Origin of the sequence: Haemophilus paracuniculus, assembly GCF_002015115.1 — a bacterium.
Classification (GTDB): Bacteria; Pseudomonadota; Gammaproteobacteria; order Enterobacterales; family Pasteurellaceae; genus Haemophilus_E; species Haemophilus_E paracuniculus.
In genome coordinates this window covers 12,650-126,256 of the sequence record NZ_MUYA01000008.1, presented here as the reverse complement: position 1 = coordinate 126,256, position 113,607 = coordinate 12,650, and the positions used below count along the sequence as shown (strand labels likewise).

Annotated in this window: 123 protein-coding genes (1 of these 123 running past the window's edge); 84 read left to right on the top strand and 39 right to left on the bottom strand. The window is 46.4% G+C overall.

What is annotated here, in order from left to right; genetic code table 11:
* The 8 genes from trkA to B0187_RS06915 form a co-directional block, all read right to left on the bottom strand.
* A protein-coding gene (trkA, locus tag B0187_RS06950) for a Trk system potassium transporter TrkA (RefSeq protein WP_078237138.1) crosses the window boundary here: on the bottom strand, positions 1-84 show its beginning. Its footprint begins 1,293 nt before the window's first position; only the first 84 of its 1,377 coding nucleotides appear in the window; it begins with the start codon at positions 82-84; the stop codon falls past the left edge of the window.
* On the bottom strand, positions 81-1,379 hold the full coding sequence (gene rsmB, locus B0187_RS06945; RefSeq protein ID WP_078237137.1) for a 16S rRNA (cytosine(967)-C(5))-methyltransferase RsmB: 1,299 nt from the start codon (positions 1,377-1,379) through the stop codon (positions 81-83). Before rsmB ends, trkA begins: the two co-directional genes overlap by 4 nt.
* On the bottom strand, positions 1,379-1,693 hold the full coding sequence (locus B0187_RS06940; protein ID WP_078237136.1) for a type II toxin-antitoxin system YafQ family toxin: 315 nt from the start codon (positions 1,691-1,693) through the stop codon (positions 1,379-1,381). The genes rsmB and B0187_RS06940 overlap by 1 nt, the downstream gene beginning before the upstream one ends.
* Positions 1,674-1,946, bottom strand: a complete 273-nt coding sequence (locus B0187_RS06935; RefSeq protein WP_078237135.1) for a type II toxin-antitoxin system RelB/DinJ family antitoxin — start codon at positions 1,944-1,946, stop codon at positions 1,674-1,676. The genes B0187_RS06940 and B0187_RS06935 overlap by 20 nt, the downstream gene beginning before the upstream one ends.
* An 86-nt stretch (positions 1,947-2,032) precedes the next feature.
* On the bottom strand, positions 2,033-3,073 hold the full coding sequence (locus B0187_RS06930) for a hypothetical protein (RefSeq protein ID WP_078237134.1): 1,041 nt from the start codon (positions 3,071-3,073) through the stop codon (positions 2,033-2,035).
* 10 nt (positions 3,074-3,083) lie between these two features.
* Positions 3,084-4,040, bottom strand: a complete 957-nt coding sequence (gene fmt / locus B0187_RS06925) for a methionyl-tRNA formyltransferase (RefSeq protein ID WP_078237133.1) — start codon at positions 4,038-4,040, stop codon at positions 3,084-3,086.
* 111 nt (positions 4,041-4,151) lie between these two features.
* Positions 4,152-4,769, bottom strand: coding sequence for a glutathione S-transferase (locus tag B0187_RS06920; RefSeq protein ID WP_078237132.1), 618 nt, complete (start codon positions 4,767-4,769; stop codon positions 4,152-4,154).
* 14 nt (positions 4,770-4,783) lie between these two features.
* Complete coding sequence (locus B0187_RS06915; protein ID WP_078237131.1) at positions 4,784-5,182, bottom strand: ACT domain-containing protein; 399 nt, start codon at positions 5,180-5,182, stop codon at positions 4,784-4,786.
* A gap of 100 nt (positions 5,183-5,282) precedes the next feature.
* On the opposite strand from B0187_RS06915, the gene B0187_RS06910 reads away from it, so the two are divergent.
* The 3 genes from B0187_RS06910 (at position 5,283) to gntR (ending at position 7,370) form a co-directional block, all read left to right on the top strand.
* Positions 5,283-5,894, top strand: a complete 612-nt coding sequence (locus tag B0187_RS06910) for a YigZ family protein (RefSeq protein ID WP_078237130.1) — start codon at positions 5,283-5,285, stop codon at positions 5,892-5,894.
* A complete protein-coding gene (locus tag B0187_RS06905; protein WP_078237129.1) occupies positions 5,894-6,250 on the top strand; it encodes a DUF1304 domain-containing protein in 357 nt (118 codons plus the stop codon). Before B0187_RS06910 ends, B0187_RS06905 begins: the two co-directional genes overlap by 1 nt.
* A gap of 124 nt (positions 6,251-6,374) precedes the next feature.
* A complete protein-coding gene (gntR, locus tag B0187_RS06900; protein WP_078237128.1) occupies positions 6,375-7,370 on the top strand; it encodes a gluconate operon transcriptional repressor GntR in 996 nt (331 codons plus the stop codon).
* Here the strand turns inward: gntR and B0187_RS06895 are convergent, their stop codons facing one another.
* Entirely contained in the window at positions 7,371-7,871 is a 501-nt protein-coding gene (locus B0187_RS06895; protein ID WP_245797017.1) for a gluconokinase, read from the bottom strand.
* Between the two features lie 172 nt (positions 7,872-8,043).
* Between B0187_RS06895 and B0187_RS06890 the strand changes: the two genes are divergently transcribed.
* The 3 genes from B0187_RS06890 to uhpC all read left to right on the top strand — a co-directional run bounded on the left by B0187_RS06890 (position 8,044) and on the right by uhpC (position 11,678).
* The gene (locus B0187_RS06890) at positions 8,044-9,393 is read left to right on the top strand and encodes a GntP family permease (RefSeq protein ID WP_078237127.1); all 1,350 of its coding nucleotides are present in this window, start codon (positions 8,044-8,046) and stop codon (positions 9,391-9,393) included.
* Between the two features lie 118 nt (positions 9,394-9,511).
* The gene (locus B0187_RS06885; RefSeq protein WP_078237126.1) at positions 9,512-10,201 is read left to right on the top strand and encodes a tellurite resistance TerB family protein; all 690 of its coding nucleotides are present in this window, start codon (positions 9,512-9,514) and stop codon (positions 10,199-10,201) included.
* Between the two features lie 157 nt (positions 10,202-10,358).
* Complete coding sequence (uhpC, locus tag B0187_RS06880) at positions 10,359-11,678, top strand: MFS transporter family glucose-6-phosphate receptor UhpC (RefSeq protein ID WP_078237125.1); 1,320 nt, start codon at positions 10,359-10,361, stop codon at positions 11,676-11,678.
* 46 nt (positions 11,679-11,724) lie between these two features.
* Here uhpC and dprA read toward each other — a convergent pair whose 3' ends face one another.
* The gene (gene dprA / locus B0187_RS06875) at positions 11,725-12,924 is read right to left on the bottom strand and encodes a DNA-processing protein DprA (RefSeq protein ID WP_078237124.1); all 1,200 of its coding nucleotides are present in this window, start codon (positions 12,922-12,924) and stop codon (positions 11,725-11,727) included.
* Positions 12,925-13,012: 88 nt separating this feature from the next.
* On the opposite strand from dprA, the gene def reads away from it, so the two are divergent.
* Positions 13,013-13,525: a peptide deformylase gene (gene def / locus B0187_RS06870; protein ID WP_078237123.1), complete on the top strand. Its 513-nt coding sequence runs from the start codon at positions 13,013-13,015 to the stop codon at positions 13,523-13,525.
* 55 nt (positions 13,526-13,580) lie between these two features.
* Here the strand turns inward: def and relB are convergent, their stop codons facing one another.
* Positions 13,581-14,000 carry a type II toxin-antitoxin system RelB family anti-toxin gene (gene relB, locus B0187_RS06865; protein ID WP_078237122.1) on the bottom strand — a complete coding sequence of 140 codons (420 nt, stop codon included), beginning with the start codon at positions 13,998-14,000 and terminating at the stop codon, positions 13,581-13,583.
* Positions 14,001-14,128: 128 nt separating this feature from the next.
* Between relB and B0187_RS06860 the strand changes: the two genes are divergently transcribed.
* Together B0187_RS06860 and B0187_RS06855 are read left to right on the top strand one after the other, a co-directional pair.
* A complete protein-coding gene (locus B0187_RS06860) occupies positions 14,129-15,028 on the top strand; it encodes a YaaW family protein (protein ID WP_078237121.1) in 900 nt (299 codons plus the stop codon).
* A 114-nt stretch (positions 15,029-15,142) separates the two neighbouring features.
* Entirely contained in the window at positions 15,143-16,207 is a 1,065-nt protein-coding gene (locus B0187_RS06855; protein WP_078237213.1) for an MFS transporter, read from the top strand.
* 66 nt (positions 16,208-16,273) lie between these two features.
* On the opposite strand, the gene B0187_RS06850 is transcribed toward B0187_RS06855, so the two are convergent.
* The 3 genes from B0187_RS06850 to B0187_RS06840 all read right to left on the bottom strand — a co-directional run bounded on the left by B0187_RS06850 (position 16,274) and on the right by B0187_RS06840 (position 19,567).
* Positions 16,274-16,948, bottom strand: a complete 675-nt coding sequence (locus B0187_RS06850; protein WP_078237120.1) for a 3-keto-L-gulonate-6-phosphate decarboxylase UlaD — start codon at positions 16,946-16,948, stop codon at positions 16,274-16,276.
* Positions 16,949-17,251: 303 nt separating this feature from the next.
* On the bottom strand, positions 17,252-17,719 hold the full coding sequence (locus tag B0187_RS06845) for a PTS sugar transporter subunit IIA (RefSeq protein WP_078237119.1): 468 nt from the start codon (positions 17,717-17,719) through the stop codon (positions 17,252-17,254).
* 48 nt (positions 17,720-17,767) lie between these two features.
* Complete coding sequence (locus B0187_RS06840) at positions 17,768-19,567, bottom strand: PTS ascorbate-specific subunit IIBC (protein WP_078237118.1); 1,800 nt, start codon at positions 19,565-19,567, stop codon at positions 17,768-17,770.
* Between the two features lie 511 nt (positions 19,568-20,078).
* Here B0187_RS06840 and ulaG point away from each other — a divergent pair.
* The 8 genes from ulaG to B0187_RS06800 all read left to right on the top strand — a co-directional run bounded on the left by ulaG (position 20,079) and on the right by B0187_RS06800 (position 25,632).
* On the top strand, positions 20,079-21,170 hold the full coding sequence (gene ulaG, locus B0187_RS06835; protein WP_078237117.1) for an L-ascorbate 6-phosphate lactonase: 1,092 nt from the start codon (positions 20,079-20,081) through the stop codon (positions 21,168-21,170).
* A 94-nt stretch (positions 21,171-21,264) separates the two neighbouring features.
* Positions 21,265-22,014, top strand: a complete 750-nt coding sequence (gene ulaR, locus B0187_RS06830; RefSeq protein WP_078237116.1) for an HTH-type transcriptional regulator UlaR — start codon at positions 21,265-21,267, stop codon at positions 22,012-22,014.
* Between the two features lie 89 nt (positions 22,015-22,103).
* Positions 22,104-22,964 (top strand): L-ribulose-5-phosphate 3-epimerase, encoded by an 861-nt coding sequence (locus tag B0187_RS06825; protein ID WP_078237212.1) that lies wholly within the window; start codon positions 22,104-22,106, stop codon positions 22,962-22,964.
* A complete protein-coding gene (gene araD, locus B0187_RS06820; protein ID WP_078237115.1) occupies positions 22,958-23,650 on the top strand; it encodes an L-ribulose-5-phosphate 4-epimerase in 693 nt (230 codons plus the stop codon). The genes B0187_RS06825 and araD overlap by 7 nt, the downstream gene beginning before the upstream one ends.
* A gap of 139 nt (positions 23,651-23,789) precedes the next feature.
* Positions 23,790-23,999 carry a substrate-binding domain-containing protein gene (locus B0187_RS06815; RefSeq protein WP_158078229.1) on the top strand — a complete coding sequence of 70 codons (210 nt, stop codon included), beginning with the start codon at positions 23,790-23,792 and terminating at the stop codon, positions 23,997-23,999.
* A gap of 121 nt (positions 24,000-24,120) precedes the next feature.
* A complete protein-coding gene (gene secE, locus B0187_RS06810) occupies positions 24,121-24,534 on the top strand; it encodes a preprotein translocase subunit SecE (protein WP_078237113.1) in 414 nt (137 codons plus the stop codon).
* Between the two features lies 1 nt (position 24,535).
* Positions 24,536-25,102, top strand: a complete 567-nt coding sequence (nusG, locus tag B0187_RS06805) for a transcription termination/antitermination protein NusG (protein WP_078237112.1) — start codon at positions 24,536-24,538, stop codon at positions 25,100-25,102.
* A 65-nt stretch (positions 25,103-25,167) separates the two neighbouring features.
* Positions 25,168-25,632: a GNAT family N-acetyltransferase gene (locus B0187_RS06800; RefSeq protein ID WP_078237111.1), complete on the top strand. Its 465-nt coding sequence runs from the start codon at positions 25,168-25,170 to the stop codon at positions 25,630-25,632.
* A 10-nt stretch (positions 25,633-25,642) separates the two neighbouring features.
* Here the strand turns inward: B0187_RS06800 and B0187_RS06795 are convergent, their stop codons facing one another.
* Positions 25,643-26,035, bottom strand: coding sequence for a DUF4431 domain-containing protein (locus tag B0187_RS06795; RefSeq protein ID WP_078237110.1), 393 nt, complete (start codon positions 26,033-26,035; stop codon positions 25,643-25,645).
* A gap of 232 nt (positions 26,036-26,267) precedes the next feature.
* Between B0187_RS06795 and rplK the strand changes: the two genes are divergently transcribed.
* From rplK to cscK, 15 genes are all read left to right on the top strand, one after another.
* On the top strand, positions 26,268-26,696 hold the full coding sequence (rplK, locus tag B0187_RS06790) for a 50S ribosomal protein L11 (protein WP_078237109.1): 429 nt from the start codon (positions 26,268-26,270) through the stop codon (positions 26,694-26,696).
* Between the two features lie 4 nt (positions 26,697-26,700).
* Positions 26,701-27,390 carry a 50S ribosomal protein L1 gene (rplA, locus tag B0187_RS06785; RefSeq protein WP_078237108.1) on the top strand — a complete coding sequence of 230 codons (690 nt, stop codon included), beginning with the start codon at positions 26,701-26,703 and terminating at the stop codon, positions 27,388-27,390.
* Between the two features lie 219 nt (positions 27,391-27,609).
* Positions 27,610-28,233: a class I SAM-dependent methyltransferase gene (locus tag B0187_RS06780; RefSeq protein ID WP_078237107.1), complete on the top strand. Its 624-nt coding sequence runs from the start codon at positions 27,610-27,612 to the stop codon at positions 28,231-28,233.
* Positions 28,234-28,514: 281 nt separating this feature from the next.
* Positions 28,515-29,006 carry a 50S ribosomal protein L10 gene (gene rplJ, locus B0187_RS06775; RefSeq protein WP_078237106.1) on the top strand — a complete coding sequence of 164 codons (492 nt, stop codon included), beginning with the start codon at positions 28,515-28,517 and terminating at the stop codon, positions 29,004-29,006.
* A gap of 57 nt (positions 29,007-29,063) precedes the next feature.
* Entirely contained in the window at positions 29,064-29,432 is a 369-nt protein-coding gene (gene rplL, locus B0187_RS06770; RefSeq protein ID WP_078237105.1) for a 50S ribosomal protein L7/L12, read from the top strand.
* A gap of 160 nt (positions 29,433-29,592) precedes the next feature.
* Complete coding sequence (gene vapB / locus B0187_RS06765; protein ID WP_078237104.1) at positions 29,593-29,829, top strand: type II toxin-antitoxin system VapB family antitoxin; 237 nt, start codon at positions 29,593-29,595, stop codon at positions 29,827-29,829.
* Between the two features lie 8 nt (positions 29,830-29,837).
* Entirely contained in the window at positions 29,838-30,239 is a 402-nt protein-coding gene (vapC, locus tag B0187_RS06760; protein ID WP_078237103.1) for a type II toxin-antitoxin system tRNA(fMet)-specific endonuclease VapC, read from the top strand.
* Positions 30,240-30,352: 113 nt separating this feature from the next.
* Positions 30,353-30,625, top strand: coding sequence for a helix-turn-helix domain-containing protein (locus B0187_RS06755; protein WP_078237102.1), 273 nt, complete (start codon positions 30,353-30,355; stop codon positions 30,623-30,625).
* Positions 30,626-30,634: 9 nt separating this feature from the next.
* Positions 30,635-30,850: a hypothetical protein gene (locus tag B0187_RS06750; protein ID WP_078237101.1), complete on the top strand. Its 216-nt coding sequence runs from the start codon at positions 30,635-30,637 to the stop codon at positions 30,848-30,850.
* Between the two features lie 199 nt (positions 30,851-31,049).
* Positions 31,050-31,850: a hypothetical protein gene (locus tag B0187_RS06745; RefSeq protein WP_078237100.1), complete on the top strand. Its 801-nt coding sequence runs from the start codon at positions 31,050-31,052 to the stop codon at positions 31,848-31,850.
* 2 nt (positions 31,851-31,852) lie between these two features.
* On the top strand, positions 31,853-32,149 hold the full coding sequence (locus B0187_RS06740) for a hypothetical protein (protein ID WP_078237099.1): 297 nt from the start codon (positions 31,853-31,855) through the stop codon (positions 32,147-32,149).
* Positions 32,150-32,446: 297 nt separating this feature from the next.
* Positions 32,447-36,475: a DNA-directed RNA polymerase subunit beta gene (rpoB, locus tag B0187_RS06730; RefSeq protein ID WP_078237097.1), complete on the top strand. Its 4,029-nt coding sequence runs from the start codon at positions 32,447-32,449 to the stop codon at positions 36,473-36,475.
* 157 nt (positions 36,476-36,632) lie between these two features.
* Complete coding sequence (locus B0187_RS06725; protein WP_078237096.1) at positions 36,633-37,025, top strand: nuclear transport factor 2 family protein; 393 nt, start codon at positions 36,633-36,635, stop codon at positions 37,023-37,025.
* Between the two features lie 171 nt (positions 37,026-37,196).
* Complete coding sequence (rpoC, locus tag B0187_RS06720) at positions 37,197-41,468, top strand: DNA-directed RNA polymerase subunit beta' (protein WP_078237095.1); 4,272 nt, start codon at positions 37,197-37,199, stop codon at positions 41,466-41,468.
* 194 nt (positions 41,469-41,662) lie between these two features.
* Positions 41,663-42,586, top strand: a complete 924-nt coding sequence (gene cscK / locus B0187_RS06715) for a fructokinase (protein WP_078237094.1) — start codon at positions 41,663-41,665, stop codon at positions 42,584-42,586.
* Between the two features lie 76 nt (positions 42,587-42,662).
* Here the strand turns inward: cscK and B0187_RS06710 are convergent, their stop codons facing one another.
* Positions 42,663-42,896, bottom strand: a complete 234-nt coding sequence (locus tag B0187_RS06710; protein WP_078237093.1) for a YgjV family protein — start codon at positions 42,894-42,896, stop codon at positions 42,663-42,665.
* 29 nt (positions 42,897-42,925) lie between these two features.
* Between B0187_RS06710 and B0187_RS10255 the strand changes: the two genes are divergently transcribed.
* The 3 genes from B0187_RS10255 to B0187_RS06695 all read left to right on the top strand — a co-directional run bounded on the left by B0187_RS10255 (position 42,926) and on the right by B0187_RS06695 (position 44,644).
* Entirely contained in the window at positions 42,926-43,114 is a 189-nt protein-coding gene (locus B0187_RS10255) for a hypothetical protein (protein ID WP_078237092.1), read from the top strand.
* Between the two features lie 60 nt (positions 43,115-43,174).
* Entirely contained in the window at positions 43,175-43,774 is a 600-nt protein-coding gene (locus tag B0187_RS06700; protein WP_078237091.1) for a YagU family protein, read from the top strand.
* Between the two features lie 372 nt (positions 43,775-44,146).
* Positions 44,147-44,644: a DUF5067 domain-containing protein gene (locus tag B0187_RS06695; RefSeq protein ID WP_078237090.1), complete on the top strand. Its 498-nt coding sequence runs from the start codon at positions 44,147-44,149 to the stop codon at positions 44,642-44,644.
* A 107-nt stretch (positions 44,645-44,751) separates the two neighbouring features.
* Here B0187_RS06695 and map read toward each other — a convergent pair whose 3' ends face one another.
* Positions 44,752-45,555, bottom strand: a complete 804-nt coding sequence (gene map / locus B0187_RS06690) for a type I methionyl aminopeptidase (RefSeq protein WP_078237089.1) — start codon at positions 45,553-45,555, stop codon at positions 44,752-44,754.
* Between the two features lie 124 nt (positions 45,556-45,679).
* Here map and B0187_RS06685 point away from each other — a divergent pair, with 124 nt between their 5' ends.
* The 4 genes from B0187_RS06685 (at position 45,680) to B0187_RS06665 (ending at position 50,298) form a co-directional block, all read left to right on the top strand.
* Entirely contained in the window at positions 45,680-46,465 is a 786-nt protein-coding gene (locus B0187_RS06685) for a glycosyltransferase family 32 protein (protein WP_078237088.1), read from the top strand.
* Positions 46,466-46,784: 319 nt separating this feature from the next.
* Entirely contained in the window at positions 46,785-48,098 is a 1,314-nt protein-coding gene (locus B0187_RS06675; protein WP_078237086.1) for an anaerobic C4-dicarboxylate transporter, read from the top strand.
* A gap of 122 nt (positions 48,099-48,220) precedes the next feature.
* Positions 48,221-49,459 (top strand): glutamate-5-semialdehyde dehydrogenase, encoded by a 1,239-nt coding sequence (gene proA, locus B0187_RS06670; protein ID WP_078237085.1) that lies wholly within the window; start codon positions 48,221-48,223, stop codon positions 49,457-49,459.
* 2 nt (positions 49,460-49,461) lie between these two features.
* Positions 49,462-50,298 (top strand): virulence factor BrkB family protein, encoded by an 837-nt coding sequence (locus B0187_RS06665; RefSeq protein WP_078237084.1) that lies wholly within the window; start codon positions 49,462-49,464, stop codon positions 50,296-50,298.
* A 2-nt stretch (positions 50,299-50,300) separates the two neighbouring features.
* On the opposite strand, the gene B0187_RS06660 is transcribed toward B0187_RS06665, so the two are convergent.
* Positions 50,301-50,594, bottom strand: a complete 294-nt coding sequence (locus B0187_RS06660; protein WP_078237083.1) for a YfcZ/YiiS family protein — start codon at positions 50,592-50,594, stop codon at positions 50,301-50,303.
* Positions 50,595-50,665: 71 nt separating this feature from the next.
* Between B0187_RS06660 and B0187_RS10250 the strand changes: the two genes are divergently transcribed.
* Positions 50,666-51,019, top strand: coding sequence for a hypothetical protein (locus B0187_RS10250; protein ID WP_158078228.1), 354 nt, complete (start codon positions 50,666-50,668; stop codon positions 51,017-51,019).
* A gap of 63 nt (positions 51,020-51,082) precedes the next feature.
* Here the strand turns inward: B0187_RS10250 and tpx are convergent, their stop codons facing one another.
* Complete coding sequence (tpx, locus tag B0187_RS06650; RefSeq protein WP_078237081.1) at positions 51,083-51,583, bottom strand: thiol peroxidase; 501 nt, start codon at positions 51,581-51,583, stop codon at positions 51,083-51,085.
* 107 nt (positions 51,584-51,690) lie between these two features.
* Between tpx and B0187_RS06645 the strand changes: the two genes are divergently transcribed.
* The 6 genes from B0187_RS06645 (at position 51,691) to B0187_RS06620 (ending at position 57,294) form a co-directional block, all read left to right on the top strand.
* Positions 51,691-52,422: a 1-acylglycerol-3-phosphate O-acyltransferase gene (locus B0187_RS06645; RefSeq protein ID WP_078237080.1), complete on the top strand. Its 732-nt coding sequence runs from the start codon at positions 51,691-51,693 to the stop codon at positions 52,420-52,422.
* A gap of 8 nt (positions 52,423-52,430) precedes the next feature.
* Entirely contained in the window at positions 52,431-53,840 is a 1,410-nt protein-coding gene (locus B0187_RS06640; protein WP_211272715.1) for a multicopper oxidase domain-containing protein, read from the top strand.
* Positions 53,841-54,019: 179 nt separating this feature from the next.
* Complete coding sequence (accA, locus tag B0187_RS06635; RefSeq protein WP_078237079.1) at positions 54,020-54,973, top strand: acetyl-CoA carboxylase carboxyl transferase subunit alpha; 954 nt, start codon at positions 54,020-54,022, stop codon at positions 54,971-54,973.
* A 59-nt stretch (positions 54,974-55,032) separates the two neighbouring features.
* Positions 55,033-55,659 carry an HI_0552 family protein gene (locus B0187_RS06630; protein ID WP_078237078.1) on the top strand — a complete coding sequence of 209 codons (627 nt, stop codon included), beginning with the start codon at positions 55,033-55,035 and terminating at the stop codon, positions 55,657-55,659.
* A 342-nt stretch (positions 55,660-56,001) separates the two neighbouring features.
* On the top strand, positions 56,002-57,051 hold the full coding sequence (locus B0187_RS06625) for a YeeE/YedE family protein (RefSeq protein ID WP_078237077.1): 1,050 nt from the start codon (positions 56,002-56,004) through the stop codon (positions 57,049-57,051).
* Between the two features lie 18 nt (positions 57,052-57,069).
* Complete coding sequence (locus tag B0187_RS06620) at positions 57,070-57,294, top strand: sulfurtransferase TusA family protein (RefSeq protein WP_078237076.1); 225 nt, start codon at positions 57,070-57,072, stop codon at positions 57,292-57,294.
* Between the two features lie 55 nt (positions 57,295-57,349).
* On the opposite strand, the gene B0187_RS06615 is transcribed toward B0187_RS06620, so the two are convergent.
* Positions 57,350-57,919 (bottom strand): acetate uptake transporter, encoded by a 570-nt coding sequence (locus tag B0187_RS06615; RefSeq protein ID WP_078237075.1) that lies wholly within the window; start codon positions 57,917-57,919, stop codon positions 57,350-57,352.
* A 65-nt stretch (positions 57,920-57,984) separates the two neighbouring features.
* Positions 57,985-59,034 (bottom strand): extracellular solute-binding protein, encoded by a 1,050-nt coding sequence (locus B0187_RS06610; RefSeq protein WP_078237074.1) that lies wholly within the window; start codon positions 59,032-59,034, stop codon positions 57,985-57,987.
* Between the two features lie 225 nt (positions 59,035-59,259).
* On the opposite strand from B0187_RS06610, the gene dapD reads away from it, so the two are divergent.
* From dapD to accC, 5 genes are all read left to right on the top strand, one after another.
* Entirely contained in the window at positions 59,260-60,084 is an 825-nt protein-coding gene (dapD, locus tag B0187_RS06605) for a 2,3,4,5-tetrahydropyridine-2,6-dicarboxylate N-succinyltransferase (RefSeq protein WP_078237073.1), read from the top strand.
* A 71-nt stretch (positions 60,085-60,155) separates the two neighbouring features.
* The gene (locus tag B0187_RS06600; protein WP_078237072.1) at positions 60,156-60,950 is read left to right on the top strand and encodes a glycosyltransferase family protein; all 795 of its coding nucleotides are present in this window, start codon (positions 60,156-60,158) and stop codon (positions 60,948-60,950) included.
* A 10-nt stretch (positions 60,951-60,960) separates the two neighbouring features.
* Positions 60,961-61,404: a type II 3-dehydroquinate dehydratase gene (gene aroQ / locus B0187_RS06595; protein WP_078237071.1), complete on the top strand. Its 444-nt coding sequence runs from the start codon at positions 60,961-60,963 to the stop codon at positions 61,402-61,404.
* 163 nt (positions 61,405-61,567) lie between these two features.
* Entirely contained in the window at positions 61,568-62,038 is a 471-nt protein-coding gene (gene accB, locus B0187_RS06590) for an acetyl-CoA carboxylase biotin carboxyl carrier protein (protein ID WP_078237070.1), read from the top strand.
* 79 nt (positions 62,039-62,117) lie between these two features.
* A complete protein-coding gene (gene accC / locus B0187_RS06585; RefSeq protein WP_078237069.1) occupies positions 62,118-63,461 on the top strand; it encodes an acetyl-CoA carboxylase biotin carboxylase subunit in 1,344 nt (447 codons plus the stop codon).
* 155 nt (positions 63,462-63,616) lie between these two features.
* On the opposite strand, the gene argS is transcribed toward accC, so the two are convergent.
* Positions 63,617-65,344, bottom strand: a complete 1,728-nt coding sequence (gene argS / locus B0187_RS06580) for an arginine--tRNA ligase (RefSeq protein ID WP_078237068.1) — start codon at positions 65,342-65,344, stop codon at positions 63,617-63,619.
* A gap of 37 nt (positions 65,345-65,381) precedes the next feature.
* Between argS and B0187_RS06575 the strand changes: the two genes are divergently transcribed.
* The 3 genes from B0187_RS06575 to B0187_RS06565 are packed head-to-tail and all read left to right on the top strand — an operon-like array spanning position 65,382 to position 66,768.
* Positions 65,382-65,978 (top strand): VOC family protein, encoded by a 597-nt coding sequence (locus B0187_RS06575; protein WP_078237210.1) that lies wholly within the window; start codon positions 65,382-65,384, stop codon positions 65,976-65,978.
* A 22-nt stretch (positions 65,979-66,000) separates the two neighbouring features.
* Entirely contained in the window at positions 66,001-66,465 is a 465-nt protein-coding gene (locus B0187_RS06570) for an outer membrane lipoprotein (RefSeq protein ID WP_078237067.1), read from the top strand.
* Between the two features lie 27 nt (positions 66,466-66,492).
* Positions 66,493-66,768 carry a deoxyribose-phosphate aldolase gene (locus tag B0187_RS06565; protein ID WP_078237066.1) on the top strand — a complete coding sequence of 92 codons (276 nt, stop codon included), beginning with the start codon at positions 66,493-66,495 and terminating at the stop codon, positions 66,766-66,768.
* Between the two features lie 53 nt (positions 66,769-66,821).
* On the opposite strand, the gene B0187_RS06560 is transcribed toward B0187_RS06565, so the two are convergent.
* Complete coding sequence (locus B0187_RS06560; RefSeq protein WP_078237065.1) at positions 66,822-67,130, bottom strand: DUF4298 domain-containing protein; 309 nt, start codon at positions 67,128-67,130, stop codon at positions 66,822-66,824.
* A gap of 140 nt (positions 67,131-67,270) precedes the next feature.
* Between B0187_RS06560 and B0187_RS06555 the strand changes: the two genes are divergently transcribed.
* Positions 67,271-68,476: a ribosomal protein uL16 3-hydroxylase gene (locus tag B0187_RS06555; protein ID WP_078237064.1), complete on the top strand. Its 1,206-nt coding sequence runs from the start codon at positions 67,271-67,273 to the stop codon at positions 68,474-68,476.
* A gap of 65 nt (positions 68,477-68,541) precedes the next feature.
* Here B0187_RS06555 and tpiA read toward each other — a convergent pair whose 3' ends face one another.
* Entirely contained in the window at positions 68,542-69,402 is an 861-nt protein-coding gene (gene tpiA / locus B0187_RS06550) for a triose-phosphate isomerase (protein WP_078237063.1), read from the bottom strand.
* A 200-nt stretch (positions 69,403-69,602) separates the two neighbouring features.
* Here tpiA and B0187_RS06545 point away from each other — a divergent pair, with 200 nt between their 5' ends.
* From B0187_RS06545 to B0187_RS06510, 8 genes are all read left to right on the top strand, one after another.
* Positions 69,603-71,489 (top strand): MotA/TolQ/ExbB proton channel family protein, encoded by a 1,887-nt coding sequence (locus B0187_RS06545; protein WP_078237062.1) that lies wholly within the window; start codon positions 69,603-69,605, stop codon positions 71,487-71,489.
* Complete coding sequence (locus B0187_RS06540; RefSeq protein ID WP_211272714.1) at positions 71,489-72,184, top strand: OmpA/MotB family protein; 696 nt, start codon at positions 71,489-71,491, stop codon at positions 72,182-72,184. The genes B0187_RS06545 and B0187_RS06540 overlap by 1 nt, the downstream gene beginning before the upstream one ends.
* Positions 72,181-73,020 carry an HNH endonuclease gene (locus B0187_RS06535; protein ID WP_078237061.1) on the top strand — a complete coding sequence of 280 codons (840 nt, stop codon included), beginning with the start codon at positions 72,181-72,183 and terminating at the stop codon, positions 73,018-73,020. Before B0187_RS06540 ends, B0187_RS06535 begins: the two co-directional genes overlap by 4 nt.
* 88 nt (positions 73,021-73,108) lie before the next feature.
* A complete protein-coding gene (gene truD, locus B0187_RS06530; RefSeq protein ID WP_078237060.1) occupies positions 73,109-74,119 on the top strand; it encodes a tRNA pseudouridine(13) synthase TruD in 1,011 nt (336 codons plus the stop codon).
* Between the two features lie 42 nt (positions 74,120-74,161).
* On the top strand, positions 74,162-74,776 hold the full coding sequence (gene rppH / locus B0187_RS06525) for an RNA pyrophosphohydrolase (protein WP_078237059.1): 615 nt from the start codon (positions 74,162-74,164) through the stop codon (positions 74,774-74,776).
* Positions 74,773-75,567: a sulfite exporter TauE/SafE family protein gene (locus B0187_RS06520; RefSeq protein WP_078237058.1), complete on the top strand. Its 795-nt coding sequence runs from the start codon at positions 74,773-74,775 to the stop codon at positions 75,565-75,567. The genes rppH and B0187_RS06520 overlap by 4 nt, the downstream gene beginning before the upstream one ends.
* A gap of 21 nt (positions 75,568-75,588) precedes the next feature.
* Entirely contained in the window at positions 75,589-76,383 is a 795-nt protein-coding gene (lgt, locus tag B0187_RS06515; protein ID WP_078237057.1) for a prolipoprotein diacylglyceryl transferase, read from the top strand.
* A gap of 47 nt (positions 76,384-76,430) precedes the next feature.
* Positions 76,431-77,087 carry a phosphoglycolate phosphatase gene (locus tag B0187_RS06510; RefSeq protein ID WP_078237056.1) on the top strand — a complete coding sequence of 219 codons (657 nt, stop codon included), beginning with the start codon at positions 76,431-76,433 and terminating at the stop codon, positions 77,085-77,087.
* 46 nt (positions 77,088-77,133) lie between these two features.
* On the opposite strand, the gene mfd is transcribed toward B0187_RS06510, so the two are convergent.
* Positions 77,134-80,634, bottom strand: coding sequence for a transcription-repair coupling factor (gene mfd, locus B0187_RS06505; RefSeq protein WP_078237055.1), 3,501 nt, complete (start codon positions 80,632-80,634; stop codon positions 77,134-77,136).
* A 233-nt stretch (positions 80,635-80,867) separates the two neighbouring features.
* Entirely contained in the window at positions 80,868-81,011 is a 144-nt protein-coding gene (locus tag B0187_RS10245; RefSeq protein ID WP_158078227.1) for a hypothetical protein, read from the bottom strand.
* A gap of 64 nt (positions 81,012-81,075) precedes the next feature.
* On the opposite strand from B0187_RS10245, the gene B0187_RS06500 reads away from it, so the two are divergent.
* On the top strand, positions 81,076-82,578 hold the full coding sequence (locus tag B0187_RS06500; RefSeq protein ID WP_143413767.1) for a sodium-dependent transporter: 1,503 nt from the start codon (positions 81,076-81,078) through the stop codon (positions 82,576-82,578).
* Between the two features lie 10 nt (positions 82,579-82,588).
* Positions 82,589-82,681 (top strand): methionine/alanine import family NSS transporter small subunit, encoded by a 93-nt coding sequence (locus tag B0187_RS06495; RefSeq protein ID WP_078237053.1) that lies wholly within the window; start codon positions 82,589-82,591, stop codon positions 82,679-82,681.
* 157 nt (positions 82,682-82,838) lie between these two features.
* Here the strand turns inward: B0187_RS06495 and panF are convergent, their stop codons facing one another.
* The 3 genes from panF to metJ form a co-directional block, all read right to left on the bottom strand.
* Positions 82,839-84,263, bottom strand: a complete 1,425-nt coding sequence (panF, locus tag B0187_RS06490; RefSeq protein WP_078237052.1) for a sodium/pantothenate symporter — start codon at positions 84,261-84,263, stop codon at positions 82,839-82,841.
* A complete protein-coding gene (locus B0187_RS06485) occupies positions 84,256-84,489 on the bottom strand; it encodes a YhdT family protein (protein ID WP_078237051.1) in 234 nt (77 codons plus the stop codon). Before B0187_RS06485 ends, panF begins: the two co-directional genes overlap by 8 nt.
* Positions 84,490-84,570: 81 nt before the next feature.
* Entirely contained in the window at positions 84,571-84,888 is a 318-nt protein-coding gene (metJ, locus tag B0187_RS06480; protein WP_078237050.1) for a met regulon transcriptional regulator MetJ, read from the bottom strand.
* A gap of 147 nt (positions 84,889-85,035) precedes the next feature.
* Between metJ and B0187_RS06475 the strand changes: the two genes are divergently transcribed.
* From B0187_RS06475 to secB, 4 genes are all read left to right on the top strand, one after another.
* A complete protein-coding gene (locus tag B0187_RS06475) occupies positions 85,036-85,785 on the top strand; it encodes an MlaA family lipoprotein (RefSeq protein ID WP_078237049.1) in 750 nt (249 codons plus the stop codon).
* A gap of 166 nt (positions 85,786-85,951) precedes the next feature.
* Entirely contained in the window at positions 85,952-87,250 is a 1,299-nt protein-coding gene (tig, locus tag B0187_RS06470) for a trigger factor (RefSeq protein WP_078237048.1), read from the top strand.
* Between the two features lie 130 nt (positions 87,251-87,380).
* Entirely contained in the window at positions 87,381-87,830 is a 450-nt protein-coding gene (locus B0187_RS06465) for a rhodanese-like domain-containing protein (RefSeq protein ID WP_078237047.1), read from the top strand.
* Between the two features lie 14 nt (positions 87,831-87,844).
* Positions 87,845-88,339, top strand: a complete 495-nt coding sequence (gene secB / locus B0187_RS06460) for a protein-export chaperone SecB (RefSeq protein WP_169835301.1) — start codon at positions 87,845-87,847, stop codon at positions 88,337-88,339.
* A 29-nt stretch (positions 88,340-88,368) separates the two neighbouring features.
* Here secB and B0187_RS06455 read toward each other — a convergent pair whose 3' ends face one another.
* From B0187_RS06455 to B0187_RS06430, 7 genes are all read right to left on the bottom strand, one after another.
* On the bottom strand, positions 88,369-88,860 hold the full coding sequence (locus tag B0187_RS06455; protein ID WP_245797016.1) for a chorismate--pyruvate lyase family protein: 492 nt from the start codon (positions 88,858-88,860) through the stop codon (positions 88,369-88,371).
* A 51-nt stretch (positions 88,861-88,911) separates the two neighbouring features.
* On the bottom strand, positions 88,912-91,794 hold the full coding sequence (locus tag B0187_RS06450) for a valine--tRNA ligase (RefSeq protein ID WP_078237045.1): 2,883 nt from the start codon (positions 91,792-91,794) through the stop codon (positions 88,912-88,914).
* A gap of 20 nt (positions 91,795-91,814) precedes the next feature.
* Positions 91,815-92,552, bottom strand: a complete 738-nt coding sequence (locus B0187_RS06445; protein WP_158078226.1) for a hypothetical protein — start codon at positions 92,550-92,552, stop codon at positions 91,815-91,817.
* Between the two features lie 119 nt (positions 92,553-92,671).
* A complete protein-coding gene (locus B0187_RS10305; RefSeq protein WP_169835300.1) occupies positions 92,672-92,842 on the bottom strand; it encodes a hypothetical protein in 171 nt (56 codons plus the stop codon).
* Positions 92,839-93,270, bottom strand: coding sequence for a GNAT family N-acetyltransferase (locus B0187_RS06440; RefSeq protein WP_078237043.1), 432 nt, complete (start codon positions 93,268-93,270; stop codon positions 92,839-92,841). The genes B0187_RS10305 and B0187_RS06440 overlap by 4 nt, the downstream gene beginning before the upstream one ends.
* The gene (locus B0187_RS06435; protein ID WP_078237042.1) at positions 93,270-93,710 is read right to left on the bottom strand and encodes a DNA polymerase III subunit chi; all 441 of its coding nucleotides are present in this window, start codon (positions 93,708-93,710) and stop codon (positions 93,270-93,272) included. The genes B0187_RS06440 and B0187_RS06435 overlap by 1 nt, the downstream gene beginning before the upstream one ends.
* Before the next feature lie 307 nt (positions 93,711-94,017).
* Positions 94,018-94,470 carry a DIP1984 family protein gene (locus B0187_RS06430; protein WP_078237041.1) on the bottom strand — a complete coding sequence of 151 codons (453 nt, stop codon included), beginning with the start codon at positions 94,468-94,470 and terminating at the stop codon, positions 94,018-94,020.
* A gap of 104 nt (positions 94,471-94,574) precedes the next feature.
* Here B0187_RS06430 and lysM point away from each other — a divergent pair, with 104 nt between their 5' ends.
* Positions 94,575-95,018 (top strand): peptidoglycan-binding protein LysM, encoded by a 444-nt coding sequence (gene lysM, locus B0187_RS06425; protein ID WP_078237040.1) that lies wholly within the window; start codon positions 94,575-94,577, stop codon positions 95,016-95,018.
* A gap of 59 nt (positions 95,019-95,077) precedes the next feature.
* Here lysM and lldD read toward each other — a convergent pair whose 3' ends face one another.
* Positions 95,078-96,223, bottom strand: a complete 1,146-nt coding sequence (lldD, locus tag B0187_RS06420) for an FMN-dependent L-lactate dehydrogenase LldD (protein ID WP_078237039.1) — start codon at positions 96,221-96,223, stop codon at positions 95,078-95,080.
* A gap of 307 nt (positions 96,224-96,530) precedes the next feature.
* Here lldD and dnaK point away from each other — a divergent pair, with 307 nt between their 5' ends.
* From dnaK to B0187_RS06390, 6 genes are all read left to right on the top strand, one after another.
* Positions 96,531-98,432, top strand: a complete 1,902-nt coding sequence (dnaK, locus tag B0187_RS06415) for a molecular chaperone DnaK (protein WP_078237038.1) — start codon at positions 96,531-96,533, stop codon at positions 98,430-98,432.
* A 74-nt stretch (positions 98,433-98,506) separates the two neighbouring features.
* Complete coding sequence (locus tag B0187_RS06410; RefSeq protein ID WP_078237037.1) at positions 98,507-98,920, top strand: hypothetical protein; 414 nt, start codon at positions 98,507-98,509, stop codon at positions 98,918-98,920.
* Positions 98,921-98,970: 50 nt separating this feature from the next.
* Complete coding sequence (locus tag B0187_RS06405) at positions 98,971-99,393, top strand: VapD (protein WP_078237036.1); 423 nt, start codon at positions 98,971-98,973, stop codon at positions 99,391-99,393.
* A gap of 269 nt (positions 99,394-99,662) precedes the next feature.
* The gene (gene dnaJ / locus B0187_RS06400) at positions 99,663-100,799 is read left to right on the top strand and encodes a molecular chaperone DnaJ (protein ID WP_078237035.1); all 1,137 of its coding nucleotides are present in this window, start codon (positions 99,663-99,665) and stop codon (positions 100,797-100,799) included.
* A 54-nt stretch (positions 100,800-100,853) separates the two neighbouring features.
* Positions 100,854-102,284, top strand: a complete 1,431-nt coding sequence (locus B0187_RS06395; protein WP_078237034.1) for a glycoside hydrolase family 32 protein — start codon at positions 100,854-100,856, stop codon at positions 102,282-102,284.
* 49 nt (positions 102,285-102,333) lie between these two features.
* Positions 102,334-103,350, top strand: a complete 1,017-nt coding sequence (locus tag B0187_RS06390) for a LacI family DNA-binding transcriptional regulator (protein WP_078237033.1) — start codon at positions 102,334-102,336, stop codon at positions 103,348-103,350.
* Here the strand turns inward: B0187_RS06390 and B0187_RS06385 are convergent.
* The gene (locus B0187_RS06385; protein ID WP_078237032.1) at positions 103,294-104,199 is read right to left on the bottom strand and encodes an AraC family transcriptional regulator; all 906 of its coding nucleotides are present in this window, start codon (positions 104,197-104,199) and stop codon (positions 103,294-103,296) included. The two genes, B0187_RS06390 and B0187_RS06385, sit on opposite strands and share 57 nt — an antisense overlap.
* A gap of 100 nt (positions 104,200-104,299) precedes the next feature.
* Here B0187_RS06385 and B0187_RS06380 point away from each other — a divergent pair, with 100 nt between their 5' ends.
* The 8 genes from B0187_RS06380 (at position 104,300) to mutS (ending at position 112,171) form a co-directional block, all read left to right on the top strand.
* A complete protein-coding gene (locus tag B0187_RS06380; protein ID WP_078237031.1) occupies positions 104,300-104,731 on the top strand; it encodes an organic hydroperoxide resistance protein in 432 nt (143 codons plus the stop codon).
* A 13-nt stretch (positions 104,732-104,744) separates the two neighbouring features.
* Positions 104,745-105,203 carry a ferritin-like domain-containing protein gene (locus B0187_RS06375; protein WP_078237030.1) on the top strand — a complete coding sequence of 153 codons (459 nt, stop codon included), beginning with the start codon at positions 104,745-104,747 and terminating at the stop codon, positions 105,201-105,203.
* Between the two features lie 10 nt (positions 105,204-105,213).
* A complete protein-coding gene (locus B0187_RS06370) occupies positions 105,214-106,011 on the top strand; it encodes an HpcH/HpaI aldolase family protein (protein WP_078237029.1) in 798 nt (265 codons plus the stop codon).
* Between the two features lie 165 nt (positions 106,012-106,176).
* Positions 106,177-106,836, top strand: coding sequence for an amino acid ABC transporter permease (locus tag B0187_RS06365; RefSeq protein ID WP_078237028.1), 660 nt, complete (start codon positions 106,177-106,179; stop codon positions 106,834-106,836).
* On the top strand, positions 106,826-107,494 hold the full coding sequence (locus B0187_RS06360; RefSeq protein ID WP_078237027.1) for an amino acid ABC transporter permease: 669 nt from the start codon (positions 106,826-106,828) through the stop codon (positions 107,492-107,494). The genes B0187_RS06365 and B0187_RS06360 overlap by 11 nt, the downstream gene beginning before the upstream one ends.
* Position 107,495: 1 nt before the next feature.
* On the top strand, positions 107,496-108,227 hold the full coding sequence (locus B0187_RS06355) for an amino acid ABC transporter ATP-binding protein (RefSeq protein WP_078237026.1): 732 nt from the start codon (positions 107,496-107,498) through the stop codon (positions 108,225-108,227).
* 367 nt (positions 108,228-108,594) lie between these two features.
* Entirely contained in the window at positions 108,595-109,431 is an 837-nt protein-coding gene (locus B0187_RS06345; protein ID WP_078237024.1) for a cysteine ABC transporter substrate-binding protein, read from the top strand.
* A gap of 139 nt (positions 109,432-109,570) precedes the next feature.
* Positions 109,571-112,171, top strand: a complete 2,601-nt coding sequence (gene mutS / locus B0187_RS06340) for a DNA mismatch repair protein MutS (RefSeq protein WP_078237023.1) — start codon at positions 109,571-109,573, stop codon at positions 112,169-112,171.
* Positions 112,172-112,448: 277 nt separating this feature from the next.
* On the opposite strand, the gene B0187_RS06335 is transcribed toward mutS, so the two are convergent.
* Entirely contained in the window at positions 112,449-113,456 is a 1,008-nt protein-coding gene (locus B0187_RS06335) for a phage integrase (protein ID WP_078237022.1), read from the bottom strand.
* Between the last annotated feature and the right edge of the window lie 151 nt (positions 113,457-113,607).

Below are 113,607 nucleotides of genomic sequence, written 5' to 3'. Positions count from 1 at the left end.
CAGCGTGATGTCGTTATCGCCGTTCGCCAGATTTTCGGCGAGGGTTGAGCCAACTTGCCCAGCCCCTAAAATAATGATTTTCACTCGCTACCTCGTTTGACTAGTTTGGCGTAGAAAAAGCCGTCGCCGCCGTTTTCGCTCGGGAAAAATTGTTTCATTATGCAGCTTTCGCCGTGGAAATCCATTGGCACGAGTTCTGCATCGGAATGGCTGGCGAGGAAGTTTTCGATCTGCTCACGATTTTCCGCTGGCAGAACGGAACAGGTCGCATAGAGTAGCGTGCCGTTTGGTTTCAGCCGTTGCCAGAGGGCGTTGAGGATTTTGCTTTGCAGGGCGACCAGTTCCGCAATGTCCGTCTCTTTGCGTAGCCATTTGATGTCGGGGTGGCGGCGGATCACGCCCGTTGCCGAACAAGGGGCATCGAGTAAAATTTTATCGAACATTTCACCGCTTGCCAGCCACTGTTCGGGCTGGCTGGCATCGCCACACACCACTTTCGCCGTTTGCCCGAGCCGTTGCAAATTCTCTCGCACCCGTTTTAAACGGCTTTCCTCAATATCGAGGGCGGTTACTTTCGCATTCGGGGCGAGTTCAAGCAGGTGGGTAGTTTTCCCCCCTGGGGCGGCACAGGCATCTAAAATGGTTTCGTTATTTTGTGGATCGAGCAAACTCGCCGACCACTGGGCGTGGCAATCTTGCACCGTCGCCCAGCCCTCGTCAAAATGGGGCAGTTGAGCCACCGACACCGCTTTTTCAAGGCGTAACGCCTCTTTACAAGCGGTCGGATAATCGCAAATTTTTACCAAATCGCCGAGCAATTTGGCATAATCCTCAGCAGTGGAATGTTGCGAGTTTACCCGAATCCACATCGGCGGTTTTTGGTTATTCGCTTCCATAATCTCACGCCAATTTGGGTAGGCTTTTTTGAGCTGATTAACCAGCCATTCGGGGTGCAAGGTTTGCCAATGCTGATCGACCTTCGCCAAAATGCTTTCCTGCTCACGCAAAAAGTGGCGAAGCACCCCGTTCGTCAAGGCTCGAAAACTGTCGAGTTTGAGCGGTTTGATCGCATTCACGGTCTCGCCCACCGCTGCGTGAGCTGGCACTCGCAGATAGAGCAACTGATAAAGCCCGACCAACAGCAGGCAATGTACCAAGCGAGTTTTGCCCTTTAACGGCTTCTCAACCAGCAGGGAAATAATCCGCTCTAAACGAGGCAGCACCCGACACACACCAAACGCAATTTCCTGCACCAACGGCAAATCCCTCGCCTCCACCTGCGATTGAGCCTCGGGAATGAGCGTAGAAAGGGATTTCCCCTGATCGAACACCTGTAACAAAATTTGTGCGGAAACCGCACGGGGGGATAGTTTTTTCATTATTTAAATAGTTCTGAGTGAGTGCCTGTGCGAGCAAATTCAACCACATTGCGTTTATGATCGAGATAATAAACCAAAAGGAAATCGCCGCCGATATGACATTCTCGAAAGCCTTTAAATTCGCCTTTCAATTCGTGATCGACATATTCTGCTGGCAATGGGGCATCATTCGCAATGAGTAATAAAATGACTTGTTTTAAGGCGTTCATATCATAACGCCCTGATTTATTTAATTTTTCCCAATCTTTGAGGAAAGATTTATGATAAATCACGCCTCTTGGCATTGTGGCTCGTTTATTGTTGTTGGAGGACATTTAACGCCTCCTCAGGAGAAAGAACACCTTCTAATTCGCCCTCTTTTTCGTGGCGAGCGACAATATCAGCCATCACTGCACGAGTCAGATCATTCGGCACTTTCATTTCAAACGGCACTCCTTTTTCCAACACCACTCGGGTGAGAGCAATCCGAATAAAATCCGACATACTTAACCCAAGCGTTTCCAACAACGCCGTTGCATTATCTTTGAGCTGGGTATCCACTCTTGCTCTTACATAGGTTTCAGCCATTTTTACCTCCGACAGAATAGAAATAGGACTACATTGTAGTCCTATCTTTTGGAAGATCAACTAAAAAGCTCTTTCTTAACACTTATTTATTGTAAACCAAGCCTTGCCATCGCCTGCCTTACTGCAATATCTCGTCCCGTATTAGGATATTTTTGCATCCAAGTATAGAACAGATTTAAAGCAGCTTGTTTATTTTTAGAATAAGTATAGTAATTAACAAAAGCTTGCGTTGCCCAACTAATTTGCCCTGTATCTGCGAGTAAATCAGCGAGATTACCCCAAGTAGCTCCTCTTCTTGGGGTTAATTTTAATGAGGCTGTAAAATTGATTTGAGCATTTCTCAAATCTCCCATTTGTTGATAAGCAAAACCTAAGTTACCAAGCACTTCTGAATTTGAAGGGTCATATTGTTTAGCTTGTTCTAATTTGGATATGGCTAGTGAAAGATTATTATTCCAAATTAAAGGAATAGCTTCTTTATTAAGCTGTTTTGCTATTTGTTTAGAATTATTTGTAATCGTACTCTTTGATTCTGGTATGCCACCAGATCTTAAAACAGATGTTGCTTCTTGATAATTGAGTTGATAACTTGTAATTTCTTTTATTTCCTTTGGATTTAGCCAATACATTTTTTCAGGCGGTGTTTCTAACATTGCTAATCGAATATTGTTAGGCACATTCATTGATTTATAGTAAGTACTCATATCTATTGAATATGAACGTGCCGTTGCCGTATCAAATGTATTTTGAGAGATGCGGTGAACCCCAATCCTACTCTTTAAATCTGCAACTCTTGGCTTTCCTGCAATGAAAATATTAAAACAAGAACTTGCACAAGTATCGCCATTCATCACGATGGTTTGAATACCATATCTCGTAATATAATTAGAAATTTGATATCCAGAATTTATACTTCCGCCCCCACTATTTAAAAATACTGTTTGTATTGGGTTACCTGATTTTCGCCAAGCTTCTGCTATATTGATGAACTGTTGTCCATCATTAGTATTAATTTTTCCATCAATTAACATAATAACTGTCCCATCTTCCGTTGCTTGAACAGGCATTTGAGCAGCAAATGAAAACATTGAGCAGAAAGATAAAATTAAACTTAAAAATTTTTTCATATAAAACCTCTTAGTTTTGTAGTTGCATCCCTACCACAAACCATTCCCCTCGCCCGTTGAGGAAATCCTGCACGCTCATTGGCTTTTTGCCTTGCGGTTGCAGTTGCGTGATGTTTAGCACGCCCTGCGAGGTGGCGATTTGAATGCCTTTTTTGTCCACCGCTAAAATCGTGCCAGCAGGTTGGTCGGCGTGGGGTAGCACGTCCGCTTGGTAGATTTTGAGCCGTTCTTCCACACCATTGACGGTCAAGGTCAAAAACGCCATTGGGGCAGGGTTGAACGCTCGGATATTGCGTTCGAGCTGACAAGCGGTGAGATTGAAGTCTAATTTTGCTTCTTCTTTGCTTAATTTTTCCGCATAGTTGGCGAGATCGTCCTGCTGTTTTTCGGGCGGAAAATGACCGCTTTCCAAGCCGTTCAACACGTCAAGCAAGGCTGGTGGGGCGAGTTCGGCGAGTTTTTGATAGAGGGTTGCCGAGGTTTCGTTCGGTGCAATCGGGGTCGCCACCTTGTGCAACATATCGCCCGTGTCTAGCCCCACGTCCATTTGCATAATGGTGATGCCCGTTTCCTTATCGCCCGCCCAAATCGAACGCTGAATCGGTGCTGCCCCACGCCAACGCGGTAACAGCGAGCCGTGTACATTCAAACAGCCCAAACGAGGGGCGTTCAACACCGCTTCGGGCAAAATCAAGCCGTAAGCGACCACCACCATCACATCGGCATTGAGAGCTTTCAGCTCGGCTTGTGCCTCTTCCTTGCGTAACGATTTCGGCTGATAGACAGGGATATTATTCGCTTCCGCCAACTGCTTAACAGGGCTTGCCTGCAACTTCTTACCCCGCCCCGCAGGTTTATCGGGCTGGGTGTAAACCGCAATCACATTGTGTTCAGAATTGAGTAACGCTTGTAAGTGAGTCGCCGCAAAATCCGGCGTGCCTGCAAAAATAATATTCAGTTTTGACATAATTTCGATCGAAAAGGGAAGAATGGCGGTATTGTAGCAAAACAAGGGGGGATTATCAGAAATTGTGAATTTATCCCCAAATCACAACTGCAATACTTGTCTTATAGCTCATTAACTAAAAGGTTTCGTTTCCGCCAACACAGGATATTTGGCATTCATCTGTTCCGCCCAAGCGGTGAGATTTGGGTGATTTTTTGCCAGATCGTAGCCCAATTTTTCGGTGCGGAATTGCCACCAGTCGATCAGGCAGACGGCGGTGAGCGTGCCGATATTCAGTTCCGTGCCGAATTCGTCAAGGGTTTGTTCTAACTGGGCGAAACTTTTGGCGTTGCGATCCATCAGTTGTTGATGACGAGCTGTCCACCATTCCGCTTCGGGGCGTAGCATTTTTTCGGCAATCATCGGCATTGTGTTTTCCATAATGCCGTCCACAAGGTTGTGCAACGCCAAAGTATTCCAACGAATCTTACCGCTTGTCGGCACAAGAGCGACGTTCGAGCCTTTTTGATCGAGATATTCCGCAATCAGCAGACTGCCGAACAGCCAGCGTCCGCAGTTGCGTTGCAGGGCTGGAATCCGCCCAAGGGGGTTATCTTGATTGTGGGGTGAGTTTGGGTCGAAAGATGAGGTAACACGGTGCATTTCGACCGTTTGTTCGAGTTGATGATGTTTAACCACCGCCACAACCTTACGAGTGTAGGGGCTGGTGGTAGAATACCAAAGTTTCATTTTTTGTCCTCTTTTTAGCTTTGTTGAAGATTGAGCAAGGTTTCCATTGCCTTATCCGCCAAATGATATGGCACGAAAATATGGTCGTGATGATTGCCTGCGATCACGTTGCAACTGATGTTGGCTTTGCCGAGGGCGGTGGCGAAAGCGGCGGTTAGCCCCACGGCGGCGAGGTCGGAATGGACGTTAAGGGTGATCCACGCCGATTTAAATTGTCCGTCCAACTGATACTGTTGGGCGGTCTGCTCGCTTACCACAATCGACACCCCCTCTTTTTCTTGAATCAGCGAGATGATTTGGTCGAACGGCACATTTTGCCCCTCGGCAAGGGTGGCGAAATAGTAAATGCCCTCGTTCAGCACGGGTTGCATTGAGCGGATTAGAGTTTGTAAATCAGAAATCGGGGTGGTCATTGGTTTTCCTTTTAGGTAAAAATGGCGAAATCATAAAGGGAAATCAGTTGGCGATCAAACCCTTTCGGGGTATCATTCCGCCCTTTGCAAGGGGGCGGTTATGCAATTTTTTATTCCAAAAGACGAAGTGATTTTTGAGGAAGAGATCAAAAAGAGCCGATTTATCACTTATCTTCGCCACACCGAGGGGCTGGCGGCGGCGAAAGCCTTTTGGGCGGAAATCAAGGCGTTGCACCCGCAGGCTCGCCATTGGTGCTGGGCGTGCGTGGCGGGGCTACCGTCTGATTCGCAACAATACGGCTTTTCCGATGATGGCGAACCCTCTGGCACGGCGGGCAAGCCGATGTTGAATTATCTGCTTGGCAGCGGTTTGGGCGAAGTGAGTGCGGTGGTAGTGCGTTATTATGGCGGTATCCAGCTCGGCACGGGCGGTTTGGTGCGAGCTTACGGCAACGGCGTTCAGCAAGCATTGGCGAAGTTGGAAACCGTCCGCAAAGTGTTGCGAAAATCCTACCGCTTGCAGTGCGATTACGACCAATTTGAACGGGTGCAATATCTGCTCAACGGCTTTGATGTGGTGCTAGAAGATCAGCAGTTTAGCGACAAAATCACGCTTTTTCTCGGCATAAACCCGACTGAATTGGCACTTTTCGTTGCAAAATTACAAGAGAGTTTTGCGGGTAAATTAACTTTAATTTCAGAGGAACAATAATGGCAATTTTAGCGTTAATTTTAACTTTATTGGTGGCGGTCGAACATTTCTACATTTTATATTTGGAAATGTTTGCGATTGAGAGTACCAAAGCGAAGAAAATTTTCAATTTAAGCGATGATTTTATCGCCCAGCCCAAAGTCAAAGTGATGTTCGCCAACCAAGGGCTTTACAACGGCTTTTTGGCGGCAGGGTTGCTGTTCGGCTTAATCAGCCAACAGTTTTCGGTGGTGATATTTTTCTTAATTTGCGTAATGTTCGCAGGCATTTACGGTGCTATCACCGCAAATCGCAGCATTTTCTTGAAACAAGCGTTACCCGCGATTTTAGCGATTTTGGCTCAGTTGTTGGCTTAGTTTTTTATCTGTTTGCAAGGGGTAGGATTCTGCGAAATTTCCGCCAATCCCACCCCTTGCATTGCGATTGATTTCCCTTTCAAAAACCTTAAAATAGGTTCTTTTCTCATCTCATCGCCAGCCTATGACCAAACCCAAACGCCCTACGTTGCAAGATATTGCCGATCATTTAGGGATCACCAAAATGACGGTGAGCCGTTATCTGCGTCAGCCGCAGTCGGTGGCGGTGGAAACGCAGCAGAAAATTGCGGTGGCGTTGGAACAGTTTGGCTACATTCCGAACAAAGCCCCGAGCATTTTATCCAACGCCAAGAGCCGTGCGATTGGAGTGTTAGTGCCGTCTTTGACCAATCAGGTGTTCGCCGAAGTAATTAAGGGGATTGAGCTAATCACGGACGAGGCGGGCTATCAGACGATGTTGGCTCACTACGGCTATTCAATGGAAAAGGAAGAACAACGGATTGAGTCGCTGCTTTCTTACAATGTCGAAGGGCTGATTTTGTCGGAAAATCAGCATAGCCCTCGCACCTTGAAAATGCTAGAAGTAGCGAACATTCCCGTGATTGAGATAATGGACACCAGCCACGCCATTCAACAAGCGGTCGGTTTTAACAATGTTTCTGCGGCGTGTTCAATGGTGGAAACGATGATTTTGCGAGGGCGGCGGAAGATTGTCTATTTTTCCGCTCGAATGGATAAGCGAACTCGCCTCAAAATGCAAGGCTACGAGCGGGCAATGCAACGCTACGGTTTGCAGGTTCGCCACATTACCACCGAAATGCCGTCTTCATTCAGTTTGGGGGCGGAACAGTTGCAACAGGCGTTACAGCAATATCCCGATCTGGACGGCATTTTTTGCACCAATGATGATTTGGCGATTGGGGCGTTGTTTGAGTGCCAACGGCAGGGGATTGATGTGCCTGAGCAGATTGCGATTGCAGGCTTTCACGGGCACGATGTGGGGCAGTCGCTCACGCCTCAACTCGCCACTGTGATTACCCCTCGCCTTGAAATCGGGCGAGTGGCGGCTCAAACCTTGCTGGCTCGCCTCGCTCAACAGCCGATTGAGCGGAACATTATCGATCTCGGCTACACCATTCATTGTGGCGAGAGCATTTAGCTAGGCTAAAATCGCTTGCTCGCAGGCGTTCACCACCTCCTCAAAAGGGCGGTCGATAGCAATTTCGATCACATCAGGCTCATTGTTCGGCAGTTCCAGCGTATTAAATTGGCTCTGCAACATTTCTGCTTTCATAAAATGCCCTGCTCGTTGCTGCATTCGAGCCAAAATCAGCTCAAAACTGCCGTGTAAAAACAGAAATTTTAACTCGGGATTGCCTTGCCGAATTTGATCGCGATACGCCTTTTTCAACGCTGAACAGACAATAATCCCCTGCTCATTTTTGTGATTAAGGCTAAACACCGCATCGGAAATCCGTGCGAGCCACGGTTGGCGATCCGCATCATTCAACGGTTGCCCTTGTGCCATTTTGAGAATGTTGGCTCGGGGGTGAAGATCATCGCCGTCAATAAATTTAAAATTTAAGCGAGAAGCCACCGCTTGCCCCACCGTGCTTTTGCCCGTGCCAGAAACGCCCATTACAATAAAAACCTTGCTCATTTTGACCTCGCTACGCTTTCTCATCAAAAAAGTGCCGAAAATGTTACCCATAACATTAAATTTTGTGAACTAGATCGCAAATTTAACATTTGCCTAAAAAATATGCTTTACAGCGTTTAGATTTCTGTTAATGTTACCCGTAACAATTCAATCATAACATATCGAGGTGGCTATGTTAATTTTTATTATGATTGCAGCGATAGCCTTGTTGCTGTTGCTGATCATCAAATTCAAAGTACACGCTTTTGTGGCGTTGATTATCGTCAGTTTATTGACCGCTCTCGCCGCGGGCATTCCCGTTAATAAAATCCTGCCAACCCTTTTAACGGGCTTCGGTAACACCCTCGCTTCGGTGGCGTTATTAGTCGGCTTGGGGGCAATGATCGGGCGATTATTGGAAGTAACAGGTGGAGCGAAAGTGCTTGCCGACACACTGATCAACCGTTTTGGCGAGCAAAAAGCACCGCTTGCATTGGGTGTTGCTTCCTTATTATTCGGCTTCCCGATCTTTTTTGACGCAGGCTTAGTCGTGATGTTGCCGATTGTGTTCAGCGTGGCGAAACAGTTTGGCGGATCGGTGCTTCGTTACGCCTTTCCTGTCGCGGGCGGATTTGCGGTAATGCACGCATTCCTACCACCGCACCCCGGCCCTGTCGCCTCGGGCGATTTGCTCGGCGTAAATATGGGATTATTAGTGATTGTTGGCTTGGTTTGTGCGATTCCTACTTGGTACATCGGCACTTATCTGTTCAGCAAATGGATCAGCCAAAAAGTGAATGTCGCCCTGCCGAAATCCTTTCTCAGCAGTGCCGCAATCAACGAAACCGCCGTGCAAAATCCACCAAGTTTTGGACGAGTGATTATCGTCTTGTTGTTACCGATTTTCTTGATTTTATTCGATACAGGCTTGAACACATTAAGCGTTGCCAAAGTGATTGACGGCTCGCAGCTTTGGGTGGAAAGCCTCCGCTTGCTCGGCAAAACCCCGATTGCGTTGTTGATTACCTTGCTGGTGGCGATTGCCCTCTTGCGAGATCAGCGTAGCTACGAACAGATCGAAAGCATTTGTAACAACGCCCTTGGCCCGATTTGTGCGATTGTGTTGGTAACAGGGGCGGGCGGAATGTTCGGCGGCGTGTTGCGAGCAAGTGGCATTGGCGAACAGCTCTCGGCGATGTTGTCGGACACAGGAATGCCGATTATTGTCGCGGCATTCTTAATCGCAGTAGCATTACGCGTCGCACAAGGCTCGGCAACCGTTGCCCTCACGACCACCGCCGCCTTAATCGCCCCAGCGGTGGCTGCCGACCCAAGCCTCACCGCCTTTGACCTCTGCTTTATCGTGATCGCGATTGCCTCTGGCTCGACCGTGCTTTCCCACGTCAATGACTCAGGGTTCTGGCTAATGAGCCGCTTCCTCGAAATGGATACCAAAACCACCTTAAAAACGTGGACACTGCTTGAAACCTCAATCGGGGTGGTGGGTTTCCTTATTGCTTTGGTCGGAAGCATTCTTCTCTAACCTTGCAAGGGGTAGGATTTTCAGAAATTTCGCAAAATCCTACCCCTTGTCGCAACCTTCCCCCACAATCGCTGTCTATACATCGCAATGTTTGATTATCCATTCAAGAGGAAACAAAATGAATTTTAACGAAATTTTAAATGGCGTGTTGCGTTCGGTTAGTTCAACCGCGAACGAGAGCAAGGGCGATTTGAGCAAGGTGTTCGACAGCGTGCTGAACTCGGCGAAGCAGTCGGCACAAGAGATCAAAGAGGGCAACACCGACACCATTACCAAAGTCGGCGGCGGTGCGGCGTTGGTAGGGATTTTGTCGATGGTACTCGGCAAAAACGGCGGTTCAAGCCTCGCTAAATTAGGCTCGTTGGCGGCTCTTGGCGGATTGGCGTACAAGGCGTATCAAAATTATCAGCAAAATCAGAGTACGGGCGAAATTGCCGTGCCAGCCAGCGAATTTGAGCAAGCAAACAGCGAATCGCAAAACGAGCTAATTTTACGCACAATGATTGCCGCCGCCCTCGCAGACGGCGTGCTAGACGAAGCGGAAGAAGCCTTGATTCGCAAAGAGGGTGGCGATGATGCCGAGTTCCAACAATGGCTCATCCAACAAACGGCGAACCCGATCACGATTGACGAAATCGCTCGTGCGGTCGGCAACAACACCGCCCTCGCCAGCCAAGTTTACCTCGCGGCACGCATTACCTGCCAAGAGCTTTCCCGCAAGGAAATCGTCTTCCTCGCCCAACTCGCCACCGCCCTCAACCTTGATGAAGCCTTGGTGGAACAGTTGGAAAAACAGGCAGGGTTCTAACATCAAACGTACTACTTCGGTAGTGCGTTTTTGTTAAAATTTTCCGCAATCACACCGCTTGCCACCCCGTCTTCCTCAAAAATGTGAGCGACTTCACAGAATTTGCCGTGGATTATTCCTATAATTCTGAAAAATTTTCAAAATTAAGGAGTAAACAATGGCTATTTTTCGTGAAGCCCCTGATTTGCCGATAACCAAAAGCAAAGAAGAAATCGACCAAACCTACAGTTATTGGCGGTTACATTTAATGATCGTGAGCTACATCGGCTACGCGGTTTTCTATTTCACCCGTAAAGGGTTCAACTTCGTAATGCCCGAAATGCTCGCCGATTTAGGTTTGCAAAAAGCCGATATCGGGATTATGGGGACGGCGTTTTACCTCACTTACGGCGTGTCAAAATTCCTCTCAGGCGTAATCGGCGACCGCTCAAACCCTCGCTATTTTATGGGGATCGGGCTAATCGCCACGGGCGTGGTAAACATCTTCTTTGGAATGAGTTCGTCCATTTTTATGTTCGTTACCCTTTGGATGATCAACGCCTTTTTCCAAGGCTGGGGCTGGCCGCCTTGCTCGAAAATCCTCAACACTTGGTATTCCCGTAACGAACGGGGCTTGTGGTGGGCGATTTGGAACACTTCGCACAACCTTGGTGGGGCGGTGATTCCGCTCATCGCAGGGGCAGTAACGCTGGCGTGGGGCTGGCGATATGGAATGATTATCCCTGGGTTGATCGCTGTGGTGGTGGGGCTTGGGCTTTGCATTTTCTTGCGAGATCGCCCAAGCTCAATGGGCTTGCCGACCGTGGGCGAATGGCGAAACGACATCGCCGAGAAAAACCACGAAAGCGAAGGGGTGGGTTTATCCACTTGGGAAATCCTCAAAACCTATGTGTTCAAAAACACGATCATTTGGGCGTTGGCAATCTCTTACTGCCTCGTCTATATCGTGCGGACGGGCATCAACGACTGGGGCAACCTCTATCTGACCGAAACCCACGGCTACAACTTGCTACAAGCCAATGCCAGCGTGTCGTTCTTTGAAATCGGTGGCTTCTTAGGGGCGTTGTTCGCAGGCTGGGGTTCAGACAAATTCTTCAAAGGCAACCGTACCCAAATGAACATCATCTATGTGGTCGGGATTATTTCCGTGTCCCTCGCCCTCTGGCTCGTGCCAAGCGACAACAGCTTCTTGATGTCGAGCTTGTTCTTCCTGATCGGCTTCTTTATTTTCGGGCCGCAATTCCTGATCGCAATGGCAGCCGCTGAAAACTCGCACAAATACGCCTCAGGTGCCGCAACGGGCTTCGTCAGCTTGTTCGCCTACATCGGTGCCGCCGTGGCAGGCTTACCGCTCTCACTCGTGATCGAAAACTTCAAGTGGAACGGCTTTTTCAGCACCCTCTTTATGATTTCCCTCGCCTGTGCGTTATTGCTAGTGTTGGTATTTATCCTACAACAACGCCGTAATCGAGCTTAATCTACTTTGCAAGGGGTAGGATTTTACGGAATCCCACCCCTTGCTTTTAGCATTTCACATACCCCCCACTTACTTGTTTTACCACCCCACTTAACTCTAAATTCAACATTTCGATCAATACGGTTTCAACAGCGAAGTCGCAGGCTTTGGCGATGTCATCTACGCTGATTGGGTCAAGGCTGATGTGGGTGTAGATTTGCTGTTGGCAAGCGGTGAGATTGGGCGGAATTTTTGCCTCTGGGGTTGGGATGGAAATTGGTTGAGCGGAAAGAGCTGGCGAAGTGGCGGTCGGTTTTGCAGAAATTGGCTCGGATCGCGCCGCTTGTAATGGCGTTTCGGTTTGGTGGAACAGGGCAAATTGCGAGGGGCGTGGCGTTTGGATTTGTGGGGCGATGGCGTCCAACATATCCGCCACATTTTCCACCAACAACGCCCCCTCTTTGATCAATTTGTGGCAGCCTTGGCTGTATGGATTTTGTACGCTGTTCGGCAGGGCGAACACCTCTCGCCCCTGTTCGAGGGCGTAGCGAGCGGTGATCAACGATCCGCTGTTAATCGTGGCTTCCACCACCAGCGTGCCAAGCGACAAGCCACTGATAATCCGATTACGGCGAGGGAAATTTTCGGCAAGGGGCAGTTGGGTCGGGAAAAATTCCGAGACTAACGCCCCACCGTTTTCGCTGATTTGTTCGGCGAGTTTTTTGTGGCGTAGCGGATAGACTTGATCCAAGCCCGATCCCAGCACCGCAACGGTTATTCCGCCCAAACTGACCGCTTGTTGATGGCAAAATCCGTCAATCCCAATCGCCAATCCGCTCGTTACCGCCAAGCCGTTTTTGACCAAATCGCCGGCGAACTGCTTCGCCCAAAATTCGCCGTAGGGCGAGTAATCTCGGCTGCCGACCATTGCGATTTGAGGCAAACCCAACGCCTCGACCGCCCCTCGCACAAACAACACGGGCGGTGCGGTGCTGATTTGGCGAAGCAAGAACGGGTAGTCTTCATCAAATAAGGTTAGCAAGCGTTGGTTCGGCTGTTCCGCCCACGCCAGAGTTTGCTCAATGCTCGCCAAATCAGGCTTTAACCAGCGTTGGATTTGCCGTTCGTTCCAGCCCATTGCTCGCAATTCCGCCTTGCCGTAATCGCAAAAAGTCGCCCAATCCACTTCTGCCAACAATCGGGCGATTTTCGCTGCCCCAAATTGTGGCACTTGCAATAATCGTAATAATTCTCGCTGATACGCCATTTTTCCCCCTGCAAAAATTCCCTAATAATAGGAAAAGGGTTAGAATAGCCAACCTCTTTTTTTTAATTTTTCGATCGAGATCACAAAAATGGCTGTTTTAGACGTAGTGCTTTACCCCGATGAACGATTGGCAACGGTGTGCGAACCTGTCGCCACGGTGGACGAAAAGCTCAACCAATTTATTGATGATATGTTTGACACAATGTACGACCACGAGGGCATCGGGCTTGCCGCACCGCAGGTGGGCGTGTTGCAACGGGTGATTACCATTGATATTGAGGGCGACAAGGCGAACCAAGTGGTGCTGATTAACCCTGAAATTTTGGAAAGCTCGGGCGAGACGGGGATTGAGGAAGGCTGTTTGTCGATCCCTGGTTGTCGTGCCTTAGTGCCTCGCAAAGAGAAGCTGAAAGTCAAAGCCCTCAACCGCAAAGGTGAGGAAATCATCTTCGAGGCGGACGGCTTGTTTGCGATTTGCATTCAACACGAAATCGACCACCTCAACGGCGTGCTGTTTGTCGATCACATTTCCACCCTCAAACGCCAGCGTTTCAAAGAAAAAATGCTCAAACTTAAAAAGCAGTTGGCGAGGGCGAAGTAGTTTTTTTAAAGTGCAAGCGGTAAGATTTTTGGGAAATCTTACCGCTTGTTTTTGGCTATTTTTCTAATTCAGCCACCAGTTTTTGCAAGGTTTCCACTTGCTGTTTGAGGGAATCAATCTCTCGCTCTCGGCTGGTTAATAATTCGTTTTTCATCTCAATCATCTGACGAAGCAGGTTAATTTCAGCGTTCAGGGCTGGGTCGCCAACGGCAACATTAAATGTGCTTGAATTATCTGCATTATTATTGAACACATATACGCTATCTTCCCCAAATGGAATCAAATCTGCCACGCTAATCCCTAACACACAAGCGATCTGCTCTAACCGATCGATTTTCACTTGCGAAGAACCACGCTCAATTTTTGCGTAACCTTCCACCGATAAATTTAATTTTTCCGCCATTTGAGCCTGCGTCAGCCCCCGATCTTCTCGAAAATCCCGAATGTTTTGTCTTAATTTATCGCTTGATTTCATAAATACTCTTTTTTGTTAGGGAAAACCATACAAGCTCGGCAGGTCGCCCAACTTGTTCGTGCGTGTTCAAAGTATAGCCGAAAAATTAGAATATTTGCAGTTTTTAGCAACATTATTGGAGAAAAATTATGGCTTATCGTCCAGATCCTGATTTAGCATTTCTTGAAAATTGTTCTTCGGAAGAATTGGATAATCTTGTTTATATTTTAACTTATGATCCAAAAGACAATAAGCAACGCTATACAGAACATCTTTCTGACAGCCCTTTGTATCAAAGGTATTATCCTGATCACCAAAAGTATTGGCAAGATATTGCAGGGGAGTTGCAATGCTTTGGTGGGAATACTTTTTCAAATTTAGCTAGAAGTATTACTTCCTCGTATAATGAAAATGGTAGTGGTTCTGCTATTTTACATACAATGTCCCCATTTGCACGAGTATTAGTACGCACGGCAGCGAAAATTTCAAATGTTACCAATCCTTCAACCTACGTTGGTGTGCCATATAAAGAAATTCTTTGTGAGGTGTGTAAACAATTAAAGGTAAATTTCAATGAAAACTCAGATGTGAAATTGATAGAACAAAATTTATTGATGAAAATTCTGGAAGATTCACTTGGACAACTGAATGAAGAAGATCGTAAAGAACTTGCAGAAGAATTAGGGTTAGATAATACAAATAACATCAAGACACAGGCTTTACTGGGTGTGTTTCAAGCTATATTTAAAAAAGGTGGTTTTAAGTCCTATATTTTGATTAATAGATTGGTCAATTTAATTCTTAAAAAATTAATTGGTAGAGGCTTGCCAGCAGCAGGCAATCGCTTGTTGATGAAATTTCTTAAAGTGTTATCAGGTCCGATTGGTTGGACGCTTAATGTTGCGTGGACTGCATATGATATTTCTGGTCCAGCCTACCGCGTTACCATTCCTGCGGTAATTCAAGTAGCTTACTTACGTTCGCTTAACGAAAACCGCGAGGCGATTAAACAAGCAGAACAAGTGAATGTAGAGAATATCAATCTCTAATGGTTACAAGGGGTGGGATCAGCGAAATTTTTTGAAATCCCACCCCTTGTTTTCGTTTTTCAACATCTTAAAAAATCAGTAAAATTGCCACTTTTTTGTGGCAATTTTTACTTTATGAATCTTCAACAACTGCTTTTAACACGGCGGTTTATTTCCACCCTTGCCTATTTTGCGATGCAGAGCGTGTTTGCGATTTACCTGCAACAAAAAGGGTTGAGCAATGTGGAAATCGCTTTTTCCCTTTCGTTACTGTTTTTTTGTAGCCAAGCCCTTGCGATTTTTGCGGGGATTTTAGGCGACCGTTTCGGGCTGGCTCGGATTATGTTGGTCGGTTGTGCCTTAGATGTGTTGGCGTATGTGTTCTTTTTATCCGCCGATCATTATGCGGTGTTGCTGTTAGCCACCACCTGTTTCGGGATTGGCAGTTGCCTGTTTAGCACCAACGCCCGAGCCTGTTTGCTGGCGTTGGCGGGCGATGAATATAGCCAAAAAACCCGCTTGCAGGGCAAATTTCTGCGAGTAACCAGTTTTTCCTCAATGACCGCCCCGTTGCTCGCCATTCCGTTCATCAAATTTGAGCAAATTCAATGGCTGATTTGGTGCTGCTTTTTAATGGAATTGGTGCTTTTTTGCTTTATGGTCAAGCCGTTTTATCAGGTGGAAAGCGTTAATACCAAAGTCAAATTCCGTTTCGCTCAAATCCGTGAAATCATCACCAAAGAGTTTCTGTTTGTGCATTTAATGCTGTTTTTGCCCCTCAGCATTGCCACTTCATTTTTTGTGATTTTCCCCTATCTGTTCAACACCAAACTCGGCTTGCCCGAACAAGTGCCAATCGCCTTGTTTGTGAACGGCTTGATGACAGTGGTGCTACAAGCCCCGTTTTCTAAACACATCAACCTCACTCGCCAGCAAATCGTGTGGGTCGCCCCGCTGCTTGCCGTCGGCATTATCGCCCCGTGGTTCTTGGCGTTGCAATATCTCTCGCTCTTTTCCGCCTATGTGTATTTGGTGATTTTTACCCTGATTGAAGTTTACGCCCTCACCGCAATGGCGAATTTGCTGGTGAAATTCGACAACGGCACCAATCGTGGTTTCATTTTCGGTTCATCACGCTTGCTACTTTCGGTGATGACGATGATCGTGATGAACCTGATTCCCCATTGGTTCTTAATCTAGCCAAAAAACAAGCGGTGCGAACCGTGAAAATTTTCACTTATCGCACCGCTTGATCATTCACGCAAATTACCAATATTTCTCAATTTCCGCACGGATCGCGTCAGCGGTTTGTTTGCCTTTTTCGCCGACTAAGGCTCGCCCTGCGATAAAGACTTTGGCTTTTTTGATGTCCTTAAAGAGGTGGATTTCTTCTGGCACGATGCCGCCCGTAATGGAAAGCTCTAAGCCGATTTGTTCGAGGCGTTTCATTTTTTCGATGTCCTCGTCCGTCCAGCCCTTGCCTGCTAATTCTGCATCACGTGAGCGGTGATAGATCGCTTGTTTCACGCCTAAATCTACCCACTCTTGGGCATCTTCAAAGGTCCAGTTGCCGTAGATTTCGATTTGGATCTCTTTTTTCACTTTGGCGTTCGGATTCGCTTCGTTAAATTCGTCCGCCACTTTTTTACAAGCGGCTTTGGTCGCTGGGTGAGCGGCGGCGGAAACGGTGAGCCAATCTGCACCAGCTTCAAACGCCATTTTGGCGAGAATTGCACCGCCGTCCGTGGTTTTGAGGTCGCAAACTAAAATGTGATCAGGGTGCAAAGCACGCAGGGTTTTGACCGCTTTCATTCCTTCTGCACAAGCGAGGATTGTGCCAACTTCGATGATTTCAACCGATTTTTCCGCTTGTTTGGCATCAGCAACGGCTTTTTCGAGGCTTAACGAATCGAGGGCGATTTGTAAGAGGGGTTTGGACATAGTATTTTCCTTATTTTTGAAATGTGAAATGGGGGGATTTTGGGAAAATCCACAAACTGCTTATTCGTTACTTTTTCTTTGCGTTTCCAAAGAAAAAGTAACCAAAAAGAAAGGCAACCCGAACATTTTGCTTTGTTTCGCTTGTTTCTAATTTCTACGGTCGATTTGTAAACTCGCTTGCTTCGCAAGCTCAAACAGTACAAATTGCCCTTGAAATTCACGAAACCGCTCAACGCAAAATGACGGGAACAAGCGGTCGGTTTTTAGAAAATTTCTACTATCCAACCCCTTGTAAGTCTTAAATTAGGCTAACGCCTGATCAATCACGGCAAGCACTTCTTCTGCCGTAGTGCAACGGCGGATTTTGTCGAGATCGACACCTGTTTCGCTGTCGGGGTCGTCTAGCACTTGGGTGATTTCCATTAAGCCTTGCATATGTTTGTCTGAGTCGCTGCCTGCGAGGGTAATCAGCACCGAAACGGGTTCATCTTCGCCGTCAAACACAACAGGTTCGGTGAGGGTTACAAGAGCGAATGAGGTTTTGATTACCCCTTCTTCTGGGCGAGCGTGGGGCATTGCTAAACCTGGGGCAAGAATGATGTAAGGCCCCATTTCTTCGATTTTGTCCACGATGTTGGTGTAGTAACGTGGCTCAATCGCCCCTGATTTTTCGAGCAAATCCGTGCCGATTTTGATTGCCGCTTTCCAGTCGCTCGCTTTTTGGTTGAGGAGGATTGAGTTATTTTCGATTAAAGATTGTTTTAAGTTCATTACAGATTCCTTCTAAATTGCCCCTCGCGTTGAGGGGCGTTCGTTAGATTAGCCTTTGTTGGCGTTATGTTTGTTGATTAACTCGACAAGTTCATCGCCGAATGAATTTGGGTTGAGCATATTTTGTACGCCGAGAACGTATTTGCCTTCGCCCACTTCGATTTCGCCGGCTAAGTGTTTACTTGAAACGATGATGTCCACTTCGCTTAACTTACCTTTGTAATCGGTTACCGCACAAGAGTCCATAATGTTTGGAATGCCACGTTTGTCGAGGTAGCCTTTGATCTTCATTTTCATCATCATTGATGAACCTTGACCTGAACCACACACCGCAAGGATTCTCACCGGTTTCTCACCGCTTGCAGCCGCTGTTTCTGCTTGGGCAGGGGCGGTTTCCGCAGGTTCGCTTGCCACTTCGTCTAAGCCGTAGCCGTCCATTTGTTCAAGGGTTTTGCCTGCGGCTTTGGCAGCAGCTTCGTCTGCACGAAGTTGTTTAGAGGCGAGCGCCATATAAACCACTGCGAGGGCTAAAAGAATGAAGAAGAAGAATGGAATGCTGACGATACCTTGTAAAATCGGTGGGAAGAATAACGCCCAGTCCGCCATACCCATCCAGCCGTTGAAGGTGGTGCCTTGGCTAGCGAGCAGTTGGATGACCCACGCAGAGCCTAACACTTCGATGATACCCATTACGAAACAGATTTTCATCACGGCTTTCCAGCCACCGAATTGGTTGGCAAACACGCCGATGGTTGCGTTAGAGAAGAACATCGGGATAAAGCCTGGAATGATAAGCACTGGTGCACCCATTGCGAGGAGGATACCTACTGCCACGAATTGGCCAATTGCCCCCCACATAAAGCCGAATACCATTGCGTTTGGTGAGAAAGCGTAAATCGCCGCACAGTCAATCGCTAATACAGAGTTTGGAATCACACGCTCTGAAATCCCTTTGAACGCTTCGGACAATTCCGCCACGAACATACGCACACCGGTTACGATCACTTGAATGGCTACCGCAAATTTCAAGCCCATTTCCAAGATGTACATTGACCAGTGGGTTTTACCCGCCATTTGTTGTAGGTTATCTAAGCCGAATGAGAGCAAGATAATGCCGAAGAACACGGTCATCACGATTGCCGTGGCTGAAATGCTGTCGTGGAAGATGTGTAGCCATTTCGGCAGTTTCATATGATCCACGCTATCTTCTTTGTTACCGAGTTTCGGCGCTAATTTCACCGCTACCCAAGATGCGATCTGTTGTTGGTGTCCGATTGAGAAACCTGCACCGCCCGTTACCGCTTGGGTTGGTTTATACATAATGTTAGATGAGATACCCCAATAGAGTGCCATAATCACGGCGGTGTAAAGCACGGTTTCCCACATTGACGCACCGATAATCATATAGAACACCGCCACCAAACCTGCTTGTTGGAACATAATATGCCCTGTGAGCATAATGGTGCGAATCCCCGTGAAGCGTCTAAACACCACCAACAAAATGTTGAGGAACAACGCCAAAATCACCGCATAACCGACCCACGCATAGTTATCGCCCATTGTTTGAATGGTCGCTTGCATACTGGTGTAAGGGTCGATCACCGCCCCCGTGAGGTTATGGAATTTGGAAAGATTTTCGATAATCGGTTTAAAGCCGCTTACGAGCGTCCCCGAACCGACCTGCACCATCATAAAGCCGACAATGGTTTTGATCGTCCCTTTAATAATGGTCGTGGTGTCTTTTTTGAGAAGAATGTAGCCGATACAGGCGACAATCCCTAGTAGGAATGGTGCTTTGGAAAGCACCTGAGCATTAAAGCCCAAGAAAAGATTATAGAGCGTTTCCATAGGAAGTACCTCTGTTATGATGTTGGATTGTAGAAATCTTAAAGAAAAGAAGGGCAAAAACCCTACCGCCGTGAATGATAACAGCTCGCAAAGATTAAAAAAGATTATTTTTGATTATTTGTGAACAAGATCACATTTTATTTTGTAAATTTTTCGATTTGCGAAAATTTGAGCGGATCTGACCGCTTGTTTGCCCTCTTTTTTCCACCCTCTCTCTATTTGAAATGCTGAACGCATTTCAAACTGTCTCTCTCCCATAAATGGGCGAGAATTTTTTCTTGTTGAGTTCATAAACTCTCTCCCGTTCAACGGGAGAGAGACAGCGAAAAAATTGCGTCAGGCAATTTTTCGCAGAGAGAGGGAGTGAAAAAGCACAACAAGCGGTCAGATTTTCAAAAATTTCGCAAAAAAATTAGAGCTAGATCACATTTTTGGAAAAAAGTGTTTTACAAATTTTTGTGATTATTTATGATTATTTGTGATTACATTTTCCAAATCTAAGGAGTCTGCGATGAGCAAAATCAGTGAAATTACCCGTGAAAGTTGGATTCTCTCTACTTTTCCAGAATGGGGAACGTGGTTAAACGAAGAAATTGAGCAAGAAGTCGTGCCAGAGGGCAACTTTGCGATGTGGTGGCTCGGTTGCGTAGGGGTGTGGATCAAAACCCCAGCAGGGGCGAACATCTGTATGGATTTATGGTGCGGTCGTGGAAAAAGCACCAAAAAAGTGAAAGATATGGTGCGAGGACACCAAATGGCGAATATGGCTGGCGTGCGTAAATTGCAACCAAACTTGCGTGCTCAACCAATGCCACTCGACCCATTTGCGATCAACGAAGTGGACTTCATTCTCGCTTCCCACTACCACAGCGACCACATTGACGTGAACGTAGCGGCGGCGATTGTAAATAATCCAAACCTCAACCACGTTAAATTTGTCGGTCCGTGGCATTGTGCGGAACTTTGGAAAAAATGGGGCGTGCCAGAAGAGCGTATCATCGTGGTAAAACCGGGTGATGTGGTGAAAATTAAAGATGTGGAAATCCACGCCCTCGACTCATTCGACCGCACCTGTTTAGTAACTTTACCTGTTGAGGGGGCGGAAGAACAAGGCGGCGAGTTAGCCGGTCTCTGCCCGTCTGATGAAGAAATGGGTCGCAAAGCGGTGAACTATGTGTTCAAAACCCCAGGTGGCACAATCTATCACGGTGCGGATTCCCACTACTCAATCCAATTCGCCAAACACGGCAAACAGTTTGATATTGATGTCGCACTCAACAACTACGGCGAAAACCCAGTGGGTATTGCGGACAAAATGACCTCAATCGACCTGTTGCGTATGGCGGAATGCTTGCGTTGTAAAGTGGTGATCCCAGTCCACCACGACATCTGGACGAACTTTATGGCAAGCACCCAAGAGATCATCGATCTATGGCGTATGCGTAAAGATCGCTTACAATACAAATTCCACCCATTCATCTGGGAAGTGGGCGGCAAATATGTTTATCCGCGTGATAAAGATTTAATCGAATATCATCACCCACGTGGTTTTGATGATTGCTTCGAGCAAGAACCAAATATTCAATTTAAATCAATGCTTTAATTAACGATAAAGCCACCTTTGATTTAAAGGTGGCTTATTTTGAGTTCATTATATCATTGATTTTTGAGCGGTTTTAAAAGAGTAGGAAAATATAATGAACGAAAATTATCGTCATAAACAATTATTAAATCTGCTTGATGAAAGAAAAATGCTTTCAACAACAGATATTATTGAATTATTACAAATTTCGCCCGCCACCGCACGGCGAGATATCAATAAATTAAGTGAACAAGGCAGATTACGCAAAGTGCGTAATGGGGCGGAATCGTTAAAAAGGGATAATATCCTTAAATTTAATCAAATTACGATTAACAACGCCGATGAAAAAAGACGGATTGCGGAAGCCGCAGCGAATTTATGCCAAGACGGCGACAGCCTGATTTTAACCTGCGGTTCAACAATGCTGATGTTGAGTAACAGCTTGTGCGGCAAGGATTTGCAAATTATTACCAATTTCCTACCGCTTGCAAACCACTTGATCGAACACGACCACGGCAACGTGGTAATAATGGGCGGACAATATAATAAAAACCAAGCGATTACCCTCTCATTAAATCAAAATGATCAAGTGCCTTATTCCGCCAATATAATGTTTACCAGCGGTAAAGGATTTACCGTGGACGGATTATATAAATCCGATATGTTAATTGCCAATTCAGAACAGAAAATGATCCCGAACGTGGATAAATTAGTGGTTCTGCTCGATAGCAAAAAATTAGGTAAACGGGCGGGAATGTTATTTAGTGAATTAAAACAGATTGATATTTTAATTACGGGTAAAGAAGCCGATCCAGAAATAATTGAACAGCTTAAACAAAAAGGGCTGGAAATTATTTTAGTTTAATGTTTTTTGCTTATTTTTAAGGCAAAAACAGCCAAACAAGCGGTGTGATTTACTCAAATTTTTACTTAGCCCAAAATGAGGATAGCACCGTGCGAAAACATAAACTCGGCATTTACGAAAAAGCCCTCCCGAAAAATATCAGCTGGCAAGATCGCCTCTCGATCGCCAAAGCCTGCGGTTTCGATTTTGTCGAAATCTCGATTGACGAAACCGATGAACGCCTCGCCCGCCTTGATTGGACGAAAGAAGAACGCATTGAACTGGTCAAGGCAATCATCAACACGGGCGTAACCATTCCGTCAATGTGCCTTTCTGGACACCGCCGTTTTCCGTTCGGCAGCCACGATCCTGAAATTCGCCAACAAGCCTACCAAATTATGGAAAAAGCGATCCAATTAGCGGTCGATCTCGGCATTCGCACCATTCAGCTCGCAGGCTACGATGTCTATTATGAAGAACAAGACGAAAGCACCCTCAAACACTTCCAACAAGGCTTGGAATGGGCGGTGGAACTGGCGGCGAGCAATCAAGTAACCATTGCGGTGGAAATTATGGACACCCAATTTATGAGCTCGATCAGCCGTTGGAAAAAATGGGACGAAATCATCAAATCGCCGTGGTTCACCGTTTACCCAGACATCGGCAACCTCTCGGCGTGGAACAACAACGTCAATGAAGAATTACGCTTAGGGATCGACAAAATTTCTGCGATTCACCTCAAAGACACCTACAAAGTTACCGAAACCTGCAAAGGGCAATTCCGTGATGTGCCGTTCGGCGAGGGTTGCGTAGATTTCGCAGGTTTCTTCAAAACGCTGGCGGAACTCAACTACCGTGGGGCGTTTTTAATCGAAATGTGGACGGAAAAAGCGGACGAGCCAATCGCAGAAATCATCAAAGCTCGCCGTTGGATTGAACAAAAAATGCAAGAAGGGGGTTTCCAATGTTAAAAGAATTAAGAGAACGCGTACTCAAAGCCAATCTCGAACTGCCAAAATACAAACTCGTTACCTTCACTTGGGGCAACGTGAGCGAGCTGGATCGTGAAACGGGCTTGGTCGCAATCAAGCCGTCTGGGGTGGAATATGATGTGATGACCGCCGATGATATTGTGATTGTCGATTTGCAGGGCAACCGTGTGTGGGGCGACAAAAAGCCCTCGTCCGACACCCCAACCCACCTTGAACTTTACCGCCAATTCCCTGAAATCGGCGGTGTGGTGCATACCCACTCACGCCACGCCACCGCGTGGGCGCAGGCAGGCGAAGATATTCTTGCCCTCGGCACGACCCAAGGCGACTACTTCTACGGTTCTGTGCCTTGCACCCGCCGAATGACCCCCGAAGAAATCGCAGGCGAATATGAACTCGAAACGGGCAAAGTGATCGTGGAAACCTTCCGCAAACGTGGCATTGAAGCCAAAGCCGTGCCAGGCGTACTCGTCCATTCGCACGGTCCATTCACTTGGGGCAAAGACGCTTTTGACGCAGTGCATAATTCTGTGGTGCTAGAAGAAGTCGCCTATATGAACTTCATCAGCCACCAAATCCGCCCAAATATCGGCTCAATGCAACAAGAACTGCTCGACAAACACTACCTCAGAAAACACGGGGCGAATGCTTATTACGGGCAGTAAATTACATAGAAAAAAGGTCGGTTCTAAAACCGACTTTTTTGTTGGCTTAAATCGGCTAGAATTCAACTATTTGAATCGCTAACGGAGGCTTTGGTTCTCCACTACTAGTTTAGTTCTTTATATTCTCCGTAATATTTCCGTGCCGAACGATGTGGCGGTGGTGAGCCTCGGGGGGCTAGATGTGGGATCGGTTTCTTATCCTCGCCTCACGGCAATTTCGCTTCCTTACGAGCAAATGGGCAAGGTGGCAGGACAGAAATTGCAAAAAATTCTGCGAAACGAACCGCTTGCAGAGGACGAACGGCAGCTTTATTTGCCGATAAAATTAGTCGAGCGAGACAGTGCTTGATCGAAAATGGAAAGAATTTTCACGAAATTGCACAAAAGATCGTGGCAAGCAAAGTAGAAAATGCTAGAATTGCACGCTTTCAAAATTGAGTGTTCTTTTTTCGATACAATTTGGGTGAGATATGTCAAAAGAAATTAAAAATAAAGCCCCTGAGCAAACCGAAGAAAAAGGGGTAAAAAGTAAGGGTTTAAATACCTTGTTATGGGTTGTGGCTATTGTGCTTTTGGCGGTGGCGGCAATCGGTAATGTTTATTTCGCTGCAAAATTCTCTTTTGTGGTGAGAGTGTTGGCAATGGTTGGTTTGATTGTGGGTGCGGTGGTGTTGGCTGCATTGACCAATCAAGGTCAGAAAGCGATTCGCTTTGCCAAAGAATCTCGTGGCGAGTTGCGTAAAATCATCTGGCCAACCCGTCAAGAAACTACGCAAACCACCCTTATTGTGGTGGCAATGTGTGTAGTGGTGTCGTTGGTGCTTTGGGGCATTGACTCAATCATTGTGGCGTTAATTACATTCTTAACAAATTTGAGGTTCTAAAATGAGTGAAGAAATCGAAGTAAAAGAAGCAACGAGAATGCGTTGGTATGTATTGCAAGCGTTTTCTGGCTTTGAGAACCGTGTTGCAATGACGTTGCGTGAATATATCAAATTACACAAAATGGAAGATCAGTTCGGCGAAGTGCTTGTGCCGACCGAAGAAGTGATCGAAAACGTGCAGGGTAAACGCCGTAAAACCGAGCGTAAATTTTTCCCAGGTTACGTTTTAGTCCAAATGGAAATGAACGATGACACTTGGCACTTAGTGAAAAGCGTGCCGCGTGTGATGGGCTTTATCGGCGGTACGGCGGATAAACCTGCCCCGATTACGAAGCGTGAAGCGGATCGTATCCTCAATCGCGTACAAGAAACCGCCGAGAAACCTCGCCATAGAACCGAGTTCCAACCTGGTGAAGAAGTGCGTGTAACCGAAGGCCCGTTTGCGGACTTTACGGGAACGGTGGAAGAAGTGGATTACGAGAAAGGCCGCTTGAAAGTGTCCGTTTCAATCTTTGGACGTGGCACGCCTGTTGAGCTTGAATTTGCTCAGGTGGAAAAACAGAGCTAATCAAAATTTCAAAAAATCAGACCGCTTGCAAGCGGTCTTTTTTTCACATTTTTTACGAGGTTAAAATGGCAATCCAAATCCGTAAAATGGTCGAGCAAGATGCCGATCAAGTGTTTGAGTTGATGAAAGCACTCGCCGTGTTTGAAAAATATATCGACAGTTTTGCGATCACGCCCGAGGTGGTGCGAAGTAGCGGTTTCGGCAAAAATCCGCCTGATTTCTACTGTCTGGTGGCAGACGACCAAACAAGCGGTCAGATTGTGGGGATTTTAGTCTATTATTTCCTGCCTTACACCGCCCAAAATCGCCCTGCGATCTATATGAAAGAGCTTTATGTCGCCGAGGGTTATCGCAGTCAAAAAATCGGCGAGAAGTTGATGAACGCCCTCAAAATCGAAGCCAAAGCCCATAACTGCACCACAATAAAATGGACAGTCGCCCCGTGGAATGAGCAAGGATTGAAGTTCTACCAACGACTTGGGGCGAAAGAGAATAATGAATGGTTGAATTATGAGATAAATTTAAACTAAGTAGTTTATTTTAATTAAATTTTATATCTGCAACGTTGCATAGTACTTTTGTTGTATGATGAGCTGTATGAGCTGGAAATAATGAATAACAATACACAGTAGCTTTTTTACCTTCACTGCGTAAGACTTTATTTCTTAAATTTACATCATCAATAGACAATTGTATTAGCTTTGTTCTTACAGTATTAGACATAAACTCTAAATCGTCAAACGATGGACTAACACTCAATGTGTTGAATGGTCTGATTGCAGGCAATGGTTTTCCATAAAAAGCAGGAGCAGGGTGTAAACTTTTTATGATGGATAATTTACCATTGAGCAAAACAGGTTGCCCAGTAGTGATTGGTTGTGTTTGGGCGAGAGTTGGGCATAATGCTAAAAAAGCCATTAGTATCTTTTTCATAGCGTTTTTTTCCTTAAAGATTAACGTATATTGATTTGCTGAAAGTATATCAGAAAAATCCTGTATAAATATAAAATAGCTTATTAAAAACTGCTTGAAAAGCTATCAGATTTGCCCTATAATCCGCTACCTTACGAGAGAGCTTGGCTCTCTCGTATTTTTGTGTAAAGTTGCGAGAGCAACATCAACGGGGAGCTGAAAAGCGTTATTACCCATAATAGAGGAAACTAAAATGGCAAAAAAAGTACAAGCCTACGTTAAGTTGCAAGTTGCAGCGGGTATGGCTAACCCATCACCACCAGTTGGTCCTGCATTAGGTCAACAAGGTGTGAACATTATGGAATTCTGTAAAGCATTCAACGCTCGTACTGAGAGCTTAGAAAAAGGCTTACCAATTCCAGTGGTTATCACGGTTTACGCAGACCGTTCATTCACTTTCGTAACTAAAACCCCACCAGCAGCGGTTCTCTTGAAGAAAGCGGCAGGTATCAAGTCTGGTTCTTCTAAACCAAACAAAGACAAAGTGGGTAAAGTAACCCTTGAACAAGTTCGTCAAATCGCTGAAACCAAAGCAGCAGATATGACGGGTGCAACTATCGAAACTAAGATGAAGTCTATCGCGGGTACTGCTCGTTCAATGGGCTTAGTGGTGGAGGAATAATACGATGGCTAAATTGACTAAAAAAATGAAAGCAATCAAAGCTGGCGTAGATTCTACCAAAGCATACGAAATCAACGAAGCAATCGCTGTATTAAAACAATTCGCGACTGCTAAATTCGTTGAAAGCGTAGATGTTGCTGTAAACTTAGGGATCGACCCTCGTAAATCAGACCAAAACGTGCGTGGTGCAACTGTGCTTCCACACGGTACTGGTCGTACCGCACGCGTTGCGGTATTTACCCAAGGTGCTAACGCAGAAGCAGCGAAAGCAGCTGGTGCAGATTTAGTGGGTATGGAAGATCTTGCTGAACAAATCAAAAAAGGCGAGATGAACTTTGACGTTGTGATCGCATCACCAGACGCAATGCGTGTGGTAGGTCAATTAGGTCAAGTGTTAGGTCCACGCGGCTTAATGCCAAACCCGAAAGTAGGTACAGTAACACCAAACGTTGCAGAAGCCGTTAAAAATGCGAAATCAGGTCAGATCCGTTACCGCAACGATAAAAACGGTATTATCCATACCACTATCGGTAAAGCGGACTTCGCCCCTGAGCAATTAAAAGAAAACCTCCAAGCGTTGTTAGCGGCATTAGTGAAAGCGAAGCCAACCACAGCGAAAGGTGTATTTATCAAGAAAGTAAGCATCTCAACCACAATGGGTGCAGGTGTTGCAGTTGATCAATCAACACTATAATCTGATAAATTATTTCTAAATTGGAAAGCACTAATTGATGAAATTAGTGCTTTTTTATTGCATTTTAACAAGGGAAAAATATGATATGCCCAAACAAACAAACAAACAAACAAACAAACAAACAAACAAACAAACAAACAGGATAATTCCGTGTAAAATTTGTGGCTCGGACGCCCATTTATATGGGGTCGTTGATTTTAATCGCAGTTGTGAAACCCATTGGAATATCCATTATCCTCTTTCTGGCACACCCTTTATTACCATTGTTGTTCGGAATGTCAGCTGATTTTTACCACCGCCTTTGATGATTGGACAAGCGGTGAGTTCCTGCAAAATATCTATAATGATGATTATATTCTTGTTGATCCCGAATATACGGGGGCAAGATCAGATCGCAATCTGCAAATTATTTTAGATGTTTTTAATTTATCGGCACACCATTCTATTTTAGATTTCGGTGGCGGCTCGGGTTATTTAGCCAAATTATTGCGAGAAAAAGGCTTAGATGCGGAAAGTTGGGATCCATTCTCTGAAAATAATATCTTAGATGATCAGAAAAAATATGATTTAGTCGTCTCTTTTGAAGTGTTTGAGCATACCCCCACGCCCTATAAAACCGTGGAATTAGCCTTATCAAAATTAAAGGAACAAGGCATTTTCTTTTTCTCAACCACCTTGCTTCCGCCAGAAACGATTGCAAAACGAGAGATGGACGGCTACATCGCCCCGAGAAATGGACACGTTACCATTTACACCGAAAAAGCCCTCGCAAAGTTATTTGCACCCTATGGCTATCAAGTGGAACACTTTAATCGTTGCTTTCATTTGGCAAGAAAAATCTAATTAAAATCGCAGAGCGATCTTTACAAGGCTCAAAAAACGCACTATAATCCCGACCTCTTTGCGTTATCGCAAAATGATGGTGCTTGCCTATCAAGCCCCGTCCGAGACCGCAGGTGAAATGATGATAATCATCTCTTAATTTGAGCCTGCGTAGATGGTGAACAGACAGAATTTTCTGCTTCTGTACACCTTAGCCTCATTAAAGTTGCCGCACAAGCGGTAGTTTTTTTGAGATTTTTTGTAAATTCCACTTTGGTGGAGTGTATCAGGAGCTAATACCAATGGCATTAAATCTTCAAGACAAACAAGCAATTGTTGCTGAAGTAAACGAAGCTGCCAAAGGTGCCCTTTCAGCTGTGGTTGCGGATTCTCGTGGCGTAACAGTTGAGAAAATGACTGAATTACGTAAATCTGCTCGCGAAGCGGGCGTTTCAATGCGTGTTGTGCGTAACACCTTATTACGCCGTGCGGTTGAAGGCACTGAATTTGAGTGCTTAAAAGATACGTTTACTGGTCCTACTCTTATTGCTTTCTCAAATGAACACCCAGGTGCAGCAGCACGCTTGTTCACTGAATTTGCAAAAGCAAACAAAGAGTTTGAACTTAAAGGTGCAGCCTTTGAAGGTAAAATCCAAGATGTTCAATTCTTGGCAACATTACCAACTTACGAAGAAGCAATTGCACGTTTAATGGGCACAATGAAAGAAGCTGCGGCAGGCAAACTTGTTCGCACTCTTGCGGCATTACGCGACAAATTACAAGAAGCTGCATAGTTCTTTGCAGAAAACTTCTTACCTCGTTTAACTTTATTAACTTAGGAATTGATTGTTATGTCATTAACTAACGAACAAATCATTGAAGCGATTGCTTCTAAATCAGTATCTGAAATCGTTGAACTTATCGCTGCGATGGAAGAAAAATTCGGCGTTTCAGCAGCGGCAGCAGTAGCAGCAGCACCAGCAGCAGGCGCAGCGGCAGCAGAAGAGAAAACTGAATTTGACGTAGTTCTTGCGGATGCAGGTGCGAACAAAGTTGCTGTAATCAAAGCAGTACGTGGTGCAACTGGTTTAGGCTTAAAAGAAGCGAAAGACTTAGTTGAATCTGCACCAGCTAACTTAAAAGAAGGCATCTCAAAAGCAGAAGCAGAAGCACTCAAAAAAGAATTAGAAGAAGCTGGTGCGAAAGTAGAAATCAAATAATTTTTGATTTAACTTTTCCCGAACTTCAAGTTCAAAAAGACCCCAACAGCAATGTTGGGGTTTTTGTTTTTCAAGCGGTAAGATTTCGCAAAATTTTACCGTTGGCGACTAGATACTTTAAGTATATACTTTCCACATTGTGAATGTATCGGAGAGAAAAATGAAAGAAGCCTCAATTTTTGTAACCAACCGCACCCAAGCGGTCAGATTGCCGAGCGAAGTTCGTTTCGATGAAGATGTGAAAAAAGTGCTTGTGAGAGTGGTCGGCAAAGAACGGATTTTAACCCCAGCTAAAAATGTGTGGGATAGCTTTTTTCTTGCTACTGATAATCAAGTGTCAGCGGATTTTATGTCTGAAAGAGAACAAGCAATTCAGCCTGAACGCGAGGCATTTTAGGGGGAATCGTGCTGAAATATATGCTAGATACCAACATTGTGATTTATGTGATAAAGCGTAAACCTTTGGAAGTATTGGAAAAATTTAACGCTAACGCCTATCGCCTTTGTGTCAGCAGTATCACAGTGGCAGAGCTTTATTATGGGGCGGAAAAGAGTGAATTTCCAGAACGGAATTTACGCATTATCGAGGATTTTCTTTCACGCCTTGAAATTTTGCCCTACACCCAAAAAGCCGCCCAGCATTTTGGTTTAATCAAAGCGAAATTGGCAAAGCAGGGCAAAATCATTGGCGAAAATGATCTCCATATCGCCGCTCACGCTCGCAGCGAAGGGCTGATTGTCGTTACCAATAATCTACGAGAATTTGAGCGTATTGACGGGCTTTGCTTAGAGAATTGGGTCGAGTGAGTTTTGTAAGCGGTAAGATTTCGCAAAAAATCCCCTAAATCTAACCGCTTGTAAATAGCATTATTTGATATAATATTATCAAATTTACTAAATTTAAGTGAGAAATTGATAATATGTTATCACTTTATGATGATATTGAAACCCAGCGGATGTTGGCGGATTATCTGCAACGTAAGCGGAAGCAGGCAAAGTTATCTCGACAAAAATTGGCGGAGAAAGCCCAAGTGCCAGCCAGTACCATTCGTCATTTTGAGCAGACAGCTCAAATTTCGTTACGCCAATTTCTTGCGTTATGGCTGGTGTTAGACAAAATGGATCGCCTTGTTGCCTTAACCAAAGAGGAGCAACCGCTCCCGAAAACGATAGAGGAGGTGTTGCGTGGTTAGTCTCATTCAATGGCGTTTCCACCATTAAAGGTTATCCAATCATTAGCGGAAACCGAAGGGTTTGATAGCTGGCACACAGCGAAAATGGCAATAGAAGAAGTGGTGCAAGCGGTCGGAAATTTCATAAATTTTGCCAAAGATTTTCCCATTTCCCCTAAAACAATCCAACAAATTCAACAACATTTAAATCAAGTTTGGGCGGATAATAGGACATTATTAACGTAATTATCAATCCTAAATAAGCTGATTTTTTAATCAAAAAGACAATTTCCATAATAAAAAACCACCCCAAATACGAAAGTGTTTGGGGTGGTTTTTTGTATTAAAAGTAAACGATTTTCGCAAGGGAGTATACTCCCTTTGTTTCCTATTGACATAGGAAACAAAACAATACTGCAAATCACATTTTAAATTGGAGTTTATTATGAATTTATTGGAAAAATATCCAGATCTAAAAGAACATATCAGTTTTGTTGGAGACGTTGGTTCTATGCAACATGGCGGAACTATCTATTATTTTTTAGATCCATTTGGCGTTTCTTTGAATTATGAAGAAATCTTTGAAAAAAAAGCAAACAATGCAAAGCAATCTTTTGGGAAAGATATTAGCTCAGACGAAAAATTGCTTATTTTAATAGATACAACGGCATTTGGTAGTGCCAAAGATGGCATTATTTTTTCAGATCGTAAAATCTATTATAAGGAACTTTTTGAAAAGCCGAATGTTATTCGTTACGAAGATATTGATCGTATTGTGGTTTCACGGAAAGATAAAAAACTTATTTTCTTTATCGGAGAGGAAAAAAAGAGTATAAGTTATTCTAGTTTCGATAGTTTTTTGCTAATACAGAATCTTATTCAATTTATTATTGGAACTTCTTATTTAATAAGAGCAGAGAATGAAGGGGTAGAAATAGAGAATGTAAGTGATTTTATTTGGGATTCTTATTGGAGTAATGTTGAATATGAGGGAGAAGAAGAAACCTCTAAATTTGAAGAGTTCTTAGATAAACACGAAGATAAACTAAGAGAACTTATCGAAAAAGCGGGTATCAATGATTTACTTTACAATGCATTTAATAATGATGAAAAATGGGATGTTGGTCTAGATAAATTATATGAATTATTGCCGACACCAATCAGATTAGTTATTTCGAGAGATAAATTTAAAGGGTTTATTTTAGAAAATAGAGATCTGTTTGCTCATAAATTTGGAGCGAAATAAGTATGAAACGATACCGTTTTACAGTTGCTGCGAAGTTAAGCAAGACAGGCACTCGACAGCTGTTGAGTAATATCATCGCTACGGGCATTGTGGATGCTAAAAATCAAGTAAAGGAAATGTTTCCTGAGGCGACAATCTATTCTTGCACGAGAAATGAAGAATATATTGACCCTAAACAGAGAGCAATGCAATCTCAAACTAAATCAAGTAATGATGAGCAAAATTCATCTTCGCTTGGTGGTATGTTATTGGGAGCTGCGATCACCGCAGGGATTGGGTTATTTCTCAAAAAGAAATAATCTGTAACTTGACAAAAACCACCCAATTTCATAGAATTTACAACCATTTTTCACAAAACCTTCGGCTGACGGGAAATTCGTCAGCCTTTTGTGCTTGAAAGATTTGGCGTGTTTTGTCATTTTGTGTGCCAAATTTGTAAAATTCCTGCCCAATCGTACCGCTTGCAGTAGCGATTTCTGACTGCGAGAGAGGGGATTGGAAAATGACATCTCGTATCATTTTATAATGCCACTTCTGCCGAGTTATCTCGTGCGGTTGTGAAATCTCAACCAACAAAATCAGAGGCTATCTAAAAAATGGCATATTCCTATTCCGAGAAAAAGCGTATCCGTAAGAGCTTTGGTAAACGTCCACAAGTTCTCAACGTGCCTTATCTTTTGACTATTCAGCTCGATTCTTTCGATAAATTTATTCAAAGAGATCCTGATGGACAACAAGGTTTAGAAGCGGCATTCTGTTCTGTTTTCCCGATTGTGAGCAACAATGGGGCGACTGAATTACAATACGTTTCTTATGAACTTGGCGAGCCAGTGTTTGATGTGCGTGAGTGTCAAATCCGTGGCACGACTTATGCCGCACCGTTGCGTGTGAAACTTCGCCTTGTTACTTTCGACCGTGAAGCCGCGGCTGGCACGGTGAAAGATATTAAAGAGCAAAACGTGTATATGGGCGAAATTCCGTTGATGACCGATAACGGTACATTCGTGATCAACGGCACTGAGCGTGTAATTGTGTCGCAATTGCACCGTAGCCCAGGCGTATTCTTCGATTCTGACAAGGGTAAAACCCATTCATCAGGCAAAGTGCTTTATAACGCACGCATTATTCCTTACCGTGGTTCGTGGTTAGATTTTGAATTTGACCCGAAAGATAACCTTTTCGCCCGTATCGACCGCCGCCGTAAATTGCCGGCAACCATTATTTTGCGTGCGTTGGGTTACACCACTGAGCAAATCCTTGATTTATTCTTCGACAAGATCACTTTTGAAATCCAAGATAATAAATTATTGATGAATCTTGTTGCGGAACGTTTACGTGGCGAAACCGCTGGCTTTGATATTGAAGCGAACGGTAAAGTTTATGTGGAACGTGGTCGCCGTATTACTGCTCGCCATATTCGTGAGTTAGAGAAAAATAACGTTACTCAAATTGAAGTGCCGACCGAATATATCGTGGGCAAAGTGGCAGCGAAAGATTATGTCGATCTCTCAACGGGCGAGATTGTTTGCCCTGCGAATATGGAAATTACCCTCGACACTTTGGCGAAATTATCCCAAGCAGGCTACAAACAAATCGAGGTGTTATTCACCAACGATTTAGATCACGGCCCTTACATTTCGGAAACCTTGCGTGTTGATCCAACCTACGACCGTTTAAGTGCGTTGGTGGAAATCTACCGTATGATGCGTCCGGGCGAGCCACCAACGAAAGAGGCGGCAGAAGGCTTATTCGACAATATGTTCTTCTCAACTGACCGCTATGATCTCTCAGCGGTAGGTCGTATGAAATTTAACCGCTCACTCGACATTCCAGAGGGTGTGGGTGCAGGCGTGTTAAGCAATGACGACATCATCAGCGTGATGAAGAAATTGATCGAAATCCGTAACGGTCGTGGCGAAGTGGACGATATCGACCACTTGGGCAACCGCCGTATTCGCTCTGTGGGCGAAATGGCAGAAAACCAATTCCGCATTGGCTTGGTGCGTGTGGAACGTGCGGTGCGTGAGCGTCTTTCATTAGGCGATTTAGACGGCGTAACCCCACAAGATTTAATCAATGCGAAACCAATTTCCGCAGCGGTGAAAGAGTTCTTTGGTTCATCACAACTTTCGCAATTTATGGACCAAAACAACCCGCTTTCAGAGGTAACTCACAAACGCCGTATTTCTGCGTTAGGGCCGGGTGGTTTAACCCGTGAGCGTGCTGGTTTTGAGGTGCGAGATGTTCACCCAACTCACTACGGTCGTCTCTGTCCAATCGAGACCCCAGAGGGTCCGAACATCGGTTTGATCAACTCACTTTCGGTGTATGCGAGAACCAATAACTACGGCTTCCTCGAAACCCCATTCCGTAAAGTGGTGGACGGTCAAGTTACCGAAGAAATTGAGTATTTGTCAGCGATTGAAGAAGGTAACTACGTTATCGCTCAGGCGAACTCAAACTTAGATGAAAACTTCCGCTTTACCGATACTTACGTCACCTGTCGTGGTGAGCACGGTGAGTCTGGTTTATACAAACCAGAAGAAATCCACTATATGGATATTTCGACTCAACAAGTGGTTTCTGTGGCGGCGGCGTTGATTCCGTTCCTTGAACACGACGATGCGAACCGTGCCTTGATGGGGGCGAACATGCAACGTCAAGCCGTGCCAACCTTGCGTGCGGACAAACCGCTTGTGGGGACAGGTATGGAAAAACCAATCGCCCTCGACTCTGGGGTTGCGGTGGTTGCGAAACGTGGTGGTACGATCCAATACGTTGATGCCTCTCGTATCGTGGTAAAAGTAAAAGAAGATGAAACCGTGGCAGGCGAAGCGGGTATCGATATTTATAACTTAATTAAATACACCCGTTCAAACCAAAACACCTGTATCAACCAAGTGCCTTGCGTGAAATTGGGCGAACCCGTGGAACGTGGCGAAATCTTGGCAGACGGCCCATCAACTGACCTCGGCGAATTAGCCCTCGGTCAAAATATCCGTGTGGCATTTATGCCTTGGAACGGCTATAACTTTGAAGACTCAATGTTGGTGTCTGAGCGTGTGGTACAAGAAGATCGCTTTACCACAATCCACATTCAAGAGCTTTCTTGTGTGGCACGTGATACCAAACTCGGTGCAGAAGAAATCACCGCCGATATTCCAAACGTGGGCGAGGCAGCCCTCGGCAAACTTGATGAATCGGGGATCGTTTACATCGGTGCGGAAGTGAAAGGCGGCGATATTCTCGTGGGTAAAGTGACACCAAAAGGCGAAACCCAACTCACCCCAGAAGAAAAATTATTGCGTGCGATCTTCGGTGAAAAAGCCTCTGATGTGAAAGACAGCTCATTGCGTGTGCCAAACGGCACATCGGGTACGGTGATTGACGTACAAGTCTTTACCCGTGATGGCGTAGAGAAAGATAAACGTGCCAAAGAGATCGAAGAAATGCAGTTGCGTGAGGCGAAAAAAGACCTCACCGAAGAATTTGAGATCTTAGAGTCAGGCTTGTTTACCCGCGTTCGCAACCTATTGATCGAAGGTGGCGTGAAAGAGGCAGAGCTAGACAAAGTCGCCCGTGAAAAATGGTTAGAACAAACCCTTGATGACGAAGCGAAACAAAATCAGCTCGAACAGCTTGCCGAACAGCACGAAGCGTTACGCAAAGAGTTTGAACGCAAACTTGAAATTAAACGCAACAAGATCATTCAAGGCGATGATCTTGCACCGGGCGTATTGAAAGTGGTGAAAGTTTACCTCGCGGTGAAACGCCAAATTCAACCAGGCGATAAAATGGCGGGTCGTCACGGTAACAAAGGGGTTATCTCGAAAATCAACCCTGTGGAAGATATGCCGTACGATGAAAACGGTCAGCCAGTGGAAATCGTATTGAACCCGCTGGGCGTTCCGTCTCGTATGAACATCGGTCAGATCCTCGAAACCCACTTAGGCTTAGCGGCGCGTGGTATCGGTGATCAAATCGACAAGATGATCAAACAGCAACAAAAAGTGGCGAAATTGCGTGAATATATCCAAAAAGCCTACGATCTCGGACACGGCTCACAAGTGGTAGATTTAAGCCAATTCTCTGATGAAGAAGTAATGCGTTTGGCACAAAACTTACGCAAAGGCTTACCGCTTGCAACCCCAGTGTTTGACGGTGCACACGAAGCAGAAATCAAGGGCTTGTTGGAATTAGGTGGCTTGCCGACGTCGGGTCAAATTACCTTATTTGACGGTCGCACTGGTGAGAAATTTGAGCGTCCTGTAACCGTAGGTTATATGTATATGCTCAAATTGAACCACTTAGTTGATGATAAAATGCACGCTCGTTCAACAGGTTCATATAGTCTTGTTACCCAACAACCACTGGGCGGTAAAGCACAATTCGGTGGTCAGCGTTTCGGTGAGATGGAGGTTTGGGCATTAGAAGCATACGGTGCGGCTTACACCTTACAAGAAATGCTCACGGTGAAATCGGACGATGTGAACGGTCGTACGAAGATGTACAAAAACATCGTGGACGGCACACACTATATGGAACCAGGAATCCCAGAATCGTTTAATGTAATCACCAAAGAAATCCGTGCATTAGCGATTGATATGAGCTTGGACGAGGCGTAAGAATAATCAACTCCCTCCCCCGCAAGCGGGGGCGGGGATTATTCGATACAAGGGGTAGGATTTTCAAAAATTTCTTAAAATCTTACCGCTTGTATTGCGAAATTCTTGTTCGTAAGTATGTCTTCTACGAACCAAACTATTTAATGAAGGATTGACTATGACTGTACTAGATACCGTTGTTAACTATTTAGCGGCCTTGGGTAAAGGTGATGTACCAGCAGCATTTGCTCTTTTTGCCGATGATGTGAAATGGCATCAACCAGGGAATAACAAATTCTCAGGGATAAAGAATGGCTCGGCAAACATTGGTGAAATGATTGGGGCAATGATGGCTGATACCCAAGGTTCATTTGCTTTGGCTCCGAATGGAAATATTATGGTAAATGGTAGCTTAGTGGCTTGCCCTGTGCGTTTTTCTGGTAAGAAAGCGGACGGTTCAACCATTGATATGACAGGTATCGATCTGTTTGAAGTCGTGAATGGAAAAATCCAAAATGTTTGGTTATTTTCAGATGATCAAGCTGTTGAAGATCAGTTCTGGGGTAAGTAACCCGTAGGAACATACTGCATTAGCAGTGAGCGGATATGAAATCCGCCTCTGCAATGGTCAAAACAAGGGGGCGGATTTGCAAAAATTTCTTAAAATCCTACCGCTTGTCAATGAATTTATCTTGCAAGGGGCAACCGTTGCAAACTTAAAACCTACACTAGGGGCAACACTGTGAAAGACTTAGTCAAGTTTTTAAAAGCACAAACAAAATCAAACGATGATTTTGATGTGATCAAAATCGGTTTAGCATCGCCAGATAAGATCCGTTCGTGGTCTTTCGGTGAAGTGAAAAAACCTGAAACCATCAACTACCGCACTTTCAAACCAGAGCGTGATGGTCTTTTCTGTGCCAGAATTTTCGGGCCTGTGAAAGATTACGAATGTTTGTGTGGTAAGTATAAACGCCTCAAACACCGTGGTGTGATTTGTGAAAAATGTGGCGTAGAAGTAACGCAAACCAAAGTTCGCCGTGATCGTATGGGTCATATCGAACTTGCCTGCCCTGTGGCACACATCTGGTTCTTAAAATCACTTCCGTCCCGTATCGGTTTGATTTTAGATATGCCATTGCGTGATATTGAACGCGTGCTTTATTTTGAAAGCTATGTGGTAATCGAACCAGGTATGACCGATTTAGAGAAAAATCAGTTACTTACCGAAGAACAATACTGGGAAGCGGAAGAGCGTTGGGGCGATGAATTTGACGCCAAAATGGGTGCGGAAGGTATCCAAGCCCTATTGCGTGATTTAGATTTGGAGCACCAATGCGAAACCTTGCGTGAGGAATTACAAGAAACGAACTCAGAAACCAAACGCAAAAAAATCACTAAACGCTTGAAATTGCTTGAAGCCTTCATTCAATCTGGCAACAAACCAGAGTGGATGGTGATGACTGTGTTACCTGTGCTTCCGCCAGATCTTCGTCCATTAGTACCGCTTGACGGTGGTCGTTTTGCGACCTCAGATCTGAACGATTTATATCGTCGTGTGATCAACCGTAACAACCGTTTAAAACGCTTATTAGATCTCGTTGCCCCAGATATTATCGTGCGTAACGAAAAACGTATGTTACAAGAATCGGTCGATGCGTTATTAGATAACGGTCGCCGTGGTCGTGCGATTACAGGTTCAAACAAACGTCCATTAAAATCGCTTGCAGATATGATCAAGGGTAAACAAGGTCGTTTCCGTCAAAACTTACTCGGTAAACGTGTGGACTACTCAGGTCGTTCGGTAATCACCGTAGGTCCATACTTACGCCTACACCAATGTGGTTTGCCGAAAAAAATGGCGTTGGAATTGTTCCGTCCGTTTATCTACTCAAAATTAGAGAGCCGTGGACACGCCACTACCATTAAAGCGGCGAAGAAAATGGTCGAGCGTGAAGAGCCGATCGTATGGGATATCCTCGCCGAAGTAATCCGCGAACACCCAATTTTGCTTAACCGTGCACCAACTCTTCACCGTTTGGGTATCCAAGCGTTTGAACCGTTGTTGATCGAAGGTAAAGCGATTCAGTTACACCCACTCGTGTGTGCGGCGTTCAACGCGGACTTTGACGGCGACCAAATGGCGGTTCACGTTCCATTGACCCTTGAAGCGCAATTAGAAGCACGTGCGTTGATGATGTCCACCAACAACGTTCTCTCGCCTGCGAACGGTGATCCAATCATCGTACCATCGCAAGACGTTGTACTCGGGCTTTACTATATGACCCGTGAAAAAGTGAACGGCAAGGGCGAAGGAATGTATTTCCTCGATCCGCGTGAGGCAGAAAAAGCCTACCGCACGGGTCAGGCGGAACTTCACTCGCGTGTGAAAGTGCGTATCACGGAATACGAGCCAAATGAAGCGGGTGGATTTGACGAAAAAATTTCCTTAGTGGATACCACCGTAGGGCGTGCAATCCTTTGGATGATCTCGCCAAAAGGTATGCCGTTTAAATTGTTCAACCAAACCCTCGGCAAAAAAGCGATTTCAAAATTATTGAACGAATGTTACCGCCGTTTGGGTACGAAAGAATCTGTGGTGTTCGCTGACCAAGTAATGTACACGGGCTTTGCTTATGCGGCACGTTCAGGTGCGTCAGTGGGTATCAACGATATGGTGATCCCAGAGCAAAAAGAAGCGATCATCTCAGCTGCCGAAGCGGAAGTGGCGGAAATCCAAGAGCAGTTTAACTCGGGTCTTGTAACCGCAGGCGAACGTTATAACAAAGTGATCGATATTTGGGCAGCAGCGAACGAACGTGTAGCCAAAGCGATGATGGAAAACCTCTCAACGGAAGAAGTGATCAACCGTGAGGGTAACCCAGAGAAACAAGCTTCATTTAACAGTATCTTTATGATGGCGGATTCAGGGGCGCGTGGTTCTGCGGCACAGATTCGTCAGCTTGCTGGTATGCGTGGTTTGATGGCGCGTCCAGACGGCTCGATCATCGAAACCCCAATCACGGCAAACTTCCGTGAGGGCTTGAACGTTCTTCAATACTTTATTTCAACCCACGGTGCACGTAAAGGTCTTGCGGATACCGCATTGAAAACCGCGAACTCGGGTTACTTAACCCGCCGCTTGGTGGATGTGGCACAAGACCTTGTGATTATCGAAGAAGATTGTGGCACCCACGAAGGTATCGTAATGACCCCGTTAATCGAGGGTGGCGATGTGAAAGAAGCCCTGCGTGATCGTGTACTCGGTCGTGTGGTGGCGGAAGATGTGCTGAAACCAGGTTCGGAAGAAGTGTTGATCCCACGCAATACCTTAATTGATGAGAAATTGTGTGATGTGATCGATGCCAACTCAGTGGACGTAATCAAAGTACGTTCCGTCGTAACCTGTAACACCGATTTCGGCGTGTGTGCGAAATGTTACGGTCGTGATTTGGCGCGTGGTCATCTTATCAACCAAGGCGAAGCGGTCGGCGTTATTGCGGCACAATCAATCGGTGAACCAGGGACACAGCTCACGATGCGTACGTTCCACATCGGTGGTGCGGCGTCTGCGGCAGCCAAAGAATCCAGCATTCAAGTGAAGAATGCAGGTACGATTAAACTCGCGAATGCGAAATCAGTCGTGAACAAAGACGGCAAACTCGTGATTACCTCGCGTAATACCGAATTAACTGTGATTGACGCTTTCGGTCGTACCAAAGAGAACTATAAAGTGCCTTACGGTGCGGTGCTTTCTAAGAAAGACGGCGATGAAGTCGCGGTGGGCGAAATCGTAGCGAACTGGGATCCACATACAATGCCAGTTATCGCCGAGGTAAGCGGTTTCATCAAATTCAGCGACATCGTGGATGGCTTAACCGTGGCTCGCCAAACGGACGAACTCACGGGTCTTTCATCTATCGTGGTGCAAGATGTGGGTGAACGTGCAACGGCAGGTAAAGATTTACGTCCGGCCTTGAAATTAGTGGATGCACAAGGTAACGACATCTTAATTTCAGGCACAGACGTACCAGCTCAATACTTTTTACCAGGTAAAGCGATTGTTACCCTCGATGACGGTGCAGAAATCGCGGTGGGTGAAGCGTTAGCGCGTATCCCGCAAGAATCGGTGGGAACGAAAGATATTACCGGTGGTCTTCCACGCGTTGCGGACTTGTTCGAGGCTCGCAAACCGAAAGAGCCAGCGATCTTGGCGGAAATTTCAGGTATCGTTTCATTTGGTAAAGAAACCAAAGGAAAACGCCGCTTGTTAATCACCCCAGCCGAGGGCGAAGTGTACGAAGAAATGATTCCAAAATGGCGTCAGCTCAACGTATTCGAGGGCGAAATGGTACAACGTGGCGACATCATCTCAGACGGTGCGGAAACCCCACACGACATCTTACGCCTGCGTGGTGTACACGCCGTAACTGAATATATTGTGAACGAAGTGCAAGAAGTTTACCGCTTACAAGGGGTAAAAATTAACGATAAGCATATCGAAGTGATTGTTCGCCAAATGTTGCGTAAAGCCGTGATCACCAACGCCTACGACAGCGAATTCCTCGAAGGGGAACAAGTGGAAGTGGCACGCGTGAAAATCGCCAACCGCAAACGTGAAGCCGAAGGCAAACCGTTGGTGGAATTTGAACGTGAATTGCTTGGTATTACCAAAGCCTCATTGGCGACCGAATCCTTCATCTCGGCAGCCTCGTTCCAAGAAACCACTCGCGTACTCACCGAAGCCGCGGTAGCAGGTAAATGCGATGAATTGCGTGGCTTGAAAGAGAACGTGATCGTAGGTCGCTTAATCCCTGCGGGTACAGGTTTTGCCTATCATCAAAACCGTGCGAAGAAACGCAACCAAGAACAAGCGGTCGCTTTCGACACCCCAGCTGCAAACGCCAATAACGCCTTTGCAACGGACGACGACATCGCCGCCGAATTCGGCATCGTTGCCGACGAAGCCGCTCAAAACTTAGCTGCGTTATTGAACGCAGGGGAAGAAGAGTAAGATAGAAGAGTAATCTTCCTAACTAAATAGTAAAACCCCCAACCGTGAAAATGGTTGGGGGTTTTGTTTTTTATGTACGAAATTTTCTAAAATCTGACCCCTTGCAATTCCAAAATTTACACTTGCCAAATTGCAAAACTAAACCGTTTTAGCTAAGATCTTGGCGATTTTTACTAACAGAATGGATGTCGAAAATGAGCAAAATTTGGGTATTGGGTGATGCGGTGGTGGATTTAATTCCAGACGGCGAGCATCACTATTTAAAATGTGCGGGCGGTGCGCCAGCCAATGTGGCGGTGGGTGTGTCTCGTTTGGGCGTGGACGCAGGCTTTATCGGGCGTGTCGGCAATGATCCGCTCGGCAAATTTATGCAGCAAACCTTGCAGGCGGAAAAGGTTTCGATCGAGCATATGATTCTCGATCCGAAACAACGCACGTCCACCGTGATTGTGGGGCTGGACGAGGGTGAGCGTAGCTTTACCTTTATGGTGAACCCAAGTGCCGACCAATTCCTCGAAGTGGCGGATTTGCCGAATTTCCACCAAGGCGATTATCTGCATTGCTGCTCGATAGCCTTGATTAACGAGTCGTCCCGTTCTAGCACCATTGAGGCGATCCGCCGTGTCAAACAAGCGGGTGGATTTTTCTCTTTTGACCCAAACCTGCGTGAAAGCCTGTGGGCGAGCCTTGACGAGATGAAAACGGTGGTAAACAGCGTGGTGGCAATGGCGGATATTCTCAAATTCTCGGAAGAAGAATTGACCCTGCTTACTAACACAACTTCCCTCGAAGATGCGACCAAAGCGATTGTGGCGAAACACCCTGAAAAATTGATTATCATCACCCTCGGCAAAGACGGGGCGATTTACCACCTCAACGGTCAAAGCAAAGTGGTGGCGGGCAAAGCGTTAAAACCTGTTGATACCACGGGGGCTGGCGATGCGTTCGTGAGCGGCTTGCTAGCAGGCTTATCCCAAGTGAGCAACTGGAAAGAGGAAAGCGTTCTGGTGGACGTGATCCGCAAAGCCAACGCCTCAGGTGCGTTAGCCACCACCGCCAAAGGGGCAATGTCCGCCTTGCCAAACAAAGCCCAATTAGAGGCGTTTTTGGCTGAATAATCAATAAAAGCCCTCGTGTGAGGGCTTTTATTATTGCTAAATTAAAAACCACCTTCTATGAAGGTGGTTTTTTACTCTAGATTAGACCGATTTTTTTCTCGGCATAATGCTTGTAAATGTAATACCCATTCACAAGGGTAACGAAAACATTGAGGGCAATCACGGGCAATGATGAAATCAAAATACCGTAAATTACAAAGCAGATCGCCCCTGAGGCGTTGATGATGCGAAGTTTGATGACATCTTTCATTAAAAATGAGCCTGATACTAGCAACATTGCTACCCAGCCCAAAATTTCGATAGCGTTCATTTTTTATCCTTTTTTATCGTGAAAAATCAATGGTGCGAATTGTACCCTTTCTTTTTGAATTTGTGTCAAACCCCTTGAAAAGCAAAGGTTTGCGTAAGAAAAATTTACAAAAGTCAGATGATGAAAATTATGAATTTGATCTGAATCAAACAAACCGAACAGGCAGGCATTTTTCCATTTTCATTTTATGGGTAACTGCTAAAATGGCATTGGTTTAATTTTTTTATGGAATAAATTAAATCGTTTCCATTCATTCACTTTAATATCGGAATTTAACTATGAACTTATTTCAACAAACAGAACCAAGCCGCCGCCGTTTTGGTGTGGCAATTTTTGTCGGCATTATCGCGGGCATCATTTCAGCATTCGTAAAATGGGGGGCGGAACACCCATTCCCACCACGCAGCCCAATCGATTTATTCGTTTCTGCCTGTAAAGATCCATCGCAAGCGTTGGAAGTTTGTTCGCGTGCGTTCTTAAACCCACCGCACGTTTTCTTGCGTGATTATATCGGCATCGACCCAACGGAAGCGGTGTTTACCTTTGCGGATCACGCTTTCAACTGGATCGGCGTTACCCATATGATTTTCTCGCTCGTGTTTGCGATTGGTTACTGCATCGTGGCGGAAATCTTCCCGAAAATTAAATTCTGGCAAGGTATCGGTGCGGGGATTTTAGCGAACATCGCCGTGCATTACATCACTTTCCCTGCGTTGGGCTTAACCCCGCCAGTGGCTGAATGGCCAGCCTACGAACACATTTCTGAGCTTGTTGGACACATCTGCTGGTTCTGGACGATTGAGGTGATCCGCCGTGATTTGCGTAACCGCATCACCAAACAGCCAGATCCTGAAATTCCACTTTCAGAAACTCGCTAAACCAGAAAAAGAGAGGGTAACCTCTCTTTTTATTGTTAACGAACAACCACCGTGGTTATTGCTTTAAAAACCCTTGCCTGAATAAAAAACTCATAGAGAATATTCCTAGTTTAGAGGATATACAGCTGAGATTATCCGATATGTAAAAATTCAGGTTCTAAGAATTCGAATTTTAATAGCCCCCTTCTAGTGGACTAAGCAAAGCCACCTTCTATGAAGGTGGCTTTTTACTAAGTATAACAAGCGGTCAGATTTTGAAAATTTTCGGAAACCCACCCCTTGCCACCGAAAATTTACGGTGGAAAAATCGGGGGTATTCAAGTAAAATGCCCTCGTTTTGTTTTCCCTGTTTTTTATTTAAAAGGAAATGCTATGAAATTTTTGAAGACTGTTGCGATGATTTCGCTTGCCTCGGTAATGGCGATGAATACGGCGGTGGCGAATACCAAAACGGCTCAGCCAGCTCAATCGGCACAAAAAGTGGATAAAAATTTACAACAATTCACCAGCAATGTGCAGATTAAATTAACGGCTCGCGGTTTGGCGAAAGATGAGAAAGATCAGCCTGTGTTGCAATTTCATTATGAAATTATCAACAAATCGAGCAAGCGTGATATTAAAGCGGTAAATTGGGTGTCGGCTTTAACTTACAACGGGCAAGTGGTGTGGTTGCGTGATATCCCTATGACGTTCCAAACCCCGTTAAAACGTAAAACCACCAGCAAAATCACGATGAATGTGCCTGCGGCGGCGTTCCAGCCAGAGGTTCAGCAGTTGATGATGAATCCAAAAGTGCAAATCGGTAGCATCGTGGGGGCGAAAAGCCTTGAATTTACCAACGGAACGAAAATTATCGTTTCCACCAAATAACGCAAAAGCCACGAATTTTCGTGGCTTTTTTGTGGTTGGATTTTGCTTTGCAAGCGGTAAGATTCTGCAAAATTTCGCTGAATCCTACCGCTTGTTTCGCTTTCGGGCTAGTCGTTTTTCATAAAACGGCTAATTCGCCCTGCTTGGATTTCTTCTTCACGAATGGTCATCACTTCGCAGCCCTCTTTGGTAACGACGATTTGATGTTCGTATTGTGCTGAGTGGCTACGGTCTTTGGTTTTCACCGTCCAGCCGTCCCCCATTAGGCGGATCTCTTTTTTGCCAGCGTTGATCATCGGTTCAATGGTGAACACCATTCCCTCTTGCAACACTACGCCGCCGTCATCGCCGAGGTAGTGGATTACTTGCGGATCGCAGTGAAATTCCGAGCCGATGCCGTGTCCGCAGTATTCACGCACTACCGAAAAGCCCTCTTTTTCCACATATTGCTGAATGTTGCGACCGATCTCTCTGAGGCGAACCCCTGCTTTGACGGTGCGAATGCCGATGTAGAGTGCCTCTTGGCTCACTTCGCACAAGCGTTTGCTACGCACGTTGGTTTCGCCCACGATGTACATTTTTGAATTGTCGCCGTAGTAGCCGTCTTTGATTACCGTTACGTCAATGTTGAGAATATCGCCTTTTTTCAGTTTTTTATCATCGCTTGGAATGCCGTGGCAGACCACTTCGTTTAGCGAAATGCATACCGCTTTTGGGAAACCGTGGTAGTTCAAGCAGGCAGGAATGCCGCCTTGCACCTTTTCGATATATTCGTGGCAAATGCGGTCAAGCTCGCCCGTGCTAACCCCCTCTTTGACGTGAGGTTCGATCATCACTAACACATCGGCGGCAAGCTGGCAGGCGATGCGGATTTTTTCAAGTTCTTGTTCGTTTCTTAATGGAATGTTCATTGTGGCTCTATTTTCAAGAAAAAAGTGGGGGGATTGTATCAATTTTGGCGTGAAATATAAATCTATTCATTCCCACCCGAGAAAATGGTAAAGTACGCCCGTGTTTCTTTGTAAGGATTTTAAAATGCAAAAAGTCAAATATCAGCCGTTAATTATGGTGGCGAATGGCACGTTACGTTTGATCGGCAATATTGTGAAAGTGGCGAGCTACGGTTTCCACGCCCTTTTTCCGAACAAGCGGTTCGTTATTCCCGAATTTAGCCCTGCTAAAATTCAATCGAAAAAACCGACCAAAATTAACAAAACGATTTGGCAAACCAATTATAGCAACCGTGTTACCCTGCCGATCTATTGTAATTACCTACTAAATCGCCTGCTTTCATTAGATTACGACTATTGTTATGTCAGCACCGAACAGCGTGAAGCATTTATCAAAGCCAACACGGACGAACGCACCTTTGAGGCGTATAGCAAATTGACGGACGGTGCGTCCCAAGCGGATTTTTGGCGATTGTTGGTGCTGTATAAAGAGGGCGGGATTTATATGGATATTGACGGGCATTTGGTGTGGAATTTATCCAGCATTATCGGCGAAAACGACAGCGAAGTGCTAATCAAAAGACGCAACCGTTACACCAATTTCTTCCTCGCCAGCGAAAAGGGCAACTGGATTATGCGAGAAACCCTCGATTTGGTAATCGACAATATCGAACAACGCCGCATTGAGGGCGGTGTGTTTTCGCTCACAGGACCGACAACGCTCAATAATGCGATTGGCGAGCGTGAAGTCATCTGGCGGCGAGACAAACTCACCTGCACCCAAGGCACATTCAGCAACGAACATTTTCAATATATGGACAAGAAAATGGGCAAATGGAACCACGCCAAGAATGAGGATTTATTAAAATAATCTGCAAAGGCAACCGAAAGGTTGCTTTTTTAAATGCCCCCTTCGGTCTTGCTTTGCTCGACCACTTCCCCCGCAAGCGGGGGCAGATCTTGTTTTGCGATAATTCTGAGATCTTCCCCCGTTTACGGGGGAAGTACCGCCAAAGGCGGGGTAGGGGGCAAAAATTTCAATAATCCCACCCCTTGCAACCCCTTTCCCCACAAAACTTCCGCCCATTTTTTGATCAAAATAAAAATAAATAAATCTAAGCATAGAAATTAGTTTTATTTATCACTATACTACGCCCCTCTTTTTTCTATCATTAAATTAAGGTGCAATTATGTTTCTTTTAGAATTTGCGATTGTCCTGCTCTGTATCCTCATCGGTGCAAGGGTTGGCGGCATTGGCTTAGGGGTGCTGGGCGGTGTGGGCTTGGCGATTTTGGCGTTTGTGTTTGGTTTGAAACCGACCAGCCCACCGATTGACGTAATGTTGATGATTATGGCGGTGGTCTCGGCGGCGGCGGCAATGCAAGCGGCTGGGGGCTTGGATTATATGATCAAAATCGCCACCAACATTTTACGCAAAAATCCAAAATATATTACGTTCATCGCCCCTGCGGTAACCTTTACTTTTACCGTGTTAGCAGGTACGGGACACGTTGCTTATTCGGTGTTGCCTGTGATTGCGGAAGTGAGCCGCCACAATGGTGTGCGTCCTGAGCGTCCGCTCTCAATGGCGGTAATCGCCTCGCAATTTGCGATTGTGGCAAGCCCGATTGCGGCGGCGGTAACGGCGGTGGTCGGCTTCTTAGAGCCACAAGGTATTACGTTGGGTAATGTGTTGAGCGTAACCGTGCCATCTACCATTCTCGGCTTATTCTGTGCGTGCTTGTTCGTGAATAAAATGGGCAAAGAATTAAAAGACGACCCAAAATATCAAGCATTATTAAAAGATCCAAACTATGTGAAATTAAATCACGCCGACCAAACCCCAGCGGAAATGAAAATCAGCCCAACGGCGAAAACTTCGGTGGGATTATTCTTATTCGGTGCGTTGTTGGTCGTGTTGATGGGTTCAATGCCTTCGCTTCGTCCTGTGTTTGACGGCAAACCAATGGGAATGGCTCACACCATTGAAATCGTGATGTTAGCGGTGGCGGCGTTGATCGTGTTAATCTGCAAACCAAACGGACACGAAATCACCCAAGGCTCGGTGTTCCACGCCGGTATGCGTGCGGTGATTGCGGTGTTCGGCGTGGCGTGGATGGGCGACACCCTAATGCAAGGCAACATCGAAGAAGTAAAAACAGCGGTGAAAGGCTTGGTGGAATCCGCACCTTGGGCGTTCGCTGGGGCATTATTCATTCTTTCCGTCCTCGTAAACAGCCAAGGGGCAACGGTGGCAACCCTATTCCCACTCGGTGTCGCTCTCGGCTTACCAGCCCCAATTATGATCGGGGTGTTCGTGGCGGTAAACGGCTACTTCTTCATTCCAAACTACGGCCCGATCATCGCCTCAATTGACTTCGACTCAACGGGCACAACCAGAATCGGCAAATATATCTTCAACCACAGCTTTATGATCCCCGGTTTACTCAGTATGGCGTTCTGCTTAGGGTTTGGGTTATTGTTTGCGAATATGTTCTTATAATTTATAACTGATTTTGATAGCACAAGCGGTCAGATTTTTTGAAAATCTGACCGTTTTTTTATTGGAAAAAAAGATCGAAATAATAGTACACTTCGTATATGTTTATGATGAGGTAGAAAATAATGAAAATGATTGAACTCGCCCAAGGGGCGAAGCAGGCGAGTGTGGCACTCGCCCAATGCAGCACGGTGCAGAAAAATCACGCCTTGCACCAAATGGCGGACGCGTTGGAACAGCGTGCCGAGCAAATTTTGGCGGCAAATCAGCAGGATATTGCCTTGGCGGAACAGCAGGGCATTTCGCCCGCGATTATCGATCGTTTACTTTTAACCCCCGAACGATTGCGAAATATCGCGAACGATGTGCGAAATGTGGCGAAATTAGCCGATCCAGTCGGGCAGATTATGGACGGCGGCACGCTTAACAGTGGTTTGAAAATTCAGCGTGAGCGAGTGCCGTTGGGGGTGGTTTTAACCATTTACGAGGCTCGCCCGAATGTTACGATTGATGTGGCTTCCCTCTGTTTGAAAACGGGCAATGCGGTGATTTTACGCGGTGGCAAGGAAACCAAATTCACCAATGCGGTGTTGGTGGAAGTGGTGCAAAACGCCCTCGCCCAAGCAGGGTTGCCAGCTTTGGCGGTGCAGGCAGTAACCGATCCCGACCGTGCTTTATTGCTCGAACTGCTGAAATTGGATCGCTACATTGATATGCTGATTCCGCGTGGCGGGGCTGGTCTGCATCAATTCTGCAAAGAAAATTCAACCATTCCCGTGATTGTAGGGGGAATCGGGGTTTGTCATCTATTTGTGGAACAGAGTGCCGATCTGGAAAAATCTCTCGCCGTGATTGCCAACGCCAAAACCCAACGCCCAAGCACCTGCAACACCCTCGAAACCTTGTTGGTGGATCGCAAAATCGCCGATCAATTCCTGCCGAAATTGGTGGAACGAATGAACGCCCTCGGCGTGCGTTTACATTCCAACGATCTCACGAAATTTGACGGAATCCTACCGCTTGATCAAGCCAATTTGAGCCAAGAGTGGCTGTCCCTCGATTTGAACGTGGTGGTGGTGGACGGCATTGAGCAGGCGATTGCCCATATCCGCCAATATGGCAGCCAACATTCCGAAAGCATTTTGACCAACAATCATCAGCTCGCTCGCCAATTCGTGCAGCAGGTGGACGCGGCGGCGGTTTACATCAACGCCAGTACCCGTTTTACGGACGGCGGCGAATTTGGCTTAGGGGCGGAAGTGGCGGTCAGCACCCAAAAACTGCACGCCCGAGGCCCGATGGGATTAGAGGCGTTAACCACCTACAAATGGGTGTGCGAGGGCGATTATCTATCAAGGGCGTAACGATGAAAAACCAACTGATTTTATTCGGCAAAACCTTTTGGAAACGCTTTCAAGAGAACAAATTATCGGTTTACGCAGGGCACCTCACTTATAGCACGATGCTTGCAATCGTACCGCTGGTAATGGTAGTGTTTTCGATTTTTGCCGCATTCCCGATTTTTGACGAGGCAACCGCCGATCTCAAAACCTTTATTTACGACAATTTCGCCCCCAACGCGGGCAATATGGTGCAAGAGTTCATCGACCTATTCGTCAGCAATTCCAAAAAAATGGGTCTAATCAGCACCCTCGGTTTGGTGGTGGTGGCGATAATGTTGATCGCCAAAATTGACGAAAGCCTGAACGAAATGTGGCACAACCGCAAACCCCGCTCGTTGGTGGTTTCCTTCGTGCTTTACACCTTAATTTTGATTTTCGCCCCGATTTTGGCAGGGTTGAGCATTGCGATCAGTTCCTACATTCTATCCCTCGAAATTTTCAGCGAAGACGGCATTTTCTCGTTTAGCACCCGCTTGCTGGCGTTCGCCCCCTTTGTTTTAACGTGGTTACTGTTCACAATGGTCTATTTGATCGTGCCGAACACCCCCGTCAAATTCCGCCACGCCGCTTGTGGGGCAATTTTCGGGGCGATTTTCTTCACGTTAGGTAAGCAAGTGTTCGTGTGGTATATCACCACCTTCCCGTCCTATCAAGCGATCTACGGGGCGTTGGCGGTGATCCCGATTATGATTTTGTGGATCAACCTAAGCTGGCTGGTGGTGCTACTCGGCGGACAATTCGCTGCCGTGTTAAGCGAAGTGAGCGATCAACAAGGGGTCAGATCCGCCGAAATTTCTTAACCTTAACGCACCGCCATTTGGAACAAAATCACTTCCGCTTGGCAGCTAAATTCAATCTGCATTTGCATTAAATAACCCTGCTTGAACGGCGAAATGCTTTGCTCAATTCGGCAGGGTTCATTTTCCACCGATCTCGCCTTTTCCGTAAAAAATCGTACCGCTTGATCCGCTTCCGCCTCGCTGGCATAAACGCCCTCGAAAGCAATGGTGCGGTCGCTGTTATCCAAAAATCCTTCCCCTTTCAGCTTGCACATTGTGCGGGCTTCCTCGGCTTTTTGTTGTAAGGTTTTGTTCATCATTTTTTCCTCAAAAATAAAAAGATCGACATTATAGCCGATCCACAAAAATTTAGCGGATCTGACCGCTTGTGGATAACCTTGTGAATAAAATGCGAGATCGCTCTGCAAAAACGGTAGATAAGTGGCTGAAAGCTAACCTTATCAAGGCACGATCAAAACTACTCAAAAAGATCTTTTTGCGGATCTTTTCCCTTGATAAACGATCATTAGATCGAGAGATCTTTCATCAATCTCTGGATAACTATTCAGGTAAGCTAAATTTTAGCAGGGTTGTTCCAATTTTGAGACATATTTATCCCCACCTGTTGTGGATAAGTTTGTGGTTGAGCGAGAAGATCATTTTGAATAACGGTGCAAAACAAAAAGTGATTGAAAAGATCTCAAATAAAATCAAAGGGTTAGCAAATGGAAATGGGCTGTGAAAAATGAAGGAAGAAAATTGATTGCTTTTTAAACAAAAAATCCCCCAGCAGGGGGATTTTCGATTAAGCCAACACCGCCAACGCTTGTTGGTAGTTCGGTTCAGTTTTGATTTCTGGCACTAGTTCGCTGTGTAGTACACGGTTGTTTTCGTCGAGTACGATCACTGCACGGGCGGTTAAGCCAGCTAACGCCCCGCTTGTGATGTCCACGCCGAGTTGGGTATGCACTGCTTTGTGGCGGAAGGTGGAAAGGGTTTGCACGTTTTCAATGCCCTCTGCACCGCAGAAGCGAGCTTGGGCGAATGGTAAGTCAGCCGAGATGCAAAGCACCACGGTGTTGGCTAATGCCGCTGATTGTTGGTTGAACATGCGAACCGAGGTGGCACATACGCCCGTGTCAATGCTCGGGAAGATGTTGAGGATTTTGCGTTTGCCCGCAAAATCGGCTAACGCCACATCTTCTAAGCCGTTATTCACGAGGGTAAAGTTTGCTACGCTTTCGCCCACTTGTGGGAAGTTGCCCGCCACTTCAATCGGGTTGCCTGCGAGAGTAATTTGAGCCATAAAAATCTCCTTATGTTGGGTTGGAAAAATCGCAATATACCGATTTTTCGGGTAAGATTAAACCCCTTATTCTGTACGGAATTTTATCCCCCTAGTAGGAACATAGTATGTTGAAGATTTTACGCATTATCGTGGTGGCATTTTTGGCGATGGTCATCAGTTTAGTTGGCACAGTTTACGCCCTTGTGCGGTTACGCAATCCGAGTAGTGTCGGCGTGATTGCCCGAATGTATAGTGCAATGCATCCGTTGCTGGGCTTTAAGCTAATTCGCCGTCCTCGTGAGGAATTTAATCAGCCAGCGATTTATATCGCCAATCATCAAAATAATTACGATATGGTCAGTATTTCGTCAATGGTTCCCCCTCGCACCGTAACCATTGGCAAGAAAAGTCTGATTTGGATTCCGTTTTTCGGGTTGGTTTATTGGGCAACGGGCAACATTTTTATTAACCGTGAGAAACGTAGCAGTGCGATTAGCACGATGAACAAGGTAGGCGAGATTATCCAGCAACGCCAAATTTCGGTGTGGATGTTCCCCGAAGGCACGCGTAGCCGTGGGCGAGGTTTGCTGCCGTTTAAGACGGGGGCATTTCACACGGCGATCAACGCTGGCGTGCCGATTGTGCCTATTGTTTGCTCGACTTTGCATAACAAAATCGACCTCAACCGTTGGGATAACGGCATCGTGATTTGTGAAACCTTAGATCCGATTGAGACAAGCGGTTACAATCGTGAAAATATCAAAGATCTTATCGACAAATGCCACGCCATTATGCAAGCGAAAATCGAACAGCTCGATCAAGAAGTGGCGGAATTAGAACGTCAAGCGAAAGCCTAATGATGAAAATGAAACTCTCTCGCCGCCAATTTTTGCAACGCACCACCCTTGCTGGGGCGGTGCTTGCGTTGCCCTCGTCAGCCCTTGCTCAAACCCGCCCAGCCTTGCCGATTCCACCGTTAATGGACGTGGGACGAGGTCGCCCCGTGCGGTTGGATTTTCTCGCCACCAAAACGGCGTTTAACGAGGGCAAATTGGTGGAAGTGTGGGGTGTGAACGGGCATTACCTCGCCCCCACGGTGCGAGTGCGATCGGGGGATTTCGTCAAACTCGCCTGCGTCAATAATCTCAATCAGCCCCTCTCGTTCAACATTCAGGGCTTGCAACTTTCCACCGAAATGATCGGCTCAATTCATCGCCCCCTCGCCCCAAATCAGCAGTGGTCGCCCGTTATTAACGTGCAACAGACCGCTTGCACGGGCTGGTATCACGCCAACACAATGTATCGCTCGGCGTTACAGGTGTATCGTGGCATTGCGGGCTTGTGGATTGTGGAAGATCAAGCAAGCAAAAAAGCGAATTTGCCGAATAAATATGGGGTGAACGACATTCCGCTGATCTTGCAAGATCAACAAATCAACCGCGAGGGCGTGCAAGTGCTAGACCCAAACCAACCGCAATTTTTCGGCAAGCAGTTATTTGTGAACGGCAAAGCCTCGCCGTTCGTCAATGTGCCTCGGGGCTGGGTGCGACTGCGGATTGTGAATGCCTCGCTTTCTCGCCCTTACGATCTATGCCTTGATAATGATCAGCCTTTGCACCTGATTGGCACAGGGGTGGGAATGTTTGCCGAACCCGTTGAAATGCCAACCATTCGCCTCGCCCCCTCGCAACGGGTGGACGTGCTAGTGGATTTGAACGAGGGCAAAACCGTTTCCCTTATCAGCGGCGAAAAAAGAGATATTTTCTACAAAGCCAAACAGTTTTTTGACGACAGCAACGCCCTTGCCGACAACGTGGTGCTGGAACTTCGCCCCGAGGGAATGGCCGCGGTGATCACCGAAAAACCAAGCCTACCACCGTTTGAGCTGGAACAATTTAACCTCAACATTACCCAACAACGAAAATTCAACCTTACCCCGTTGAATTACAGTATCAACGCCCAGCGGTTCGACCCCAAACGGATCGACTTCACCGCTCAAAAAGGCACAGTGGAACGTTGGTATCTCACCAGCGACAGCGACATCGGCTTTACCCTGCAAGGGGCGAAATTTGTGATCGAAACCCGCAACCGCCAACGCCTGCCCCACAAACTACTCGCGTGGCAAGACACCGTTTGGCTGGAAAAAGGGCAAGAAACCACCTTACTCGTTCAATTCAACCAAACCACCAGCCCCGAACAGCCTTTCACCTTCGGCGTAACCGACCTAATGCTACGCGACCGCGGCACAATGGGGCAGTTTGTGGTGGTGGAATAGCTTGCAAGGGGTGGGATTTTTGCAAATTTCGTAAACAGAAATCCAGTCTGCGGTCTGTTTTGTTTTATGGCGGTCGGATCTCTGAAAAAATTTCACAAAATCGCACCGCTTGTTGCCCTTTTTGGGCGTTTCGCTGTTAGAATAGCGACCGTTTCTGTACTCAAAATAGGATAACGACAATGAGCCAAGAATACTTAGATTTTGAATTGCCGATTGCGGAACTTGAAGCCAAAATTGAGGCGTTGCAAGCAATGGCGACCCCTGATGAGAAAATCAACCTTGATGATGAAATTGCACGGTTGCGTAAAAAAAGCCAAGAATTAACCCAAAAAACCTTTGCTAACCTTGATGCGTGGCAGGTTTCTCGTATGGCACGCCACCCAAGCCGTCCTTACACCCTCGATTATATCGAACATATTTTCACCGAATTTGACGAGCTGGCAGGCGACCGTGCCTTTGCGGATGACAAAGCGATTGTGGGCGGGATTGCCCGTTTAGACGGTCGCCCTGTAATGGTTATCGGGCATCAGAAAGGGCGTTCGGTCAAAGAAAAAGTGAAACGCAACTTCGGAATGCCAGCCCCCGAGGGCTACCGCAAGGCATTACGCCTAATGCAAATGGCAGAGCGTTTTAATCTGCCGATTATTACCTTTATCGACACCCCAGGGGCGTACCCTGGCATTGGGGCAGAAGAGCGTGGACAGTCGGAAGCGATTGCCCGCAACTTGCGTGAAATGTCCACCCTCAAAGTGCCAGTGATTTGCACCGTGATCGGCGAGGGCGGTTCGGGCGGTGCGTTGGCAATCGGCGTGGGCGACAAAGTGAATATGTTGCAATACAGCACCTACTCGGTAATCTCGCCAGAGGGTTGTGCCTCGATTTTGTGGAAAAGTGCCGACAAAGCCTCAACTGCGGCGGAGGTAATGGGCTTGACCGCCCCTCGTTTGAAAGAGCTTTCGCTGATCGACAACATCGTGCCAGAGCCGTTGGGCGGCGCACACCGTGATGTGGCTCAAATGGCGGCAAACCTCAAACAGCGTTTGTTGGAAGATCTGGAAGATCTCTCGCCGTTGGATACGGAATCCTTGCTTGACCGCCGTTATCAACGCTTAATGAGCTACGGCTACGTTTAATTTCCACCACAAGCGGTCGTTTTCAGCCCAAAATCTGCAAACGACCGTTTTCTTTTGCGATGTCTGAACTTCATTTTAACGCCGAAAGTTGCGAATTGTTTGAACAGCCGTTTTTTCAATTCGCCCAACTCAAAAAGTATTGCCCTGAACAAATTCCGCAAATCAAGGCAGATTACAAACGCCATTGGGAAAAGTGGAAAGCCTTACATCAAGCCGTTTCCGCTCAACTCGAGCAACCGTTCGCCGAACCGCATATCGAAAAATGGTGCAACGGCTGGCAGGTGCGAGCCCATTTTTTCGCCTACTACAAATATGAATTTAACCGCCAATCGGCGGCGATTTTGTCGGTCATTCTCAATCGCAGGCGGCTGCAAGTGAGCCTTGATTGGCATTGCTACCGAGCCGACCGCTCGCAAATTTCCCTCGCCCAATACAATCAATGGCTGGATCAGCTAGACGACCGCTTCGCCGATTTCGACATCTGGCGAGGGGACGAAAGCGAATACGCCGATTTCCGCAAGGTGCGAGCATTGAACGAGCAGGATTTACTACTGCGTTCTGATGATGATTTTTGGTGCATCGGCAAAAACCTCGAAAAAGTGGATTTGGCGGATACGGATTGCGTAGAATTTATCTACCAAACCATTCGCGAGTTGTTGCCGTTGTATGAGGGGTGTCATCGGTAAGTTTGTGCAAATTGTTTAGGACGCGACATCGCGTCCTTGACGAGTTTGCCCCCTTCGGTTTCGCTACGCTCAACCACTTCCCCCGCAAGCAGGGGCATATCAGATCGATCTCACAATAAGGAAAGATCTAAGAATTTTCGCAGAATAAGATCTGCCCCCGCTTGCGGGGGAAGTACCGCCGTAGGCGGGGTAGGGGGGCAAAAATGCGAAATTTCTAATAATCCCACCCCTTGCATTCTTCACTTTTTCATTTCGCCATATCTTAGAAATTTTGGTTATTTAATTTCCTCAAATTTTTTGCGTATAGTCCAGCCATTGATTTTTCACAAGAGGAACAGAACGATGTTATGGACTATCTTTTCAGGCGGTGTGATTGGGGTGCTGCTCGGTTTTGTGTTGCAACGTACTCGCTTTTGTATGACGGGCGGTTTTCGTGATATGTACATTGCTCGCAATAATCGGCTTTTTTATGCGTTTTTGATTGCGATTGCGATCCAAAGTGTCGGGGTGTTGGTGGCGATAGAACTTGGCTATTTGAGCTATGAATATGAAGAGTATTCGGTTGTTGGCGTGCTGGTCGGGTCGTTTATTTTCGGTTTGGGGATTGTGCTTGCCAGTGGTTGTGCGACAGGGACGTGGTATCGTGCTGGCGAGGGCTTGATCGGCAGTTGGGTGGCGTTGTTCGCTTACGCATTGAGTGCGGCGGCGATGAAATATGGGGCGTTGAATGGTCTGCAAAAGGCGATCACCCAGCACGCCCGAGTGAACGAAAATTTATCGGCAGCCTTGGGCGTGTCGGTCTGGTGGTTGGTGGCGTTATTGGTTGCCGTAACCGCTTACTTCGCCTACAAAACCCTCGCCAAACCTCGCATACAAGCGGTGGGATTACCGCCAAAATTTTCAGGTGTTCGCCACTATTTATTTGAAAAACGTTACCACCCATTCCAAGCGGCGGTGGCGGTGGGCGTAATTGCGTTCCTCGCGTGGTTCGCCAGCTCTTCCACAGGGCGAAATGACGGCTTAGGCATTACCACCCCGTCCGCCAACCTTGTTTACTTCTTCGCCACGGGCGATGAGAGCAAACTCAACTGGGGCGTGTTTTTGGTATTGGGGATTTTTGTCGGCTCATTCCTCGCCGCCAAAGGCAGCAACGGATTTCGCTGGCGTCTGCCCGACAGCAAAACCCTCGCATTCAGCTTGGTCGGCGGTTTGTTGATGGGCGTGGGGGCGAGCCTCGCAGGGGGCTGCACCATTGGCAACGGCTTAACCGCCACCGCCGTGATGTCGAGCAAAGGCTGGTTGAGCCTCGCCGTTACCATTCTCGGGGTTTGGACAATGTCCTACTTCCTGTTCGTCAAACCAAGCCGCCAAGCCACCGCTTGCACGGCATAATCACAAAAAGGAAACAATATGCGTTACACACTCGAAACGAACGGAATGGTCTGCCCATTCCCATTGATTGAAGCCAAACAAAAAATGGCACAACTTGAAGCAGGCGATGAGCTTTTCATTCAATTCGACTGCACCCAAGGCACGGAAAGCATTCCCAACTGGGCGGCGGAAAACAATTATCCCGTTACCCACTTCGCCCAAATCGGCGAAGCCTCGTGGGAAATTGTGGTGCAGAAAAGTTAATTCCCAGAAAAAGAAAAGACCGCTTGCAAGCGGTCTTTTTATTGGAAATTTTTGATTATTTTTTCGGTTCGCCGATTGGTAGAACGGTGCGACCAAAGCTGTCGTTGATGATGTCCGCCGCCGCAAGGTAGAACGCTAATAATGCGGTTAATAAACCGAAGTTACCGCCGATGTTCGTCCATACTTTGTTTTCAGTGAAATCGCCAATCGCAAGCAAGTAGAACGTGATCGTTAGGGCGAGGAAGATCGCTTGTAACGCACGGGCTTTGGCAAGTGTGCCGATAAACATCATTAGGGTGAATGTTCCCCAAGCCACTAAATACCAGCCGATGAATGCCGCTGAAACGTTGGCGGCGAAGAACACTTTGAATAAGGCGAACGACCACCAGAATGCACCGTAGCTAGTGAAAGCGGTAAAGCCGAAAGTGTTACCTTTTGAAAATTCAAACATACCTGCGATCATTTGAGCCGTGCCACCGAACGCAAAGCCCATTGCTAGCACGAGACCGACATTGTCGCCCGAGAATGTGCCGTTGTTGATTAAGCTAAGTAGCCAAGTTGTTAAAGCGAAACCACATAAACCAAGCGGGGCTGGGTTTGCGGTGAGTGAGTGTTGATTTGACATTGATAATCCTCTTGATGTCATTAGGGTTGATAAAAATCCCGCTAAATCTAGCGGGAAGAAAAAAGTTATTTGTTGGTTTTGAGTTCGTTCCAGTATTTTTCGTAGGTTTCGACCGCTTTACCCACGTCCGCTTGCAAAATCCCTTTTTCGATTTCCGCTTTCGGTGGGAACAGTAGCGGATCACTCGCCACTTCTGGTTTCAACAAGGCTTTTACGCCCTCGTTTGGCATTGAAAAGCCCATTGTTTCAATCACTTCTTTGGCACTTTCAGGACGCAATAAGAAGTTGATGAATTTGTGTGCTGCCTCTTTGTTCGCCGCATTTTTCGGGATCACATAGTTATCCATCCACACAATCACCCCCTCTTTCGGGAAGATAAATTTGAGGTCAGGATTTTCTTGTTTGGCACGATATGCCGAGCCGCTCCACTGCATTCCCACCGACACTTCACCTTGCAAATAAGGCATTTCAGGTGAGTCAGAATTGAACACGAGAACATTTGGCACGAGTTTTTTCAAACGCTCGTAGGCGGTTTTGATTTCGTCCTCTTTTTCGGTGTTCGGCGATTTGCCGTCTAACAATAAAGCGATGTGGAACACTTCACGCGGATCGTTCATCAGCAACACTTTGCCTTTGTATTCCGATTTCCACAAATCGCCCCAACTGTTAATGGTGGCGGGGGCGAAATCTTTGGCATTCACGCCAATGCCCGTTAAGCCGTAAACGTAAGGCAATGAGTATTTATTTTCAGGGTCAAACGGTTTACCCATCAATTCCGCACTCACATTTTTTAAATTTGAGAGTTTGCTTTTATCCAGTTCGGCTAACATTCCCTCTTTCGCCATTTTGCCCACATAGTAGCTGGACGGAAAAACGATGTCGTAAGTCGAGCCTTTGGAAAGTTTGAGTTTGGAATACATTTCCTCGTTACTTTCAAAGGTGGAATAAATCACTTCAATGCCCGTCTCTTTTTTAAACTGTTCCAGCAACGAAGACGGTACATATTCCGTCCAGTTGTAAACGTATAATTTCTCAGCAGCTTGTGCCGAAAGGGCAGAAAATGCCACCGCCACGGCGGTTAATTTTGCGAGAAAAGCACGACCGAATTTGATCATTGTTAGCCTCCTAAAAAAGAAAAACCCTTAGGATAAGGGGGAAAATGCGAAAGGCTCGCCACTTTAAAAAATCGGCGTAGTATAACGATTTCTTCGCCTTTTTGCTACGAACAAGCGGTCAGATTTCCACAAATTTTACAAATAGGTGGGGTAAAGGTGGAAATCTTTCTCGCTCTATGTTAAAAAGTCGAGCGATTTTTATTTACTCACTAGAAGGAACGCAAAATGTCTTTACAAGCAATTATTGAAGCGGCGTTTGAACGCCGTGCAGAAATCACGCCAAACACGGTGGACGCTGAAACCCGTGCGGCGATTGAGCAAGTGATCGAGGGCTTAGATAGCGGGAAATTCCGCGTTGCCGAAAAAATTGACGGCGATTGGGTGGTTCATCAATGGATCAAAAAAGCCGTGTTACTTTCATTCCGTATCAACGATAACCAAGTGATCGAAGCGGGCGACACCAAATACTACGACAAAGTGCCACAAAAATTCGCCGACTACACCCCAGAACGTTTCCAACAAGAGGGCTTCCGCGTTGTGCCACCAGCCACCGTGCGTAAAGGGGCTTACATCGCGAAAAACACCGTGTTAATGCCGTCTTATGTGAACATCGGGGCTTATGTGGACGAAGGCACAATGGTGGACACTTGGGCGACCGTAGGTTCTTGTGCCCAAATCGGTAAAAACGTGCATTTATCAGGCGGCGTAGGCATTGGCGGCGTGTTAGAGCCATTACAAGCGAACCCAACCATTATCGGTGATAACTGCTTTATCGGGGCGAGATCGGAAGTGGTGGAAGGCGTAATCGTGGAAGACGGCTGCGTGATCTCAATGGGCGTATTTATCGGTCAAAGCACCAAAATCTACGACCGTGAAACGGGCGAAATCCACTACGGACGCGTACCAGCAGGCTCGGTAGTCGTATCAGGTAGCCTACCGTCAAAATGCGGAAAATATAACCTCTACTGTGCCGTAATCGTGAAAAAAGTCGATGCCAAAACCTTAGGCAAAGTCGGCATCAACGAACTTTTACGCACGATTGAAGAGTAATTTTTCCCCTTACAAGCGGTAGGATTTTTCAAAATTTCGTCAAATCCTACCGCTTACACATTCAAAACCCTATGAACCCAATTCCAGAAAACCACCGCCACCAAATCGCCGTGGTGATTATCACTATCGGGCGAGACAATTTACTGCGAGCGGTTCGCTCGGTGTTTCAGCAAAAATTTGAGGGCAAAATCCAAGTGCTGATCGGGGTGGATATCGACAAATTCCAACAAATCCCCCAATTAAGGGCAACCTTAGAGCAAGAATGTCCGACACATATTTCGCTGGTTTGGCTTGATCTCGGTTATTCCACCTCAAAACGGCACGGTGGCGTGCAAGAATGTTTTTACGGTGGCTCACTTCGCACCGCACTCTCGTTTTTGGCGGACGCCCCGTTCGTAACCTACCTTGACGATGATGATTGGTTTTTGCCAAATCATCTTGAATTTGTGCATTACGCATTGAGCCAATACCCGAAAGCCAAGTGGGCGTTTACCCTCTCTTATTACGCCGATCCGAACAGCGAGGAAATTTTATGCCTTGATGAAATCGAAAGCGTTGGGGTCAATAAAGGGGCTTATCGGGAAAAATTTGGCGGTTTCGTTCGCCCATCTGGCTTGACCTTAAATTTAATCGAAACCTTGCCCTATTTGCATTGCTGGTCGCAAGCATTCAACGCACGGGGCGAGGGGGAAGATCGTTTGATGTTCGATCAGCTCAAATTCCTGCCTTACTGCGAAATCACCGTTGGCACGGTCTGCTGTGCCTTAGATCCCAAAGACGGAATGCACTCGGAACGAATGAAATTCATCGAACACAAACTCGGCAGAAAAGTCGAATTAGCCGAAAAAGCACAATCATTACGATAAGGAAATAAAAATGAAAAAAATCCTACTTCTCAACGGCCCTAATTTGAATATGTTAGGCAAGCGTGAACCGCAGATTTATGGCTCGCAGACCTTGGCGGATATTGAGCAACATTTACAGCAGTTGGCGGCACAGCGTGGGGTGTCGCTTGATTATTTTCAGTCGAACAGCGAAGAAGCCTTGATTAACCGTATTCATCAGGCGTTTCAGCAGGTGGATTTCATTATCATTAACCCAGCCGCCTTTACCCACACCAGCGTGGCTTTGCGTGATGCGTTGCTGGCGGTGGCGATTCCTTTTGTGGAAGTGCATTTGTCGAATGTGCATAGCCGTGAGCCGTTCCGCCACCATTCTTATTTGAGCGATGTGGCGAAAGGGGTGATTTGCGGTTTGGGGGCGAAAGGTTATGAATATGCCCTTGATTTTGCGATTGAAACCCTCTCGGCAGACCGCTAACTGCTACGATCAGTCGCAAAAATTAGCGAATTTTCGCTAATTTTGTAAGATTTTCATCGCAAATTCGCCCAATTTCGGGTAATCTTAGCACCGATTTTTTTCCCGAAAAACCGCATTAGGTTGGTCGGAAAATCCCTAAAACCTCAAATAATGGAACATCACTATGGATATTCGCAAAATCAAAAAACTTATCGAATTAGTTGAAGAATCAGGCATTACTGAGTTAGAAGTGTCTGAGGAAGAAGGCACAGTACGCATCAGCCGTGCCGCCCCAGCGGTTAGCCCTGCGGTGCAATACGTTGCCGCCCCACAAGCGGTGGCTTCTGCCCCAGTTTCTGCACCACAACCAGCCAACCCAGCGGCGGCAGCACCTGCCCCAGCAGTAACGGCAGATGAAAGCGGCCACGTGGTGCTTTCGCCAATGGTGGGGACGTTCTACCGCAGCCCAAGCCCAGATGCGAAGCCGTTTGTGGAAGTGGGTCAAAGCGTAAAAGTGGGCGACACCCTCTGCATCGTGGAAGCAATGAAAATGATGAACCGCATTGAGTCAGACAAAGCTGGCGTGGTGAAAGCCATTCTGGTAAACGATGGCGAAGCGGTAGAATTCGACCAAAAACTCATCATTATCGAATAATCAAAACGGGCGAATTGCGAAATTTGAGAAAATCTCACCGCTTGCAATTCGCCGTTTTCACTTTAAAAGGAACACGACAATGTTAGAAAAAGTTGTGATTGCGAACCGTGGCGAAATTGCGTTGCGTGTGTTGCGTGCCTGTAAAGAGTTGGGCATCAAAACGGTGGCGGTACATTCCACGGCTGACCGTGAACTCAAACACGTTTTATTGGCGGACGAAACGGTCTGTATCGGCCCTGCCCCGTCCACCAAAAGCTACCTCAACATTCCTGCGATCATCTCGGCTGCCGAAGTAACGGGGGCGGACGCAATTCACCCTGGTTACGGCTTCTTATCGGAAAATGCCAATTTCGCCGAGCAGGTTGAAAAATCAGGCTTTACCTTTATCGGACCAACTGCCGATGTTATTCGCTTAATGGGCGATAAAGTTTCTGCGATCAATGCAATGAAAAAAGCGGGCGTGCCGTGCGTGCCAGGCTCTGACGGTCCGATCGGCAACGATCCTGCCAAAAACAAAGGGATCGCCAAGAAAATTGGCTACCCTGTGATCATCAAAGCCTCGGGCGGCGGTGGCGGTCGTGGTATGCGTGTGGTGCATCACGAAAAAGATTTGGAAGAATCGATCGCAATGACCAAAGCCGAAGCGAAAGCGGCGTTCAACAACGATATGGTTTATATGGAAAAATACCTCGAAAATCCACGCCATATCGAAATCCAAGTGTTAGCCGACACCCACGGCAATGCGGTTTACCTTGCCGAGCGTGATTGCTCAATGCAACGCCGCCACCAAAAAGTGGTGGAAGAAGCCCCAGCCCCAGGCATTACGGACGAGTTACGCCAATATATCGGCGAACGTTGTGCCAATGCTTGTATCGAAATCGGCTACCGTGGGGCAGGGACATTCGAGTTCCTCTACGAAAACGGCGAATTTTACTTCATCGAAATGAACACCCGCTTGCAAGTGGAACACCCTGTTACCGAAATGATCACAGGCGTGGACTTAGTGAAAGAACAGTTACGCGTAGCGGCAGGCTTGCCGTTGTCGTTCAAGCAGTCTGACATCAAAGTGCGTGGACACGCAATGGAATGTCGTATCAATGCGGAAGATCCAGCGACTTTCTTGCCTTCACCAGGTAAAATCGACCGCTTGCACGTGCCAGGTGGCTTAGGCGTGCGTTGGGATTCCCACATCTACGCAGGTTACAGCGTGCCACCGCACTACGATTCAATGATCGGCAAACTCATCACTTTCGCGGAAAATCGTGAAATTGCGATTGCTCGAATGGAAAACGCCCTCTCTGAAACCATCGTATCAGGCATTAAAACCAACATTCCGCTGCATAAACAAATTATGGCAGACGAAAATTTCCGCCAAGGTGGCACCAACATTCACTACCTTGAAAAGAAATTGGGTTTGAAATAACAAGCGGTCAGATTCCCGCAAATTTCAATTAAAATTAACAAAGGACGCATTTGCGTCCTTTATTTTTTGCCCGATCAAGGACGCCAGCGTGGCGTCCCTACGTAGGGACGCGATGTTCGCGTCCCAAATAAACGTTTGAAATTTTCCGATCTCAATTACATCTTCTCAACCGTCTTAATCCCCAACAAATCCAACCCTTGTTTGAGGGTTTTCGCGGTGAGGTGGGCGAGTTTGAGGCGGCTGTTTTTGGTTGGCTGTTCCGCGTTGAGGATCGGGCAGGCCTCGTAGAAGCTGGAAAAGACGCCCGCCAGTTCATAGAGGTATTGGCACAAAATGTGTGGCATACCGTCTTTCGCCACGGCGGTTACCGCTTCTTCAAATTGCAAAAGTTTGAGGGCAAGCGACCGCTCTTTGTCTTCGGCAAGGACGATTTCCCCCGTGAGACGGCTCGGATCGATGTCGGCGCGGCTGAAAATCGAGCAAATCCGTGTGTAGGCGTATTGCATATAAGGGGCGGTGTTGCCCTCAAAGCTCAGCATATTATCCCAGTCGAAAACGTAGTCGGTGGTGCGGTTTTTTGAGAGATCGGAATACTTCACCGCCCCAATAGCCACCGCCTCAACCACGGCGGCTTTCTCGCAAGCGGTCAGATTTGGATTTTTTTCTGCAATCAATTTTTCGGCGCGTTCGACCGCCTCATCTAATAAATCGGCGAGTTTCACCGTGCCACCCGTGCGTGTTTTGAACGGCTTACCGTCTTTGCCCAACATCATTCCAAAGTTGTGATGTTCGAGCTGGAAGCTCTCTGGCACATAGCCTGCCTTGCGGGTGATGAGCCACGCCTGTTGCATATGCTGGCTTTGGCGAGTGTCGGAAAATACCAAGGCACGATCCGCTTTTAAAGTGTGGCAACGGTATTTCGCCGCCGCAATGTCGGTGGTGGTGTAGAGGAATCCGCCATCTTTTTTCTGCACGATCACGCCCATCGGCTCGCCCTCTTTGTTTTTGAATTCGTCCAGATAGACCACCAACGCCCCATCATCTTTCACCGCTAAGCCTTGTTTTTGTAAGTCAGCCACGATTTCTGGCAACATCGGATTGTACAAACTTTCGCCCATTACATCGTTTTCGGTGAGGGTGACATTGAGGCGATCGTAGTTGAGTTGGTTTTGTTGCATTGTGATATTGACCAACTTTTTCCACATCGTACGGCAGTATTCATCGCCACTTTGCAATTTCACCACATAGTTGCGCGCCTTTTCCGCAAAGGCTTGATCGCTGTCGTAATGCGCTTTGGCAGCACGATAAAACGCCTCTAAATCGCTCAATTCCATTGCGGTGGCGTTTTCGTTTTCCATTTTTTCGAGGTAGGCGATCAACATACCGAATTGCGTACCCCAGTCGCCGACGTGGTTGGCACGGATCACCTTATTCCCTAGAAATTCTAAGGCTCGTACCACCGCATCGCCGATAATGGTCGAACGCAAATGCCCGACGTGCATTTCTTTCGCTACGTTTGGCGAGGAATAATCCGCCACCACCGTTTGCGGTTGGGCGGTTTCGAACCCTAATTTGGCGTGCGTGAGGGCTTGCTCGGCATTGCTCGCCAACCATTGTGGGGAAAGGAAAATGTTAATAAAGCCCGGTCCTGCGATCTCTAATTTGTCGGCAATGTTTGAAAGGTCGAGGTTATCTAACACTTTTTGGGCGAACTCACGCGGATTGACCCCCAATTTTTTAGCCGCCCCCATAATGCCGTTGGCTTGGTAATCGCCAAATTGCGGTTTCCCCGATTGACGCACCAACGCCTCAACCCCTTGTTCTGCCCCTGCTTGCACCATTGCTTGCTGAATTTTTTGCGATAGAATATGCTGAATGTTCACGTTAAATCCTAATTTTTACACTGAAAAAATGCCGTCTATCATACAAGAAAACGCAAAAATTTTCGAGAATCTGACCGCTTGTTTTGGCGATTTGGCTCGCTTTTCTCGCCAAATTGCGGATATTGCAAAAGTGGCTCGGATCGACCTTTCGCCATTAGTGATTGATCATTTGGCGGTGCGAATGAATGATCTTACCACCGCCGAGCAGTGGCGGGAGATGTTGCAGTCGCAGAGTCGTCTGCTCAAAATGAGCGAAGTGAATGGTCGCCCGATCTATTTATTTGAGCTAAACGCACCGCTTGTTTTTTTGGATCAATCGGTATCAATAATTGAATTGCCGTTTCCAAAAGGAAAAATCTATCCTGAACAGGGTTGGGAACATATTGAGGCGGTGTTTCCAATGCTCGAAGGGGAAAGCGTTGAGGCGTGGATTGAGCGAACCTTGACCACCTTTGGCTTGGCGGAGAATCCCGAGCTGACATTAAAAATCAGCGAACCGAAAGTGGCAGGCGAGAGATTGCCAAACCCAAGTGTGGCGATTACGTTGAAATCGGGAACTTCTCTGAATAATTGTTGTCTTAAAGTCCACCCTTATGGTATAAATGATGTAATTTGTTCAGAAATCCATTTCTGAATTTCTTTACTTGGAGTACAATATGAAAAAATTTGGATTAGCAGCGGCATTATTCGCTTCTTTAACCTTGGCTGGTTGTGCAAACACCGATGTGTATAGCGGTAGCGTATATAGCGGCAGTCAAGCAAAAGAAGCTCGTTCGATTAGCTATGGTACAATCGTGTCGGTGCGTGATGTAAAAATCCAAGCAGATAACCAAGGCGTTCTTGGTTCATTAGGCGGCGGTGCTATTGGTGGTATCGCTGGCTCGACCGTTGGTGGTGGTACTGGTCAAGCGATTGCAACCGCTGTGGGTGCGATTGCAGGTGCAGTGATTGGTAGCACAATCGAAGAAAAAGCGAGTCAAGTTTCTTCATTAGAAATGGTTATTCGCAAAGACAATGGTCAAGAAATCGTGGTCGTTCAGAAGAAAGAAAACGGTTTCGTACCTGGCAAACGTGTAAGAATCGTGGGTTCAAACTCTGATCTTAACGTTTCTCTACTTTAATAAAATAAACCCTCATAAGGAAACGTAATGAAAAAACTTTCTCTTGCTGTATTAGCATCAATCGTATTAGCAGGTTGTACTGCAAATGTTTACTCAAACAAAGGTAATGCGACTATCTTAGATAGCAAATTCCTTTCTAACGATGTTGTTGAGCTTACTGTTCAAAAAGACAACGGCGAAATCGTGAAAATGACTCGTCAATACGATGCACACGCTGCGGTAGGTGCTCGTGTAACCGTTAGCGACAACTACGAACACCAAGATTCAGATTTAAAAACCATCACTCGTTACGAGTTCAAATAATCTGAACAGATAAAAAGAACCCCGATGATTCGGGGTTTTTTATTGGGTGGCATTTATTTTTGCACTTTTTCGGCTAACTCAATCCACGTTTCCGCAATCCCTTGCTGGCTTGCCACTAAATTGTAAACGGCATCTTCACTTAACACGCCGCAGGGTGTGCCAGCGGGGATCTCGCCCTCATCAAAGGCAGCATAATCCTCACGCCAATCGCCGTTGAAATAATATTCAAACAGCTCGCCCATTTCGGGTTGTAAGGCTTGCCATTTTTCTTGCAGGGCTTCCATTTCCGCCATTAGGGCTTCCGCTTGATTGAGGATATTTTCCATTTTCGCAATTTGTTGCAGACGTTGTTCTGATAACATTTGAATTTCCCTTTGATTAAAATTAAAAATGTGGCAAGTATAACGTAATTTTTTTGCCAAAACCGACCGCTTGTTGTATTTTTTACCCCAAATGAACCGCTTATCGGGTAGAATAACCGAAATTTAACGGAGGACGCACGATGAACATTCCACTTTGCTTACCTGAAAACATTACCCCTGAAATTTTCCTGCGTGATTATTGGCAGAAAAAGCCACTGTTGATCCGCAATGGCTTACCGCAGATTGTTGGGCTGTTTGAGCCGCAGGATATTATTGATCTCGCTCAGGAAGAAGATGTTACCGCTCGTCTGATCCAAACCCACATTACGGACGAGGGCGAGAAATGGTCGCTCAAACGTAGCCCGTTGCAAGCGGTCGATTTTGAAAATTTACCCGAAAAATGGTCGGTGCTGGTGCAAAATTTGGAACAGTGGTCGCCAGAATTGGGGGCATTGTGGCAGGCGTTCAGCTTTATTCCCCAATGGCAACGAGACGACATTATGGTCTCGTTCGCCCCGAAAGGTGGCTCGGTCGGCAAGCATTATGATGAATATGATGTTTTCCTCGTGCAGGGCTATGGGCATCGCCGTTGGCAGTTAGGCAAATGGTGCGATCCGAGTACCGAATTTAAACCGAACCAGCCGATCCGCATTTTTGACGATATGGGCGAATTGGTGCTGGACGAAGTGCTTGCCCCAGGCGATGTGCTTTATGTGCCGTCTCGCCTTTCTCACTACGGGGTGGCGGAAGATGATTGCTTGACCTTTTCGTTCGGCTTGCGTTTCCCGAATGCGGCGGATTTGCTCGAAAATCTGTGCAAAACCCTTGAACATCAAGGGGAATCTTTGCCGAATGCCGAGTTCCAAATTCCGTTTAGATTATCGCCACAAACCCAGCCGAATGCGTTGCTCGATCCGAAAATGGTAACGAATCTTAAACAACAACTGATTTGGTTACTGCAAAATTCCGAGCAATTTGACGGCATTTTTACCCATAGCGTAGCGACTGCGGTTAGCCAACGCCGTTACGAATTGCTGACGGGCGATAACGAATACTACCCAGACGAAGTGCAAGAAGTGCTGGAAGCGGGCGGTTGGATTCAACAAGACGCCAACGTGAAAATCCTCTACACCGAAAACCCGTTACGCATTTATGTGAACGGCGAATGGATTGACGAATTGAGCGAAGCGGAAGCGAATTTGCTGATCCGCATTGCCAACGGCGACAGCATTTCGTGGAACAAACTCGCCTCAAAAGTGGCAAGCCAAGACGAACTAGAATTGCTACTCGACAGCCTGTGCGATTGGCTGGATAGCGGTTGGATTGTGCTAGAAGAAGCAGAATAACAGCCGAAGAACCAAAACAAAACCCCACTCAGTGAGTGGGGTTTTTACGTTTAACCAACCGCTTGTTAGGCTTTCGCTTTTTCCGCTGCTTTTACGATCACCGCAAACGCAGGGGCTTTTAATGACGCACCGCCCACTAACGCACCGTCAATGTCTGGCTGAGTAAAGAGTTCTGCCGCGTTCGCATCGTTTACCGAACCGCCGTATTGGATAATCACTTGATCCGCCACTGCTTGCGATTTGGCTGCGATATGACCACGAATGAATTTATGCACTGCTTGTGCCTGAGCTGGGGTGGCTGATTTTCCTGTGCCGATTGCCCAAACTGGCTCGTAAGCGATCACTGCACCGTTGAAGGCTTCCACACCAAGGGTGTTTAACACCGCATCTAACTGTTTCGCACACACCGCTTCGGTTTGACCTGCTTCGTTTTCCGCTTCGGTTTCGCCGATACATAACACTGGCACTAAGCCTGCTTCTTTCAATGCCGCAAATTTTTTCGCGATAAATTCATCGCTCTCTTTGTGGTAAGTGCGGCGTTCTGAATGTCCGATGATGATGTATTTCGCCCCGAAATCTTTCAACATCGCCGTTGAAATATCGCCCGTGAACGCACCGCTTACGTTTACGTCCACGTTTTGTGAGCCGAGAGATAGAATTTGTTTCACTTCGCAATCGCAACCCTCGCAGTTGCAAGAACAGCTACAACCGCATTTTTCGGTGTTGCATTTGCAATCAGGGCAACCACAACCGCAACTGTTGATTGCCGCTTCCGCTTCTGCCAAATACATTACTGGCGGGGCGATTGCCACATCACAACCTGTTACGCCTTTTAATTCTTGTTTCAAGCTCGCCACTAATTCTTTTGTGAACGCCTTGCTACCGTTTAATTTCCAGTTACCCATTACAAGTGGACGACGTGCCATTTTGATTTCTCCATATTGAGTTAAAGTTAAATACAAGCGGGCGGATTATAGCGAAATTTTGCAGGAAAATCGAAAAAATCTATATGAGCAAAATGTTAATGAGTTGTTAATAAAATTGTTTTTTTATTTTTGTGGACAACCGTTTTTTTTTTTTTACAATCGGTGAGTTTTACTCAAAATATCTTTTATAAGGTCTATTTATGTTTATTTCTTCATTTGAAAATTTTCTGAAAAACTTATCCTCAGATATCATCACAAATAGTTTTTTCTTTGTTTTAGTCTCTATCTTTTGTATAGGATTGTTTACTTTCTTTTTTCGAGATGAAAAGGAAAGGTATCGTAACTTTTCAGAGTATGCACCTGTATTGCTCACTTCGATAGGTATTTTAGGGACATTTACGGGGGTTGTTGCTGGTTTATTGAACTTTGATGTGAATGATATTAACGGCAGTATTACGGAATTGCTCGGCGGAATGAAAACAGCCTTTTTAACCAGTGTTATTGGGCTTTGTTTTTCCATTTTGTTGAAAACTTCTTATACGCTTTTAGAAAGGAAAAAATCTGACCAAGAAGATAGTGAAGATTTAGATATTCAAATGGTTGTCAATAAAATTCATACCTTATCCAACAATTCTTCAAGCCAGCTGAATTTAATGCAACAGCTATCTGAAAATATGCAAAAAATGGTAAATGTATTAGGTAGTGAGGCGGATAGCAGTTTATTAGGACAAATTAAATTATTAAGAAGTGATATGTCGGATAATTATAAGCAATTTAAAAATGAATTATTACCAATGGTAACAAATGTTGAAAACATTGCAAAATCGCTTGGTAGTGATTCTGATAGTAGTATTTTAGGTCAAGTAAGACTGCTGAGAACCGATTTATTAGATAACTATAAAAAATTCAATCCAATGATTGAGAATATTGAAAAGGTTTATCAGTTACTTGTAGAAAATAAAACAGAATTTGATGACTTCGAGAATAAACTATGGATTAAATTGCAAGATTTTGCAGATATGATGTCAAAATCTGCAACGGAAGCCGTTATTGAAGCATTGAAACAAGTGATTCAGGACTTTAATAATAATCTTACCGAGCAATTTGGCGAGAATTTTAAAGAGCTTAATCGTGCGGTTATGGCGTTGATTGATTGGCAAGAAAATTATAAAAATCAGTTAAATGAAATGATTGCTCTTTATAATGCAGGGGTTCAATCACTTACAGTAACTGAAAGTTCAATTGCGAAAATTGAGGGTTCTACCCAGGCTATTCCAACTACAATGGAAAAATTAAGTAGTGTGATTGCAACAAATCAGCACCAAATTGATAATTTAGGAAATCACTTAAACAGTTTTGCTGAATTAAGAGATAAGGCTATTCAAGCTGTGCCTGAAATTCAAAATCAAATTTCTGCTATGTTAAGTAATATGGAAAAAGGTAATGGTGATTTGATTCAAAGTGTTAAAGCTGGTGGTGAGCAATTAAAACAATCTTTAAATCAATCAGCAGAACAATTGTCTGAAAGTTTTGCTGCAAGTGGAAATAAATTTGTGCAAAAACTAACTGATTCATCAGAAGAGTTTGCAAAAACAACACGTCAAGCGAACGAGTTAATTTCAAGTAATATTGAAAATGTTCGTACAACAAGTCAAGAAATTAAAGTAAATCTGGAAGCAACGGCAAAATCAATGAGTGATCAGCAAAAAGTATTAAATCAAGAATTTAAACAAATGGCTGAACAAATTACTCAATTTGCACAAAAATGGCAAAATGAATTTGATACAAATACACGTCAAATTCAAGAAAGATTTGCACAATCCATTGATGAAATGATGAAAAAACAATTATCTGAAAATACCCGCTTGATGACTCGTTTGGAAGAAGAAAATAAAAAAGCTCTTGCCACAACAGGTGAGAGTGTTGAGAAACAGTTGAAGTTGATTGATACTTCAATGGAAACTGAGCTTAAACGAGTAATGGAACAAATGGGGACATCATTAGCGACTATTAGCCGTAAGTTTACGGACGATTATAAAGAATTAGTGAATCGAATGGTTGAAATTACAAATTATAGAGGTCGTTAATGAAAATTGATTTCAGTAAATTAGCTAAAAAATCGAACGATAGCGATGATTCTCAATGGCTTCCTGTTTCAGATTTAATGTCTGGCTTAATGATCCTTTTCTTGTTTATTGCGGTGAGCTTTGCATTGAATGTGCGAAAAATTGCAGAAAATTACCAAGATAATCAAGATAAAATTTATCAAGCATTAAAGAATGAGTTTCAGCCAAATTTAGATGAATGGAAGGCTAAAATTGATAAAGATTCATTAACATTTATTTTTACTGATCCAGAGGTTTTGTTTGCTACGGGTAAATCCGATCTTCAACCCCGTTTTAAGGATATTCTTGAACAATTCTTTCCTCGTTATATTAAAGTGATCGATGAGTATAAATCTTCAATCAATGAAGTAAGAATTGAGGGGCATACAAGTAGTAAATGGAATATGGATTCAAATGAAGATGAAGCATATTTTAAAAATATGAATCTTTCCCAAGAAAGAACGCGTTCCGTTTTAGAATATACTTATAATTTGTCAGATGTAGCACAATATCGTTCTTGGATAAAGGCTCATTTTTCAGCAGTAGGCTTATCTTCATCTCAACCTATTAAAGATAAATATGGTAATGAAGATGAAAATGCCTCAAAGCGTGTTACCTTTAAAATTATTACCAATGCGGAAGAACAGTTGCAGAAAATTTTGGGGGCAGGGCAATGAAATTAGATGTGAATTTCAATGCTTTGTTAGCATGTGTTCAACGAATGGGGTGTGATAGTTTAGTTTCGGTCAAAATTGATAATTCAACTCAATTTATTCCTACATTTGATACGCGACTTGAAACAACAGATGGCGTAGAAGTTGGGTTAGATGAGGTTGAGCTAGTTAATGATGTTTTTGTCTTTAATGGGCAACAAGTATTATTGTTTATTCCAGATCATAGCTACAAAGGTGTTGAAGCTGTTTGTTTAGAGCCTTCATTAGGTAATAAATATCATTTAACACATTGTGATACATTAGAAAATATGCGTTTGCGTAATCGTTTTAATCGTTATCACGTTACAACTAATCGCAGTGGGTATTTTAAAATTTATGATAATTTGAAAAATGAAGCGGAAGTACCATTACAAGTATGTAAAATGTGTTTGACTAAATTAAATTATAAAAATTATATAACTAATCGTACGAATGTTTTTCGTCAATTTAATTTAGATGAATTTTTTAATCATTACTTAGCAATTTTGGATAATTTACCGCAAAATGTAGGGCAAGATAAGGCTGGTTATGTAGATAATTGGGGTGAAATATCAAAAAATTATCGAGCCTCAAAAAATTGGTGTTGTGAGGATTGTGGTGTGAATTTAAGCACTGATAAGCATTTGCTTGATGTGCATCATAAAAATGGTGTGAAACAAGATAACTCTATAACCAATCTGAAAGCAGTATGTAAAGAGTGTCATCAAAAGCAAGATAGCCACGACCATTTATCTGTATTACTCGCAGTTTCAATGCGATTAGATGAGTTGCGAAGATTACAAGGTATCACAAGATATTGATTGAAATTTTATCAGTAGAGTTGTTACACTTTATATAGAGTTACTAAAAGCACGTTTAGAACGTGCTTTTTATTTTTAAGGAATCAAAATGCAACTAAATTATTTGAACGGTTCGCCGTTGCAAGCGGGGCGATTAAAGGCGGAATTTGCCGATTTTATCGTGAAAGAAGAGTTGGGCTATCCGCTCTCGGGCGAGGGGGAATTTGTGGCGGTGAAGATCCGCAAAACGGACGCAAACACCCTCTATGTGGGCGAGAAATTGACGGAATTTGTCGGGATCTCGCCGAAAAATATGAGTTACGCAGGCTTAAAAGATCGCCACGCGGTAACCGAACAATGGTTTTGCCTGCACCTTGCGGGCAAAGAACCCCCCGATTTTTCCGCTTTTCAGCTGGACGGGGTGGAAGTGCTGGAAATCACTCGCCACAACCGCAAAATTCGGATCGGCAGTTTGGCGGGCAACCATTTTGAATTGTTATTGCGAGATGTGGTGGAAACGGACGATCTCAACGCCCGTTTGGCACGTTTGCAAGCGGTCGGATTTCCCAATTATTTTACCGAACAACGTTTCGGGCGAGACGGGCATAATCTCACCCAAGCCCTACGTTGGGCAAGCGGCGAGATTAGCGTGAAAGATCGCAAAAAACGCAGTTTTTACCTGTCGGCGGCACGCAGTGAAGTGTTTAATTTGGTGGTGTCAGATCGGATTGCGAGCCAAACCATTTCGCAAGTGCAGGTGGAAGATCGTTTGCAGTTGGCTGGCTCGAACAGCTTTTTTGTGGCGGAACAAAATGAATTGGCGACTTTGCAACAGCGATTGGATTCGGGCGATCTTTTGCTGACCGCACCGCTGATCGGCGAAAATTCGCTGGAACGGACCCTTTGCAAGGCGGAACAAGGGATCATCGTTCAACATCAAGCCTTGGTCGCTTTGATGAAAAAAGAGCGAATGTCCGCCGCTCGCCGAGCAATGCTCTGCAAACCGCAAAACCTCGAATGGCAATTTGAGCCAGCAGGTTTACGCCTGAAATTCTTTTTGGACGCTGGCAGTTATGCCACGGCGTTGGTGCGGGAACTTGTTCAAATTGCCGAAGTATGAAACAATCCGCCTATCAAACATTAACAGAAGAAAGGTGATCGAGTGATCGATTTCGATGGCTACCGCCCCAATGTTGGGATCGTCATCTGCAATAAGCTAGGGCAAGTTCTCTGGGCGAAACGGTTTGGTCAAAACTCGTGGCAGTTTCCGCAAGGGGGCATTAACGAGGGGGAAAACATTGAGCAAGCAATGTACCGTGAGCTTTACGAGGAAGTCGGCTTATCCAAAAAAGATGTGCGATTATTATGGGCGTCAAAGCATTGGTTAAAATATAAGCTACCCAAGCGGTTAGTTCGCACGGAAAATTCGCAGCCCGTTTGCATCGGGCAGAAACAGCGTTGGTTTTTGTTGCAATTAGTGAGCGATGAGAGCGAAATCAATCTCAAAGCCACCAAAAACCCCGAATTTGACGGCTGGCGTTGGGTCAGTTTTTGGTATCCCGTGCGGCAGGTTGTGTCGTTTAAACGTGATGTTTATCGCAAGGTAATGAAAGAATTTGCCGCCATTTTGCTGAACGAAAACAAAAAGCAAGAGGGCGAGAAGTTCCGCCCTGAAAAGCGAGAGCCAAAACGGGAACCGCACAAAGCCGAGCAGGGCAAGCGAGAATTCCGCAAGCCCCACAAGGCTTGGCATCATCAAAGAGGAAAAACAGTATGATTACAGTCTTTATCGGCTTCTTAATTTTAGGGGCGGTCGCAGGTTTTTTAGCGGGCTTGTTTGGCATTGGTGGCGGAATGATTATCGTGCCAACCCTCGTTTGGTTATTGCCAAAAATCGGCGTGCCTGATGATTTGTTGATGTCGATTGCGTTAGGCACATCATTTTCGACCATTGTGATCACCACCTTTTCCGCCGCCCAACGCCACAATAAATTAGGCAATGTGGAATGGGGCGTGGCGAAAGTGTTTGTGCCAGCCTTAATGGTGGCGGTGTTTGTGTCGGGCTTGATCGTGAGCGATTTACCCAAAGAGATTATGATGAAAATCTTTGCGGTAATGGTGCTTTATTTATCGCTGAAAATGGTATTTTCCCTCAAACAGCAAAACACGGAAACCAAACCGCTCACTACGCAGTCAATGTTGGTGGCAGGGGGCGTAATTGGCGTGTTATCCAGCCTTGCAGGCATTGCAGGCGGGGCGTTTATCGTGCCGTTTTTAAATGGGCGAGGCATTGAGCTGAAACGAGCGATTGGCACGTCCTCGCTCTGCGGTGGCTTACTCGGGCTAGCGGGTACTTTAAGTTTTATTTTTAGTGGCTGGGCGACCCCGAATTTGCCAGCTTATTCACTCGGTTACGTTTATTTACCTGCGTTGATCGGCATTGTCGCCACCTCGTTTTTTACCTCAAAATTAGGGGCAAATGCGGCGAATGTTCTGCCCGTTCCCGTGCTGAAAAAAGCCTTTGCGGTGATGTTAATGTTGATCGCCCTTAATATGTTTTTGAAATAATCTGTTTTTACAAGGAAATTTATGCAACAGCAATTTATTACCTTTCCGACTATCGACCCTGTGATGTTAAAACTGGGGCCGATTTCGATTTATTGGTACGGAATGATGTATCTGTTCGGTTTTGGTTTTGCCTATTGGTTGGGCGTTCGCCGTGCAAAAAAATCGAACGGGGTGTGGACGGTCGAACAAGTCGATCAACTGATTTTTAACTGCTTTTTAGGGGTGGTGCTAGGCGGACGCATTGGGGATGTTTTTTTCTACGGATTCGACCGCTTGTTGCAAGATCCGCTCTACCTTTTCCGCATTTGGGAAGGGGGAATGTCGTTCCACGGCGGTTTAATCGGCGTGATTGTGGCGATGATTTGGACGGCTCGCCATCAAGCCCGTGGCTTTTGGCAGACCGCTGATTTTATCGCACCGCTGATCCCATTCGGTTTAGGAATGGGGCGAATTGGTAACTTCATCAACGATGAATTGTGGGGCAGAGTAACCGATGTGCCGTGGGCGGTGCTGTTCCCGAATGGTGGCTATTTGCCACGCCACCCCTCACAACTGTACGAAGCCTTTTTAGAGGGTGTGGTGCTGTTCTTCATTTTGAACTGGTTTATCCGTAAACCTCGCCCAGCGGGTTCGGTGGCGGGCTTGTTCTTAGTTGGCTACGGCGTATTCCGTTTTGTGGTGGAATACTACCGTGAGTTTGATCCGAATGTGAACACCGCGGCGGATTTAATCACCCGCGGGCAGTTGCTCTCATTGCCGATGATTATCGGCGGGGCAATTATTATGCTACTCGCTTACAAATTTAATCGTAAATAATAAACGGGGGATTGATTCCCCCTTTTCTTTTTCAAAGGATTTCTAAAATGCAAAAATATAAATTGATCGGCTTTGATTTAGACGGCACTTTGATTAACACTTTGCCCGATTTAACTCTTGTGATTAACTCAACCCTCGCCGAAGCGAATTTGCCAACCGCCACCCCCGATTTGGTTTTAACTTGGATCGGCAAGGGGGCGGATGTCTTTTTTGCCAATGCGATCAAATGGGTTAATCAGCCCTTTTCTGACGAGCAACTTCGCCAGCTTCGCCAACGGTTCGACCATTTTTACGCCACCTATGTGTGCGAGCAAAGTGAGCTTTATCCGAATGTGAAATCCACCCTCGAAGCCTTGCGAGCCAAAGGCTATCCGCTGGCGGTGGTAACCAATAAACCGACCAAATTAGTTCAGCCTGTGTTGCAAGCGTTCGGCATCGATCACTTCTTCTGCGAAATGTTGGGCGGACAATCCCTGCCCGCGATCAAACCGCACCCCGCCCCCCTTTACTATTTGTGTGGCAAATTCGGCTTGCACCCCCACGAAATTTTATTTGTGGGCGACTCGGAAAATGATGTGATCGCGGCAAAAAACGCAGGCTGCGAAGTGGTGGGGCTGACTTATGGCTATAACTACAACGTCCCAATCGCCAACCCCACCTATGTGTGTGAGGATTTTGCGGAAATTTTGAGGATTGTGGGCTAATACAAGGGGTAGGATTTTGCGGAATTTCACAAAATCCCACCCCTTGTTATGCACTTTCGCTTAACTTACTAATCAACTCTTCCACAAACCTCAACCGCTCTGCATTGCTTGCAAGCGGTAGGCTAAAGCGGAATTTTTGCTGTCCTTCAAATTTATAGACATTTTTCGCCGACTGGATCAAGTTGAGGAATTTCATCGGGTCGGGTTGGGCGGTGGGTTTAAATTCAAGGTAGCCGCCGTTGATGCCTGCGTCCACTTTCTTCAAGCCTAAATCTTTGGCGAGGTGGCGAAGTTGAGTGATTTGGAACAGGTTTTTGGTCGCTTCTGGCAGTAAGCCGAAGCGGTCGATCAGCTCGACTTTCAAGTCTTTCAAGGCTTCCGCATTGTCGGCACTGGCGATCCGTTTGTAGAACGACAACCGCATATTGACATCTGGCACATAATCATCAGGCAGCAGGGCAGGAATGCGTAGCTCAATCTCCACCTGACTTTGAGTAATTTCGTCCAAACTTGGCTCACGCCCGTCCTGCAAGGCTTTGACCGCATTTTCGAGCAGATCCATATAGAGGGAAAAACCGATACTTTCGATCTGTCCGCTCTGTTCGCTACCGAGCAGTTCGCCCGCCCCACGAATTTCGAGATCGTGGGTGGCAAGCACGAAGCCAGCCCCCAAATTATCAATCGAACTCAACGCCTCTAACCGCTGTTGAGCGTCTTTGGTCAGGGTTTTCGGGTGTGGCGTGAGTAGATAGGCGTAGGCTTGATGGTGGGAACGCCCCACCCGTCCACGCAGTTGGTGCAGTTGTGCCAAGCCGAATTTATCCGCTCGCTCAATGATAATGGTGTTGGCGGTCGGCACGTCAATCCCCGTCTCAATAATGGTCGAGCAGACCAGCAAATTAAAGCGTTGATGATAAAAATCGCTCATCACTTTTTCCAGCTCACGCTCTCGCATCTGCCCGTGTCCGATCACAATTCTCGCCTCTGGCACAAGCTCGGCGAGCTGGGCGGCACAATTTTCAATGGTCGCCACATCGTTATGCAGGTAGTAAACCTGTCCGCCACGCAGGATTTCACGCAAAATCGCCTCACGAATCACGCTATCCTCGCTTTGTCGCACAAAGGTTTTGATCGTCAAACGGCGAGCAGGCGGACTGGCGATAATCGAGAGATCACGCATTCCGTTCAACGCCATATTAAGGGTGCGAGGGATCGGGGTGGCGGTGAGAGTCAGAATATCGACATTGGCTCGCAGTTGCTTGATTTTCTCTTTTTGACGCACGCCGAAACGGTGTTCTTCATCGATCACGAGCAAGCCCAAATCACGGAACTGGACATCGTCTTGCAACAGTTTGTGCGTCCCGACCAAAATATCGACCTTGCCCTCGGCAACTCTTTCCAAAATCGCCTTTTGCTCTTTGGCAGTTTTGAAACGGGAAAGCACTTCCACGTTGATCGGCAAATTGGCGAAACGATCTTTGAAATTTTCGTAATGCTGTTGAGCCAACAGGGTGGTCGGCACAAGCACCGCCACCTGTTTGTGATTTTCCACCGCCAAGAACGTGGCACGCATTGCCACTTCGGTTTTGCCAAAGCCCACATCGCCACACACAAGGCGATCCATTGCTTTCGGCTGGCACATATCGCTAATTACCGCATTGATCGCCGATTTTTGATCTTCGGTCTCTTCAAAGGGGAACGTGTTGGCAAATTGCACGAAACTGTCGCGATCGTAGGCAAAAGCGAAGCCTTGTTGCGATTCCCGTTTGGCGTAAACGTCCAACAATTCCGCCGCCACATCACGAATTTTCTCGGCAGCTTTTTGGCGAGTTTTGACCCACGCCTCGCTGCCGAGCTTATGCAAGGGGGCGGTTTCGTCCGCACCGCCGATATAGCGAGAAATCAGGTGCAACGAGGCGACTGGCACATAAAGTTTCGCCTCATTCGCATAATTGAGCACCAGATACTCCGCTTTCACGCCGCCCGTGTCTAGCACGGTCAAGCCAGCGTAACGCCCCACCCCATTTTCCAAATGCACCACCGCTTGCCCGATTTTCAGCTCGGCAAGGTTGCGAATCAGGGTGTCGGGATTGACAGTTTTGCGATTTTTCTCGGCTCGGCGGCTCTGTTGCACCTTTTCGCCGAGTAAGTTGGTTTCGCAAATAATTGCCAGCATCTGACCGCTATCTCCCCCTGCTTGCGGGGGGAGTGGGGCGAAGCCCCGAGGGGGGCTAAGAATAAAACCTTGATCAAGGCTACCAATCATCAACGAATAATCCGCTTGAATATCCGCTAACTGTTTGATTTGTTTCGGTTTTATTCCCAACGGCGAGAGCAAATCGAGCAAGGTTTCGCGTCTGCCCTCACTTTCCACCGAAAAGAGGATTTTCCCTTTGAATGTTTGGCGGAATTGGTTAAACGCTACGAACGGATCTTTCTGACTGGATTGAATCGCCAACTCGGGCAAGGCTTGCACATTGGCATTTTGTTTGGCGACGGATTTGCGGATTTTCTCGCTGGTTAAACTCAAACGAGGGTAATTTTTCAGCCATTGGTTGATCTGCTCAATGCTAAACCACAATTTTTCAGGCGGCAGCAACGGTCGCATCGGATCAACGCGATGATTTTCATAACGTTTTGCCGTATCTTGTTGAAATTGCTCGGCTTTTTGCTGAATGTCCGCATAAGTAATAAACAGCGTTTCTTTCGGCAGATAATCAAACAGGCTCGCCATTTCCTCAAAAAAGAGAGGCTGCCAATACTCAATCCCTGCGTTCAAAATGCCCTTGCTCACTTGCTGATAAATATGCTCTGGCTCACGGCGGATCTCGCCGAATTGTTCACGGAACTTGCCACGAAAATGCTCGATTGCGTTGCTATCTGTCGGGAACTCGTGGGCTGGCAACAAATTGATTTCGTTGATTTCCGCAATGGTGCGTTGGCTGTCCACATCAAAGGTGCGGATCGAATCAATTTCATCATCGAAAAAATCCAAACGGAACGGCGATTCTGCCCCCATTGGATAGAGATCGAGCAACGCCCCCCGCACCGCATATTCCCCATATTCCAACACCTGTTCCACCGCCCGATAGCCTGCATTTTCAAGCTGTAATCGCAGTTTTTGAATGGAAAAACGGTCGCCTTTTTTAATCAATAACACATTATTGGCGAGATAGCTCGGCGGACAAAGTTTTTGCAGTAAGGTATTGATTGGTAACAGAAAAATCTGCTTCCGCCCCTGTTGCAACTGAAACAACGCCGACAAACGAGCCGAAATAATATCTTGGTGTGGCGAAAAATTATCGTAGGGCAAGGTTTCCCAATCGGGAAAAAGCTGCACCGCCAGCTCACTAAATTGCGGCAGGCTTTTTTCTAGCCGTAATGCAGTGCGGCTGTCGGGGGTAATCACAATGCTTAACCCATTGAATTTATTCGCAATTTGGCTGATCGCCAATACATCCGAATGTCCGACTAAATTGCCGAGGGTTTGATGATCTTGATGAGTGCCGCCCTGTTGCGGTAAGGTAAATTGCAGTTCAAAAGTCATAACAAGCGGTAGGATTTTTTAAAATTTTGCCTATTGTACTCAACTTTGCCACTCAACTTGCAAAAATTTTGCGGAAACTGACCGCTTGTAACGGGGGATTTTGGCGATTAACGCCGTTCTTTACAAAAAAGTTCCCGTTTTTTTGGTAAAAATTGCTAAAAAATAGTTGTGCTAAAAATGGCGATCAAAATTTATATAATTTGCTAAATGTTGGGATAAGTTAGTGTTTAATGCTAAAAATAAAGCAAAAATTCAGCATAATTCGCTACAATTTCCGCTAAAAATCCCTTTTTAATATATTTTCCACCCTTTACTTTTTGCCATTTCTTCGGCATATTTCCCGCCCTTGCGATTATTCGCAATACTTTTTCTGACAATGCAACAATGGGGTTGCATTATTTCTTTAATGATACGAGGATCTTTTCCGTGACTAATCAAACAATGTCGGCAGGCGAAAGCAGAGAAACGTTCTCTGGTCGTAGTGCCTTTATTTTAGCCGCTATCGGTTCAGCGGTCGGCTTAGGAAACATCTGGCGTTTCCCTTACACCACTTATGAAAACGGCGGTGGTGCGTTCATCATTCCTTACCTTGTAGCACTTTTAACCGCAGGGATTCCACTTTTATTCTTGGATTTCGCCATCGGTCATCGCTACCGTGGTGCAGCCCCACTCTCGTTCCGCCGTTTAAACAAGGGTTATGAAACCTTTGGTTGGTGGCAGGTGTTGGTGAACGTGATTATCGGCGTTTACTATGCGGTGGTGCTTGGTTGGGCGGCGGTTTACACCTACTTCTCAATCAGCAAACAATGGGGCGACAAGCCCGTTGATTTCTTCATCGGCGAATTTTTGAAAATGGGCGACATCAGCAACGGTGTGAGCTTTGAATTCGTTGGAATGGTGGTTTATCCGCTGATTGCGGTGTGGATTATCGCCCTTGCGGTGTTAGCGTTAGGCGTACAAAAGGGGATCGCCAAATCTTCTTCGGTGTTAATGCCGTTGTTGGTGGTAATGTTTCTTGTGTTGGTGGTTTCTTCCCTGTTCCTACCTGGGGCGGCGAAAGGCTTAGATGCGTTGTTTACGCCTGATTGGTCAAAACTCTCTGATCCAAGTGTGTGGATTGCCGCTTACGGTCAAATCTTCTTCTCACTCTCGATCTGTTTCGGGATTATGATCACCTACTCATCTTACTTGAAGAAAAATTCAGACCTCACTGGCACGGGCTTGGTGGTGGGTTTCGCCAATTCAAGTTTTGAAGTGTTAGCAGGGATCGGCGTGTTCGCGGCACTCGGCTTTATGGCTGCGTCCGCAGGGCAAGAAGTGAGCGAAGTGGCGAAAGGCGGAATCGGCTTGGCATTCTTTGCGTTCCCAACCATTATCAACAACGCTCCATTCGGCTCGGTGCTGGGCGTGCTGTTCTTCGGTTCATTAACCTTTGCTGCATTAACTTCATTTATTTCTGTTATTGAAGTAATCATCGCGGCAGTGCAAGACAAACTCAAAATGGGTCGTGTCAAATCGACTTTCGTGGTTGGCTTACCAATGATGTTTGTGTCAGTTACCCTATTCGGCACAACCACAGGCTTGCCAATGCTTGATGTAATGGACAAATTCGTGAACTACTTCGGTATCGTGGCGGTGGCGTTCGTGTCCTTGATTGCGATTGTGGCGAACGAAAACCTCGGCTTGCTCGGCAACCACATCAACAAAACCTCTTCATTCAAAGTGGGCTTCTTGTGGCGTTTAAGCATCGTGGCAACCACCGGCATTCTCGCCTTTATGTTGTTGAGCGAAGGGGCGAAGCTCTTTACCAACGGCTACGAAGGCTACCCAAGCTGGTTCGTGAACACCTTCGGCTGGGGAATGGCAGCCACCCTCGTGGTGGTGGCGTTCTTGCTTTCTCGCTTGAAATGGAAAAACGAAACCAAATTTGAAGTAGAAGAATAAGGGGAACAGAATGAGTACCAGTGCAATTATTATGATGGTGGTTGCGATTTCAATCATCTGGGGCGGATTAGCCCTTGCGATTCGCAACTTGCCGAAAGAGTAAGAAATTAAGCTAAACAAGCGGTGGGATTTGCAAAAATTCCACCGTTTTTTATTGGATATTCTGAGACTTATTTTATTAGGGCGGATTTTATATCCGCCCTCAATCTACGAGGAACAGGATTTTGTGAAATTTCTCAGAATCCCATCCCTTGCATTGGCTATTTTCTACTGCCGAATAAGTTTCCGATCAAAAACGCCACTAAGCCGATCAGCAGGGCTGGGACGATGGCGTGGAAGCTGAATAGGCTGATTTTGAAGGTGGTTAAAATGCCGTAGCTGATTAAGCCGCCGAGCATTGAGCAGATTGCACCCGTGGCGTTGGCGTTTTTCCAGTAAAGCCCTAGCACGATGACCCAAAGGAAAGTGGCTTCCAAACCGCCAAATGAGAGCAAGTTGAGCCAAATCAGCATTTCGGGCGGATTAAAGGCGGCGAAAATTAAGCCGACCGTGAGGATTAAGGTGGTAAGGGTCGAGAACCATTTGATTTGGCGTTCGTTTTGAATCGCGTTCGGTTTAACCGCCAAATAGAGATCCTTAATCAAGGTTGAGGAAGATTGAATCAGTAACGAGTCAATCGAGGACATTATCGCCGCCATTGGGGCGGCGAGGAAAATCCCTGCGACCACGGGCGGTAGCACTTGCATCATTAGGGTTGGGATTACTTGATCCGCCACTTTCAGATCAGGCACAACCGCTCGCCCCAACACGCCCGAGAGGTGCATTCCCAACATCAGCACCGCCACCACCACCGTGCCGATCACAATCGCTCGGTGCAAGGCTTGGCTATCTTTATAAGCCATACTACGCACCGCCAGATGTGGCAAGCCGATCAAGCCAAAGCAAACCAGCACCCAAAACGAAGTCATAAAGGTGAAATCGAGGGGGCGTTCGTCAATGCCGTAAGGGGCCGTCAGTTGCGGGTTAATGCTTTCGAGAGCGTTCATCGCATTTTCGACCCCGCCCGTGGCGTACAAAATCCCACCGAGTAACAGCAACGTGCCGATCATCATTACCGAGCCTTGAATGGTGTCGGTCAGCACCACCGCACGGAATCCGCCGATAAAGGTGTAAACGCCTACGGTGAGGGCGAAAATCAGCAAGGCGGTTTGGTAAGGAATGCCGAGGGTGGTTTCAAGCAGTCGCCCTGCCCCGATAAATTGGACGGTCATCATCGCAAAAAAAGATAGCAACAAAGCAACGCACGCAATCCAAACCACAAAGGGGTTTTGGTAACGAGCCAGTAGCATATCGTTGATGGTTACCGCTTTATGTTGGCGAGCCAGCATCGCAAAGCGTTTGCCGAGCGAGCCGAGGGCGAGCAACACCGCTGGTACTTGAATCATCGCCAACAGCACCCAGCCTAAGCCATATTTATACGCTGCCCCTGGCCCGCCGATAAAGGAACTCGCCCCCACATAAGTGGCGGCGGTGGTCATCGCCAGCACGAACCCCGACATTGAGCGTCCGCCCACATAATATTCTGAGAGAAAGCTACCGCTTGTACGCTGGCGATAGGCGTAAAATGCCACCCCAAACACAAAGGCGAGGTAAACGATCAGTGGCAACAGAATTTCGCTATTCATCGAGCTTCCCCTCTAAATCAATCGGTTGGTAAATCGCTTTGACCGCCCACGCCACCAAGCCGATAAAGCCAAGGGGCAAGTAAATGCAGGCAAGTTCAAACCAAAGGGGAAAACCAAGTAAGCCCCTGCCCGCAGGCGAAAAATAGGCAAAGCCGATCCAGCCGAACAGATAAATCAGCGTCAGCCAAACTGCCCAACGAGCTTCTCGATTGAGTTGATGTTGCATTGAGGTTGTTCCTTTAAATTTAGTCAAAATAAAACCCCTCTGGCAAAAATCGTTGGCGAGGGGCTTTGGGAAGAAAGTGGATTAGTATTGCCATTCATCAGGATCGATGCCTAGCTCTCGCATTTTGGCTTTGGCAGATTCTGGAATTTCATCGTTGCGTTCTTTGAGTAGGTCTTCGTCCGTTGGCAACGGCTGCCCCGTAAAGGCGTGCAAAAACGCCTCGCACAACAGTTCGCTATTGGTGGCGTGGCGAAGATTTTTAATTTGACGGCGGGTGCGTTCGTTGGTCAAAATTTCTAGCACCTTGATCGGAATCGACACGGTAATTTTCTTCACTTGCTCGCTTTTCTTGCCGTGTTCCACATAAGGGCTGATATATTCGCCGTTCCAATTTGCCATTTCGGTTACCTTTTCAATCTCAAAATAGGGGCATTATTGTAATCAAGATTTTCTGGTGTCGCAATCTAGACGGCTAGATTTCTATTCGCTAAAATGGCGAAAATTTATCCCTCAAAAAGTTAGTGATACTTCCGAATAAGGTCTCTTATGAAATTAAAATCTCTCTGTTTAGTGGCAAGCGTTCTCGCTCTTTCTGCCTGTTCTTCCACCATTGATCCTGCCACGGGGCAACGCAAAGATGCCCTCGAAGGTTTTAACCGTGCGATGTGGAAAGTCAATTATGAAGTGCTTGATCCCTATGTATTAAAACCTGCGGCAACGGGTTGGCGTGATTATGTGCCAAGCCCTGTTAAAACAGGCTTAGTCAATGTGGCAAATAACCTTGACGAACCTGCGAGCTTTGTGAACCGCTTGTTAGAGGGCGAAGGCAAGCAAGCAATGGTGCATTTCAACCGTTTCTGGATCAACACCGTGTTTGGCTTGGGCGGTTTAATTGACTGGGCGAGCAAAACCCCCGAATTGCGTTTAGATAAAGATCGCCGTGAATTTGGCGACACCCTCGGCACTTACGGCGTTGGCACAGGGGCTTATGTGATGTTACCTGGTTATGGGGCAACCACCCCTCGCCAAGCGGTCGGTAAAGTGGTGGATAACGCTTACCCTGTGCTTTCGTTGCTTACCTTCCCAATGTCGGCAGGGAAATTTGTGGTGCAAGGCATCGACACCCGCTCAAAATTACTCGATCAAGATGCGATGTTAAAACAGTCGGCTGATCCTTACGTTACGTTCCGCGAAGCCTATTTCCAAAACCTTGATTTCAAAGTGAAAGACGGCAAAACCGACAACACAAGCGGTCAGGAAACCCTTTCCGAAGAAGAGTTGAAAAACATCGACTAATCGATCTAAAAATTTGAGGCGATCTGACCGCTTGTAACGGCAGATCGCCCTATTTATATCTTGGCTTGCAGGGTTTCGATCACGAAAGTATCGACAGATCCTTTTCCATTCGTTACAATGCACGCCTATTTTTGTACCTATTTTTTACTCACAACTGAGGCAAACAATGTCATTCTCAATTGAAACAACCCAAGGCTTAGAACGCCGTGCAACCATTACCGTGCCAGCTGACAAAATCGAAGCAGGCTATAAAGAACAATTAAAAGGCTATGCGAAAAACGCACGCGTAGATGGCTTCCGTAAAGGTAAAGTGCCACATAGCATTATTGAACAGCGTTTCGGTTTAGCCGCGCGTCAAGATGTATTATCCGATGAAATGCAACGTGCATTCTTCGATGCGGTGATCGCAGAGAAAATCAACCTTGCAGGTCGCCCAACGTTCACCCCAAACAACTATCAACCAGGTCAAGATTTCAGCTTTACCGCAACGTTTGAAGTGTTCCCAGAAGTGGAATTAAAAGGTTTAGAAAATATCGAAGTTGAAAAACCAGTGGTAGAAATTACCGAAGCTGACTTAGATAAAATGATCGATGTGTTACGCAAACAGCAAGCGACTTGGGCAGAAAGCCAAGACGCAGCGAAAGCGGACGACCGTGTAACTATCGACTTCGTAGGTTCAGTGGACGGCGAAGAATTTGACGGCGGTAAAGCGACTGATTTCGTGCTATTTATGGGTCAAGGTCGTATGATCCCTGGTTTTGAAGAGGGCATCGTAGGTCATAAAGCAGGCGAGCAATTCGATATTGATGTTACTTTCCCAGCAGAATACCACGCTGAAAACTTAAAAGGTAAACCAGCAAAATTCGCGATTACCTTGAAGAAAGTCGAAAATATGGTGTTACCAGAAGTTACCGAAGAATTTGTGAAAAAATTCGGTTCAGCGAAAACCGTAGAAGAATTGCGTGCAGAAATTAAGAAAAATATGCAACGTGAATTGAAAAATGCGGTAACCGCTCGCGTAAAACGCCAAGTGATTGACGGCTTATTAGCCCAAAACGAAGTGGAAGTGCCAATGGCAGCGGTGGCGGAAGAAATTGATGTGTTACGCCAACAAGCGGTACAACGTTTCGGCGGCAAACCAGAAATGGCAGCACAACTTCCAGCGGAATTATTTGAAGCGGAAGCAAAACGCCGTGTGCAAGTGGGCTTATTGCTTTCAAGCGTGATCGGTTCAAATGAATTAAAAGTGGACGAAAAACGCGTAGAAGAAACTATCGCAGACATCGCCTCAGCTTACGAGCAACCAGCGGAAGTGGTCGCACACTATGCGAAAAACCGTCAATTAACTGAAAATATCCGCAACGTGGTATTAGAAGAACAAGCGGTGGAAGCGGTGCTTGCCAAAGCGAAAGTAACCGAAAAACACAGCTCGTTTGACGAAGTAATGTCGCAACAACAAGGCTAATTTCTCTCGAATGGACGAAAATTCGTCCATTCTGAATGTTTACAAGCGGTTACTTTTCGAGAAATTTTGCAAAAAATTGCCCGAAAACGACCGCTTTTTAATTTCACTTCATCAATAAAGAGAGAACAGAATGGAACTGACATTCGCACAACAGCTACAACAATTCGTTGCCAGCAACACCATTATGGTGGTGGCGTGGGTGGCATTGCTTGTGGCGGTGATTTTCAACTTCTACAAAGGGGCAACCAGCAAATTCAAAATCATTGAGAACGCTCAGGCGACCCAACTGGTCAACAAAGAAGACGGCGTAATCATCGACTTACGTTCAGATGCCGAATTTGGTGCAGGGCATATCGTGGATAGCGTTCACGTTTTGCCAAGCGACATTAAAGCGAACAAAGTGCAAACGATTGAAAAATATCAAGATCGCCCTGTGATCCTTGTCGACGCCAACGGCTTTACTGCGTCAAGCTCGGCAAATTTACTCACCAAACAAGGCTTTAACAAAGTTTACGTTCTCAAAGAGGGCATTCTCGGCTGGCGTGTCGCTAACCTACCTCTTGTGAAAAAACAAAAATAATCCATAAGGAATTTATTATGTCTGAAAATCAAACAGCAGCTCAACAAGAAGAACAAACCCCATTTGAACTTCAAATTCAACGCATCTATGTCAAAGATGTATCCTTTGAAGCCCCAAACCTACCAAACATTTTCCACCAAGAGTGGAAACCACAATTAGGTTTTGAATTAGATACCGAAACCGTCCAAGTGGGCGAAGATCTTTACGAAGTTACCTTGCACATCAACGTGCAAACCACCCTTGAAGATAGCAACGATGTAGCTTTCATCTGCGAAGTAAAACAAGCGGGTATATTTACCATTAAAGGCTTAGAAGGCATTCAACTCGCTCACTGCCTTGCAGTACAATGCCCAGAAGTGCTTTACCCATACGCTCGCGAGCTTATCGCCAGCCTCGTAAACCGCGGCACATTCCCAGCATTAAACCTCTCGCCAGTAAACTTCGACGCTCTCTTTATGGACTACCTCGAACGCCAACAAGCGGAAGAAGAAGCACAACAAGCGAACTAATTGAAATAAAGACTGAATTCTTAATGAATTCAGTCTTTTTTAAAAGTAAAATCCGGCAAGAAAAGCTCTCGGATTTCAAGGGGATAGTTGTGCAAAAGGTAATGGGAATGGCGGTAAAATAAGCCTGTTTCCGCATCTTGCCCGTACTGAAAATCGACCCGTTGCGGATTTTGAGCGAAAAGCCATAAGCCAATCGGTTGATCGCCGAGGGTGAGTACCGATTGAGCAACGTTTTCCACCGTAGGCTTTGGTATCCACGTTTGAGCGAAAACCCAGTTTTGATTTCCACATTGCAAAACCACTTCTCGCAGCCAGCAAGCGGTAGGATTTTCTGAAATTTCTACCCATTCTTCACGGCTGATTTTTACCTTTAAATCACCGCAAACTTGCAGTAATTTTTGGGTCAGTGAGCCTTGATGATCCACCCATTCTGCGATGTTTGTTGGCAGATTGAGGTGGGCATTTTGAGGGGCTTGTAAAATCGCTCGAAAGCGGTCAAGATCGGTTAGCTTTATCATCATACAGAAAAACGAGAACCTACTTGCGTAGGCTCTCTTTTTAATCACGGGAAATTACAACGCCTCAATCGCTTGATATTGCTGCTGCAATTTAGCAAGTCCGCTTTGGTACTCTTGCATTTTTTCACGTTCTTTGGCGATCACGGCTTCGGGGGCTTTTGCTACGAAGGCTTCGTTGCCGAGTTTGTTTTCAATGCGAGCCACTTCGCCGTTGAGTTTTTCGATCTCTTTGGTGAGGCGGGCAAGTTCGGCGTCTTTGTTGATAAAGCCTGCCATTGGGATCAAGATCTCGCCATTTGCCACCAATTTCGCCACGGATAGCGGTGCGTTCTCGCCATTTTCGAGTACTTTGACACTATCTAGTTTCGCCATTGATTTGAGCAAGACTTCGTTTGCGGTCAAAATCGCCACCTCTTCCGCCGAGAAATTGCGTGCGATCAAATCTAAGCCTTTGCTCGGGGCGATGTTGCTTTCGGCACGAATGTTACGCACCGCCACAATCACTTCTTTGATGAAGTTGATTTGATTTTCTGCCACTGCGTCAATCGCAAGCGGGTCGATTTGTGGGAATTTTTGCAACATAATCGTGTCCGCCTCAATGCCGACAAAGCCTTTCACTTTCTGCCAAATTTCTTCGGTGATGAATGGCATTACTGGGTGAATTAGGCGTAGCAATTTTTCCAACACATTGACGAGGGTGCGGCTTGCCCCACGGCGTTGTGCGTCCGTGCCTTTGAAGAAGATCGGTTTGGTCAGCTCTAAATACCAGTCGCAGAATTGATCCCACGTAAATTCGTAGATCGCGTTTGCCATTAAGTCGAAACGATATTGCGAAATGGCGGTGCGGAAAGTCTCCACAGTGCGGTTGAATTGGCTTTCAATCCAGCGATCCGCCAACGAAAATTCGACTTCGCCCTCGCTTAAATCTAATTTGTCGTTGGTTAAAACGAAACGGCTGGCGTTCCACAATTTGTTGCAGAAATTGCGGTAACCTTCGAGGCGTTTCATATCCCAGTTAATGTCGCGACCGTTGCTGGCAAGGGCGGCAAGCGTGAAACGCAATGCGTCCGTGCCGTGTGGGGCGATGCCCTCTGGGAACTGTTTCGCGGTGGATTTGGCGATTTTTTCCGCCAGTTGCGGCTGCATCATATTACCCGTGCGTTTTTCGAGCAAATCGTCAAGGCTAATGCCGTCAATCATATCGATCGGGTCTAGCACGTTCCCTTTCGATTTCGACATTTTTTGACCCTGTTCATCGCGGATCAAGCCCGTTACATACACGGTTTTGAATGGCACTTGCGGTTTGCCGTTTTCGTCTTTGACAAAGTGCATTGTGAACATAATCATTCGTGCTACCCAGAAGAAGATGATGTCAAAGCCCGTGATCAGCACGTCCGTTGGATGGAACATTTGCAACATTTTATTTTCAGCATCTTTTGCTTTATCGCCTGTCCAACCCAATGTTGAAAATGTCCATAAGCCCGATGAGAACCAAGTATCTAGCACGTCTTCGTCTTGTTTAAGCACGAGATCCGCAGGTAAGTTGTGCTTCGCACGCACTTCATCTTCATCACGAGCCACATACACATTGCCCGCCTCGTCATACCACGCAGGAATGCGGTGTCCCCACCAAAGTTGGCGAGAAATACACCAATCTTGAATATCACGCATCCAAGAGAAATAGAGGTTTTCATACTGTTTCGGCACGAATTGGATTTCGCCCTCTTCCACCGCTTTCACCGCCACTTCGGCAAGTGGTTTGACGCTCACATACCATTGGTCAGTCAGCATTGGCTCAATTGGCACACCGCCACGGTCGCCGTAAGGCACTTTCAAATCGTGCGGTTTAATTTCGTCTAATAAGCCCAACGCCTCGAAGTCCGACACCACTTTTTTACGAGCCGCGAAACGCTCTAAGCCTTGATAATCGGCAGGGATTTTTGCCTCGTAGGTCGCCAACGGTTTGCCGTCCGTGCCGATCACTTCCGCTTCGGCACGAATATCGGCGTTGAGGGTCATCACATTGACCATCGGCAAGCCGTGGCGTTTACCCACTTCATAGTCATTGAAGTCGTGGGCTGGGGTGATTTTTACCACGCCCGTGCCAAATTCACGATCGACATAATCGTCCGCCACAATTGGGATTTCACGGTTGGCAAGCGGTAGGATCACGGTTTTGCCGATCAAATTTTGATAGCGTTCATCTTCGGGGTGAACCGCCACCGCCGTGTCGCCCAACACCGTTTCAGGACGGGTGGTCGCCACCACCAAGTAATCTTTACCGTCCGCCGTTTTCTCCCCATTAGCGAGCGGATAGCGGAAATGCCAAAGCGAGCCTTTGCTCTCTTTGTTTTCCACTTCGAGATCAGAAATCGCCGTGTGCAGTTTTGGATCCCAGTTCACAAGGCGTTTGCCACGGTAAATCAAGCCCTCTTCGTGCAGGCGAACGAACACCTCTTTCACCGCATTCGACAAGCCCTCATCCATTGTGAAACGCTCACGATCCCAGTCGATTGAGTTCCCTAAACGTCTCATTTGCTGGCTGATCGTCCCACCTGAATAGGCTTTCCAATCCCAGATTTTGTTGATAAACGCTTCACGCCCATAATCGTGGCGAGTTTTGCCCTCTTCGGCAGCGATTTTACGTTCCACCACCATTTGAGTTGCGATCCCTGCGTGGTCCGTCCCCGCCTGCCAAAGGGTGTTATGCCCTTCCATACGGTTAAAACGGATCAGCGTATCCATTAAAGTTTGCTGGAACGCGTGCCCCATATGCAACGAACCCGTTACATTCGGTGGCGGAATCGCAATACAGTAACTCGGAACATTTGGGTTCTCAGACGGCTTAAAATAGCCCTGTTCTTCCCAGTGTTTATAAAGTGCTTGTTCTACCGCAGACGCCTCAAAGCGATCTGCCATTTTGAAGTTTTGGGTCATTGGTTTTCTCTTTGAGTAAATTATTTATTAGTATTTTTTTCACTTAAAAAAATAAGTATTTCTGAAAAAATTTCTAGTTGCTTATCTATATTGTCATCAAGTTCAGTTCTAATATATCTGCTAACTTCTTTTTTTATAAAATTCTTTTTATCTGTTGAATTAGATTGATATTTAATTTTATAATAAATAATATTCATCATACAACAGAAATAATCTTTTGCTCTTTCTGTATGGCTAATACCTAATCTGTCTGCAAACATATAACAAAGTTTGTAAACATCGTCTCTCTCAATACCTTCTCTTATAGGGTCATTTATATAACAACTAATATGTGTATAAATTAGGTGCTTCAAGGCTCTATCAATTTCTTCTACTAATTCTTCATCTGCACTATAATAAATATATACATTTAACGTAGAGCTATAAGTATATCCGCCAGTAGAAAGATTAGACTTTTTTGAAATTTCAATTTTATCTATTTTAAAAATAAGATCCTGCTGAAATTTAAACTCCGAAATATATGGAACACTTGGCATTGAATAATTACCACATCGCAATATACTAAATATAAACCTCTGAGCAAGGTTCCTGCCCAAAGTATAATATGTCCCACTATCATCATAATCAGAAAACCAATATTCAGGTAAATTATCTAGCTCAATAGTAGTTACATAAGTATCTTTTTTCCCGAAAAGTTTTTTTAATATCATAGACATCGTTTCACCTATTAACTTCTCTATCAAATAAACAAGGATCATTGGGGTTAATTTACATTGCAATATGATCGGAATCGATCACAATTTGCACCGTATCCTTATTAAACCCTCGCAAGGTGGTTTTGCCCGCCCCATTCGTACCACAATAGAAAATCGCCAAATTATTTTGCATATTTAATCACTTTTTCCGTGCCGTCAGGATAATGCTCAACGATATTCCCATTCGGTCGCATAAACGTCAGCACCTCACGCTTTTTCTTGTCGTCCATCCACGCTTTAAATAAAAGGTGTAGCTGGCGTTGTTGTTCTAAAATTTGTTCACGTTTGGTCATTTTGTTTCCCCCAACACCATATCCAAATGCTCAATCCCATCTTCAAGATAAATTCCCGACACCGCCTGAAAACCGAGGGATTGGTAGAAATCCTGCAAATAGGATTGGGCTTGAATGTGAATCGGTTTGGCGGAAATTTTGGCAAATCCGACCGCTTGTAACATCAATTCCCTCGCCAGCCCTGTGCCACGAGCCGATTGAGCCACCAGCACCCTACCGATATGCACCTTATCTTCGCTCGGGATCACACGGCAGTAAGCGGTCAGATCCTCGCCATTTTTCGCAAAAATATGGGTGGCGATTAAATCCTTGTCGTCCACCTCTTGATAAGGGCAATGTTGCTCGACCACAAACACGGCGGTGCGAGCCTTGTAAATTGCAAATAATTCGGCGGTGGAAAGCTCGGCGAAAGATTTAATTTGCCACATTAGCTATTTACCGTTTCCAACGCCCAACCGAGCTGGCGATATTGCTTATAGCGTTCTCGGGCAAGGGCTTTGCGAGTTTCGTCCGCTGGCACAAAATCGATAATTTGGGTAAAACTGCTGATAAATTCGGGCAGTTGCGACTGCAAAGAAATCAGCACATCTCGCCGTTGAGCGTTGCGTTTGCCCACCCACGAAATTTCAATTGGGGTGGGAAAAGCGGTCATTTCGCCCGATAAATTATGCGGCACAAATTGTTCAGGATCATTCGCCCACAAGGCTTCATCAAGGTTGAGGGCTTGCTGTTCCGTCTCACAACTAATCAGCACACGCTTACCTGCACGCCACAACTCGCACGCCAACTCGCACGCCTTTTGTTCCTCGGCGGAAAGTTCGCCCTCGCTTGTCGTTTGGCTAAGCAGATAAAATTGCACCTGTTTCACGGCTGCCCCTTGATGATGATTGATAAACGTTGAATTTTAGCCGAAATCGCTCAAAAGCGTAACTGCAAGCGGTAAGATTTGCCAAAATTTTTACAAATCTCACCGCTTGCAAGATAAAATCCCCTTTCCCACCCTCGTTTTGAGCTTAACCAACATTTGGTCATACGATTTACGCGGTATCAATACGCTTTGACTTGTGTTGGGCTACCCTGTAAAAAGTGAAACTGCCCATCGTTTCCATCATATTTCGCTTGTTCCCCAAGCGTGGGTTAATGTTCGCTTTAAGCCCAAAACTACCAAAATGCGGTTATAAATCAGACAACCAGTTGGTTTGTTGAATTTGCGTGTCTAGCTCTCGGTGCTGTTTGGCAACTTGATCCGCCTGTTGGCGAATGGCTTTGATATCGACAGCCGCGAGCATTTTGATTTCGCTACGACTATATCGAGATTGCTCGGGCATTGCACGATCCGCTAAGGCGATCAGCATTGCGTGGGTGGCTTTCAGTTGATCACGTTTTGCCAAGGCTTCGATCATCGACATTCCCGAACTCAAATTGATACGTTGGTTGGCTTGGTTGATTTGCACAATCAAAGTGGTCAGCTGGGTTGAGGTGCGTTGATATTCCGCCAATAAATCTTGCGGATTTTCGCTCGGCTGCTCGCCCTCTTGATATTGTGCATTTTGTTGTAAACGTTGTGAAAGTTGAGCCAAGCGGCGTTGTAAATCGGCTCGCTCAATTAAGGCTTCCGCTAGTTTCATTTTTTCCCCTTTTTTATGATTAAAATGCGATTTGGCTATTTCAATCGGCAAAATAGTGGTAGAGTATGCACTCTTATTCACCCCTAATCAATGAGGAATTTACAATGGGTTTATTTGATTTCGTGGGCGACATCGGTCGCAAATTATTTAACAAAGAGGAAGAGGCTTCACAAAAGGTTACTGAGCATTTAGCCGAAGATAACCCAGGTGTGGAAAACGTGCAAGTTACCGTAGAAAACGGTGTGGCAAGCCTTTCAGGCGTGGCAGCATCAGCGGCGGCAATTGAAAAAGCGGTGTTAATGGCAGGCAACGTGGCAGGCATTTCAGAAGTGAAAATTGACGGCGTGCAAATTGCCAACGGCGAACAAGTCGCAGGCGATGATGAATTTTATGTGATTCAAAAAGGCGACACCCTTTGGAAAATCGCGGAAAAAGCCTACGGCAACGGGGCGAAATACACCGCGATTGTGGACGCAAACAAAGAAGTGATCAAAGACGCAGATAAAATCTTCCCAGGTCAAAAAATTCGTATTCCGAAAGGGTTATAATCAATTAAATAAAAAAGCCTTGAACATTTATTCAAGGCTTTTTTATTGCTTGCAAGGGGTTAGATTTTGCTTAAATCCACTAAGGCTTCGCGGGTGATATCGGCGATTTTTTGGTTGCTGGTGAGGGTCATTGCGACTCGCATTTCTTTGTGGAAGATGTCGAGCATATTTTCAACCCCTGCCTGCCCTGCAGCACCGAGGGCGTAAACGAAAGAGCGTCCGAGCATACAGGCATCCGCACCGAGGGCGATCATTCGCACTACGTCTAAGCCGTTACGCACGCCTGAATCAGCGAGGATTTTGATCTCGCCTTTGACCGCATCGGCAATAGACGGCAAGGCTCTCGCACTGGATAATACACCGTCAAGTTGGCGACCACCGTGGTTGGAAACCACAATGCCGTCCGCCCCGAAACGCACCGCATCTTTGGCATCTTCGGGGTCGAGAATACCTTTGATTACCATTGGACCGTCCCAAAATTCACGAATCCACTCTAAATCTTTCCACGAAATGGACGGGTCGAAATTCTGCCCTAGCCAGCCGATATAATCATCAAGCCCCACATCTTTGCCCATATAGCGAGAAATGTTGCCAAGGGTGTGCGGTTTGCCTTGAATGCCCACGTCCCACGCCCAGAATGGGTGGGTAATGCCCTGCAACACACGGCGAATTTCTTTGTAAGGCCCGCTCATTCCCGAGTGCATATCGCGGTATCTCGCCCCTGGGGTTGGCATATCCACCGTAAACACGAGGGTGGAACAGCCCGCGGCTTTGGCTCGCTCTAAGGCGTTTTTCATAAAGCCACGATCTTTTAGCACATAGAGCTGAAACCACATCGGGCGGTTGATCGCTGGGACGACTTCCTCAATCGGACAGATTGAAACGGTCGAAAGGGTAAACGGAATGCCTTTGTTATCCGCCGCTTTTGCCGCTTGCACCTCGCCGCGTCTGGCGTACATTCCCAACGCCCCCACAGGGGCAAGTGCCACAGGCATTGAGAGTTTTTCGCCGAATAATTCAATTTCAGTGTTGAGTTCCGACATATCTTTCAGCACCCGTTGGCGTAGGGCGATGTCGGATAAATCGCTCACGTTGCGGTTGAGGGTATGCTCGGCGTAAGAGCCGCCGTCTGCGTAGTGGAACATAAACGGTGGCACACGGCGTTTTGCCGCTTTGCGGTAGTCGTTGGCAGATGAAATGATCATTGTTACCTCGTTTCAAAATGTTACATTGATGAAAAATCTTATTAAAGATAAATAAGAATGATTTACATTTGTAATTTTAGCGAGATTTTTGCCGATTTCGGCAAATTTTTTTGTAAAAATGTGGCAGAGATCACAAAAAAGCCCCAACAAGCGGTCAGATTTGGCGAAATTTTTGCCAATTTTTCGATTTTTTTTCATTTCCACCCTTGAAGGCGATTTTTTTATCCCTATTTATTGGCTCGTCTGAATGAGAGCCTACTCTCAATTCTTTTGATTAACTGAACAACCTATTTTCGGAGAATTTAAAATGGGAAAAATTATTGGTATTGACTTAGGTACAACAAACTCTTGTGTTGCCGTAATGGACGGCGATAAAGCACGCGTGATTGAGAATACGGAAGGGGCGAGAACAACCCCGTCAATCATCGCTTACACCGACAACGAAACCCTTGTGGGTCAGCCAGCGAAACGTCAAGCGATCACTAACCCGAAAAATACGTTATTTGCGATTAAACGTTTAATCGGTCGCCGTTTTGACAGCGAAGAAGTGCAACGTGATATTAAAATTATGCCGTTTGAAATCACCCGTGCCGACAATGGCGACGCGTGGGTAAATGTGAAAGGCGATAAATTAGCCCCACCACAAATTTCAGCGGAAGTGTTGAAAAAAATGAAGAAAACTGCCGAAGAATTTTTAGGCGAGAGCGTTACCGAAGCGGTAATTACCGTGCCTGCTTACTTCAACGATGCACAACGTCAAGCGACCATTGACGCAGGTCGTATCGCAGGGTTAGATGTAAAACGTATCATCAACGAACCAACCGCCGCGGCATTAGCGTTCGGTTTAGGTTCAACCAAAGAGAACCAAGTGATCGCGGTGTACGACTTGGGTGGTGGTACATTTGATATTTCAATCATCGAAATCGACAACTTTGAAGGCGAGCAAACCTTTGAAGTGTTAGCGACAGGCGGTAACACCCACTTAGGCGGCGAAGACTTCGATAACCGTGTGATCGACTACATCATTGACGAGTTCAAGAAAGAGCAAGGCGTAGATTTACGCAATGATGCAATGGCATTACAACGTGTGAAAGAAGCGGCGGAAAAAGCGAAAATCGAGCTTTCATCAGCCCAATCAACCGAAGTGAACTTGCCATACATCACCGCAGATGCAAGCGGTCCGAAACACTTGGCAATTAACGTAACCCGTGCAAAATTAGAAGCCTTAGTGGAAGATTTAGTCAACAGCTCAATCGACTCACTCAAAGCGGTATTGGCAGACGCAGGCAAGAGCATTAGCGAAATCAACGACATCATTCTCGTGGGCGGTCAAACCCGTATGCCATTAGTGCAGAAAAAAGTGGCAGATTTCTTCGGCAAAGAAGCTCGCAAAGATGTGAACCCAGATGAAGCGGTAGCACTTGGTGCAGCGGTGCAAGGTGGCGTATTAAAAGGCGATGTGAAAGATGTGCTTTTATTAGACGTTACCCCACTCTCACTCGGTATCGAAACAATGGGCGGCGTGATGACCACCTTGATTGAGAAAAACACCACGATTCCAACCAAAAAATCGCAAGTGTTCTCCACCGCCGAAGATAACCAATCTGCGGTAACGATCCACGTGTTACAAGGCGAACGCAAACGTGCGGCGGATAACAAATCCCTCGGTCAATTCAACCTTGAAGGGATCAACCCAGCCCCACGCGGTATGCCACAAATTGAAGTAACCTTCGACATTGACGCAAACGGCGTAATCAACGTGTCGGCGAAAGATAAAAACACCGGCAAAGAGCAACAAATTAAGATCCAAGCCTCGTCAGGTTTAAGCGATGCGGAAATCGAACAAATGGTGCGTGATGCAGAAGCCAATGCCGAAGCCGACCGCAAATTTGAGGAATTAGTCCAAACTCGCAACCAAGCAGATGCGATCGCTCACTCAACTCGCAAACAAATCAGCGAAGCCGGCGAAGCATTAAATGCAGACGACAAAGCGAAGATCGAAGAAGCAGTTGCAGCCCTTGAAACAGCGGCAAAAGGCGAAGACAAAGCAGACATCGAAGCGAAAATCGAAGCCTTAATCAAAGCCTCTGAGCCACTACTTCAAGCAGGTCAAGCCCAAGCTCAACAAGGTCAGCAACAAGCCCAATCATCACAAAAAGATGACGGCGTGGTTGATGCAGAGTTTGAAGAAGTGAAGGATAATAAATAATCCTTAATTCATTAAAGTAAATAAGAGTGGCAAGGTTATCCTTGCTACTCTTTATCATATAAAAGGATAACAGAATGAAAAAGAAATTATGCCTAAGCCTTATGTTGATGTTACCAGTATTTGCATCAAATACTTTCGCAAAGAATTGGAAACCAGATGGTTCATATTCAAATAGAGATTATAACCTTAACATCGACTTTCGAAAGAAAGAAGTCTCAATCGGCTCAAATATCTGTTGGTTAAATGGGAGATTAACTCAATCAAAGAAAAATAGTTCCCAATTTATCGTGAAAGTAGATTATGCCGATGGAATGGTTTGTCCAGATATCAAAACATTAACCATTACTGTGCTTGATGGTCAAGAGTGGAATAATAAAGCTAAAACCCTTAAAGTTTCCCATAAAATAGACAAAAATGCGGTGGGATACGCTCAATATAGCCACAGGGATAGAGTGAATTTCTCAGGTTATTACACCTATACAGATTAAACTTATCTGCAAGCGGTTAGATTTCATCAAATTTTTGCAACGGAAATAAAATGAGCCGATATTTAATTACTTTCGATATGGACACCAACTGCCTGAAAGAAAATTATCACGGCAACACCTACAATAACGCTTACTACGATATACGAAACGTGTTGGAACAACACGGTTTCGAGCATTTGCAAGGTAGCGTTTATTTAGGGAAAGAAGGCATTAGCGAGGCTCACGGTACGATTGCCATTCAAGATCTGACTGCCAAATTTGACTGGTTCTACCCCTGCGTTTCCAATATCAAATTCTATCGGATCGAAAGCGATTTAAACGCTGACTTCATTGCCTACAACGTGCATAAAGCCAAACAAGCCTTTAAAAAGCAACTCGAAACATTAGAATTGACCTTGATTGATTCAGGTTTAGAACGTGGCAAAATTGATGAAATCCTCAAAAAACAGATTTTCTCACTCGAAAACCAATAACAAGCGGTAGGATTTAATAAAATTTCTGCATTTTTTATAAAATACAGAACAATTAAATCGAAGAAAGGACAAAAATCCCTATCATTTTGCGTTGAGCGGTTGCGTAAATTTCAAGGGCAATTTGTACTGTTTGAGCCAGCTTGCTGGCGAGTTTACAAATTGACCGTAGAAATTGGCAACAAGCGAAACAAAAGCAAAATGTTTAGGGTGTGTTTCTTTGCTACTTTCTTTGCACAAGTAAAGAAAGTAGGTTAAATAACGGAAAACCTATGTCAAAACGTGATTATTATGAAGTCCTTGGCTTAAAGAAAGGGGCGAGCGAGCAGGATATTAAACGTGCTTACAAACGTTTAGCCGCCAAGCACCACCCCGACAAAAACCAAGGCAGTAAAGAATCGGAAGAAAAATTTAAAGAGATCAAAGAAGCCTACGAAGTGCTAGGCGACAGCGAAAAACGTGCGATGTACGATCAGTACGGACACCAAGCCTTTGAGCAAGGTGGATTCGGCGGGGCTGGCGGTGGCGGTTTCGGGGGCTTCGGCGGATTTGAAGATATTTTCAGCGAAATGTTCGGCGGGGGCTTCGGGGGCGGTGGTCGCCGTAGCCGTGTGGTGCGTGGCGAAGATTTACGCTACAACCTCGAAATCACCCTTGAAGAAGCGGTCAAAGGCTGCAAAAAAGACATTCGCATTCAAACCCTCGCCGAGTGCGATACCTGCCACGGCAGCGGTGCGGAAAGCGGTAGCAAAGTCGAAACTTGTAACTATTGCCACGGCACGGGGCGAGTTCGCCGCCAACAAGGTTTCTTCGTTACCGAAGCGACCTGTCCGCACTGCCAAGGTTCGGGCAAAAAAATCGAAAAACCGTGTAAATCTTGCCAGGGCGATGGACGGGTTCACAAAGCCAAAAATCTGTCCGTAACCATTCCAGCAGGGGTGGATTCGGGCAACCAACTTCGCTTACAGGGCGAGGGGGCGGCAGGGGAAAACGGCGCACCCGCAGGGGATTTATATGTGGTGATCTATGTGAAAGATCACGATATTTTCGAGCGAGACGGCTCAAATCTCTACTGCCAAGTGCCGATAAGCTTCACCCAAGCTGCCCTCGGGGGTGAAATTGAAGTGCCGACCCTAGACGGTCGCGTCAAACTTCGCATTCCGCCAGAAACCCAAACGGGCAAACTGTTCCGTGTGAGAGGCAAAGGCGTGGTTAGCCCACGCGGCGGCTACGCAGGGGATTTAATCTGCAAAGTGGTAATCGAAACCCCTGTCGCCCTCAACGATGAACAGCGAGAATTGTTGCTGAAACTGGAAGAAAGTTTAGAGGGCAAAAGCCAACACCGCCCACAGCAAGAAGGCTTCTTCGATAGCGTGAAGAAATTCTTCAACAATCTCGGCAAAAACTAACCTTATCCCTCTGCTTCACGGCAGGGGGATTTCTGCTTTAAATAAGGGATTTTTATGCACATTTTCAACAACGGTAAATACAAAAGCCTACACGCCCAAAGCGAGGGCGAATTAGCGGCGGTTCGCCAAGCGGTCGAAAACGATCAAGATTTCCGCCCAAGCTACCACCTCGCCCCACCAACGGGCTTGCTCAACGACCCAAACGGCTTGATTTTTGACGGCGAGAAATACCACATTTTCTACCAATGGTTTCCTTACGATGCAATGCACGGAATGAAGCATTGGAAACACTTCATTACCACCGATTTCCAACACTACACCGAAGCTGATCCGCTGATTCCCGATGAAATGTTTGAATCCCACGGTTGCTATTCGGGCGGGGCGATTTTGTGGCAGGATCAGATTGTGGCGTTCTACACCGGCAACACTCGCCGAGCCAGCGACAACCAACGCGTGCCGCACCAAAATATCGCCATTTTCGACAAATCGGGCAAATTGCTTGAAAAACGTTGCATTATCGACCAAGCCCCACAAGGCTACACCGAACACGTTCGTGATCCGAAGCCGTTCGTTACCGCCGAGGGCAAAATCCGCTTCGTACTCGGCGCACAACGAGAAAATTTGACTGGCACGGCGTTACTCTATGAAATGGACGACCTCAACGCCACCCCACGCTTGCTGGGAGAATTGACGGTGAAAGATTTCGACAATAGCCACGTTTTTATGTGGGAATGTCCTGACCTATTCCAGCTCGGTGGCAAAGAGGTGTTCGTCTGGTCGCCACAAGGAAAATTACGCGAATCTCACCGCTTCCAAAATAACTATCACGCCACCTACGCCGTGGGTTCGCTCAATGGACTAACTTTACAAACGGAACAGATCGAAGAATTGGATTACGGCTTCGATTTCTATGCCCCCCAAACGGTGCAAAATTCCGACCGCATAATGTTCGGCTGGGTTGGCTTGCCTGATTTAATCTACCCAACCGACCGCTACAAATGGCATTCCACCCTGAGCTTGCCTCGCCGATTAAGCCTCAACCACGGCAAAATCGTGCAACAGCCGATTATCCAATGGGGCGAAGAACAAGCGGTACGATTCGGCGAAAAATTAACGGTGGCAAACCTCGACACCGCCCGTGTGCAATTTTTTGCGGAAAACCAACCGCTTGAAATGCAATTCTTCGCCAACGAGCAGGGGCAAGAATTGGTGCTACGCTACCACAACGGCGTGGTCAGCCTCGACCGCACCGCCAGCGAGCAAACGGATTTAATGCAAAAATTCGACAGCGTCCGCCACTGCCAAGTGGAAAAACTTGACCAAGTGGAAATCTTCTTCGACCGCTCGGTGGTGGAAATTTTCCTCAACGGCGGCGAAAAAGTCCTCACCTCTCGCTTCTTTATCGCCAACCGTCAAAATGTGGTAAGCTGTTCACGCCAGATTGATGGCACGGTTGCCCCAGTGCAGCCGATTCAATTCAAATAGGAAACCTCGCCCACTTTCCTCAATGGGCGGGGAATGATAAGGAAAATCAATGGACAGCACACGCAAAAAACGAGTTACCCTACACGATATTGCCCAACTGTCGGGCGTATCAAAAACCACCGTGAGTATGATTTTGAACGGACACGGCGGGGCTTATCGGATTCACCCCGAAACCTGCCGCCGCGTCAAACAGATCGCCCAAGCCCAAGGCTATCGAGCCAACGCCTACGCCCGAGCCTTAAAAGCCCAGCGTTCCAACGTGATCGGCTTAGTGATCCCCGACTTAACCAACTACGGTTTTGCCCTCACCGCCAAAACCCTCGAAAAATTGTGCCGTGAGAACGGGTTACAACTTGTGATCGCCTGTTCAGACGATAATCCCGTGCAAGAAAAAATGGCAATCGACCGCTTGCTTGACCGCCAAATTGACTTGCTGATTACCGCCCCAACCCACCAAGATCCGAAATACTATCGCAGCATCGTCAAACACACGATGCTGCTGCATCTTGACCGCTATGTGCCAAATCTCGACATTTGCCACATTATCAGCAACGATAGCGGCAAGATCGCCGAACTTATCGCAAAATTGATCGCTCAATCGAAACCGAGCGAATTTTACTATCTCGGCGGTCAGCTCGCCCTCTCGCCGAGTGAGTCCCGTTTGGCGGGCTTTCAGCAAGGCTTGGCACAAGCTGGCTTAACCGCCCAACCTGAATGGATCTTACACCAAGATTACCAACCCGAATCGGGCTACCAAATGCTTTCAAATATCGTGGCAAAATTAGGGCGACTACCCCAAGCCGTTTTTACCGCCTCTTACACCCTGTTAGAGGGCGTGCTGCGTTACCTTTCCGAGCAAAAGCAAATGGACAAACTGCTCACGGGCGAACTATTGCTCGCCACCTTTGACGACCACCAACTACTCAACGCCCTGCCGTTCCCGATCCATTCAATCAAGCAGGATCACGAACAAATCGCCCACCGCACCTTTGAGCAAATCCGCCAAAAACTACGCCACCACACCGCGGAAAACGTCAAAGTGGAATGTGAGATTATTTGGCGGTAATCGCGATCCTTTCCTCGGCGACACCCCAAAATAGCGTTTGTACTCTCGGCTGAATTGGCTCGGGCTTTCGTAGCCGACTTGGAAAGCAACTTCCGCAATGGCATTTTGCCCTGCTTGAATCAGCCGTTGGGCGGTTTGCAAGCGGTGGGATTTTTGATATTGCAGGGGCGAAAGTTGGGTAATCTGCTTGAAATGGGCGTGAAAGCCCGACACCGACATTCCTGCCTGCTTCGCTAACTCGTCCACCCGCAATTTTTCGGCGAAATGTTGTTCGATCCATTGTGCCGATTGGGCAATCCGCTGGGTTTGACTGCCCTCACTGACTAATTCTCGCAACCGCTGCCCCTGCTCGCTTTTGAGCAAGGTGTAGTAAATTTCCTGCTGAATCAGTGGGGCGAGGAAATCTATATCTTCTGGACTTTTGAGCAAATCAACCAGCCGTTCAAACTGTGTGAGCAACTGCTTTTCTAATCGCCATTGCAAACCAGCGGTCAGATCCTGCGTAGGTTTTGCATTTGCTGGCACACGGGGCAAAATCTGTGCCACCGTCAGCAAATCGATCTTCATCGTCATCATCAAATAGGGCTTTTGCGGACTTGCCTGCACCACTTCCACCGCAAGCGGTAGGTTTACAGGGCAAAACATAAAGTGCTGATCACTAAAAAAGGTGCATTGATCGCCAATACAAATTTTTCGCTCGCCCTGCAATACGATACAAATGCGAGGTTCAAGAAGAGTATTAGTGATCGGCATCGGGCGGTCAGCGTGTTGCACCACCAAGCCTGAAATGGGCGTTTGCCAAAGTTGATTTTTCGGCACAAGCGGTAATAATTTGTCAATAATTTGCATTTTTAGAGAATTAGGCAAGAGTTTTGCAGAAATGATATAACGCCTTTTGCCAAAACGCCACTAAAATAGCCACGTTTTCAACATTAAGAGGAAATCCAAAATGAAAATTTTTTATCATACAAGTGCAACAGCAACGGGCGGTCGTGATGGCAGAACCCAAGTGGACGATGGCTCAATCGGCTTTGATTTAGTCGGCTTCCAAAACGAAAGTGGCAAACAAGGCACGAACCCAGAACAGCTTTTCGCAATGGGCTATGCAGCGTGCTTCGACAGTGCGATGAACCACGTTGCCCCAACCTTAGGCTTGAAGCCAACCCAATCCAGCACCACCGTGGGCGTGGGTATCGGGCAAAAACCAGACGGGGCGTTCAGCCTTGATTTAGACATTACCATTACGGTGGAAGGATTGAGCGAGGAAGAAGCGAAAACCTTAATCCGCAAGGCGCACGAGGTTTGCCCTTATTCCAACGCCACCCGTGGCAATGTGGATGTGCGTTTGCACGTTAAGGTAGTAAATTCATTCGATTTATAAGTGAGGATTTAAGATGAAAGACGTTCAAAAAACCATTCAATTTTTGCAAAAAGCCGCAACCCGTTTAAGTGCGGTTGCATTAAATCATAAAATTGCCTCTAAAATTTTTGAAAGCCAAGGGTTCTCAAAATTAGCGGAAAAATATGCGGAACATTCTGCATCTGAGATGGGCTTTGTTGAGCAGTTTTATGAACGTATCTTAGATCTTGACGGCGAAATTCAGCAGGAAGCCGTGCCAGCCGAGCAAGTTCCGCACGATGTTGAGGCGTATTTCCAATATGATTTGCAGGTGTCGCTAGACGGCGTACCGCAAATTGAAGCAGCGATCAATTCGGGTATTTTCGACATTACCACCCTCGAATTGATGAAAGCCTACTACCAAGACGAGGAAGAAGATCTCAACTGGACCAAAGCCCAACTCGACTTAATTAAATTGATTGGCAAACAAAATTACTTAGTAAACCAACTATAAGGAGGGAACTATGCCAATGGTAAAAGATTATTTGCATAATTCATTTAAGCACAGTATCGAAGCAGGCAAAATGCAGTTTGGGGTTGGATTGGAAACCACCTCGGCGGATGTGGCGGAAGCCCTTGCCACCACAGGCTTTGACTGGCTTTGGATTGATGCAGAACACGGTCCGCACACGGTGCAAACGATCTTAGATGCCGCCCGTGCGATTGCCCCTTACGATATGACCCCTGTGGTGCGTGTCGGCGAGGCTGGCACGGGCATTATCAAACAGTTGATGGATGCAGGCATTCAAAATATCATCGTGCCAAAAGTGGAAAGTGGCGAAGAAGCCGAGCAGATTATGTACTGGGCGAGCTATCCGTCTCGTGGCAATCGTGGAATGGGGGCGGCTGCATTCCGTGCCGCACGCTTTGGGCGTTACCCTGATTATTTAGAACGCATCGAGCAAGAATCCTTGATTATTTTGCAAATCGAAAGCAAAAAAGGAATGGAAAATCTTGATGAAATCGTAACCACCAAAGGCGTGGGGGCGATTTTGCTCGGACCTGTCGATTTAGCGGTGGATATGGGACACGGCTTAAACATCTTCCACCCCGAAGTGGTTGAGGCGATGGAATCAATGATCAAACGGATTAAAGCCCACGGCGTGCCAGTTGGAACGGTCGCCGCCACCCCAGAACAAGCCAAACGTTATGCCGAACTCGGTGTAACTTTCCTCGGCTTAGGGGCGGACACGGCATTTATCGTTCAAGCCGCAGATAATGCGGTGGCGACTTACAAAACGGCGTTGAGCGAACATCTTTAATCTTTTTTCCTCAAACAAGGGGTAAGATTTTCAAAAATTTTTGAAGATCTTACCGCTTGCTCTCTTCTTATAACCTTTGGTTATAAATCATTCATTTCTCGCCTTTCCATTTTTGCTTTTTTCTCACAAAATCCGTCAAAACGTAAAAAACAGAAAATAGTTTCGATGAATTGGTCTTACATTCTCAATGCCGTGCCACGTTTTGTTGAGGCAGGTTGGATAACCTTGCAACTGTCGTTGTGGGGCATTGTGTTGTCGTTTGCCCTCGGGCTGGTGGTCGCCGTCATCACGGCGTACAAAATCAAGCCGCTGCATTGGCTGGCTCAGGGTTATGTTGAGCTTTCTCGCAACACGCCGTTGCTGATTCAACTTTTCTTCCTTTATTACGGTTTGCCGAAAATGGGGATTAAGTGGGACGGCTTTACTTGCGGTGTGATCGCCCTTGTGTTTTTGGGCGGAAGCTATATGGCAGAGGCGATTCGGGCGGGTTTGCTCGCCGTGCCTCGTCCGCAAATTGAGGCGGGCAAAGCGTTGGGGCTTTCTCGCTGTCAAGTGTTCCGCCACGTTATCGCCCCCCAAGCGTGGGCGGTGGCAATGCCTGCTTTGGGGGCGAATGTGCTGTTTTTGATTAAGGAAACCTCGGTCGTCAGTGCGGTGGCGGTGGCGGAATTGATGTTCGTGACCAAAGATATTATCGGAATGGATTACAAAACCAACGAGGCTCTTTTCTTGTTATTAATCAGTTACTTAGTGATTTTACTGCCGATTTCGTTGTTGGTGCGACACCTCGAAAATCGGACACGGAGAGCGAAATATGGGGTTTGAGTGGTTATTTGAGGGGCGAAACCTCGCCCGCCTCGGCGAAGGATTATGGCTGACCGCCCAAATTTCCTTTATTTCGGTCGCTATTTCGCTAGTGTTCGGCACGCTGTTCGGCTTGCTTATGCGATCTCGTTATAAAGCGGTGCAATTCGCTTGCCGTTTTTACCTCGAAACCATTCGGATCGTGCCGATTTTAGTGTGGCTGTTCGCCCTCTATTTTGGATTATCCACTTGGACGAACCTGCATATCAGCGGATTTTGGGTCTGCGTTTGGGTCTTTGTGCTATGGGGAACGGCAGAAATGGGCGACCTCGTGCGTGGGGCGTTGGGTTCTATCGAAAAACATCAGATCGAATCCGCCAAAGCCGTGGGGCTAACCCCTGCTCAAATTTTCCGCTACATTGAGCTACCACAAGGGATCAAGCGAGTTTTGCCGAGTATGATCAACCTCTTTACCCGAATGGTCAAAACCAGTTCCCTCGCTGCCCTGATTGGCGTGATTGAGGTGGTGAAAGTCGGTCAGCAAATTATTGAAAACTCGCTGTTTACCGATCCGAAAGTGTCGTTTTATGTGTATGGGCTGATTTTTGCCCTCTATTTTGTGATTTGTTATCCACTTTCGCTGTGGGCGAAAACCTTAGAAAAACGTTGGGAGAGCTAGAATGCCGCTGTTATCGATCCGCAATTTACACAAAACCTATGGAGAAACGGTTGCCATTCCAAACCTTGATTTAGATCTGCACAAAGGCGAAGTGGTCGTGATTTTAGGGGCATCGGGCTGCGGCAAAAGCACCCTACTGCGTTGCGTAAACGGCTTAGAAGCCAAGCAAAGCGGTACGATTTCAATGAAAAATTACGGCGAATTTGGCAAAGATTTAAGCTGGGAACAGGCTCGCCAAAAAGTCGGAATGGTGTTTCAAAGTTACGAACTGTTCGCCCATTTAAACGTGATCGACAACATTTTACTCGGGCCACAAAAAGCCCAAAACCGCTCACGCCAAGAAGTCGAAGCCCAAGCGGACAAACTGCTCGCCCGAGTCGGCTTGCTCGACCGCAAAACCGCCTTTCCCCGTGAATTATCGGGCGGACAAAAACAGCGAATTGCGATTGTGCGAGCCTTGTGTATGAACCCCGAGGTACTGCTACTCGATGAAATCACCGCTGCCCTCGACCCTGAAATGGTGCGAGAAGTGCTAGACGTGGTGCTAGAACTCGCCAACGAGGGAATGTCGATGATGATCGTAACCCACGAAATGAAATTCGCCGAAAAGGTCGCCGACCGCATTGTGTTTATGGACAAAGGCGTCATCATCGAACAAAACGACCCCAAAACCTTTTTCAGCAACCCACAAACGGAAAGGGCGAAGCAGTTTTTACGGGGAATGGATTACTAAATTTTACCCTCTCCCTGAAATTGACTTCTCAACGAAGTCAATTTCTGTCCCTCTCCCGCAAGCGGGCGAGGGTTTACAACCGAGTTAAAAATAAAAAACTCTCGCCCATTTATGGGAGAGAGACAGCGATAAATACGTTCAGTATTTATCGCAGAGAGAGGGAAAACAAGCGGTGAGATTTCCTCGAATTTTGCAAAAACCGACCGCTTGCCCCCTTCGGCACTGCGTGCCACTTCCCCCGCAAGCGGGGGCAGATCAGATCTCCCCTCCGCTTGCGGGGGGAGTACCGCCAAAGGCGGGGAGGGGGGCAATACAAGCGGTCAGTTCCGCCGAAATTTTTACATAACAACCCCAACGGAGAACCAATATGAAACTCAACACCACCCTCAAAACCCTTCTCGCCACGGCGATTGCCGCCTTTGGCTTAACCGCTTGCGACAACGCAGGCTCGGCGAAACAATCCGCGGAAAAAGACATCGTGGCTCAAATCAAAGAAAAAGGCGTGATCCGCATTGGCGTCTTCGGCGACAAACCGCCGTTCGGCTATGTTGATGCGAACGGCAAAAATCAAGGCTTTGATGTTGAAATCGCCAAGGATATCGCCACCGCCTTGCTCGGTAGCCCCGACAAAATTGAGTTTGTCTTGACCGAAGCGGCGAACCGTGTTGAATATCTCAAATCGGACAAAGTCGATCTCGTCCTCGCCAACTTCACCCAAACCCCAGCCCGTGCCGAAGTGGTCGATTTCGCCGCCCCGTATATGAACGTGGCGTTGGGCGTGGTGTCACCGAAAGACGCCCCGATCACCGATGTGGCTCAACTGAAAGGCAAAACTTTGCTCGTCAATAAAGGCACGACCGCAGAAGCCTATTTCAGCAAAAACCACCCTGACATCAACCTACTCAAATTCGACCAAAACACCGAAACCTTTGACGCGTTGAAAGACGGACGCGGCGTGGCACTCGCCCACGACAACGCCCTACTTTGGGCGTGGGCGAAAGAGAACCCAACCTTTGACGTGGCAATCGGCAACCTCGGCCCAGTCGAAAACATCGCCCCAGCGGTACGCAAAGGCAACGCCAGCTTGCTCAACGAAGTAAACCGCCTGATCGCCGAATTTAAAGCCAACGGCAAACTCAAAGCCGCTTACCAGAAAACCCTTGTGCCAGTTTATGGCGAAAAAGAGGATTTGTTGGCGAAGTAATTGTTAATTTACCCAAATGCAAGCGGTGGGATTCTCAGAAATTTTTGAGGACCCCACCGCTTGTTGTTTCGATCTTCCCTTACCTTTCCCGCCATTTTCCCCTAAAATACCGCCCATTCTTTTTTTACTTGGAAACGCAATGACCGCAACTGCTCAACATACGCCGATGATGGCACAATACTTGCAAATTAAAGCCCAAAATCCTGATATTTTGTTGTTTTATCGAATGGGGGATTTTTACGAACTGTTTTATGACGATGCCAAAAAAGCGGCGGCGTTGTTGGATATTTCGCTCACCAAACGGGGGCAGTCGGCGGGCGAGCCAATTCCGATGGCGGGCGTGCCGTATCATTCGGTCGAGGGCTATTTGGCGAAGTTAGTGGCGTTGGGCGAGAGTGTGGCGATTTGTGAGCAAATCGGCGACCCTGCCACCAGCAAAGGCCCTGTTGAGCGTAAGGTGGTGCGGATTGTTACCCCTGGCACGGTCAGCGATGAGGCGTTGTTGCCCGAACGGCAAGATAATTTGGTGGCGGCGATTTATGAGGAAAAAGGCACCTTTGCGATTGCTACCCTTGATATGAGTTCGGGGCGTTTTTTGATCAACGAGCTGCCACACAAAGAGGCGTTGAGTGCTGAATTGCAACGTCTGCAACCTGCGGAAATTCTCTACCCCGAGGATTTTAGTTCGGCGGAAATTCTGAATAATTACAAAGGGTTACGCCGCCGTCCGATTTGGGAATTTGAGCTGGTTACCGCTATTCAGTTGCTCAATCGTCAGTTTGGTACGCAAAATCTAGCAGGCTTTGGGGTGGAAAAAGCGGTGATCGCCCTTTGTGCTGCAGGGTGCGTGTTGCATTACGCCCAAGAGACTCAACGCACGGCGTTGCCACATATCAATGCGATTCATCTTTCGCAAAATAGCGACACCATTCTGCTTGATGCCGCCACTCGCCGTAATTTGGAATTGACCCACAACCTCGCAGGCGGCACGGATAACACCCTCGCCGCCGTGTTGGATAAGTGCGTTACCCCGATGGGTAGCCGTTTGTTGAAACGTTGGATTCATCAGCCGATCCGTGATTTGGCGAAAATCCACGACCGCCAGCAGACCATTTCCGCCCTGCAAAAAAATGAGAAAATCCTACCGCTTCAACCCCTGCTACAACAGGTGGGCGATATGGAACGGATTTTGGCTCGGGTGGCGTTGCGTTCGGCTCGTCCACGGGATCTCACTCGCCTGCGTTCGGCGTTGGCCCAGATCCCTGAAATTACGGCATTGTCGCAGGATCTTAGCCCTTCGCTCTCAAAACTGATCGCCCAACTTGCCGATTTCAGCGATCTGCATCAACTGTTAGAAACGGCGATCATCGACAATCCGCCGCAACTGGTGCGAGACGGTGGCGTGATCGCCTCGGGCTACAATGCCGAGCTAGACGAATGGCGTTCGTTGGCGGACGGCGCAACCCAATATCTGGAAGATTTGGAAGTGCGTGAGCGGCAAAAAACGGGGATCGACACCCTCAAAATTGGCTTCAATGCGGTGCACGGTTACTACATTCAAATCAGCCAAGGGCAAGCCCACAAAGCCCCGATTCACTACGTTCGCCGCCAAACCCTCAAAAATGCCGAACGCTACATCATTCCCGAATTGAAAACCTATGAAGACAAGGTGCTGAAAGCGAAAGGGGCTTCGTTGGCGTTGGAACGCCAGCTTTACGAAGAGTTGTTCGACAAATTACTGCCTCGCCTCGCCGAATTGCAGTTGGCGAGCCTTGTGCTGTCGGAATTGGACGTGCTAACCAACCTCGCCGAGCGAGCCGAAACCCTCAATTATGTTGCCCCAACGTTCAGCCCAAATCGTGGGGTAAAAATTCAAGGGGGCAGACACCCTGTGGTTGAGCAGGTGCTGAAATCGCCGTTCATCGCTAACCCTGTTTTGCTCACGCCGAAACGCCATCTTTTGGTGGTAACTGGCCCGAATATGGGGGGAAAAAGCACCTATATGCGTCAAATTGCGTTGATCTCGCTAATGGCGTATATCGGCAGTTTTGTGCCAGCGGAAAGTGCGGAAATCGGGCAAATCGACCGCATTTTTACCCGCATTGGGGCATCGGACGACCTCGCTTCTGGGCGTTCAACCTTTATGGTGGAAATGACCGAAATGGCAAACATTCTGCATCAAGCCACCGAACATAGCCTTGTGCTGATTGATGAAATCGGGCGAGGCACATCAACTTATGACGGCTTGTCGCTGGCGTGGGCGTGTGCCGAATGGCTTGCCAAGAAAACCCAATCAATGACCCTGTTCGCCACCCACTATTTTGAATTAACTAGCTTGCCGAACCAGCTCGCTGGCGTGGCGAATGTGCATTTGGACGCACGGGAACACAACGACACCATCGTCTTTATGCACAGCGTGCAAGAGGGGGCAGCCAGCAAAAGTTACGGCTTGGCGGTGGCGGCTCTCGCTGGCGTGCCAAAAGCGGTGGTGCAACTCGCCAAACAAAAATTGGCACAACTGGAACAACTTTCCGCCCAAACCGCCCAGCTCAACCAATCGCCACAGGGCGAATTGTGCTTCTACGCTGCTGAACCGCAAAAATTTGCTGAAATCTTACCGCTTGCAGAGCCAGCCCCTGTGTTAAAAGCACTGGAACAGATCGACCCAGATGATTTAACCCCTAAACAAGCGTTGGAAGCGTTGTATCGGTTGAAAAGTTTGTTGGAAGAAAAATGCTAAAAGAAAAGCCTTGAACGTTGGGTTCAAGGCTTTATTGCATTTGTTAGGATTTCAATTTGGTGGAGCTGGGGGGAAATGATCTTTGCATTAAAGCCTTGATTTACAAGGATCTTTATTTTTCAAACCGCCCTAAAAAGTAACATCAAAGTAACAATAACCCACAAAAAGATTGCAACATTCTGCAACCTATTGCAATTATAAGCAAATTTCGGACGGTGGTTCAACTGTTGAATTAAAGGGGCAAAAAGCCCCTTTACGATCAGCATAATCTTTAAAATTAGCGGTTAGCGAGAGGGTTTAAGGCTACGGCAGATTCCAAATAAGAGGGGGCAAAATGGGCGTAACGCATTGTCATTTTGATGTCGGAATGCCCCAAAATATCTTTCAGCACCAAAATATTTCCGCCGTTCATCATAAAATGGCTGGCGAATGTGTGGCGTAAAACGTGGGTTAATTGCCCCTCGGGCAGTTCAATTTTTGCCAAGTTGATCGCTCGCTCAAAATCGCGGGAATGCACGTTAAAGAGCTTGCCCTGTTTGAGTTTGATTGATTTAAACAGATGTTCCGCAATCGGCACGGAACGGTTTTTACCGCTTTTGGTTTTGATAAAGGTTACTTTGTAAGGCACAAGTTGAGAGGCTTTCAGTTCGGCAATTTCCGACCACCTCGCCCCCGTTGCCAAGCAAAGCGACACCACCGTAAGCAGATCATCGCTTACCAATTTTGCACAAGCTAACAAGCGGTCGATTTCATCGTTGCGTAAAAAAGCGAGTTCCTTTTCTTTGGTTTTGAAGAAATTAAGGTCGGAAATCGGGTTCGGACGTTCCCACTTACCAAAACGGCTTAATTCGTTGAACACCGCTGATAGTAGCTTATGCTCTAAATTGACCGTCTCCACCGTAACCGTTTTTGCATAGCGAAAAATAATCTCGCCCTGTAACCGCTTTTTACGATATTCCGCAAAATGTTCTGCCGTGAAATTTGCCCCCTGCGGATCGCCAAGAGCATTCGCCATTAGTAGTAATTTATTTAAGGTCTTTTTGCCATTTACTAAGGTTTGCCCGTGCAGGTCAAACCATAATTGACACAATTTTGACAACCGTTCCCCCTCGCTGCTACTACTATTTTGCAAAACAAACTGGGAAAAGAGGCTATCTCTCTGTTTTACGGTATTAAAAAAACGGCTCGCTTCTGCCTTAGTTTCAAACCACCGCCGAATACGCTTGCCGTCGATGTAGGCATCTGCCAGCCATTTGCCTCGTTTTTCGTCTTTTCTAACTGCCATAATTTGATCTACCTATGTAAAAATAATTTAGTTTAGTGTTGGTAATTTGCCCATTTCGCCTTGATGCAAAAGAGGCAATTCAGCTTTGCCTTGTTGCAATTTCTACAAAAAGCAAACTTCGCAAATAAAAGTTCATTTTTTTATTCACTTT

Excerpts from the sequence above, each read along its gene's own strand:
- rsmB (WP_078237137.1), bottom strand. The coding sequence starts at position 1,379 with ATGAAAAAACTATCCCCCCGTGCGGTTTCCGCACAAATTTTGTTACAG.
- B0187_RS06940 (WP_078237136.1), bottom strand. The coding sequence starts at position 1,693 with ATGTCCTCCAACAACAATAAACGAGCCACAATGCCAAGAGGCGTGATT.
- B0187_RS06935 (WP_078237135.1), bottom strand. The coding sequence starts at position 1,946 with ATGGCTGAAACCTATGTAAGAGCAAGAGTGGATACCCAGCTCAAAGAT.
- B0187_RS06930 (WP_078237134.1), bottom strand. The coding sequence starts at position 3,073 with ATGAAAAAATTTTTAAGTTTAATTTTATCTTTCTGCTCAATGTTTTCA.
- fmt (WP_078237133.1), bottom strand. The coding sequence starts at position 4,040 with ATGTCAAAACTGAATATTATTTTTGCAGGCACGCCGGATTTTGCGGCG.
- B0187_RS06920 (WP_078237132.1), bottom strand. The coding sequence starts at position 4,769 with ATGAAACTTTGGTATTCTACCACCAGCCCCTACACTCGTAAGGTTGTG.
- B0187_RS06915 (WP_078237131.1), bottom strand. The coding sequence starts at position 5,182 with ATGACCACCCCGATTTCTGATTTACAAACTCTAATCCGCTCAATGCAA.
- B0187_RS06910 (WP_078237130.1), top strand. The coding sequence starts at position 5,283 with ATGCAATTTTTTATTCCAAAAGACGAAGTGATTTTTGAGGAAGAGATC.
- B0187_RS06905 (WP_078237129.1), top strand. The coding sequence starts at position 5,894 with ATGGCAATTTTAGCGTTAATTTTAACTTTATTGGTGGCGGTCGAACAT.
- gntR (WP_078237128.1), top strand. The coding sequence starts at position 6,375 with ATGACCAAACCCAAACGCCCTACGTTGCAAGATATTGCCGATCATTTA.
- B0187_RS06895 (WP_245797017.1), bottom strand. The coding sequence starts at position 7,871 with ATGAGCAAGGTTTTTATTGTAATGGGCGTTTCTGGCACGGGCAAAAGC.
- B0187_RS06890 (WP_078237127.1), top strand. The coding sequence starts at position 8,044 with ATGTTAATTTTTATTATGATTGCAGCGATAGCCTTGTTGCTGTTGCTG.
- B0187_RS06885 (WP_078237126.1), top strand. The coding sequence starts at position 9,512 with ATGAATTTTAACGAAATTTTAAATGGCGTGTTGCGTTCGGTTAGTTCA.
- uhpC (WP_078237125.1), top strand. The coding sequence starts at position 10,359 with ATGGCTATTTTTCGTGAAGCCCCTGATTTGCCGATAACCAAAAGCAAA.
- dprA (WP_078237124.1), bottom strand. The coding sequence starts at position 12,924 with ATGGCGTATCAGCGAGAATTATTACGATTATTGCAAGTGCCACAATTT.
- def (WP_078237123.1), top strand. The coding sequence starts at position 13,013 with ATGGCTGTTTTAGACGTAGTGCTTTACCCCGATGAACGATTGGCAACG.
- relB (WP_078237122.1), bottom strand. The coding sequence starts at position 14,000 with ATGAAATCAAGCGATAAATTAAGACAAAACATTCGGGATTTTCGAGAA.
- B0187_RS06860 (WP_078237121.1), top strand. The coding sequence starts at position 14,129 with ATGGCTTATCGTCCAGATCCTGATTTAGCATTTCTTGAAAATTGTTCT.
- B0187_RS06855 (WP_078237213.1), top strand. The coding sequence starts at position 15,143 with ATGAATCTTCAACAACTGCTTTTAACACGGCGGTTTATTTCCACCCTT.
- B0187_RS06850 (WP_078237120.1), bottom strand. The coding sequence starts at position 16,948 with ATGTCCAAACCCCTCTTACAAATCGCCCTCGATTCGTTAAGCCTCGAA.
- B0187_RS06845 (WP_078237119.1), bottom strand. The coding sequence starts at position 17,719 with ATGAACTTAAAACAATCTTTAATCGAAAATAACTCAATCCTCCTCAAC.
- B0187_RS06840 (WP_078237118.1), bottom strand. The coding sequence starts at position 19,567 with ATGGAAACGCTCTATAATCTTTTCTTGGGCTTTAATGCTCAGGTGCTT.
- ulaG (WP_078237117.1), top strand. The coding sequence starts at position 20,079 with ATGAGCAAAATCAGTGAAATTACCCGTGAAAGTTGGATTCTCTCTACT.
- ulaR (WP_078237116.1), top strand. The coding sequence starts at position 21,265 with ATGAACGAAAATTATCGTCATAAACAATTATTAAATCTGCTTGATGAA.
- araD (WP_078237115.1), top strand. The coding sequence starts at position 22,958 with ATGTTAAAAGAATTAAGAGAACGCGTACTCAAAGCCAATCTCGAACTG.
- secE (WP_078237113.1), top strand. The coding sequence starts at position 24,121 with ATGTCAAAAGAAATTAAAAATAAAGCCCCTGAGCAAACCGAAGAAAAA.
- nusG (WP_078237112.1), top strand. The coding sequence starts at position 24,536 with ATGAGTGAAGAAATCGAAGTAAAAGAAGCAACGAGAATGCGTTGGTAT.
- B0187_RS06800 (WP_078237111.1), top strand. The coding sequence starts at position 25,168 with ATGGCAATCCAAATCCGTAAAATGGTCGAGCAAGATGCCGATCAAGTG.
- B0187_RS06795 (WP_078237110.1), bottom strand. The coding sequence starts at position 26,035 with ATGAAAAAGATACTAATGGCTTTTTTAGCATTATGCCCAACTCTCGCC.
- rplK (WP_078237109.1), top strand. The coding sequence starts at position 26,268 with ATGGCAAAAAAAGTACAAGCCTACGTTAAGTTGCAAGTTGCAGCGGGT.
- rplA (WP_078237108.1), top strand. The coding sequence starts at position 26,701 with ATGGCTAAATTGACTAAAAAAATGAAAGCAATCAAAGCTGGCGTAGAT.
- rplJ (WP_078237106.1), top strand. The coding sequence starts at position 28,515 with ATGGCATTAAATCTTCAAGACAAACAAGCAATTGTTGCTGAAGTAAAC.
- rplL (WP_078237105.1), top strand. The coding sequence starts at position 29,064 with ATGTCATTAACTAACGAACAAATCATTGAAGCGATTGCTTCTAAATCA.
- vapB (WP_078237104.1), top strand. The coding sequence starts at position 29,593 with ATGAAAGAAGCCTCAATTTTTGTAACCAACCGCACCCAAGCGGTCAGA.
- B0187_RS06755 (WP_078237102.1), top strand. The coding sequence starts at position 30,353 with ATGTTATCACTTTATGATGATATTGAAACCCAGCGGATGTTGGCGGAT.
- B0187_RS06750 (WP_078237101.1), top strand. The coding sequence starts at position 30,635 with ATGGCGTTTCCACCATTAAAGGTTATCCAATCATTAGCGGAAACCGAA.
- B0187_RS06745 (WP_078237100.1), top strand. The coding sequence starts at position 31,050 with ATGAATTTATTGGAAAAATATCCAGATCTAAAAGAACATATCAGTTTT.
- B0187_RS06740 (WP_078237099.1), top strand. The coding sequence starts at position 31,853 with ATGAAACGATACCGTTTTACAGTTGCTGCGAAGTTAAGCAAGACAGGC.
- rpoB (WP_078237097.1), top strand. The coding sequence starts at position 32,447 with ATGGCATATTCCTATTCCGAGAAAAAGCGTATCCGTAAGAGCTTTGGT.
- B0187_RS06725 (WP_078237096.1), top strand. The coding sequence starts at position 36,633 with ATGACTGTACTAGATACCGTTGTTAACTATTTAGCGGCCTTGGGTAAA.
- cscK (WP_078237094.1), top strand. The coding sequence starts at position 41,663 with ATGAGCAAAATTTGGGTATTGGGTGATGCGGTGGTGGATTTAATTCCA.
- B0187_RS06710 (WP_078237093.1), bottom strand. The coding sequence starts at position 42,896 with ATGAACGCTATCGAAATTTTGGGCTGGGTAGCAATGTTGCTAGTATCA.
- B0187_RS10255 (WP_078237092.1), top strand. The coding sequence starts at position 42,926 with ATGGTGCGAATTGTACCCTTTCTTTTTGAATTTGTGTCAAACCCCTTG.
- B0187_RS06700 (WP_078237091.1), top strand. The coding sequence starts at position 43,175 with ATGAACTTATTTCAACAAACAGAACCAAGCCGCCGCCGTTTTGGTGTG.
- B0187_RS06695 (WP_078237090.1), top strand. The coding sequence starts at position 44,147 with ATGAAATTTTTGAAGACTGTTGCGATGATTTCGCTTGCCTCGGTAATG.
- map (WP_078237089.1), bottom strand. The coding sequence starts at position 45,555 with ATGAACATTCCATTAAGAAACGAACAAGAACTTGAAAAAATCCGCATC.
- B0187_RS06685 (WP_078237088.1), top strand. The coding sequence starts at position 45,680 with ATGCAAAAAGTCAAATATCAGCCGTTAATTATGGTGGCGAATGGCACG.
- B0187_RS06675 (WP_078237086.1), top strand. The coding sequence starts at position 46,785 with ATGTTTCTTTTAGAATTTGCGATTGTCCTGCTCTGTATCCTCATCGGT.
- proA (WP_078237085.1), top strand. The coding sequence starts at position 48,221 with ATGAAAATGATTGAACTCGCCCAAGGGGCGAAGCAGGCGAGTGTGGCA.
- B0187_RS06665 (WP_078237084.1), top strand. The coding sequence starts at position 49,462 with ATGAAAAACCAACTGATTTTATTCGGCAAAACCTTTTGGAAACGCTTT.
- B0187_RS06660 (WP_078237083.1), bottom strand. The coding sequence starts at position 50,594 with ATGAACAAAACCTTACAACAAAAAGCCGAGGAAGCCCGCACAATGTGC.
- tpx (WP_078237081.1), bottom strand. The coding sequence starts at position 51,583 with ATGGCTCAAATTACTCTCGCAGGCAACCCGATTGAAGTGGCGGGCAAC.
- B0187_RS06645 (WP_078237080.1), top strand. The coding sequence starts at position 51,691 with ATGTTGAAGATTTTACGCATTATCGTGGTGGCATTTTTGGCGATGGTC.
- B0187_RS06640 (WP_211272715.1), top strand. The coding sequence starts at position 52,431 with ATGAAACTCTCTCGCCGCCAATTTTTGCAACGCACCACCCTTGCTGGG.
- accA (WP_078237079.1), top strand. The coding sequence starts at position 54,020 with ATGAGCCAAGAATACTTAGATTTTGAATTGCCGATTGCGGAACTTGAA.
- B0187_RS06630 (WP_078237078.1), top strand. The coding sequence starts at position 55,033 with ATGTCTGAACTTCATTTTAACGCCGAAAGTTGCGAATTGTTTGAACAG.
- B0187_RS06625 (WP_078237077.1), top strand. The coding sequence starts at position 56,002 with ATGTTATGGACTATCTTTTCAGGCGGTGTGATTGGGGTGCTGCTCGGT.
- B0187_RS06620 (WP_078237076.1), top strand. The coding sequence starts at position 57,070 with ATGCGTTACACACTCGAAACGAACGGAATGGTCTGCCCATTCCCATTG.
- B0187_RS06615 (WP_078237075.1), bottom strand. The coding sequence starts at position 57,919 with ATGTCAAATCAACACTCACTCACCGCAAACCCAGCCCCGCTTGGTTTA.
- B0187_RS06610 (WP_078237074.1), bottom strand. The coding sequence starts at position 59,034 with ATGATCAAATTCGGTCGTGCTTTTCTCGCAAAATTAACCGCCGTGGCG.
- dapD (WP_078237073.1), top strand. The coding sequence starts at position 59,260 with ATGTCTTTACAAGCAATTATTGAAGCGGCGTTTGAACGCCGTGCAGAA.
- B0187_RS06600 (WP_078237072.1), top strand. The coding sequence starts at position 60,156 with ATGAACCCAATTCCAGAAAACCACCGCCACCAAATCGCCGTGGTGATT.
- aroQ (WP_078237071.1), top strand. The coding sequence starts at position 60,961 with ATGAAAAAAATCCTACTTCTCAACGGCCCTAATTTGAATATGTTAGGC.
- accB (WP_078237070.1), top strand. The coding sequence starts at position 61,568 with ATGGATATTCGCAAAATCAAAAAACTTATCGAATTAGTTGAAGAATCA.
- accC (WP_078237069.1), top strand. The coding sequence starts at position 62,118 with ATGTTAGAAAAAGTTGTGATTGCGAACCGTGGCGAAATTGCGTTGCGT.
- B0187_RS06570 (WP_078237067.1), top strand. The coding sequence starts at position 66,001 with ATGAAAAAATTTGGATTAGCAGCGGCATTATTCGCTTCTTTAACCTTG.
- B0187_RS06565 (WP_078237066.1), top strand. The coding sequence starts at position 66,493 with ATGAAAAAACTTTCTCTTGCTGTATTAGCATCAATCGTATTAGCAGGT.
- B0187_RS06560 (WP_078237065.1), bottom strand. The coding sequence starts at position 67,130 with ATGTTATCAGAACAACGTCTGCAACAAATTGCGAAAATGGAAAATATC.
- B0187_RS06555 (WP_078237064.1), top strand. The coding sequence starts at position 67,271 with ATGAACATTCCACTTTGCTTACCTGAAAACATTACCCCTGAAATTTTC.
- tpiA (WP_078237063.1), bottom strand. The coding sequence starts at position 69,402 with ATGGCACGTCGTCCACTTGTAATGGGTAACTGGAAATTAAACGGTAGC.
- B0187_RS06545 (WP_078237062.1), top strand. The coding sequence starts at position 69,603 with ATGTTTATTTCTTCATTTGAAAATTTTCTGAAAAACTTATCCTCAGAT.
- B0187_RS06540 (WP_211272714.1), top strand. The coding sequence starts at position 71,489 with ATGAAAATTGATTTCAGTAAATTAGCTAAAAAATCGAACGATAGCGAT.
- B0187_RS06535 (WP_078237061.1), top strand. The coding sequence starts at position 72,181 with ATGAAATTAGATGTGAATTTCAATGCTTTGTTAGCATGTGTTCAACGA.
- truD (WP_078237060.1), top strand. The coding sequence starts at position 73,109 with ATGCAACTAAATTATTTGAACGGTTCGCCGTTGCAAGCGGGGCGATTA.
- B0187_RS06520 (WP_078237058.1), top strand. The coding sequence starts at position 74,773 with ATGATTACAGTCTTTATCGGCTTCTTAATTTTAGGGGCGGTCGCAGGT.
- lgt (WP_078237057.1), top strand. The coding sequence starts at position 75,589 with ATGCAACAGCAATTTATTACCTTTCCGACTATCGACCCTGTGATGTTA.
- B0187_RS06510 (WP_078237056.1), top strand. The coding sequence starts at position 76,431 with ATGCAAAAATATAAATTGATCGGCTTTGATTTAGACGGCACTTTGATT.
- mfd (WP_078237055.1), bottom strand. The coding sequence starts at position 80,634 with ATGACTTTTGAACTGCAATTTACCTTACCGCAACAGGGCGGCACTCAT.
- B0187_RS06500 (WP_143413767.1), top strand. The coding sequence starts at position 81,076 with ATGTCGGCAGGCGAAAGCAGAGAAACGTTCTCTGGTCGTAGTGCCTTT.
- B0187_RS06495 (WP_078237053.1), top strand. The coding sequence starts at position 82,589 with ATGAGTACCAGTGCAATTATTATGATGGTGGTTGCGATTTCAATCATC.
- panF (WP_078237052.1), bottom strand. The coding sequence starts at position 84,263 with ATGAATAGCGAAATTCTGTTGCCACTGATCGTTTACCTCGCCTTTGTG.
- B0187_RS06485 (WP_078237051.1), bottom strand. The coding sequence starts at position 84,489 with ATGCAACATCAACTCAATCGAGAAGCTCGTTGGGCAGTTTGGCTGACG.
- metJ (WP_078237050.1), bottom strand. The coding sequence starts at position 84,888 with ATGGCAAATTGGAACGGCGAATATATCAGCCCTTATGTGGAACACGGC.
- B0187_RS06475 (WP_078237049.1), top strand. The coding sequence starts at position 85,036 with ATGAAATTAAAATCTCTCTGTTTAGTGGCAAGCGTTCTCGCTCTTTCT.
- tig (WP_078237048.1), top strand. The coding sequence starts at position 85,952 with ATGTCATTCTCAATTGAAACAACCCAAGGCTTAGAACGCCGTGCAACC.
- B0187_RS06465 (WP_078237047.1), top strand. The coding sequence starts at position 87,381 with ATGGAACTGACATTCGCACAACAGCTACAACAATTCGTTGCCAGCAAC.
- B0187_RS06455 (WP_245797016.1), bottom strand. The coding sequence starts at position 88,860 with ATGATGATAAAGCTAACCGATCTTGACCGCTTTCGAGCGATTTTACAA.
- B0187_RS06450 (WP_078237045.1), bottom strand. The coding sequence starts at position 91,794 with ATGACCCAAAACTTCAAAATGGCAGATCGCTTTGAGGCGTCTGCGGTA.
- B0187_RS06445 (WP_158078226.1), bottom strand. The coding sequence starts at position 92,552 with ATGATCCTTGTTTATTTGATAGAGAAGTTAATAGGTGAAACGATGTCT.
- B0187_RS10305 (WP_169835300.1), bottom strand. The coding sequence starts at position 92,842 with ATGACCAAACGTGAACAAATTTTAGAACAACAACGCCAGCTACACCTT.
- B0187_RS06440 (WP_078237043.1), bottom strand. The coding sequence starts at position 93,270 with ATGTGGCAAATTAAATCTTTCGCCGAGCTTTCCACCGCCGAATTATTT.
- B0187_RS06430 (WP_078237041.1), bottom strand. The coding sequence starts at position 94,470 with ATGAAACTAGCGGAAGCCTTAATTGAGCGAGCCGATTTACAACGCCGC.
- lysM (WP_078237040.1), top strand. The coding sequence starts at position 94,575 with ATGGGTTTATTTGATTTCGTGGGCGACATCGGTCGCAAATTATTTAAC.
- lldD (WP_078237039.1), bottom strand. The coding sequence starts at position 96,223 with ATGATCATTTCATCTGCCAACGACTACCGCAAAGCGGCAAAACGCCGT.
- dnaK (WP_078237038.1), top strand. The coding sequence starts at position 96,531 with ATGGGAAAAATTATTGGTATTGACTTAGGTACAACAAACTCTTGTGTT.
- B0187_RS06410 (WP_078237037.1), top strand. The coding sequence starts at position 98,507 with ATGAAAAAGAAATTATGCCTAAGCCTTATGTTGATGTTACCAGTATTT.
- B0187_RS06405 (WP_078237036.1), top strand. The coding sequence starts at position 98,971 with ATGAGCCGATATTTAATTACTTTCGATATGGACACCAACTGCCTGAAA.
- dnaJ (WP_078237035.1), top strand. The coding sequence starts at position 99,663 with ATGTCAAAACGTGATTATTATGAAGTCCTTGGCTTAAAGAAAGGGGCG.
- B0187_RS06395 (WP_078237034.1), top strand. The coding sequence starts at position 100,854 with ATGCACATTTTCAACAACGGTAAATACAAAAGCCTACACGCCCAAAGC.
- B0187_RS06390 (WP_078237033.1), top strand. The coding sequence starts at position 102,334 with ATGGACAGCACACGCAAAAAACGAGTTACCCTACACGATATTGCCCAA.
- B0187_RS06385 (WP_078237032.1), bottom strand. The coding sequence starts at position 104,199 with ATGCAAATTATTGACAAATTATTACCGCTTGTGCCGAAAAATCAACTT.
- B0187_RS06380 (WP_078237031.1), top strand. The coding sequence starts at position 104,300 with ATGAAAATTTTTTATCATACAAGTGCAACAGCAACGGGCGGTCGTGAT.
- B0187_RS06375 (WP_078237030.1), top strand. The coding sequence starts at position 104,745 with ATGAAAGACGTTCAAAAAACCATTCAATTTTTGCAAAAAGCCGCAACC.
- B0187_RS06370 (WP_078237029.1), top strand. The coding sequence starts at position 105,214 with ATGCCAATGGTAAAAGATTATTTGCATAATTCATTTAAGCACAGTATC.
- B0187_RS06365 (WP_078237028.1), top strand. The coding sequence starts at position 106,177 with ATGAATTGGTCTTACATTCTCAATGCCGTGCCACGTTTTGTTGAGGCA.
- B0187_RS06360 (WP_078237027.1), top strand. The coding sequence starts at position 106,826 with ATGGGGTTTGAGTGGTTATTTGAGGGGCGAAACCTCGCCCGCCTCGGC.
- B0187_RS06355 (WP_078237026.1), top strand. The coding sequence starts at position 107,496 with ATGCCGCTGTTATCGATCCGCAATTTACACAAAACCTATGGAGAAACG.
- B0187_RS06345 (WP_078237024.1), top strand. The coding sequence starts at position 108,595 with ATGAAACTCAACACCACCCTCAAAACCCTTCTCGCCACGGCGATTGCC.
- mutS (WP_078237023.1), top strand. The coding sequence starts at position 109,571 with ATGACCGCAACTGCTCAACATACGCCGATGATGGCACAATACTTGCAA.
- B0187_RS06335 (WP_078237022.1), bottom strand. The coding sequence starts at position 113,456 with ATGGCAGTTAGAAAAGACGAAAAACGAGGCAAATGGCTGGCAGATGCC.